This window comes from Temperatibacter marinus (genome assembly GCF_031598375.1).
Classification (GTDB): Bacteria; Pseudomonadota; Alphaproteobacteria; order Sphingomonadales; family Kordiimonadaceae; genus Temperatibacter; species Temperatibacter marinus.
Map to the genome: position 1 here is coordinate 2,849,734 of NZ_CP123872.1, position 115,343 is coordinate 2,965,076.

Annotated in this window: 100 protein-coding genes and 1 tRNA gene (2 of these 101 only partly in view); 53 read left to right on the forward strand and 48 right to left on the reverse strand. The window is 43.5% G+C overall.

Features of this window, described 5'->3' with window-relative positions; genetic code table 11:
• A protein-coding gene (locus QGN29_RS12920) for a zinc-dependent metalloprotease (protein WP_310798283.1) crosses the window boundary here: on the forward strand, window positions 1–1,436 show its 3' portion. It extends 1,273 nt beyond the left edge of the window; 1,436 of the gene's 2,709 nt are visible here — the last part of the coding sequence; the start codon falls outside the window, past its left edge; it ends in the stop codon at window positions 1,434–1,436.
• A 90-nt stretch (window positions 1,437–1,526) separates the two neighbouring features.
• Here the strand turns inward: QGN29_RS12920 and QGN29_RS12925 are convergent, their stop codons facing one another.
• Window positions 1,527–1,802 (reverse strand): SEL1-like repeat protein, encoded by a 276-nt coding sequence (locus QGN29_RS12925; RefSeq protein ID WP_310798284.1) that lies wholly within the window; start codon window positions 1,800–1,802, stop codon window positions 1,527–1,529.
• Between the two features lie 181 nt (window positions 1,803–1,983).
• On the opposite strand from QGN29_RS12925, the gene QGN29_RS12930 reads away from it, so the two are divergent.
• Entirely contained in the window at window positions 1,984–3,249 is a 1,266-nt protein-coding gene (locus tag QGN29_RS12930; protein ID WP_310798285.1) for a diguanylate cyclase, read from the forward strand.
• A 104-nt stretch (window positions 3,250–3,353) separates the two neighbouring features.
• Here the strand turns inward: QGN29_RS12930 and QGN29_RS12935 are convergent, their stop codons facing one another.
• On the reverse strand, window positions 3,354–4,418 hold the full coding sequence (locus QGN29_RS12935) for a hypothetical protein (RefSeq protein WP_310798286.1): 1,065 nt from the start codon (window positions 4,416–4,418) through the stop codon (window positions 3,354–3,356).
• A gap of 110 nt (window positions 4,419–4,528) precedes the next feature.
• On the reverse strand, window positions 4,529–5,584 hold the full coding sequence (locus QGN29_RS12940) for a lipid A deacylase LpxR family protein (protein ID WP_310798287.1): 1,056 nt from the start codon (window positions 5,582–5,584) through the stop codon (window positions 4,529–4,531).
• Window positions 5,585–5,752: 168 nt separating this feature from the next.
• Here QGN29_RS12940 and QGN29_RS12945 point away from each other — a divergent pair, with 168 nt between their 5' ends.
• Window positions 5,753–5,965 carry a hypothetical protein gene (locus QGN29_RS12945; RefSeq protein ID WP_310798288.1) on the forward strand — a complete coding sequence of 71 codons (213 nt, stop codon included), beginning with the start codon at window positions 5,753–5,755 and terminating at the stop codon, window positions 5,963–5,965.
• Window positions 5,966–5,999: 34 nt separating this feature from the next.
• Here the strand turns inward: QGN29_RS12945 and gatB are convergent, their stop codons facing one another.
• The 4 genes from gatB to QGN29_RS12965 all read right to left on the reverse strand — a co-directional run bounded on the left by gatB (window position 6,000) and on the right by QGN29_RS12965 (window position 10,512).
• Window positions 6,000–7,466 carry an Asp-tRNA(Asn)/Glu-tRNA(Gln) amidotransferase subunit GatB gene (gatB, locus tag QGN29_RS12950; RefSeq protein WP_310798289.1) on the reverse strand — a complete coding sequence of 489 codons (1,467 nt, stop codon included), beginning with the start codon at window positions 7,464–7,466 and terminating at the stop codon, window positions 6,000–6,002.
• Between the two features lie 4 nt (window positions 7,467–7,470).
• Complete coding sequence (gene gatA, locus QGN29_RS12955) at window positions 7,471–8,958, reverse strand: Asp-tRNA(Asn)/Glu-tRNA(Gln) amidotransferase subunit GatA (RefSeq protein WP_310798290.1); 1,488 nt, start codon at window positions 8,956–8,958, stop codon at window positions 7,471–7,473.
• 12 nt (window positions 8,959–8,970) lie between these two features.
• On the reverse strand, window positions 8,971–9,261 hold the full coding sequence (gene gatC / locus QGN29_RS12960; RefSeq protein ID WP_310798291.1) for an Asp-tRNA(Asn)/Glu-tRNA(Gln) amidotransferase subunit GatC: 291 nt from the start codon (window positions 9,259–9,261) through the stop codon (window positions 8,971–8,973).
• Between the two features lie 648 nt (window positions 9,262–9,909).
• Window positions 9,910–10,512, reverse strand: a complete 603-nt coding sequence (locus QGN29_RS12965; protein ID WP_375164608.1) for a GNAT family N-acetyltransferase — start codon at window positions 10,510–10,512, stop codon at window positions 9,910–9,912.
• Between the two features lie 183 nt (window positions 10,513–10,695).
• Here QGN29_RS12965 and QGN29_RS12970 point away from each other — a divergent pair, with 183 nt between their 5' ends.
• From QGN29_RS12970 to rnr, 8 genes are all read left to right on the forward strand, one after another.
• Window positions 10,696–11,871 carry a DUF3089 domain-containing protein gene (locus QGN29_RS12970; protein WP_310798293.1) on the forward strand — a complete coding sequence of 392 codons (1,176 nt, stop codon included), beginning with the start codon at window positions 10,696–10,698 and terminating at the stop codon, window positions 11,869–11,871.
• A gap of 5 nt (window positions 11,872–11,876) precedes the next feature.
• The gene (gene ruvX / locus QGN29_RS12975) at window positions 11,877–12,338 is read left to right on the forward strand and encodes a Holliday junction resolvase RuvX (protein ID WP_310798294.1); all 462 of its coding nucleotides are present in this window, start codon (window positions 11,877–11,879) and stop codon (window positions 12,336–12,338) included.
• A gap of 117 nt (window positions 12,339–12,455) precedes the next feature.
• On the forward strand, window positions 12,456–13,448 hold the full coding sequence (locus tag QGN29_RS12980) for an aspartate carbamoyltransferase catalytic subunit (RefSeq protein WP_375164712.1): 993 nt from the start codon (window positions 12,456–12,458) through the stop codon (window positions 13,446–13,448).
• Window positions 13,445–14,686, forward strand: a complete 1,242-nt coding sequence (locus QGN29_RS12985; protein WP_310798296.1) for a dihydroorotase — start codon at window positions 13,445–13,447, stop codon at window positions 14,684–14,686. Before QGN29_RS12980 ends, QGN29_RS12985 begins: the two co-directional genes overlap by 4 nt.
• Before the next feature lie 11 nt (window positions 14,687–14,697).
• Window positions 14,698–15,291, forward strand: a complete 594-nt coding sequence (gene plsY / locus QGN29_RS12990) for a glycerol-3-phosphate 1-O-acyltransferase PlsY (RefSeq protein WP_310798297.1) — start codon at window positions 14,698–14,700, stop codon at window positions 15,289–15,291.
• A gap of 72 nt (window positions 15,292–15,363) precedes the next feature.
• The gene (gene dprA / locus QGN29_RS12995) at window positions 15,364–16,485 is read left to right on the forward strand and encodes a DNA-processing protein DprA (RefSeq protein ID WP_310798298.1); all 1,122 of its coding nucleotides are present in this window, start codon (window positions 15,364–15,366) and stop codon (window positions 16,483–16,485) included.
• A gap of 138 nt (window positions 16,486–16,623) precedes the next feature.
• Complete coding sequence (topA, locus tag QGN29_RS13000) at window positions 16,624–19,242, forward strand: type I DNA topoisomerase (RefSeq protein ID WP_310798299.1); 2,619 nt, start codon at window positions 16,624–16,626, stop codon at window positions 19,240–19,242.
• A gap of 63 nt (window positions 19,243–19,305) precedes the next feature.
• Entirely contained in the window at window positions 19,306–21,624 is a 2,319-nt protein-coding gene (rnr, locus tag QGN29_RS13005) for a ribonuclease R (RefSeq protein WP_310798300.1), read from the forward strand.
• 2 nt (window positions 21,625–21,626) lie between these two features.
• On the opposite strand, the gene QGN29_RS13010 is transcribed toward rnr, so the two are convergent.
• Window positions 21,627–22,385, reverse strand: a complete 759-nt coding sequence (locus QGN29_RS13010; protein ID WP_310798301.1) for a PleD family two-component system response regulator — start codon at window positions 22,383–22,385, stop codon at window positions 21,627–21,629.
• 215 nt (window positions 22,386–22,600) lie between these two features.
• Between QGN29_RS13010 and rpmG the strand changes: the two genes are divergently transcribed.
• Window positions 22,601–22,768 (forward strand): 50S ribosomal protein L33, encoded by a 168-nt coding sequence (gene rpmG, locus QGN29_RS13015; RefSeq protein ID WP_310798302.1) that lies wholly within the window; start codon window positions 22,601–22,603, stop codon window positions 22,766–22,768.
• Between the two features lie 109 nt (window positions 22,769–22,877).
• Here the strand turns inward: rpmG and QGN29_RS13020 are convergent, their stop codons facing one another.
• Window positions 22,878–24,260 (reverse strand): PleD family two-component system response regulator, encoded by a 1,383-nt coding sequence (locus QGN29_RS13020; RefSeq protein WP_310798303.1) that lies wholly within the window; start codon window positions 24,258–24,260, stop codon window positions 22,878–22,880.
• Between the two features lie 53 nt (window positions 24,261–24,313).
• On the reverse strand, window positions 24,314–24,682 hold the full coding sequence (locus QGN29_RS13025; protein WP_310798304.1) for a response regulator: 369 nt from the start codon (window positions 24,680–24,682) through the stop codon (window positions 24,314–24,316).
• 186 nt (window positions 24,683–24,868) lie between these two features.
• On the opposite strand from QGN29_RS13025, the gene QGN29_RS13030 reads away from it, so the two are divergent.
• The 6 genes from QGN29_RS13030 to QGN29_RS13055 all read left to right on the forward strand — a co-directional run bounded on the left by QGN29_RS13030 (window position 24,869) and on the right by QGN29_RS13055 (window position 29,805).
• A complete protein-coding gene (locus QGN29_RS13030) occupies window positions 24,869–25,150 on the forward strand; it encodes a DUF3572 family protein (protein ID WP_310798305.1) in 282 nt (93 codons plus the stop codon).
• Window positions 25,151–25,159: 9 nt separating this feature from the next.
• Window positions 25,160–26,443, forward strand: a complete 1,284-nt coding sequence (locus QGN29_RS13035) for a DNA polymerase IV (protein WP_310798306.1) — start codon at window positions 25,160–25,162, stop codon at window positions 26,441–26,443.
• 127 nt (window positions 26,444–26,570) lie between these two features.
• On the forward strand, window positions 26,571–27,290 hold the full coding sequence (locus QGN29_RS13040; protein WP_310798307.1) for a GGDEF domain-containing protein: 720 nt from the start codon (window positions 26,571–26,573) through the stop codon (window positions 27,288–27,290).
• 129 nt (window positions 27,291–27,419) lie between these two features.
• A complete protein-coding gene (locus QGN29_RS13045) occupies window positions 27,420–27,884 on the forward strand; it encodes a RidA family protein (RefSeq protein ID WP_310798308.1) in 465 nt (154 codons plus the stop codon).
• A gap of 15 nt (window positions 27,885–27,899) precedes the next feature.
• Window positions 27,900–28,652: a glycerophosphodiester phosphodiesterase family protein gene (locus QGN29_RS13050; protein ID WP_310798309.1), complete on the forward strand. Its 753-nt coding sequence runs from the start codon at window positions 27,900–27,902 to the stop codon at window positions 28,650–28,652.
• Window positions 28,636–29,805, forward strand: a complete 1,170-nt coding sequence (locus QGN29_RS13055) for a GNAT family N-acetyltransferase (RefSeq protein ID WP_310798310.1) — start codon at window positions 28,636–28,638, stop codon at window positions 29,803–29,805. The genes QGN29_RS13050 and QGN29_RS13055 overlap by 17 nt, the downstream gene beginning before the upstream one ends.
• Window positions 29,806–29,810: 5 nt before the next feature.
• Here QGN29_RS13055 and QGN29_RS13060 read toward each other — a convergent pair whose 3' ends face one another.
• Window positions 29,811–31,331 (reverse strand): EAL domain-containing protein, encoded by a 1,521-nt coding sequence (locus QGN29_RS13060; RefSeq protein ID WP_310798311.1) that lies wholly within the window; start codon window positions 31,329–31,331, stop codon window positions 29,811–29,813.
• A gap of 105 nt (window positions 31,332–31,436) precedes the next feature.
• Window positions 31,437–32,330 carry an NAD(P)-dependent oxidoreductase gene (locus QGN29_RS13065; protein WP_310798312.1) on the reverse strand — a complete coding sequence of 298 codons (894 nt, stop codon included), beginning with the start codon at window positions 32,328–32,330 and terminating at the stop codon, window positions 31,437–31,439.
• Between the two features lie 125 nt (window positions 32,331–32,455).
• On the opposite strand from QGN29_RS13065, the gene QGN29_RS13070 reads away from it, so the two are divergent.
• The 4 genes from QGN29_RS13070 to QGN29_RS13085 all read left to right on the forward strand — a co-directional run bounded on the left by QGN29_RS13070 (window position 32,456) and on the right by QGN29_RS13085 (window position 38,637).
• Complete coding sequence (locus QGN29_RS13070; protein WP_310798313.1) at window positions 32,456–34,894, forward strand: penicillin acylase family protein; 2,439 nt, start codon at window positions 32,456–32,458, stop codon at window positions 34,892–34,894.
• 139 nt (window positions 34,895–35,033) lie between these two features.
• Window positions 35,034–35,954 (forward strand): flagellar motor protein MotB, encoded by a 921-nt coding sequence (locus QGN29_RS13075; RefSeq protein WP_310798314.1) that lies wholly within the window; start codon window positions 35,034–35,036, stop codon window positions 35,952–35,954.
• A gap of 75 nt (window positions 35,955–36,029) precedes the next feature.
• Window positions 36,030–37,871 carry an SLC13 family permease gene (locus tag QGN29_RS13080; protein WP_310798315.1) on the forward strand — a complete coding sequence of 614 codons (1,842 nt, stop codon included), beginning with the start codon at window positions 36,030–36,032 and terminating at the stop codon, window positions 37,869–37,871.
• A 52-nt stretch (window positions 37,872–37,923) separates the two neighbouring features.
• Complete coding sequence (locus tag QGN29_RS13085; protein ID WP_310798316.1) at window positions 37,924–38,637, forward strand: arginyltransferase; 714 nt, start codon at window positions 37,924–37,926, stop codon at window positions 38,635–38,637.
• A gap of 12 nt (window positions 38,638–38,649) precedes the next feature.
• On the opposite strand, the gene recG is transcribed toward QGN29_RS13085, so the two are convergent.
• Together recG and QGN29_RS13095 are read right to left on the reverse strand one after the other, a co-directional pair.
• A complete protein-coding gene (gene recG / locus QGN29_RS13090; protein ID WP_310798317.1) occupies window positions 38,650–40,746 on the reverse strand; it encodes an ATP-dependent DNA helicase RecG in 2,097 nt (698 codons plus the stop codon).
• A 69-nt stretch (window positions 40,747–40,815) separates the two neighbouring features.
• The gene (locus QGN29_RS13095) at window positions 40,816–41,661 is read right to left on the reverse strand and encodes a prohibitin family protein (RefSeq protein WP_375164713.1); all 846 of its coding nucleotides are present in this window, start codon (window positions 41,659–41,661) and stop codon (window positions 40,816–40,818) included.
• A 178-nt stretch (window positions 41,662–41,839) separates the two neighbouring features.
• Between QGN29_RS13095 and QGN29_RS13100 the strand changes: the two genes are divergently transcribed.
• Window positions 41,840–42,148: an FAD assembly factor SdhE gene (locus QGN29_RS13100; protein ID WP_310798319.1), complete on the forward strand. Its 309-nt coding sequence runs from the start codon at window positions 41,840–41,842 to the stop codon at window positions 42,146–42,148.
• A gap of 17 nt (window positions 42,149–42,165) precedes the next feature.
• A complete protein-coding gene (mfd, locus tag QGN29_RS13105) occupies window positions 42,166–45,681 on the forward strand; it encodes a transcription-repair coupling factor (protein ID WP_310798320.1) in 3,516 nt (1,171 codons plus the stop codon).
• 28 nt (window positions 45,682–45,709) lie between these two features.
• Here the strand turns inward: mfd and QGN29_RS13110 are convergent, their stop codons facing one another.
• A complete protein-coding gene (locus QGN29_RS13110; protein ID WP_310798321.1) occupies window positions 45,710–47,293 on the reverse strand; it encodes an EAL domain-containing protein in 1,584 nt (527 codons plus the stop codon).
• A 44-nt stretch (window positions 47,294–47,337) separates the two neighbouring features.
• On the reverse strand, window positions 47,338–47,961 hold the full coding sequence (locus QGN29_RS13115; RefSeq protein ID WP_310798322.1) for a DsbA family oxidoreductase: 624 nt from the start codon (window positions 47,959–47,961) through the stop codon (window positions 47,338–47,340).
• Window positions 47,962–48,041: 80 nt separating this feature from the next.
• On the opposite strand from QGN29_RS13115, the gene QGN29_RS13120 reads away from it, so the two are divergent.
• From QGN29_RS13120 to QGN29_RS13130, 3 genes are all read left to right on the forward strand, one after another.
• Window positions 48,042–48,266, forward strand: coding sequence for a hypothetical protein (locus QGN29_RS13120; protein ID WP_310798323.1), 225 nt, complete (start codon window positions 48,042–48,044; stop codon window positions 48,264–48,266).
• Entirely contained in the window at window positions 48,250–49,338 is a 1,089-nt protein-coding gene (gene moaA, locus QGN29_RS13125) for a GTP 3',8-cyclase MoaA (RefSeq protein ID WP_310798324.1), read from the forward strand. The genes QGN29_RS13120 and moaA overlap by 17 nt, the downstream gene beginning before the upstream one ends.
• Window positions 49,339–49,408: 70 nt before the next feature.
• Window positions 49,409–50,167 carry an NAD kinase gene (locus QGN29_RS13130; protein WP_310798325.1) on the forward strand — a complete coding sequence of 253 codons (759 nt, stop codon included), beginning with the start codon at window positions 49,409–49,411 and terminating at the stop codon, window positions 50,165–50,167.
• A gap of 53 nt (window positions 50,168–50,220) precedes the next feature.
• Here QGN29_RS13130 and QGN29_RS13135 read toward each other — a convergent pair whose 3' ends face one another.
• The 5 genes from QGN29_RS13135 to QGN29_RS13155 form a co-directional block, all read right to left on the reverse strand.
• On the reverse strand, window positions 50,221–51,942 hold the full coding sequence (locus QGN29_RS13135) for a sensor histidine kinase (RefSeq protein ID WP_310798326.1): 1,722 nt from the start codon (window positions 51,940–51,942) through the stop codon (window positions 50,221–50,223).
• A gap of 61 nt (window positions 51,943–52,003) precedes the next feature.
• Window positions 52,004–53,125 (reverse strand): DUF2336 domain-containing protein, encoded by a 1,122-nt coding sequence (locus tag QGN29_RS13140; RefSeq protein WP_310798327.1) that lies wholly within the window; start codon window positions 53,123–53,125, stop codon window positions 52,004–52,006.
• 400 nt (window positions 53,126–53,525) lie between these two features.
• A complete protein-coding gene (locus tag QGN29_RS13145; protein ID WP_310798328.1) occupies window positions 53,526–54,224 on the reverse strand; it encodes a TorF family putative porin in 699 nt (232 codons plus the stop codon).
• A gap of 83 nt (window positions 54,225–54,307) precedes the next feature.
• Entirely contained in the window at window positions 54,308–55,654 is a 1,347-nt protein-coding gene (gene amtB / locus QGN29_RS13150; protein ID WP_310798329.1) for an ammonium transporter AmtB, read from the reverse strand.
• 16 nt (window positions 55,655–55,670) lie between these two features.
• Window positions 55,671–56,009: a P-II family nitrogen regulator gene (locus QGN29_RS13155; RefSeq protein WP_310798330.1), complete on the reverse strand. Its 339-nt coding sequence runs from the start codon at window positions 56,007–56,009 to the stop codon at window positions 55,671–55,673.
• A 317-nt stretch (window positions 56,010–56,326) separates the two neighbouring features.
• Here QGN29_RS13155 and QGN29_RS13160 point away from each other — a divergent pair, with 317 nt between their 5' ends.
• Window positions 56,327–57,472, forward strand: coding sequence for an alpha-hydroxy acid oxidase (locus tag QGN29_RS13160; protein ID WP_310798331.1), 1,146 nt, complete (start codon window positions 56,327–56,329; stop codon window positions 57,470–57,472).
• Here QGN29_RS13160 and QGN29_RS13165 read toward each other — a convergent pair.
• Window positions 57,469–57,591 (reverse strand): hypothetical protein, encoded by a 123-nt coding sequence (locus QGN29_RS13165; protein WP_310798332.1) that lies wholly within the window; start codon window positions 57,589–57,591, stop codon window positions 57,469–57,471. The two genes, QGN29_RS13160 and QGN29_RS13165, sit on opposite strands and share 4 nt — an antisense overlap.
• A gap of 213 nt (window positions 57,592–57,804) precedes the next feature.
• Here QGN29_RS13165 and QGN29_RS13170 point away from each other — a divergent pair, with 213 nt between their 5' ends.
• From QGN29_RS13170 to QGN29_RS13190, 5 genes are all read left to right on the forward strand, one after another.
• A complete protein-coding gene (locus QGN29_RS13170) occupies window positions 57,805–58,632 on the forward strand; it encodes a flagellin (RefSeq protein WP_310798333.1) in 828 nt (275 codons plus the stop codon).
• 308 nt (window positions 58,633–58,940) lie between these two features.
• Window positions 58,941–59,768 carry a flagellin gene (locus QGN29_RS13175; protein ID WP_310798334.1) on the forward strand — a complete coding sequence of 276 codons (828 nt, stop codon included), beginning with the start codon at window positions 58,941–58,943 and terminating at the stop codon, window positions 59,766–59,768.
• Between the two features lie 112 nt (window positions 59,769–59,880).
• On the forward strand, window positions 59,881–60,279 hold the full coding sequence (locus tag QGN29_RS13180; RefSeq protein ID WP_310798335.1) for a flagellar protein FlaG: 399 nt from the start codon (window positions 59,881–59,883) through the stop codon (window positions 60,277–60,279).
• A 208-nt stretch (window positions 60,280–60,487) separates the two neighbouring features.
• Entirely contained in the window at window positions 60,488–61,333 is an 846-nt protein-coding gene (locus QGN29_RS13185; protein ID WP_310798336.1) for an AAA family ATPase, read from the forward strand.
• A 15-nt stretch (window positions 61,334–61,348) separates the two neighbouring features.
• Window positions 61,349–62,521, forward strand: a complete 1,173-nt coding sequence (locus QGN29_RS13190; protein ID WP_310798337.1) for a vWA domain-containing protein — start codon at window positions 61,349–61,351, stop codon at window positions 62,519–62,521.
• A 3-nt stretch (window positions 62,522–62,524) separates the two neighbouring features.
• On the opposite strand, the gene QGN29_RS13195 is transcribed toward QGN29_RS13190, so the two are convergent.
• From QGN29_RS13195 to QGN29_RS13210, 4 genes are all read right to left on the reverse strand, one after another.
• Window positions 62,525–63,235 carry a sulfotransferase domain-containing protein gene (locus tag QGN29_RS13195; RefSeq protein ID WP_310798338.1) on the reverse strand — a complete coding sequence of 237 codons (711 nt, stop codon included), beginning with the start codon at window positions 63,233–63,235 and terminating at the stop codon, window positions 62,525–62,527.
• A gap of 103 nt (window positions 63,236–63,338) precedes the next feature.
• Window positions 63,339–63,821, reverse strand: a complete 483-nt coding sequence (locus tag QGN29_RS13200; protein ID WP_310798339.1) for an energy transducer TonB — start codon at window positions 63,819–63,821, stop codon at window positions 63,339–63,341.
• A 241-nt stretch (window positions 63,822–64,062) separates the two neighbouring features.
• Entirely contained in the window at window positions 64,063–64,572 is a 510-nt protein-coding gene (locus QGN29_RS13205) for a hypothetical protein (protein WP_310798340.1), read from the reverse strand.
• Window positions 64,565–65,113 (reverse strand): response regulator, encoded by a 549-nt coding sequence (locus tag QGN29_RS13210; protein WP_310798341.1) that lies wholly within the window; start codon window positions 65,111–65,113, stop codon window positions 64,565–64,567. Before QGN29_RS13210 ends, QGN29_RS13205 begins: the two co-directional genes overlap by 8 nt.
• A 228-nt stretch (window positions 65,114–65,341) precedes the next feature.
• On the opposite strand from QGN29_RS13210, the gene QGN29_RS13215 reads away from it, so the two are divergent.
• The gene (locus tag QGN29_RS13215; protein WP_310798342.1) at window positions 65,342–68,134 is read left to right on the forward strand and encodes a coiled-coil domain-containing protein; all 2,793 of its coding nucleotides are present in this window, start codon (window positions 65,342–65,344) and stop codon (window positions 68,132–68,134) included.
• Between the two features lie 18 nt (window positions 68,135–68,152).
• A complete protein-coding gene (locus QGN29_RS13220) occupies window positions 68,153–68,503 on the forward strand; it encodes a 5-carboxymethyl-2-hydroxymuconate Delta-isomerase (protein WP_310798343.1) in 351 nt (116 codons plus the stop codon).
• Here the strand turns inward: QGN29_RS13220 and QGN29_RS13225 are convergent.
• From QGN29_RS13225 to QGN29_RS13235, 3 genes are all read right to left on the reverse strand, one after another.
• Window positions 68,495–69,514, reverse strand: coding sequence for a hypothetical protein (locus tag QGN29_RS13225; RefSeq protein WP_310798344.1), 1,020 nt, complete (start codon window positions 69,512–69,514; stop codon window positions 68,495–68,497). The genes QGN29_RS13220 and QGN29_RS13225 overlap by 9 nt on opposite strands.
• Before the next feature lie 126 nt (window positions 69,515–69,640).
• Window positions 69,641–71,170 carry a parallel beta-helix domain-containing protein gene (locus QGN29_RS13230; RefSeq protein WP_310798345.1) on the reverse strand — a complete coding sequence of 510 codons (1,530 nt, stop codon included), beginning with the start codon at window positions 71,168–71,170 and terminating at the stop codon, window positions 69,641–69,643.
• A 12-nt stretch (window positions 71,171–71,182) separates the two neighbouring features.
• On the reverse strand, window positions 71,183–72,466 hold the full coding sequence (locus tag QGN29_RS13235; RefSeq protein ID WP_310798346.1) for a cytochrome-c peroxidase: 1,284 nt from the start codon (window positions 72,464–72,466) through the stop codon (window positions 71,183–71,185).
• A gap of 160 nt (window positions 72,467–72,626) precedes the next feature.
• Between QGN29_RS13235 and QGN29_RS13240 the strand changes: the two genes are divergently transcribed.
• The 3 genes from QGN29_RS13240 (at window position 72,627) to QGN29_RS13250 (ending at window position 74,158) form a co-directional block, all read left to right on the forward strand.
• Window positions 72,627–73,373, forward strand: a complete 747-nt coding sequence (locus tag QGN29_RS13240; protein ID WP_310798347.1) for a competence/damage-inducible protein A — start codon at window positions 72,627–72,629, stop codon at window positions 73,371–73,373.
• A gap of 89 nt (window positions 73,374–73,462) precedes the next feature.
• A tRNA-Leu gene (locus tag QGN29_RS13245) sits at window positions 73,463–73,549 on the forward strand.
• 180 nt (window positions 73,550–73,729) lie between these two features.
• Entirely contained in the window at window positions 73,730–74,158 is a 429-nt protein-coding gene (locus tag QGN29_RS13250; RefSeq protein ID WP_310798348.1) for a tetratricopeptide repeat protein, read from the forward strand.
• Between the two features lie 31 nt (window positions 74,159–74,189).
• Here QGN29_RS13250 and QGN29_RS13255 read toward each other — a convergent pair whose 3' ends face one another.
• Complete coding sequence (locus QGN29_RS13255; protein ID WP_310798349.1) at window positions 74,190–74,432, reverse strand: HigA family addiction module antitoxin; 243 nt, start codon at window positions 74,430–74,432, stop codon at window positions 74,190–74,192.
• 138 nt (window positions 74,433–74,570) lie between these two features.
• Window positions 74,571–75,302, reverse strand: coding sequence for a hypothetical protein (locus QGN29_RS13260; RefSeq protein WP_310798350.1), 732 nt, complete (start codon window positions 75,300–75,302; stop codon window positions 74,571–74,573).
• A gap of 507 nt (window positions 75,303–75,809) precedes the next feature.
• Between QGN29_RS13260 and QGN29_RS13265 the strand changes: the two genes are divergently transcribed.
• The 3 genes from QGN29_RS13265 (at window position 75,810) to QGN29_RS13275 (ending at window position 79,968) form a co-directional block, all read left to right on the forward strand.
• Window positions 75,810–77,594, forward strand: a complete 1,785-nt coding sequence (locus QGN29_RS13265) for a methyl-accepting chemotaxis protein (protein ID WP_310798351.1) — start codon at window positions 75,810–75,812, stop codon at window positions 77,592–77,594.
• Window positions 77,595–77,726: 132 nt separating this feature from the next.
• Window positions 77,727–78,455 (forward strand): arsenical resistance protein ArsH, encoded by a 729-nt coding sequence (gene arsH, locus QGN29_RS13270; protein ID WP_310798352.1) that lies wholly within the window; start codon window positions 77,727–77,729, stop codon window positions 78,453–78,455.
• Window positions 78,456–78,525: 70 nt separating this feature from the next.
• Complete coding sequence (locus QGN29_RS13275) at window positions 78,526–79,968, forward strand: cryptochrome/photolyase family protein (protein ID WP_310798353.1); 1,443 nt, start codon at window positions 78,526–78,528, stop codon at window positions 79,966–79,968.
• A gap of 11 nt (window positions 79,969–79,979) precedes the next feature.
• On the opposite strand, the gene trhA is transcribed toward QGN29_RS13275, so the two are convergent.
• The 3 genes from trhA to purB all read right to left on the reverse strand — a co-directional run bounded on the left by trhA (window position 79,980) and on the right by purB (window position 82,957).
• A complete protein-coding gene (gene trhA / locus QGN29_RS13280; RefSeq protein WP_310798354.1) occupies window positions 79,980–80,648 on the reverse strand; it encodes a PAQR family membrane homeostasis protein TrhA in 669 nt (222 codons plus the stop codon).
• Window positions 80,649–80,659: 11 nt separating this feature from the next.
• The gene (locus QGN29_RS13285) at window positions 80,660–81,574 is read right to left on the reverse strand and encodes a sialate O-acetylesterase (protein ID WP_310798355.1); all 915 of its coding nucleotides are present in this window, start codon (window positions 81,572–81,574) and stop codon (window positions 80,660–80,662) included.
• An 81-nt stretch (window positions 81,575–81,655) separates the two neighbouring features.
• Window positions 81,656–82,957: an adenylosuccinate lyase gene (gene purB / locus QGN29_RS13290; protein WP_310798356.1), complete on the reverse strand. Its 1,302-nt coding sequence runs from the start codon at window positions 82,955–82,957 to the stop codon at window positions 81,656–81,658.
• 264 nt (window positions 82,958–83,221) lie between these two features.
• Between purB and QGN29_RS13295 the strand changes: the two genes are divergently transcribed.
• Window positions 83,222–84,541, forward strand: coding sequence for an amidohydrolase family protein (locus tag QGN29_RS13295; RefSeq protein WP_310798357.1), 1,320 nt, complete (start codon window positions 83,222–83,224; stop codon window positions 84,539–84,541).
• Between the two features lie 30 nt (window positions 84,542–84,571).
• Window positions 84,572–85,765 (forward strand): dipeptidase, encoded by a 1,194-nt coding sequence (locus tag QGN29_RS13300; RefSeq protein ID WP_310798358.1) that lies wholly within the window; start codon window positions 84,572–84,574, stop codon window positions 85,763–85,765.
• Here QGN29_RS13300 and QGN29_RS13305 read toward each other — a convergent pair whose 3' ends face one another.
• From QGN29_RS13305 to sfsA, 4 genes are read right to left on the reverse strand one after another with little or no spacing between them, the layout of a single operon-like run.
• On the reverse strand, window positions 85,766–86,239 hold the full coding sequence (locus QGN29_RS13305; RefSeq protein WP_310798359.1) for a CYTH domain-containing protein: 474 nt from the start codon (window positions 86,237–86,239) through the stop codon (window positions 85,766–85,768).
• Window positions 86,239–86,937, reverse strand: coding sequence for a RadC family protein (radC, locus tag QGN29_RS13310; protein WP_310798360.1), 699 nt, complete (start codon window positions 86,935–86,937; stop codon window positions 86,239–86,241). Before radC ends, QGN29_RS13305 begins: the two co-directional genes overlap by 1 nt.
• A gap of 8 nt (window positions 86,938–86,945) precedes the next feature.
• Window positions 86,946–87,776, reverse strand: a complete 831-nt coding sequence (gene map, locus QGN29_RS13315) for a type I methionyl aminopeptidase (RefSeq protein WP_310798361.1) — start codon at window positions 87,774–87,776, stop codon at window positions 86,946–86,948.
• A gap of 18 nt (window positions 87,777–87,794) precedes the next feature.
• Entirely contained in the window at window positions 87,795–88,520 is a 726-nt protein-coding gene (sfsA, locus tag QGN29_RS13320; protein ID WP_310798362.1) for a DNA/RNA nuclease SfsA, read from the reverse strand.
• A gap of 129 nt (window positions 88,521–88,649) precedes the next feature.
• Between sfsA and QGN29_RS13325 the strand changes: the two genes are divergently transcribed.
• The 3 genes from QGN29_RS13325 to QGN29_RS13335 are packed head-to-tail and all read left to right on the forward strand — an operon-like array spanning window position 88,650 to window position 91,714.
• Complete coding sequence (locus QGN29_RS13325) at window positions 88,650–89,789, forward strand: TRAP transporter substrate-binding protein (protein ID WP_310798363.1); 1,140 nt, start codon at window positions 88,650–88,652, stop codon at window positions 89,787–89,789.
• A gap of 15 nt (window positions 89,790–89,804) precedes the next feature.
• Window positions 89,805–90,305 (forward strand): TRAP transporter small permease subunit, encoded by a 501-nt coding sequence (locus QGN29_RS13330; RefSeq protein WP_310798364.1) that lies wholly within the window; start codon window positions 89,805–89,807, stop codon window positions 90,303–90,305.
• Between the two features lie 2 nt (window positions 90,306–90,307).
• On the forward strand, window positions 90,308–91,714 hold the full coding sequence (locus QGN29_RS13335) for a TRAP transporter large permease (RefSeq protein WP_310798365.1): 1,407 nt from the start codon (window positions 90,308–90,310) through the stop codon (window positions 91,712–91,714).
• A gap of 13 nt (window positions 91,715–91,727) precedes the next feature.
• Here QGN29_RS13335 and QGN29_RS13340 read toward each other — a convergent pair whose 3' ends face one another.
• A complete protein-coding gene (locus QGN29_RS13340) occupies window positions 91,728–92,378 on the reverse strand; it encodes a TetR/AcrR family transcriptional regulator (RefSeq protein ID WP_310798366.1) in 651 nt (216 codons plus the stop codon).
• A gap of 176 nt (window positions 92,379–92,554) precedes the next feature.
• On the opposite strand from QGN29_RS13340, the gene QGN29_RS13345 reads away from it, so the two are divergent.
• The 3 genes from QGN29_RS13345 to QGN29_RS13355 all read left to right on the forward strand — a co-directional run bounded on the left by QGN29_RS13345 (window position 92,555) and on the right by QGN29_RS13355 (window position 97,135).
• Window positions 92,555–94,807 carry a TonB-dependent receptor gene (locus QGN29_RS13345; protein ID WP_310798367.1) on the forward strand — a complete coding sequence of 751 codons (2,253 nt, stop codon included), beginning with the start codon at window positions 92,555–92,557 and terminating at the stop codon, window positions 94,805–94,807.
• A 127-nt stretch (window positions 94,808–94,934) separates the two neighbouring features.
• Entirely contained in the window at window positions 94,935–95,801 is an 867-nt protein-coding gene (locus QGN29_RS13350) for an alpha/beta fold hydrolase (protein WP_310798368.1), read from the forward strand.
• Between the two features lie 107 nt (window positions 95,802–95,908).
• A complete protein-coding gene (locus QGN29_RS13355; RefSeq protein ID WP_310798369.1) occupies window positions 95,909–97,135 on the forward strand; it encodes a threonine ammonia-lyase in 1,227 nt (408 codons plus the stop codon).
• On the opposite strand, the gene nhaA is transcribed toward QGN29_RS13355, so the two are convergent.
• From nhaA to QGN29_RS13375, 4 genes are all read right to left on the reverse strand, one after another.
• Complete coding sequence (nhaA, locus tag QGN29_RS13360) at window positions 97,132–98,316, reverse strand: Na+/H+ antiporter NhaA (protein ID WP_310798370.1); 1,185 nt, start codon at window positions 98,314–98,316, stop codon at window positions 97,132–97,134. The genes QGN29_RS13355 and nhaA overlap by 4 nt on opposite strands.
• A gap of 92 nt (window positions 98,317–98,408) precedes the next feature.
• Window positions 98,409–101,528, reverse strand: coding sequence for an efflux RND transporter permease subunit (locus QGN29_RS13365; protein WP_310798371.1), 3,120 nt, complete (start codon window positions 101,526–101,528; stop codon window positions 98,409–98,411).
• Between the two features lie 3 nt (window positions 101,529–101,531).
• Window positions 101,532–102,653, reverse strand: a complete 1,122-nt coding sequence (locus QGN29_RS13370; RefSeq protein ID WP_310798372.1) for an efflux RND transporter periplasmic adaptor subunit — start codon at window positions 102,651–102,653, stop codon at window positions 101,532–101,534.
• Window positions 102,654–102,747: 94 nt separating this feature from the next.
• Entirely contained in the window at window positions 102,748–103,647 is a 900-nt protein-coding gene (locus QGN29_RS13375) for a LysR family transcriptional regulator (RefSeq protein WP_310798373.1), read from the reverse strand.
• A 136-nt stretch (window positions 103,648–103,783) separates the two neighbouring features.
• Between QGN29_RS13375 and QGN29_RS13380 the strand changes: the two genes are divergently transcribed.
• The 4 genes from QGN29_RS13380 to QGN29_RS13395 are packed head-to-tail and all read left to right on the forward strand — an operon-like array spanning window position 103,784 to window position 109,360.
• On the forward strand, window positions 103,784–105,391 hold the full coding sequence (locus QGN29_RS13380) for a carboxyl transferase domain-containing protein (RefSeq protein ID WP_310798374.1): 1,608 nt from the start codon (window positions 103,784–103,786) through the stop codon (window positions 105,389–105,391).
• An 18-nt stretch (window positions 105,392–105,409) separates the two neighbouring features.
• Window positions 105,410–106,192 carry an enoyl-CoA hydratase/isomerase family protein gene (locus QGN29_RS13385; RefSeq protein WP_310798375.1) on the forward strand — a complete coding sequence of 261 codons (783 nt, stop codon included), beginning with the start codon at window positions 105,410–105,412 and terminating at the stop codon, window positions 106,190–106,192.
• On the forward strand, window positions 106,189–108,192 hold the full coding sequence (locus tag QGN29_RS13390) for an acetyl/propionyl/methylcrotonyl-CoA carboxylase subunit alpha (protein ID WP_310798376.1): 2,004 nt from the start codon (window positions 106,189–106,191) through the stop codon (window positions 108,190–108,192). The genes QGN29_RS13385 and QGN29_RS13390 overlap by 4 nt, the downstream gene beginning before the upstream one ends.
• Window position 108,193: 1 nt before the next feature.
• Complete coding sequence (locus tag QGN29_RS13395; RefSeq protein ID WP_310798377.1) at window positions 108,194–109,360, forward strand: isovaleryl-CoA dehydrogenase; 1,167 nt, start codon at window positions 108,194–108,196, stop codon at window positions 109,358–109,360.
• Between the two features lie 54 nt (window positions 109,361–109,414).
• Here the strand turns inward: QGN29_RS13395 and QGN29_RS13400 are convergent, their stop codons facing one another.
• The 5 genes from QGN29_RS13400 to gcvPB form a co-directional block, all read right to left on the reverse strand.
• Entirely contained in the window at window positions 109,415–111,010 is a 1,596-nt protein-coding gene (locus tag QGN29_RS13400; RefSeq protein WP_310798378.1) for a methyl-accepting chemotaxis protein, read from the reverse strand.
• Between the two features lie 163 nt (window positions 111,011–111,173).
• A complete protein-coding gene (locus tag QGN29_RS13405; RefSeq protein ID WP_310798379.1) occupies window positions 111,174–111,980 on the reverse strand; it encodes a hypothetical protein in 807 nt (268 codons plus the stop codon).
• A gap of 154 nt (window positions 111,981–112,134) precedes the next feature.
• Window positions 112,135–113,367 carry a PA0069 family radical SAM protein gene (locus QGN29_RS13410; protein ID WP_310798380.1) on the reverse strand — a complete coding sequence of 411 codons (1,233 nt, stop codon included), beginning with the start codon at window positions 113,365–113,367 and terminating at the stop codon, window positions 112,135–112,137.
• A gap of 64 nt (window positions 113,368–113,431) precedes the next feature.
• The gene (locus tag QGN29_RS13415; RefSeq protein ID WP_310798381.1) at window positions 113,432–114,634 is read right to left on the reverse strand and encodes an EAL domain-containing response regulator; all 1,203 of its coding nucleotides are present in this window, start codon (window positions 114,632–114,634) and stop codon (window positions 113,432–113,434) included.
• A gap of 105 nt (window positions 114,635–114,739) precedes the next feature.
• Window positions 114,740–115,343: the 3' end of an aminomethyl-transferring glycine dehydrogenase subunit GcvPB gene (gcvPB, locus tag QGN29_RS13420; RefSeq protein WP_310798382.1), read on the reverse strand. Its footprint extends 950 nt past the window's final position; 604 of the gene's 1,554 nt are visible here — the last part of the coding sequence; the start codon falls outside the window, past its right edge — the gene reads right to left on this strand; the stop codon is at window positions 114,740–114,742.

Here is a 115,343-nt window from a genome sequence, read left to right on the forward strand (position 1 = left end):
TTACAAACCCGCGTACTGGTCAAATCCTTGGCGCTGATATCATGCTTGAGTATAGCTTCATTACCAATCGTGTAAACCAGAGCAAAATCTTTGAAAATGCCTTTATTAAAGAAGATCACGTTGACGAAGAAGCAAATGCATTCATGGCCAAACTTAATGACCATGCCAAACATTGTAACGCGTCTTATACGCTTCAAATGAACAACCTTGTGGGCCAGGCGCTTGCCGCTGCACAGGGACGCTCACCAGAAGAGTCTAAGAAAATCGTTGAAGAATCGCTTTATTATCTCATTCTTCATGAGGTTGGCCACACACTTGGTCTAAATCACAATATGAAAGCCACTCAAGCGCGTTCTTTCGCTGAAAAAGATGACATCAGCAAACAAGGCGATGGTCTTGTAGGTTCTGTTATGGATTACCCAGCGATTAACTTTGCCCCGAAGGGTAAAGATCAGGCCCACTATTATACAGTAAAGCCTGGTCCATATGATCACTGGGCAATTCAATTTGGCTATAGTCCTGACATGGAAGATCCTGCTAAACGTAAAGCTCTGCTTTCACGCTCGACAGAACCTAAGCTTGCGTTCGGTAATGACGCCGATGATATGCGAGCTCCAGGTAAAGCTATTGACCCACGTGTAAACATCTACGATATGACAGATGATGCTGTTGCTTTCGCTAGCGAGCGTTTAGCCAGTGATAAAGCGGCCATGGAGACCCTCAAAGACAAAGTTCTTGGCGATGCTGATAACTATCAGTTCTTAAGAAACAGCTATGCAATCCTTACGGGTGACATGCTATGGCAAGGACGTGTAGTGTCTCGCTATGTTGGCGGTGTCTATGTAGATCGATCTGAGCCTGGTCAAGAAGGTGCAGTAGCACCGTACCGCCCAGTTCCTCTTGCGAAGCAGAAAGAAGCGATGAAAGTTCTTAGAGAGCAAATCTTCGCACCAGATGCTTTTGAGGCCTCTGCAGAGTTGATCTCTCACCTTGCAATTAAGCGCCGTGGTTTTAACCACTTTGCGATCACTGAGGATCCAAAACTGTTAATGCGGACTTATAACATCCACCGCGATGTCATGAGCCAGCTCTTGCACCCTCGCACCATAACACGTTTGAGTGACACTCAAATGTATGGCAACGAGTATAGTGCTGCAGAAATGATGGACGATTTATCAGCTGCCGTCTTCGAAGATGATATCCGTAATACTGTCAATGGTGTTCGTCAGAACCTTCAGTTGGGCTATGTGAATAGCTTGATTGGCATGCTGAGCAACCCAGCCTATGACTTTATAGGTCGCTCTTCAGCTCTTTACCAGTTGAAAAGCATCCGGAAAGACATGGATCGGGCACGCACTCGTGATATTAGCACAAGAGCCCACCGTGATCATATCAAGCTGATCATTGATAAAGCTCTTGAAGTTAATAACGGCTAATCACGCCCTCTAAAACAACGAAAGGCGGGTATTTAACCCGCCTTTTTTCATTCTTAGTACCAGTTAGATAAATATCCCTCATCTGCAATTCTATAGGTGCAGCCAATCTTTGCATTTCTGTTTAGCTTCTTTAATTTCAGTGCCCTTCATTATTTTTGACACATCGTGAAGATCAACTTTCGCGCGTTTAAGCCCGCGTCGTGCCGCTAGATTAAAAAACTTGTAGGCCTCGATATTATTCTTTTCAACACCCTGCCCGGCAGAGTAAAGTAACCCTAGATCATACAAAGCTGTTTTTTGACCTTGCCTCGCTGCAGAGAGCCTTTCAAAAACGAAAGCCTCTAATTCCTTGTCTACACACCCCATGAATGATCCCTTCCCTCATAGAAAATCACGGTTAAACTTAAGTATACTCAGAACAAGAAATTTAACCATAATACCAATTTCTTAAAAAAATATTATCATTTTCCTTGTCTTACTATAAAAATGAATATTACTCTAAGATTGAGTATTGGGAAATATAGGTAGCAGACATTAGGGCACCTTTATGAAAGAACGTATTTTATTGGTGGAAGACACCAAGTTTTTTGGCGAATTTATTTGTAGAAATATTACCCAAAAAATGAATTATGAAGTTGACTGGGCAAAGTCTATGGAAGAAGCCATGACTTTTATTGCTCAGCATCAATCAAATTATATTATCGCACTTCTAGATCTTGGCCTTCCTGACGCCCCTAACGGGGAAATTGTGCCATATTGTATAGAAAATAATATCCCGTCCATCGTTTTCACAGGCAGTTATGACACAGACAAGCGCCGTTTGATGCTGTCACATGGTATCATTGATTATGTGATGAAGGACAGTGCGATTAGTCTAGACTATGTAGTTAAACTGGTCGATAGACTTACAAGAAATACACATATTACTGCCCTTATTGCCGGTAGTGATCGTTCTATGCAACGTGCTGTGGCTGACAGTCTAGAATTAATGCAAATGCAGTGTGTTGTTGTGGATTCTGTCGAAGAAGGAAAAAGATGGGTCGAAAACAAAGAAAATCTTGGGCTTATTGTTTTGATGGATGAAATGAAAGACGGAGATGGTTTTGAGCTTTTAAAGGAGATCCGTCTAAGCCCAAAAAATAAATATATTCCAGTTTTAACACTACAATCAGAAGTGAATAGAATTGGAAACAGAAATATCAAATACGGGGCCAATGATTACATTGATTTTCCTTTTCGCCATACGGACTTTTTTACACGGGTCAATACAATCATGCAAATGCAAGATCAACTTAAGCAGCTGGACTATATGGCGCAGCATGATTTCTTAACTGGCCTTTACAACAGAAGAGCCTTTTTCGAACGGGCCAAAGGACTGTTCGCTCAGGCAAGAAGAAAACAGATCACCGTTAAAATTGCCGCCTTTGATATTGATCACTTTAAATCAGTGAATGATACTTATGGACATGATGTTGGGGATAGAGCCATCAAAGCCCTTTCAGATTGTCTTCTAGAGAATTCGAGGGAAACCGATTTAATTGCCCGATTTGGCGGTGAAGAATTCTGTGCGCTCTATACCGATATGGATGATGGCTATATGGTTTCCTATTTTGAGGAGTTGCGTAAAAAAGTTTCTGAACTTGAGCTTGAAATTGAAGGTGAAGAATTCCCTCTTAAATTTACAATCTCAATTGGGGTAAACACTCATTTCATTGAAGACATCAGTGAAATGATCAACCATGCAGACAATGCCCTTTATGCATCCAAGGAAAATGGCCGCAATCAAGTCACTTATCATTCAGAAGACCCATAAGAGAGATTAACCAAAAAGGCCCTTTGAAAGTTTTACGTTTCAAAGGGCAAGGGAATGTGTATTAGCTTTATACTTTTGATTGTTTTTGCACTTTAGACCTCATCTTAATCTAAAATCTCATAAACGATCAGCCCTGCTAATACACCTGCGAGGATTTCTTCAGCAAAATCATCATCATGGTAATGAGCGTGATGATTGTGCGGGGCGACACCGTATGGGTGATAGTGATACCCATTCTGGATGAAACCATGGTCACAGTGGTGATAGCTGCCTGAAATTGGGTACCCATACCAATAGCTTCCTAAGTGAAAGACAACCCGCGGTGTATGAATGCGTCTTCCGGCATAATAGTGACTTTTCTTATGCCAATATTTATAGCGCGGAAAGCTTGTATAGTAATGCCTTGGGTGCCCATAATGACGGTCATAGTACCGCGACTGCCATCCAATTGAAAACTCATAGGCTCTGCGATCATATCTCCAATCTTTATGGCGTGCTATCCGTCGCTTACGATCCGCATGATTCTCAAGACGGTTGCTTTTATTTTTCAACTTCTTTGATTTGCTGTAAGCACGATCTGCACGGTTTTCAAAAACGTCAGCCTTCTCGTTCATTCTCCGAGCATCCAAAGTCAGAGTTTTAATTCTTCTATTGTAATAGTCTTTTTGAGCTCCCGAGCTATTTTGTCTTAACTGCTTCAGCCTTTTCACTTCACGGCGCTTGTTTTGAGCCGCCTTATCTAATCTGTTTGCCTGACGATCAAGCTTTTTACTATCTTTGCGAAAATCTCTCGCCCGATCATCGATATGGTCAGCTCTTTTATCATACTGTTTCGCTTCTTTCCTTAACTCTCTTGGAGATTTTCTGCGGTCAACTCTCTTATCTTTTTTAGAGTCTGCACGGTGAACGACTCTTTTATTTGCTTGTCTGGCTGGTCTATTTTCTACACGTGAAGAGCGCTTGTTTTTATTAGCTTTCTTTTTTCTGGCTTTCTTTTCTTTTTTCGCCCTTTTCTCTTTTTTGGCCTTTCTCTCATCTTTAACGATGATACTCGTGCCTAGGGGCTCAATAGATGTGTGGGGCTCAAAAGCCTGAACAGATACTGCACTTGTCTGGATGAAAAGGGCACCGAGGATCAGAGCTGTCGTATTATTATTTATTCTTGTCATTTTTACCTCCTTTTCTGAGTATGCCTTCACACTAACTGAAGGGCACTGAATAGTTTCTGAATAACCTCATTCAGTCATTGTTCATGTAACTGCCTCAATTTGAACAAAGCTTAAAACAACTTCGTGAGCGAAACACTTCCGAAAAAATCACCCTTCCTCTGATTAACGAATTCACGGCTTCTAAACACATGCGTATAGGAAAGCCGCCAGCTCTCTGTGAAACCGACAAATCCAATAGAGAACTCTCCGACGAACCGTTTTTTATCAATACGGTGGCTCTCACTGAACACGTTACCATCAAGAAAGGCATTTCTTGCGACTGCTCTCCCCTCAATGCCAATGAATGTATAAAAATCCATCCCTTTTCCTGAAAAGATATCAGACCCTGGCTGGCTGGGCTGAATTCTGTTGGGACTCATCATTTCCCTCTCCAGTCCTGTGCCGATTCTGAGAGTACCGCCAACACTCACGTGCGTATAGACAGTGCCTAAGGCCAAAGTGCCGTGGGGCGTGATGTCCATGCCAACGCCGATCTCTCCGGACTTTTTTGCGAGCAACGGCATATTCACTGCCCGCGTGTATATGACTGTTAGGGCGGGTTCATTGCTCAGTTGATTATCCCACCCCTCAGGTTCCCGTGTATCGATAAGAGTATGCCAAGTTGTCTGGACTTGTTTAGCGCCAGAAAGCGGGCCAATCACGCCGACATCAAGTTCTAGACTTTCTAAATGGCGTCCTTTCTGGCGGGTGATATTACTACCAAAGTATAAATATCCCGCATAGGGGCGATCATTGACAAGAAGATGGCTTTTGGTAATGTCGGTGGGGGTATAGATATTCTGACCAAGAAAAGCCTGATAGGTTACATGCACCTTTCGATTAGAATCATCGTCAGCCTCTCCAATCATATGTAAGTCTTTAAGGAGAGAGTGAAAAGGAAGGTCTGTGCGATCTCGGATGGTGAGTCCCAATCTAACTCCCTGTGTATAATCCTTGTCCCCATCAAAATCTGAAGCTTCTGAATCGCTTTTTCTAAGTCCAAAGAACTGACTAAATACATCGTTCTCAAGCTGAATTGACCATGCACGTTTAGAGTCGTCCGCATAAACTTCAGGGGTAGATAAAACAGTTAGCACACAAACAAAATAGGCTAATTTTATTTTCATAGGTCACCATCATCAGAGTTTTTTAATATTTATCCCTTATAGACATATGCTGAAGCGAGAATAAGGCAGGTCCATTAAAGTTATTTAAACTTTTAGGCAAATATAGTCAAAAATCACCTAAAAGTGCTATTAATAGCTTATCACGAGAGAAAATATAGGTTTCGAGTAATGAATGTTTGGAAATGTACAAGTAAAACATGTGAGAATGAATATATAGAGTGGAATGAAAAGTCCACAGATGATGATCGGCAATGTCCTGTCTGTTGGGCGTCAGCAGAAAAGCAGCATACTATTGCTAAACCTCATGACCTTGATAGTGCTACCATGATGATAAAAGTTGTTAATGCGCTTGAGTTCCCCAATAAAAAAGGGAGCTCATAAGGCTCCCTTTTAAAATTGTTTTTAGCTCTCACCTTTACCCATCTAGTTTAGGCTTTAAGATTTTATTCACAACGCCAGGATTTGCTGATCCGCCTGTTGCCTTCATCACTTGACCAACAAAGAAGCCAATAAGCTTGGTCTTACCAGCACGATATTGCTCAACCTGTCCAGGGTTTGCAGCGATCAAATCATCGATGACTTTTTCAAGTTCACCTGTATCAGAAACTTGCTTCAAGCCTTTTTCATCTACAATTTGAGCAGCACCCTTGCCTGTCTCAAACATATCAGCAAAAACTTCCTTTGCCACACGGCCAGAGATAACATCTTCAGCAACAAGTTTTAGAAGTTCCGCTCCCATCGTAGGAGAGACAGGGCTATTTCCAATTGGTTTACCGGCTTTATTCAACGCCCCAAACAAATCCCCTGTTACCCAATTAGAAGCTTTTTTAGCATCTGATCCAGCCCCCATAGCTTCAAGAAGAGCTTCAAAATAGTCAGCATTTTCTTTTTCTGCCACAAGAACAGACGCGTTATAATCACTCAGACCAAGTTCAGAAACAAAACGATCATGCTTGGCATCTGGTAATTCAGGAAGACTTGCCCGAGCTGCTTCAACAAAAGCATCATCAAATTCTAGTGGCAGCAAGTCTGGATCCGGGAAGTACCGGTAATCATGAGCATCTTCTTTTGAACGAAGGGAGCGTGTGATCCCTTTCACTGGATCAAACTGACGTGTTTCCTGATCAATTGAACCACCATCCTCGATAATATCGACCTGACGTCGTGCTTCGACTTCAATAGCTTGACGAATGAAGCGGACCGAGTTCATGTTTTTAATCTCACAACGCGTGCCCCACTCTTCTCCCGGTCGATTGACAGATACATTCACATCCGCACGCATAGAGCCTTGCTCCATGTTACCGTCACAGGCATCAATATAACGGAAGATTGTCCGAAGCTTTGTGATATAAGCAGCAGCTTCATCAGGGCTGCGCATGTGAGGCATAGAGACACACTCCATCAATGCAACACCTGTTCGGTTTAAATCAACATAGGTATATTCTGGATGTTGATCATGCATAGACTTCCCAGCATCTTGCTCTAGATGTATGCGCTCAATCCCAATGTCCTTTGTCTTTCCATCCCCCAGATCAATCCGAACAACACCCTCACCAACGATGGGGTGGGTAAACTGAGAAATTTGGTACCCTTGCGGCAGATCTGCATAGAAATAATTCTTTCGATCGAACTTACTATATTTATTGATCTGCGCGCCAATTGCTAGGCCAGCGCGAACTGCTTGGCGCACACATTCTTCATTTATGGTTGGCAACATGCCAGGCATCGCAGCATCAACAAGTGACACGTTTGAATTAGGTTCTGCACCAAATTCTGTAGAGGCACCTGAAAAAAGCTTAGCATTTGAGATGACCTGAGCGTGAACCTCTAGACCAATTACAACTTCAAAATCGCCTGTTGCGCCCTGAATTAAATATGTCATTGTCTTATCTCCACCACTCTGAAGGCTGATGCGTGAAGGCAGCAGCCATCTCTAATACATGAGAAACTTTTAACACGGTTTCTTCATCCCATGCTTTTCCAAGAATTTGAAGCCCAAGCGGCAACCCATCTTTGTCTAGTCCTGCAGGCACAGACGATCCTGGGATACCTGCAAGCGATGCAGGGACTGTAAAGACATCATTCAAATACATGGCAAGAGGATCATCAGACTTTGCCCCAAACTCGAAGGCTGCTGAAGGCGCCGTTGGAGTTAGAATGACATCGCATTTTTCAAAGGCCTCTTTGAAATCCCGACTAATTAGTTGGCGAACTCGCTGCGCTTTCAAATAATAAGCATCATAATAGCCAGCTGAAAGGACATAGGTTCCAATCATAATCCGGCGCTGCACTTCCTCACCGAAGCCTGCAGCCCTCGTTTCCTCATACATAGGAATAAGGCCATCGCCGTCTACAGTCTCTCTGAGGCCATACCTAACCCCGTCATAACGGGCAAGATTGGACGATGCTTCTGCTGGGGCAACAATATAATATGTGGGCAATGCATATTTAGTATGCGGCAATGAAATCTCAACGATCTCAGCACCCGCTTCTTTCATCCACTGGATGCCCTTATCCCAAATATCAAGAATTTCTTGTGGCGTACCCTCTAGACGATATTCTGCAGGGATCCCTACTTTCAATCCTTTAATATCGCCTGTAAGTGCCGCTTCAAAATTAGGCACATCAAGTTTTGCAGACGTGCTGTCTTTAGGATCAAATCCAGAGATGCTCTCTAGCATGATAGCGCCGTCGCGTACATCCCTAGTAATAACACCTGCCTGATCCAAAGAGCTCGCAAAAGCAACCATACCAAACCTTGAGCACCTGCCGTACGTAGGCTTGATACCAAAGGTTCCAGTGAAGGCAGCAGGTTGACGAATTGATCCGCCTGTATCAGAAGCCGTCGCGCCCATGGCCGCAAAACCAGCAACTGCGGACACAGAACCACCAGAAGATCCGCCAGGTACTGTATCTTTTTCACCCGCAGCCGTCTTGAGGCGCCATGGATTTAATACATTGCCGTAAAAAGATGTCTCATTTGAAGAGCCCATGGCGAACTCATCCATATTGAGTTTTCCAAGCATTACAGCTCCATCATCCCACAGATTTTGTGTGACTGTACTTTCATATTCAGGCTTAAAGCCATCGAGAATTTTAGAACAAGCCTGTGTATGCACCCCTTTGGTTGCAAACAAATCTTTAATCCCAACTGGGATGCCTGTCATTCCTTTTTGATTGCCTGCTTTGATCTGAGCATCCGCAGATTTTGCTTGAGTGCGCGCAATCTCTGATGTGCTCTCGATATAGGCGTTCAGTGGTTTAGAGGCTTCAACTGCAGAAATATGAGCTTCTGTTAGTTCGACAGAAGACAACTCACCTTTACCAAGAAGGTCCCGGGCTTCTGCGATTTTTAATTTATTTAAATCAGTCATTGGATCCCTTCCCTACTCAATCACTTTAGGGACTGCAAAAAAACCATATTCAGCTTTTGGTGCATTTTTCAAAACAGATTCTTGCTTATCACCATCCGTGATAACATCTGTTCGCCATTTCAATTTAGTATCAACGACAGAAGCCATTGGCTCGATACCGTCTGTATCAACCTCTTCGAGTTGTTCTATCCAACCCAAGATATTATTCAATTCACCCGCAAGAGCGGCTTGCTTTTCTTCATCAATTTTTATCCGCGATAAACGCGCAATCTTGGCAACCGTTGCCTTGTCGATCTCTGACATGGAAAATCCTTACTATTTTATAGGTGAGGAAGGTCATAATGCTGCGGTGCAAACTCACCGCACTCAAGGGCGGACATTAACGGCAAGCGCCGCTGAATTCAAGGGGTAATTGTCATAAGGGCGCAAACTAATGAAAATGATTTTCGAATTGTTTAATTTTTTTCACTTACCGCCCTATTGCTCTTATTGGGTGTTTTAATTATACCTATAAGTGTCAAGCTAAGAAAGAGACGCTCTGCAATCCTCCCACTTGATTGATTGCCTCCCGCTTCTTAGCAAAGCTGAGGAATGACGTGTAATAACGCAGTTGCATTGGACCTCAGCGAAGTCTGGTTTTTTTCGCTCATTTTCCAGACGCGTTTAATTTGGCCTAGGGTTTAGGGGCGTTGAGGAGGAGTTCATGTGAAAGGAGCAAGAGGCTTTTGCTACGTGTAATGACAGCGGTATCCCATACACTACAGTAGTGATCTCTAATCCATCCTATGAATTTAGTCACCTGCCCTACGGTCAAATTAAACATATTCTATTATTTCCCCTTTATGGGGAATTTTCATTGTAAAAATAATCGATGAGTATTGTAAAAAAAAATGGATGCCTATTGTAAAAAAATAGCGGTATATGGACCGCGATTAGCCTGAGACATCAATATTACGATGCTAGATCCGTTTTTAACGCAAGTCTGGCCTTTACATCTGGCCATTCCCTATTCAAAATTGAATAGACATACGTATCCCTGTAAGATCCATCAGCTAGCTTCTGGTGCTGGCGAAGTATTCCATCATGCTTTGCCCCTAATCTCATGATCGCGGTTTGCGATCTTTCATTAGAGTGATGCGTTTTAAACTCAACAGCAATGGCGCCTAACTGTTCAAATGCATGAGAAAGCAGCAGTAACTTACACTGCGAATTCACGGCGGTTCTTTGGTATGACTTAGAATACCATGTATAGCCGATTTCAACCCGTTTATTCAGCGAATCTGCATGACAAAAGCGACTACATCCGATGATCTGTCCCGTTTCTTGCAGCCCCACAACAAAGGCGAGCGCTTCCCCCTTTTCTTTATCTCTAAGAGCTTTATCAATATAGGCATCAATCGTCTCAGCGCTAGGCACGGATGTGAACCATAACTTCCAAAGTTCGCCGTCCGAAGCTGCTTCAATCAGAGCTTCACGGTCCCCCCACTCCAACGGCCGTAGATAAATCATTCCTGTATTTAACGTTACATCAGTCAGCCATGTTTCATTCATCACTCAACTCATTCTATTCTAATTTATAAAGCCCACAAGGTAGAAAGTGTATCCATAGAGGTCTAGAAAGTCTATGGTATGAAAATAGTAAAATTTCATCTGTTGTTGAATTTTAGCTTTACAGGCTAGCGCAATCATCAGTACAACACTGCACAATACGCGATCCAAAGGGAAGGGAGAAACCTCATGGGTGAAGAAACTCAAAAATCAAAAATGAAGCCCGCAGGCTGTTTTCTTCTCATTATTGTTGCTGTGCTTATTGTTATGTTTGCTGCACGCATCTGGTGGGAACAAGACCCTATGGGTCCCATGCGCCTTGCTTTTGGTATTAAAACCAAGATCAAAGACGAGGCCTCAGCCCATACCCCTGAGTATCATAAGGATTCAGCATGGTTAGTAAAACCAGCCCTTATTCACCCCACCGCATCATTCAGAGTTGATGGGGCAGAAGGCCGCTCTCCTGAGGCCTCTGTTGATGTTTTTTATATTCATCCGACCAGTGGCTTTGCAAATGATCGCTGGAATGCCGCCTATGACGATGCAAAAGCGACTGCCCGTTCTAACAGTTTGGCTATCAAATCCCATCTGACGGCCTTTAACCAAGAAGCCAGATTGTTTGCCCCCAAATACCGCCAAGCTAACTTTGGGGCTTTCTTTGATACATCTGGACAAAATCTTCAGGCCTTTATGTTGGCTTATAGTGATGTAGTCAAAGCCTTTGATTATTACATCACCAATCTGAATGAGGGGCGGCCATTCTTCATCGCAGCCCACAGTCAAGGGTCAATGCATGCCATCCCTCTTCTAATGCAACGCCTGAAAGGTACAGATGCTGGCAAGAGAATGATCGCGGCCTACCTTGTGGGCTGGCCTGTCAGCGTTGAGGCGGATATTCCCGCCTTAGGTTTTAATGCCTGTGAACGCGCAGAAGACACAAATTGCATTATAAGCTGGCAAACTTTTGGAATGGACGGCAATGCAGATATGTTGACTGCTTATATGAAAAGCACCCCAGGCTTCACTGGAAAACCCCGCGCAGGCACAAGTATGCTATGCACAAACCCACTAACTTGGACCGTTGGTGGTACAGCATCCTCAAACGATCATAAGGGCGCCATTGATATGTACGTGGATACAACACCAATACCAGCAGTCTCCAAAGATCGATTTGGGGCACAGTGCGATAAAAACGGTGCCCTCTTCCTTGATCGACAATTAAAAGGAAATGTTTGGGAGCAATATCAAATGTCTGGCCTCAACATGCATGCCTATGATTATAATCTTTTCTACATGAACTTGATTGACAACATCGAACAGCGTAAAAAGGCATGGTTTCTTCGCACTCAAACACAAAGTGACTAATATTTATGGCCGACGTTATTTATCCAATACCAGAGTTTAAATCTGCTGTAGGCGACTATAAGCGCATATTAGGATTGGATATTGGCAGTAAAACCATTGGCCTTGCCCTGTCTGACACCATGCAAATGGTAGCGAGCCCAATGGAAACGATCAGACGAACAAAATTTTCAAAGGATGTTGAACGACTCAGTGAAATCGTTCAACAAGAAAATGTCGGCGGTTTTATCCTAGGCTGGCCGGTCAACATGGATGGTTCAGAAGGCCCGCGCTGTCAATCAACCATGGCCTTCAGTAAAAACCTCTTTGATAAGATCCCTCTGCCCCAAGCCCTATGGGACGAACGTCTCTCAACAGCTGCTGTAGAACGTACACTTATCGAAGCAGATCGCAGCCGCGCTCGCCGTGCAGAACTTGTGGATAAGCTAGCCGCCAGTTATATTCTGCAAGGGGCGCTGCATGCCCTTTAAAAGTAAGGTTACAGGGCGCTGCCCTAAATTACTGTTTACAAAGAACAAGTTTCACCATATAAGGCCCCTTTAATGAGCAAAGACATTAAAAATTCTGAGCCGCAATCAGGCGCCTACATGCGCGCGGAAGTTCCTCCGCCCTCAGGTAGTTATTTTCCGCATTCCCATCTTTTAGGCATCTGGGATCTTGATCCGATCGAGATTAAATATCTTTTAGATCGCGCTGATGCCTACGCAGATCAAAATAGATCGTCTCAGAAAAAAACTGATAAGCTTGCTGGTCGTACCCAGATAAATCTGTTTTTTGAAAACTCAACGCGGACGCTCATGAGCTTTGAAATGGCTGGCAAACGTCTTGGCCTGGATACAATTTCTATGTCCACGAGTAACAGCAGCATCAAAAAGGGAGAAACCCTGCTTGATACTGCGGCGACATTGAATGCAATGCACCCCGATGCCCTTGTAGTGCGCCATGCAGATAGCGGCGCTGTAAGGCTTCTCTCTAGAGAAATGAATTGCCCAGTCCTCAATGCGGGCGATGGGCGTGCCGAGCATCCGACACAAGCTCTTCTGGATGCCCTGACAATCCGAAGACGCAAAGGACATATCCATGGTCTAACAGTCGCCATCTCAGGGGATGTGACCCATAGCCGCGTTGCACGGTCAAATATCTATCTTCTCAATGCGATGGGCGCAAAAGTACGTTTGGTCGCGCCGCCAACGTTAATTCCTACAGACGCAGAAAGTTTAGGCGTTGAAGTCTATCATACCATGGAGGACGGCCTAAAAGGCGCAGATGTGGTCATAATGTTACGCCTCCAACAAGAGCGTATGCAAGGCGCCTTTCTCCCAAGCCTCAGAGAATATTATAAATATTGGGGTTTGACCCGTGAAAAATTACAAGTCGCCAGTGATGATGTGCTAGTGATGCATCCGGGACCTATGAATCGGGGTGTGGAAATCGCTTCGGACATTGCTGATGATCTCGAAAAATCAGCGATCCGAGAGCAAGTGGAAATGGGTGTGGCCGTTCGTATGGCTTGTTTAGATATACTCATCTCTGGGCGTGAAGACCCCGAAGCCCACCTGTATAAGGGAGAAGGTACATGACCCTTACAGCCTATGTGAATGCTCGCCTCATCGATCCGAAATCAAAAATGGACATACCAGGAAGTCTCTTGATCAACGGGTCACTTATAGCCGCGCTTGGGGAGAATATTGATATTCCAGAAAGTGCCGAAATCATTGATTGTAAAGGTAAAGTTCTTTCGCCTGGCTTTATTGATATGCGCGCTTTTAGTGTCGATTGGGAAGCCGCAGCTGCTGGAGGAATCACAACAGTGATCTTACAGCCTGATCAAACCACACTGATCGACAATGATGCAGCTGTAGAACGGATCAGAGCGCGAGCAAAAGAAAGAGCCACGGTCAATGTCATCCCCATGGGTACTGCTACGAAAGCCATGGACGGTCAAGAGATTACAGAGATCGGGCAAATGTTAGAGAGCGGCGCTGTGGCTTTTACAGATTGTCGCAAACCTGTAGAAGATGCTCAAATTCTTAAAAGACTAATGGAATATGCGAGCTATTATGATGCACTGATTGTTCAGTTTGCAGAAGAGCAGTCCTTAAAAGCAGATGGGATCGCTCATGACGGCGGGATTGCATCGCGTCTTGGACTGACGGGTATCCCTTCAATTGCGGAACAAATACAAATTGAGCGGGATGCGCGTCTTGCGGAACATACCAATAGCCGTTTGCATGTTGCTCTTGTTTCCTCACGAGAAGGCGTTGAAGCCGTAAGAGAGGCGAAGGCGCGCGGGGTCAAGATCACATGCTCTATAGCCCCACACTATCTTCATTTGAATGAACATGCACTTGAAGGCTATCCTACTTTTGCAAAAGTCAGCCCACCATTTAGAACTGAAGAAGATCGCCTTGCACTCCTTGCTGCTCTTGCTGATGGGACTGTGGATACAATTGTCTCAGATCATGACCCAAAAAACCCCGATTTAAAGCGCCTGCCCTTTGGCCAAGCAGCAAGCGGTGTTAGCGGATATGAAACTCTGCTCCCTCTTTCGCTTAAGCCTGTCCAGGAAGGGACAATGTCGCTGTTAGACTTGATTGCTAAGCTTACAAGTGGCCCTGCATCGCTCTTAAAACTGGATTCTGGCCATCTTTCTATCGGTGCTCAAGCGGATCTGACAATTTTTGATCCAGAGCAGCCTTGGATTATCAAGCGAAACCAGCTTAAGGCGTCTGCCACCAATACACCGTTTGACACGCTGCCTGTAAACGGTAAAGTGTGGAAAACAATTGTTGCTGGACACGAGATCTACTCAGCATAAGGGAAAACTTTATGGCATTCGATTTGGTTATGGGGCTGACAGCCCTCTTTGGGTATCTCTTGGGATCGATACCTTTTGGCCTCCTTTTGACAAAGGTTGCAGGTCTAGGAGACATTCGTGCCATTGGTTCTGGTAACATTGGTGCAACTAATGTGCTGAGGACTGGAAGAAAAGACCTCGCTCTCTTAACGCTTCTACTCGATAGCGGTAAAGGCGCCATCGCTGTCCTTGTAACCTTTCTTTATATTCAGCCTGACTATGCAGCCTTAGCTGGTGCCGCTGCTTTTCTCGGCCATTGCTTCCCGCTTTATCTGAATTTCAAAGGCGGCAAAGGGGTTGCCACTTTCTTTGGAACTTTACTGGCTATTGACCCTCTCGTAGGGGGAATCGGCATCTTAACTTGGCTGATCTCAGCAGCGCTCTTTAGAATATCATCCCTTGCTGCTCTCATGGCTGCACTTGTGCCGCCTGTCTATTGTGCTGTTGTTGGGGCACAAGATATTTTGCCCTATATTATTGTTATGACAGTTCTTATTTTTCTAAGACATAGGGAAAACATCAAGCGAATTATCGGGGGCACAGAACCCAAAATCGGTAAAAAATAACATTCAAATACATCTTATAATTGACAATTACTACCCAGTAAGGAACAATTGTTTTCTTTAAAGGTACTGAGTATGTCATCAAAAAAAAACTTCTCTAACGAAGAGAAACTAGCCCGTCATCAGCTCATCAGAACACCCTCTGTAGGCCCTATTACATTTAAACACTTACTGGCAACTTATGGTACTGCTCTTCAGGCTTTGCTCCATCTCCCAGATCTTGCCGCAAAGGGAAGAAGAAAAACACCGCTTAGAGTGGCTAAGGCAGAACCAATCATAAAAGAACTCAGGGCCTTAAAGGCATTGAACGGCATGTGCCTTCACCTGGGAGAAGCATCTTACCCAAATTTGCTTAGTCATATTGATGATGCTCCACCTATTCTCTACCTACGTGGTCATCGTCATTTACTTGATGCTCCTTCTCTCGGGATTGTTGGCGCAAGAAATGCCAGTGCGACAAGTTTGAGGTTGACCCAGGCCATAGCTACTGAAATGTCCGAGGCTGGATATGTGATTACAAGTGGGATGGCCCGAGGCATTGATAGTATGGCTCACAAGGCCAGCATAAAAGGAGGTACCATTGCATGCATCGCCGGCGGGCTAGATATCATCTACCCCAAAGAAAATGCAGCTCTGTATGAAGAAATATCTAAATCGGGTCTCTTAGTGACAGAAATTCCTTTAGGCATCAGCCCTCAAGCCAGGCATTTCCCCAGAAGGAACAGAATTATCTCAGGTCTTTCTCTAGGCGTTCTTGTGATTGAAGCAGCCCAAAAATCTGGTTCATTAATTACGGCCAAATGCGCATTAGAGCAAAATCGTGAAGTATTTTCAGTCCCGGGGTCTCCTGCAGATCCAAGAGCACGCGGTACAAATCAACTCATCAAAGACGGCGCAGTTCTCGTTCAATCTTCCGTAGATATCCTTAATGAAATCAAAGGATTAAATGATTTTTCTTTACACGAATCTGAGCAAGGCATGCCCCCATTTGAAGCCCTAGAGACAGATATTTCCATCTCTGATCAGGACAGAAGAAACATCTCAGCCCTGCTCTCTCCAAGTCCTATTTCGATAGATGAGATTATTCGTATTTCAGGCTACCCAGCAAGTCTTGTTTTGGCGATCATTTTGGAATTAGAATTAGCAAATCGGGCAATCCGATATCCAGGCAATCAGGTCTCTTCCCTCGCTAACTAAGCCCCCTTCTTCATGAATTATTCTCAGTAAATTGCATAAATCCATTGATTTTAGCCTCGTTAAAGACTAGGTGAAAAAGAAGAAGGACATAATTCGTCCATATATAAAGACAGTATTTTTAGAAACGGACCGTATTTTATGAAAGTCGTTATCGTTGAATCACCTGCCAAAGCTAAAACAATTAATAAGTATCTTGGCAGTGATTATAAAGTTTTAGCATCCTATGGCCACGTGAGAGATCTACCGGCTAAAGATGGATCTGTGAAGCCTGATGAAGACTTTGAAATGGACTGGTCCGTAGACCGTGACAGCAATAAACGCATGACAGAGATTGCATCCGCTGTTAAGTCAGCTGACACTCTCTATCTTGCAACTGACCCTGACCGCGAAGGGGAAGCCATTAGTTGGCATGTGTTAGAAATCCTGCAAAAAAAGCGAGCCTTAAAAGATACTGCCATTCACCGTGTGGTGTTTAATGAGATTACAAAATCAGCCATCATTGCTGCGATTGCGTCTCCGCGTGAACTTGACACAAAAATGGTAGATGCCTATCTGGCCCGCCGCGCTCTTGATTATCTCGTGGGTTTTACCCTCTCGCCTGTTTTGTGGCGGAAGTTGCCTGGGGCTCGCTCTGCGGGACGGGTTCAGTCTGTAGCCCTGCGTCTCGTTGCCAATCGTGAAACAGAAATTGAGCGTTTTGTACCTCAAGAATATTGGTCAGTAGAAGCAAATGTAACGAACAAAGATCAGAAAGCTTTCACCACTCGCCTCGTTTCTATCAATGGCAAAAAGCTGCAAAAGATGAGCATAGAAACGGGAAAAGAAGCTCAAGACGCCGTTGCTCTTGTTAAGAAAACTCCGATTACTGTCACTGCTCTTGAGAAAAAACCGACGAAACGCCATCCGCAACCCCCCTTTACAACATCTACGTTACAGCAGGAAGCTGCTCGGAAACTAGGGTTCCCAGCAAATAAAACAATGCGTGTCGCACAAAGCCTTTATGAGGGTAAAAATATCGGCGGTGAGGTAACAGGTCTTATCACCTATATGCGTACAGACGGGGTGACAATAGCTGGCGAAGCTTTGAATGCAACACGCTATTTAATCGAAAGCAGGTATGGGGATCGGTATCTTCCTGAGAAACCAAAATTCTATAAGTCAAAAGCAAAGAATGCTCAGGAAGCACACGAGGCAATCCGCCCTACAGATCCAAGTCGCCGGCCAATAGATGTCGCCTCTGCCTTGGATCAAGACGAGAAAAAACTTTACGAGTTGATTTGGCGCAGAACTATTGCTTCTCAAATGGCCAGTGCCCAGCTTGAACGCACAACGATTACTGCCTTCAATGAAGATCAAACCGCTGAGCTAAGAGCGACAGGCAGTGTCATTACATTTGATGGGTTCCTTTCTGTCTATCAGGAAGGAAAAGATGATGAGAAAGATGAAGGCGAAGCGCGCTTACCTGCCGTAACCGAAGGGGAAGAATTATTGCTGGACCAAGTCAATCCAAAGCAACATTTCACAGACCCAGCGCCACGTTTCACTGAGGCATCCCTAGTGAAACAGCTTGAAGAGCTTGGTATCGGCCGGCCCTCAACGTATGCGTCAATTCTTACGGTGCTGCGAGAGCGCAACTATGTAAGAATGGATAAGAATAGATTTATTCCTGAAGATAAAGGTCGTCTTGTCATCGCCTTTCTTGAAGTCTTCTTTGAACGATACGTTCAATATGATTTCACTGCAAATCTTGAGAATGAGCTGGATGACATCTCTGCTGGTTCTCTAGAATGGAAGAAAGTATTGAGAACATTCTGGACAGACTTTAAACCAAAAACAGAAGAAGTTATCAGTGAAAAGACCTCTGAAATCATTGATGCTCTGGACGCTTACCTTGAGCCGATGGTTTTTGGGACAGATGTAGAAATTATTGCGGAAAAACGCAAATGCCCAAGTTGTGATGATGGACGCCTTGGTCTTAAGACAAGTCGATATGGTGCTTTTGTAGGATGCTCGAATTATCCAGAGTGTAGCTATACAAAACCATTTGGCCGGATCGATGCAGACAATGACAATGAAAATGCTGCAGATGGCCCTCAATCACTTGGGATGCACCCTGAATCCGGCGAAGAAATTTCTGTTAAAGTGGGCCGTTTCGGACCTTACCTTGAAATGGCAAGTGCTGAAAAAGGTGTTAAACCACCCCGAGCCAGCATTCCAAAAGACATGAAGCCTGAAGATGTTTCTCTTGAAATGGCTGTCCTTCTATTGAGTTTACCTCGCACAGTTGGCCTGCACCCAGAAAGTGGCAAACCAATCACGTCTGCCATAGGACGATACGGGCCTTATGTCGCTCATGAACGTACCTTTGCCAGTCTTCAATCCTCTGATGAGGTCTTCAGCGTAGGACTTAACCGTGCTGTTTCTCTCATCGCTGACGCACAGAAGAAGAAAGCGGGCGGCAAAGTCACATTAAAAGAGTTAGGAGATCATCCTAAAGAAGAAGGGCCTGTATATGTCTATGACGGGCGCTATGGTCCTTATGTTAATCATGGCAAGATCAATGCAACCTTACCAAAAGGGACAGATCCTGAATCAGTGACAATGGAGCAAGCTGTTGAATGGCTTGAAGCCAAAGCAGCAAAAGGCGGTAAAAAGAAAGCAGCCCCTAAGAAGAAAAAGGCAGCGAAGAAAAAAGCCGTAAAGAAGAAAACAACTGCGAAAAAGAAGGCGCCGACTAAAAAGAAGGCTGCGAGTTAATCAAAAGCATAGTATGATGAAAGGGCGCCGAGGAGCGTCCTTCATTTTTTCAAGGAATTATTTGTGGCAAAGTCTGATCAATATTCGTCAATTCCCGATGCAAAAGCCGTTCTAGATTATATTAAATCGCAACCTGGCAAAGTGACAAAGCGAGAAATCTCTCGTGCCTTTGGGATTAAAGGACAAGATAAAATTTTGCTAAAACGTCTGATCAGAGAAATGATTGAAGACGGCATGATTACACAAAATACCCATAAAGCTCTGGTCCCTGCAGGGCAATTACCCGCTGTGCAAGTTGCTGAATATGCAGGAACAGACAAAGACGGCGACCCTCTCTTAAAGCTCGTCAGCGAAGAAGGCGATCGACGAAGTCCTCTTATTTATCTCATTCCAGAACGTGGTAAGCAGCGCAAAGAACAAGCCATGGGTCCGGGAGATAAGGCCTTAGTGCGGCTGAACTTGGTCAGCGAAGAGCCGCTCACCTACCGAGCCAGAGTCATAAAGAAAATATCGAGCGCGCCTACAACCATGCTAGGAATCTTCAAAGGGAATGAGAAAGGCGGCCGTCTTCATCCTAGCGACAAGAAAGAACGCAACGAAGTTGTTATCCAAGCCGAGCATGTGAACAAAGCAAAAGACGGTGAACTTGTCCTGATTGAAGTCTTGCCTCGATCTCGGCGCAGCCATGGTCTAAAGCAAGGACGTGTTCGAGAAGTTATTGGCGATGTCAGTCATGCCAAATCAATCAGCCTAATTGCAATACATACTCATGAGATTCCCAATGAATTTCCACGTGAAGTTCTTAAAGAAGCAAATTCAGCTCTGCCTGTAGACTTGGGTAAACGCACAGATTTAAGAGACATTCCTCTGATTACCATCGACCCTGCGGATGCTCGGGATCACGATGATGCCATCTGGGCAGAACAAGACCCTGCTGCTGAGAACCCAGGCGGATGGCACTGTATCGTCGCTATTGCGGATGTAGCACATTATTTGAAACCGGACGGCCTGATCGATAGAGAAGCTCAAAAGAGAGGCAACAGCTGTTATTTTCCTGATCGTGTTGTCTCAATGATTCCAGAGAGTCTATCAGCTGGCTTATGCTCGCTTATGCCATATCAAGACCGAGCGACCATGGCGCTTCACATGTGGTTTGATAAAGATGGCAAAAAAATAAACCATAAATTTGTTCGCGGGCTAATGCGTTCAGCAGCTAACATCACTTATAAACAAGCTCAGGAGGCCATAGACGGCAATCCTAATGATATGACTGCTCCACTCTTAGAGAAAGTCTTAAAGCCACTCTACGGAGCTTATGCGGCCCTAACTAAAGCTCGTGAAAAGCGAGAACCTCTTCATCTAGACCTACCAGAGCGACAAATAGAGTTGGATAAGTTTGGTAATGTCGCTGGTATTACCACACGAGAAAGATTAGACGCGCACAAATTAGTTGAAGAATTTATGGTTTCTGCCAACGTGTGTGCTGCAGAGGAACTTGAAAAATATGCTCTGCCTTGCATGTACCGCGTTCACGAAGAACCGAGTATGGAAAAAATGGAAGCCCTCAGAGACTATCTAAGCTCTCTAGAATTAAACCTTACTAAAGGGGCTGTTCTTAAACCACGATTATTCAACGGTGTTATGAGGCAAGTTAAAGACACGGCTCACGAAACAATGGTAAATCAAGTCGTCCTCCGTAGTCAGACGCAAGCCTATTATAGCCCAGAAAATATGGGACATTTTGGATTGGCCCTAGAGAGATATGGTCACTTCACATCTCCGATCCGTCGCTATGCTGATCTTCTTGTACATCGGGCTCTTATCAAAGCCTTAAATCTTGGCAAAGATGGCTTGACCGATCGTGAAATGGCGCAAATGGAAGCCCTTGGGGAACATATCAGCAGCACTGAGCGACGTGCGATGACTGCAGAACGGGACAGTACCGATCGATATCTTGCTTCCTATCTGTCAAAGCAAATTGATCAAGATTTCATTGGCCGGATTAGCGGGGTCACTCGCTTTGGCCTCTTCGTAACGCTTGAACCCACGGGAGGGGATGGCCTTATTCCTATCTCAGACTTAGGCGGGGACTATTATATCCATGATGAAAAGATACATGCGCTGGTTGGCGAACGTACGGGACATCGTTTCTCATTGGGAGATAAGTTAACCGTTAAACTGACGGAGGCGAACCAGTTTACAGGAGGCCTCAGACTTGAGTTATCTGGTGATAGCAAACCCAAAGAGATGTCTTCTCGTCAACGGGACAGAGCCAAACGGAGCGGACGACGCAGTGATATGAGAAATAGAAGCCGCGCAGGAAAAACGCGCAGCTTCAACACAGATAATTCTGGCAGCCGAGGTAGAAAGAAAAAGCGCTAAGGCTATAATATTCCTAATTCCATAAAGACATCTGCCACATCATTACCAAAGTCCGACCCCTTCCGGATGACAGGGACATTCTTTGGCAAATCGTCTGTGCGCATATCCTTATTGTCTGTTGCGATCAAGGCCACAGGCGTTGCTCGTGTGGTCGGCATTGCTTTTAAGGCACAGGCGAGGTCTATACCTGTTAATTCTGGCATCACTCTTGAGGTAATGACACAATCAGGCTTCATTTGAGGAATCAATACAAGAGCATCAAGTGTGCTTGCAACATTCACAATACGATACCCACATTCTAAGAGTTCCCGTGTTACAATTTTAGTTGCAATTCCTGGCTCCATGACAAGCATCACTTCAATGTTAGAGACTGTGATAGAAGCTTCATCGAATCCGCCCTTAGCAGGCAGTTTTCGCATGACTTCGGCGACATCAAATGTGCGATCATTTATGAAAGCTTCTAAAGCTTCAGCAATGCGATCACTAAAGGCTTGGATTGAAGAGAGGTCCTCAACAGAGATTTCTTTCATATCGAAGGTGAAGTCTTCAAATCGGTGAGAAAGAACAAGGATTGCCTTCATATCAAAACTTGCGGCTACGGCTTTGATACTATGAGATTCTAATCGAACCTTTGATAATGATTCGGTGCCTGTATACACTCCTGAACGTCTTTTAATGATAATATCATTTAAACTGCCGAGCTTATCCTCAATGGTATCTATCGCCTCGTTACGAAGTTCAAGAAGAATGTCGTCAACCATGACCAACCCTTTGCAAAAAGTAATAATTTTTGAATTTCAATGCTTTGTTATCTATCCTTATACAGTTAAAAAAATATTGATAACAATGAAAAAAGAAAATTTATTTGCAGAATACGAACTGAATGCTTGACTTTATGGAATTCCCCTGTATTTATGCCCGACGAAGTTGGTCACATGAGGGTGACCGCAGTTAGATATTTCTTGGAGTTGGAACTATGGCAAAGCCGACCAGCATCAAAATCCGTTTAGTAAGCACTGAGGGTACTGGTTACTTTTATGTAACAAAAAAGAATCCTCGCACAATGACGGAGAAAATGGTCAAGCGTAAGTATGACCCTGTTGCACGCAAACACGTTGAATTTAAAGAAGCTAAAATTAAGTAATTTTTTTAGTTTTTTAAAGTCACAAAAAAACCTGGATACCTTTCGGTTTCCAGGTTTTTTATTATTTTGTCTCTTAAGAGTTCAAAGGACGACTCGCCCGCCTGACTTTTTATTCTCTTCCGGCGACAACGACTCTATTTCGGCCAGCATTTTTAGCCTCGTAAAGCGCCTTATCGGCCACATCAATCAAGAGAGATGTATCAAGGTCCGGTGTTGTTTCCATTGTTGCGACCCCAATGGAGACACGGATCGGTATAGCCCCTTCGGGTGCACTGCATACGAAATTTGTCTCCTCGACCTCCTGCCGTAATCTTTCCCCTACCATTTCACCCCACTCGCTGGTGGTATCGGGCATCATTACAACGAATTCCTCACCGCCGTATCGGGCGGCTAAATCTACACCACGGATGTTCTGGGCTATTCTGTTGGCGAATTCTGCCAGAACCTCATCCCCAACCGCATGACCATAGGTATCATTCACTTTCTTAAAGTGGTCGATATCCATAATTAAGATTGTCAGAGGCTTTCCAAGACTTTTAGGCGATTTAATATGTGTATCTAAATGGCTAGTAAGATAATGTCGGTTAAAGAGGCTAGTTACAGCATCAGTGGTCGCCATTTGCATGCTGATGAGGAAATTTTCATTGAGCTTGTCTGCATATCTCTTACGCCGCAGCTGAGTCTTCACCCGAGCAATAAACTCCATTCGATCAACAGGACGGACAACATAGTCATTCACCCCAATATCTAATGCCTTGACCAAGGCGGGTGAATTGGGATCATCGACCATCACGAGAAGCGGCAACCGCCTAGTTTCATCAAACGTCCTCAGTTTAGAACAGATGCGAAGGCCATCGCACTCCCGCATGGTTAAAGAGATAATCAGCAAATCAAAGCTTTTCTCTCTGATCCGATCTGGCACGTCGTCATCCCCAAACATTTGGGTTACTTCACCATACCCATCAAGTGCCTTTGAAATACGGCTCATAACCCGCTCTTGCTCATCAACAATGAGAATACGGCCCTTTAATTTTTCATCATCAAATAAATCTCTAGCTTCTGTTGCGTCTAAGCCAAAGCTGCCGCCTGTAATCTCGCGCTTTCTCAGCTCATCCATCGTCATCTTCATCCGAACGAGGGATTTAACACGGGCAAAAAGTGCTATATCCTGAAGCGGTTTGGTCAGGAAATCATCTGCACCAGCCTCTAATCCTTTCACACGATCAGAAGGTTGATCAAGCGCGGTCACCATGACCACAGGAATGTGCATGGTGTTGGGATCTGATTTAATTTTCTTACAGACTTCAAAACCATCCATGCCAGGCATCATTACATCTAAAAGAACGATATCAGGGTGTTCCCGACCAATGATTTCTAAGGCTTCCATACCTGAGTATGCTGTCAGGACGTCAAAATACTCACTGGCTAGCTTAGCTTCTAGCAGTTTAACGTTCGGTGCTACATCATCGACAACTAAAACCCGCGCAGTCATATCAGACCCTCATACCCCAAAAAACAAGACTCTAGGAGGTTTATTATTATTTATTATGCATATGCAAATTTTTTGACGGTTTCAAGGAAATGACCAACTGAAATGGGTTTTGCGATATAAGCCTCACATCCCCCTTGACGAATTTTTTCTTCATCACCCTTCATGGCAAAGGCTGTCACTGCAATCACTGGAATTTGTCGCAGGTCTTCATCTTCCTTCAGCCACTTGGTTACCTCTAAGCCAGAAACCTCAGGTAGTTGTATATCCATCAAAATTAAATCAGGCTCATGTTCTCGAGCAAGGTCAAGCGCTGACATGCCATCGCGAGTTTGAATAGTTTCATAATCATGCGCTTCTAGCAGATCACAGAACAGCTTCATATTGAGATCATTATCCTCAACAATCAATATTCGTTTTGCCATATCTGTTTTATTCCCGTCAGTACTTGATAGAGTAGTATTTCTACAAATTACAAAATAATCTTAGTCTTAATATGTGTCAAAAAACAAGAGTTTATTGAATAAGTATAATCTTTTTTTGCCAAAATACGGCGTATTCTATAGAATCAAATTGAGAATGAACAGACACACAGCAAAGAATCTACTCCCATGCATCCAGATGAAACCTATACCCTCGCACTGACAGCCCTGTCCTATATCTTTGAAAATGAACACTTAGGCAGTCGTTTTCTAAATATGTCTGGATTTGATGAAATGACATTAAAGGCAAGAGCATCTGACAGCGAAGACACCGCTTTTCAATTGGGCATACTTGATTATTTCATGGGATTTGAGCCAGACTTAGTTGCCCTTTGCGAGCATAAAAACATCAGGCCCGAGCATGTGGTCAAAGCTTGGATTGCCCTTGGGGGCGATCCTCAAATGCTCTAGAGAGGGCCTATGACACCTTCCCCTTCCACACTCCCTAACTCAACGCTTTGTAGAGATTGTTTCACACTCTTCTCTGCTCAATCTGAGCGATGTACTGAATGCTCAAGCCGGCGTACAATCAGTCACCCTGAACTACAGGAATTATCCATTGCACATGTGGACTGCGATGCCTTTTTTGCTGCTGTAGAAAAGCGAGACAATCCAGACCTAAAGGATAAACCTGTCATAATTGGAGGCGGAGACCGCGGGGTGGTATCAACTGCCTGCTATATTGCGCGCATGAACGGTGTGCGCTCTGCTATGCCTATGTTTAAGGCCAGAAAACTTTGCCCAGATGCCGTTATCATTCATGGAAACATGCATAAATATAAAGAAGCAAGCTTACAAATCACAAGACTTTTCAACGAGTTGACGCCTTCTGTTGAGCCCCTTTCCATAGATGAAGCCTTTCTTGATTTAACCGGCACCAGCCTTGTTCATCAAGGAGATAGCGGCTCTATCGTTCTCGCAAAATTGGCAAAGAAAATTGAACAACAAGTTGGTATCTCTATCTCTATTGGATTGTCTTATAATAAATTTTTGGCCAAAGTTGCTTCAGATATGGACAAACCACGTGGTTTTACAATCATTGGTCACAGCGATGCGAAACAAAGACTGGCAGAGCTCCCCATCAACCGAATTCCCGGGATCGGAAAAGTCACTGAGAACTCTCTAGAGAAAAAGGGCCTAACCATGATAAGCCAGTTACAAACCATGAGTGAACGTGACTTGGCCGGAAAGTTTGGCGAAACAGGCCTCAGGCTATACAGATTATCACGGGGGATCGATAACAGAATCGTCAAAAAGGAACGCAAAACAAAAAGTGTGTCTGGCGAAACCACCTTTAGAAAAGACATATGGGAATATACAGAACTGGAAACTCTCTTGTGGAAACAATGTGAGCGGGTTTCAAAAGATCTCAAAAAGAAAAACCTTGCTGCCACAACCGTTACCCTAAAGTTAAAAACATCACATCACAAGACACTTTCCAGGTCTCACACTCTTGACGGCGCCACACAGATGGCTACCATTCTATTTGAAAAATCAAGACACATGTTAAAGCCCCTTTGTGACGGCACTTACTACCGCCTCATCGGTGTTGGCGGGAGCAACCTGACCTCAGCAGATTTTGCCGATCAACCAGATCTTATTGAACCAAAACGCAACAAATTAACCGACGCTGAAAAGGCGATTGATCAATTAAGAGATCGATTTGGCGATAAAATGATATCAAAGGGTCGATCTTTTAAATAATTAAAACAATATCTTATTTTGATTATTTCATTTAATATATGAACATCCTTCTTCGCTTAAAATTTCCAAAAAACATGGCATATACATTGCATAGTATTTTACATAGTAAATTGTGTAGGAGATAAAAATGAACGAAGCTTTGTTTTTAGAAGAAGATCAGAAAGTTGCTATTAATCCCTATGTAAGTGGGCTTGCTAGCCAGCTTATGAAAACGGCAGCTCGTGCAGAAATGAAGTTTGACAGCACAGGTTGGCAACTGATTTCAGAAGTTCTTAGTTATGCCGCAGCTGCTGAGCAACGCATGTCAGAACAACGCGATAGAATTTCATATCTTGAAAATCTCTCTATTACCGATGAATTGACGGGCATCACTAATCGCAGAGGGTTGCGTCGTTTTTTAGGTACCACTCTCGCCAGCGTTAATCGCCATAAAGAAGCCGGTGTCCTTGGCTTCATTGATTTAGATGGTTTTAAACAAATCAATGACACTTATGGTCATTTGGCAGGAGATACAATTCTTCGCCATGTTTCTCATATTCTAAAAAATGCCATTCGACCGACTGATGAAGTTTCCAGAATTTCAGGTGATGAATTTGCCATTGTCCTCACACGCTGTACTTCTGAGGAGGGCGTAGAGAGACTCACACAAATTCAAACATTGATTAATTCTTCAACCATAAACTTTGGTGGCATAGATATTCCAATTGAATGCAGCATAGGCCATCATCCTTTTGCGCAAGGAACTGATCCAAGCAAATTGATCGAACAAGCAGATCTTTCTATGTATAAGAATAAAAGCGCTAGAAAAGCTGAGAAGCAGGCCAAAGCTCTGGAGCAGGCAATTTAATGATTATTGAGATTTCCTGTGTTATTTAGTTGATTTATACAGCGAAATACGCAATAGAAATTAAGGGGTTATGAGCATCACTGGAGGCTTTTACCCCTTTTTTTAATTAGACTTTGTAGGATCAAATCAATGACTGTGAAAGAGCGTTTAGAAAAACTAGGCATCACGTTACCGGCAGCGGCAGCCCCTGTGGCGAACTATGTCCCTTATGTGATTAGCGGCAACCTTATCTCTATTTCTGGTCAAATTCCTATGGGACCAACGGGCTTAGAATTCAAAGGGCAAGTTGGAAATTCCGTATCACCGGAAGAGGCCCTGAGTGCTGCAAGACTTTGCGGCATCAATATCATCGCACAATTAGATGCGGCACTAGACGGAGACCTTGACCGTGTAGTACGTATCGTGAAACTAGGTGGCTTTGTAAACTGTGTCAGTGAATTTGCTGGACAACCTCAAATTATTAATGCTGCCTCAGACTTGATGGTTGATGTTTTTGGTGACAAGGGACGACACTCACGGTCAGCTGTGGGGACAAATGCCCTCCCCCTTAATGTCCCAGTGGAAATCGACGCACTGGTAGAAATCACTGCATAAGAAAGATAATTAACGATGCCAATGGATTATAGCTGGATTATAAAGACTGATATTGCACATCGCGGGCTTTATAAGAGTGGTACAAAGTATGAAGAGAATAGCCTTGCTGCTATAGAACGTGCCGTTGAAAAAGGTTATGCCATTGAAATTGATGTCAGAATGACTGCAGAAGGGGCAATTGTGGTTTTTCATGATGCCCGTTTAGAGCGCCTTACAGATGGTAGAGGCTATGTCTCTGAATTCACATATGCAGAATTAGAAAAATACACAGTCGGACAAACTGGGCTAAAAATTCCTCTCTTGACTGATGTACTAGATTTAGTGAATGAACGTGTTCCCCTCATCATAGAAGCCAAATGCCCTCTCTCTATGGACCCTTTTCAACTTTGTGCCGGCATCAGATTCGCTCTGGAAGGCTATATTGGTAAAATAGCCGTTATGTCTTTCAATCCTAAAGTTGCCCTGTGGTTTAGGGATAATTTTCCAGACTATGCCCGAGGCCTCGTTATTGATTTCCAGGGATTAAGCAAGTTTCATCGAAGACTCTTAACGTCCTATTCTCTTCGCCGGACCAATCCACATTTTCTTGCACTCGACATTAACAGCCTCCCCTCTAAATTTGCAGAAAAATGGCGCTCATCTGATAAACCACTTCTGACTTGGACCGTGAAAAGTAAAGGACAAGAAACAGTCGCGAGAGAAAATGCAGATGCATTGATCTTTGAAGCGCCTGCAGTTGCTGGTACTCTTGATGATGGAACCCCATAAACTTACGATTGAAGTCGTTGATTCTATATCTGCAATCAATGAGAGTGACTGGCAGTCTTGTACAGACGGTTATCCTTTCTCTAACTATCATTTTCTGTCGGCACTAGAAGAGAGTGGTTCGGTCGGCCGCGCAGATACAGGGTGGATTCCGCAACATTTTATCGTCAAAGACAGCAATGAAGCCGTTCTCGGTTTTATGCCTGCCTATCTTAAACTTCACTCTCAAGGGGAATATGTTTTTGACCATGGGTGGGCTGAGGCCTATGAACGCGCTGGCGGGCGCTACTATCCTAAACTTCAGTGTTCTATTCCGTTCACCCCAGCGACAGGCCCAAGATTACTTGCGCGACAGTCCTTGAGTGACACGGACACTCAACTTGTCAAAAATGCTCTTCTAGAAGGGGCTAGATCTTATTGCTTGCAACAACAGCTTTCTAGTTTCCATTGTACTTTCATGACAGATGGCGAGTCACATATAGCCCTGAAACAAGGGTATCTTTTGCGACATGATCAACAATTTCATTGGTATAACGATGAATATAAAGATTTTACTGACTTCTTGCTCAGTCTTTCTTCAAGAAAACGTAAGCAAATCAAAAAAGAGCGCCGGATTAGTCAGCATAAAGATCTGGTTATCAAACAACTTACAGGCCACGAAATGACAGAGGACTACTGGGATGTTTTCTTTCAGTGTTACTGTGACACGGGTGCAAGGAAATGGGGGCAGCCCTATTTAACTCGGGACTTTTTTGAGCTCATTGGCAATAAAATGCCTGAAAAAATTATGGTTGTTTATGTCGAAACAACAACAGGCTCTCCCGTTGCTTCTGCCTTAAATTTCATTGGTAAAGAGGCCATTTATGGCCGCCACTGGGGCGAATTAATTCATTATGACTGTCTTCATTTTGAAGCCTGTTATTACCAAGCCATCGATTATGCTATAAAAAATAAAATTGGCCGGGTTGAGGCAGGAGCTCAAGGCCCCCACAAGGTTGCAAGAGGATACCGCCCCACTAAAACCACGTCGGCGCATTATCTATCCGATCCAGGTTTCCACAAAGCAGTCCATGCCTTTCTGGAATCAGAACATCAACATGTCGATCATGAGATTGAATATCTATCTGATCATCTTCCTTTTAAAAAATCAGAGTGAAGGCTTTAATCCGTATAAGGGTCCCTCGAGAGATAGATTTCAATGCCAGCTTCCAAAGCTTGGCGTTTCCACTTTTCATCTTCAATGTTTTCAAGCACAACCCACACAGATTTGCTCTGCCAAACTTTTACCAATTGTGTGATTAAGTCTTTTCCATCAAAATGGCTGATCAGTTTTTTAAGCAAAGAAGCAGGCATCTCAATCACCCCCTCTTTTAAGAGAGGCGCTAATTCCTCATCCGTAACCGCATCACCAAAACGGTCCGTCCATAATAGGATCCCTTTTTTACGAATCCTTTTAATTGTCTGCCAATGAGGGCCTCCCCGTTTAATAGGTGGCACTCCCATAATACGCAGCCCAATTTGGGAAGGCATAATTAAATATTTTTCCAGCAGATCATTTAAGCGCTCATGAAAATCAGGTACCAACAAGCAAGATCGGCAAAGATCATAAAATATTTTATCCTGAGATGAATCCTTTTGAACAGCAAGTTGTCTAAGGACTTCTTCAATCTGCTTCAAGTCATGTTCAAGAGCTAAATCAGCATGATCCACAAGATTTATAAGTTCATCAGGTCGACGGAAATGGCCGTCTATATCTACTTTCCCCTCTAGAAGAAATGCAAATTTCTGTCCAGCCACTGCATAAGAGGCCTGACGCTTTCCTATTCTGTAGCCATAGGCATTAAGTGCGGCTTTAATTAAATTAACATGATGTTCAATACCCGACACCACTTCAGTGATTGACCGTGCGTCCGCCATATCATCAATATGCCCAGAAAACGCAAATGTAGCCTGCGATAGCGCCTTTTGCATTTGATCTGCAGGCAAGGTAGGATCATCGATCGCCACAGTTCGTGACTTTACACCTAATTCTTCAAGAGATAAGCCCAGGCTTTTCGCGGCATTTTCAACTTCCTCATGAAAAAGCTCTTCATGAAAATCCCCTCCCGTCAGCAAGCTATAGGTGGCCTCATCAACTTGACCAATTCGTCCGCCAATCGCTTGATTTTTAAGTTCTTCTTCAACCGTATCTCTGACCTTCTCGCGTTGATCTGGCGAAAGCCCTGCCCCTTCTCTCAATCCTGAGACCTGAATCATAGCCATATCTAAGTCCCCTTCATAAGGGCTCTCTAAAACAGCCTGTACAAAGTCAAAAAAGGCGTAAATCTCTTGAGCTGGAATATGCTCAGCACTAGGTGTGGGCTGACCTGATCCTTTAGCGACTTTAAAAAACTCGAAAAGCCATGATCCGTCATCATTGCTTGTAATCTGCATATCAAAATTAATATAGCCACCAGCATGATAGCGAAGAGGTACTTTTGGGAAGACAACATGGTCCAATTTACGCTCTGCAGCTAAGAGCTTTTGCAGTCGACTGTGAGCGTCAGGGGGAAATAAAAATTCAACGGGCTGCCTGAAAAGGTCATACTCTTCCCAACCCAAAATCTTAGAGAGCCTTCCATCTGAAGGGTCCAGTAAATGCGTTTCAGTAACGCTGATTGAAAATTCACTGCTATGAGGCATAAATCCATACTTTTTAATTGAGCCATAAGAAAGGTAAATCTATTCCTCTCCTAGGTCAAATATAGGTTTTTAATTTAAATTTTAGAGAACTATATTATCTGCCCTCTAGTCTTCAAATCGCCTAATCAAACTGCTTGTATCCTGACGATTTCCGCCTAAGGCCTGAACGTCGGCGTAAAAACTATCAACCAGGGTCGTCACAGGAAGGTCTAGGCCTAAACGCTTTGCTTCCTCTAGAACGATGGCAAGGTCTTTCCGCATCCAGTCTACCGCGAAACCAAAGTCAAATTCACCATCAATCATAGTATTGGCTCTATTTTCCATCTGCCAACTGCCAGCAGCGCCTTTCGAGATCACTTCGACAACAGCCTTTGCATCTAAACCCGCTTTTTGTGCCAAATGTAGGCCTTCTGACAGGCCTTGAACCACGCCTGCAATACAAACTTGATTAACCATTTTCGCAGTCTGACCCGCGCCCGCAGGGCCAATCCGTTTAATCATGCGACCATAGGCCTTCATTACAGAAGATACCTGATTAAAGGCATCAATCTCTCCACCACACATAACCGTGAGGATCCCGTTAACGGCACCAGCTTCACCTCCTGATACTGGCGCATCGATAAAACCTAGACCTTTCCCCTGCGCTTCTTTTTCTAATGTGCGCGCTGCATCTGCTGATACTGTTGTGTGATCTACAAAAACGGCCCCTTTTTCCATGGCCCCAAATGCACCATCCTCAGCCATGCAAACATGAAGAATATCTTTATCGGCGCCAACGCATGCAAAAACAATATCCTGCCCTCTTGCAGCCTCAGCAGGCGTTATTGCCCCTGTAAGAGAGACCCCCTTCTCTTCGGCGATAGCTTGATACTCTTCAAGCCACTTCTTAACTTTTGTTGGCGTTCTATTATATACAGTGACATCATGCCCTGAAGCTACAAGATGACCTGCCATCGGGTATCCCATCACACCGAGTCCTAAAAATGCTACTTTAGCCATCAGCCTATCCTTCCCTTCAACATTTTACTGCTTCTTAGTATCTACTCTTGCTCTAAATAAGACTAATGTCTAGGTTACACAAATTATAAATATGTAAAAATACTTCATTTCGGGAGTTTATATTCATGCGCAAAAGTTTAAAATGGGTGATCGGTCTTGTCTTAGTTTTTGGCCTCACTGCAATCACCTCAATCCTCATCCTTCGATCGAGCCTTCCAACTCTTTCTGGACAAGTCCATGTTACTGGTATTTCAGGTAGTGTGACTATTGCAAGAGATGAGAACGGTGTGCCGCATATCAGCGCAGCTGAATGGAAAGATCTTTATTTTGGTGTTGGCTATGTTCATGCGCAGGATCGACTTTGGCAGTTAGAAATGAACCGACGAATTGGTTCTGGCCGTCTGGCTGAAGCTGTTGGGGAAGCTGGACTTCGGACTGACCGATACTTTAGAACTCTTGGCTTTAGAGATCGGGCAGAAAAAGCCTATGCCAATATGTCTTTAGAAGAAAAAGCGACGCTACAAGCCTATGCAGATGGCATTAATGCTTACCTCACAACCCGAACGGGGGTTTTGCCTCCTGAATTTTTGATCCTTGGTGTAGATCCTGAACCTTGGACCCCCGTCGACTCCCTAGTATGGGGGAAAATGATGTGGCTCTCACTTTCTACCAATTACCGCCGTGAATTAGCACGTGCCCAATTGATGACCAAACTTTCACCTGAGCAAGTCGCGCATCTATATCCTACCTATCCGGGTGAATTTGAACATCCTCTTCCCGATATGAAAGACTACCTGAAGGACCTCCCTCTTGACGCTCTTGCCTCAGCTGTAGGAGAAGAAAAGCCAAATGGATTTGGATCTAACAATTGGGTCATTAGTGGAGATTTAACAAAATCTGGCAAACCACTGCTAGCGAACGATCCACATTTAGGGCTTACAACTCCGTCGATCTGGTATCTTGTTCGACTGCATCATTTAAATGAAAATAAAAATATTGTCGGTGTAAGCTTTCCTGGAAACCCTGGCGTCGTCCTAGGTAGAAATGATCAGATCGCTTGGGGATTTACCAACACTGCCACTGATGTTCAGGACCTCTTTATTGAAAAACTGATGGAGGATCAGAATTATTATCTGACCCCAGACGGGCCAAAACGCTTTATTGAGCGACAAGAAATAATAAAAGTGAAAGACGGTGACGACGTCAGACTAACGGTGCGAGAAACGCGCCATGGCCCTGTTTTAACAGATTTGTTAGATCGGGAACGCTCGATCACTCCAGAGGGGCACGTACTGGCTTTACAGTGGACGGCACTCGGCGATAAAGATTCACAAGTTGAAGCCCTCGCTGGTATGATGAAGGCAGAAACATTTGAGCAGGTAAAAGAAAGTGCCAAACTCTATATGGGACCTCAGCAAAACATGGTTTACGCTGACACAGAAGGAAATATTGGGTATTATTCCCCCTCCACGATCCCTGTAAGACATGAAGATAATCATATCAATGGCCGCCTTCCCTCACCAGGATGGCTCGCCGTCTATGACTGGCAAGGCTATTTACCACTTAGCGAAGTTCCTGAGCGCTATAATGTTGAGAGCGGTATTATAGCGACAGCCAATGAAAAAATCGTTGAACATGATTATCCTCATTATCTCACCCGCGACTGGTCAATGCCTTATAGAGGCAATCGTATTCGCAACGAACTGTCGCAAAGAAAAGATCATGATATTGAAACCATGAAGGCTTTGCATTTGGATACAGTTTCAGATGTTTCAAAAGACTTATCTCCACTCTTTCCCGCAAAAAATGATCGCTATCCACAGCTTTTAAAAGCCCTCAAAGACTGGAATGGGGATTTCGATAAGGAAAGAGCAGAGCCTCTCATATTTGATCACTGGATGCGCTTATATTCTAAAGCGCTAATGGCCGATGAGTTAGGTGAGGAGTTATATAATAAAACCCTCAGAAAAAGGCCTTACTTCCTGAAAAATGTCTGGGCCGCTGAGGCAAGAACCCCTGCCCATCCGCAAGACCCTTACTATGCATTGCCGCCCATTGACGACGAAAGTCTCGCAAAGTGGTGCGATAACGTCCAAACCACGGATCAAAGGGAAACATGTGCCCAGCTGAGCGAAAAAGCCTTTGATGATGCTATGGACGGCTTGATAAAGGCTCACGGCGAGGATTGGAATTCATGGCGCTGGGGGGATGCCCATATTCTCACTCAGACTCATCGCCCCTTCGGTGAAGTCAAGGCAATCGCAGAGTATTTCCAATTAACGTCAGAACAAGCAGGCAGCACATTCACAATTAATGTTGCTGGAAACAGTTGGAGAGAGAAAAGCCTTAACAAAAGCAGCTTTGGTGCGAGCTATCGCGGTATATTTGACCTCGCCAACATGGACGACAGCCTCTTCATTACCACAACTGGCCAATCTGGGAACCCTCTCTCAAAGCATTTTGGGGATATGCTTCCCTTATGGTCAGCCGGGAATTATATTAAAATACCTACGGCTCAAGTTATCCCTATAGGATCGGATGTTTTAGTCCTCAAAAAAGAATAGCCTTAAGCTTGAAAGATAAACCATAGAAATAGCTTCTCGTTATTGAGAGGCTATTTTCACACTTACAGCTTGAGCATATGGAGAAATATGTTTAAGCTACAACAACTTGCGTAAAAATGGTCCATGCAGGAGGCAAATCGTGGCTGATGAAAATATACGCCCGATAATTAAAAAAGTTAAAAAAGTTGTAGGCGGTGGTGCTCATGGGGGTGCGTGGAAGGTTGCCTATGCTGACTTTGTAACAGCAATGATGGCCTTTTTCATGCTGCTATGGCTTTTGAATGTTGCACCACCAGAAACTCTTTCTGGCCTGGCAGATTATTTCACGCCCACGACAGCTGTCTCTTCTTCAAATTCTGGCGGTAATGACCCACTCAATGCTGGGAAAAATGTTGTCAAAGGCAGTAACGCCGTGATTGATGTTCAATTAAAACCACAAAAAAAGAATGAAGAAGAAGAGCGAAAATCAAGTGAGGGCGGCAACGAAAAGTCGGAACCCACCCCTGAGGAAATTCGCGATCTAGAAATTCAAGACCTTATCCGCCAACAAGAAGCTGAAAATGAAGATTATGAAGATTTAATTGAAAAAATTAATATCTCTATTCAACAATCACAAACGCTGAATGAATTTTCTGAACATATTCAAATGGAAATCACGGAAGATGGCTTAAAAATCCAATTGATCGATAGAGACAGACGTCCCATGTTTCGTCGAGGGACGGATGAAATGTACAGCTTTGCTCAGAATTTACTGCGTGAAATTGGTGCATCGGTTCAAAACTTAAGTAATCGTGTTACCATTGAAGGGCATACGGACAATACCTCTCGCGAGAGCCGCCAAGGATATGACAATTGGGATTTGTCCGCCGATCGTGCGAACAGAGCTAGACGGGTTCTTTTTTCTGCGGGTGTGACTTCTGATCGCTTTTTTGCCGTCCTTGGTAAAGCTTCTACAGCGCCTTTATACCCAAGAAATCCAGAACGCAATGAGAACCGTCGTATCGCCATTCTCTTGATGCGTGAAACGGACTCTGTTCCTCGCGGATATGAGATTGACTAATTTTATGCCAGTCGTATAGTATTTTCTTAAACGGGAATAATGGGATAATAAGTCTCTCTTTGACTAGGGTGTTTTATGGAAATAATTGAGCCTACAATTCAGATGTGGCTGACCTTTGGGGTCGTAATAGGTGCTATCGTTGCCTATTCAGTTGATAGAATTCCTCTCGAAATCTCATCAATTGCTGCGGTTTCGGCCCTCTTGCTTTTGTTTCACCTTGCACCGGTACAGGACGCTTCAGGGACAACACTTGTGGGGACACGCGACCTTTTAAAAGGCTTTGCAGATCCTGCTTTAATGACCATCTTATGTTTGCTAGTTACGGGGCAAGCTCTTGTTCAGACTGGCGCTTTAAATGGCCTGGCTCAAAAATTACTGGGTTGGGGGCAGAAAAACCCATCTGGAATAATCATTATTTGCCTGATTGCAGTGATGGTCGTCTCAGCTGTAATGAATAATACTCCTGTGGTGGTGATCTTCATTCCAATCCTTACAGTTATCACGGATAAACTTGGGCGGAGCAGCAGCAGTGTGATGATGCCCCTGTCTTTTGTTGCTATTCTCGGAGGTAACTTAACTGTCATTGGCTCAAGCACAAACTTACTAGCTTCCGGTGCTTATGAACTTTCTGGTGGTGAGAAAATAGGTTTCTTTGATTTTACAATACCAGGGTCCGTCATGGCTGTGGTCGGCATAACCTATATCCTGTTTATAATGCCAAGAATTTTAAAACCTCGGAGCAATTTGGCCAGTCGTATACAGGATCGAAGTGGCAAGCAATTTTTATTTCAAATCGACATAACTGCAGGAAGCAAACTTGAGGGACAATCTTCTGTTGCAGGATTATTCCCAGGTCTAAAAGACGTTACCATAAGAATGATCACTCAAAACGGAGAGAAATTACTGCCTCCCTATGATGATATTACCTTGCATACTGGAGATCAGGTTATGGTTGCTGCAACACGCAGCGTGATGCAAAACCTCATGAATAACGACCCCGAACTTATTTCCCATGTTGAGGAAGAAGGGATGAAGGGGGATGATGAGAATGGTAAAAATGCAGAAATCATCGCTGAGGTCGTCGTTGCTCCAGCCTCGCGCCTCGACGGACGAACGCTCTCCATGGCAAACTTTCGCGGAGAAACAAGCTGCGCTGTCATGGGTTTACAACGTCGAAGTCGCATGATCCGTGATCACCTTTTTAACCAGCGTTTAGAAGCTGGTGATGTGCTGTTGGTGATGGGGACACGGTCTAATATCGAGAGTTTACGCCATAACATTGATGTCATCCTCATGGACTGGTCAAAAACAGATCTCCCAATAGCGAACAGGGCTATTCACGCACAGATAATTTTTGGTGTTATGGTCGCACTTGCTGCGACTGGCCTCCTACCAATCGCAGTCTCAGCAATGCTTGGAGCACTTTTGATGATCATCACCGGTTGCTTGAATGTGCGACAGGCTAGCCGTGCGATTGATAGACGAGTGTTTACCATTGTTGGTGCTGCCCTCGCCCTTGGCACAGCCATGCAAGGAACAGGCGGTGCTGAGTATCTAGCAACAAGCGTGGTAAATGCCATGATCGAAGCACCAGTTTGGGTTTTGCTCTCAGGGTTTTTCATGCTGGTAGCACTTCTGACCAATGTTTTGTCTAACAATGCGACAGCGGTCCTCTTTACCCCTATTGCAGTCTCAATTGCTACAAAGTTAAATATGGACCCAATGCCCTTTTTACTGGCTGTTATCTTTGGGGCCAACTGTAGCTTTGCAACACCCATGTCCTATCAGACGAACTTACTTGTGATGGCGCCCGGTCATTATCGCTTTACTGACTTCTTAAAAGCAGGAACCCCTTTAATTTTCATAATGTGGATAACTTTCACTTTTTTAATACCTTGGTATTATAATCTTTATTAATGGTATGAAAATAGCATAAACTTCTGAAACGACTCATAATGAAAGTGACTGAATGACTGACCAGGGCCTACAATTTCCACGCTTTTATGTGACGGCCCCGTCTGCTTGTCCTTATATCGATGGGAAAATAGAACGTAAGGTCTTTACAGAACTTGCAGGTCCCGATGCCCATAATGTCAATGAAGCCCTTAGCAGAATCGGTTTCAGACGCAGTCAATCTGTTGCTTATCGTCCTGCCTGTGAAAATTGTGCCGCCTGCATCTCCGTCCGTGTTGTTTCAGAAGAATTTTGCCCTTCTACTTCTCAGAAGCGAATTCTAAAAAATAATCGAGATATCAAGTCCGCAGTCGTGCCTGCTGAAATTACAGATGAGCATTATGCCCTTCTGAAAGTTTATCTTGAAGCCAGACACCAGGATGGCAGCATGGCAGATATGACATATGATGACTTTCAAGAGATGGTTGAAAGCTCGACCGTCGATACCTTCCTCATAGAATATAGAGAAACGTTAACAGGGGCCTTAATTGGGCTTGCCCTTACGGATGAACATAGTGATGGCCTGTCGATGGTCTATAGTCTGTTCGATCCAAAACACGACAAGCGTAGCATGGGCAGTTATATGATCCTTGATCACATTACCAGAGCCCAAAAGGCTGTGCGTCCATATATCTACCTTGGCTATTGGATCGAAGACAGTCGGAAAATGTCCTATAAGGAAAAATTCCAGCCTTTAGAAAAGCTAGGTCCAGACGGTTGGTATCGTTAACAATTCCTTATATTAGCCTCCGCGCAGGAGCCTGACACCTTCGTCTTTTTCAAATAAATAAAGCAATTCTCTTAGAGCTTTTCCTCGGGGTGTTTCGAGACCTGCATCTTTATTCATAATCATCCGAGCATCATCACGGGCAAGTTCAATCAGATGTTTATGCTCTTCAAGGTCTACGAAATGATACTCTGGCATGCCACTTTGACGGGTTCCAAGGATCTCTCCAGCCCCTCTCAGTTTTAAATCTTCTTCCGCAATCACAAAGCCATCTTCTGTATCACGCATCACTTGTAAGCGGGATTTCGCAACTGCCCCAATATCCCGAGCGCGGAGAAGCATACATGTAGATTGTTTCTCCCCTCTTCCAACTCGTCCACGAAGTTGATGCAGTTGAGCCAGACCAAATCTTTCTGCATGCTCAATAACCATAATAGTAGCATTAGGAACATTCACGCCGACTTCAATGACTGTCGTTGAAACGAGCAGGCGAATGTCTCCTTCAGAGAATTGCAGCATAACACTGTCCTTCTCTGCTGCTTTCATCTTGCCATGAACGAGGCCTACTTTAGCTCCAAAAACTTTTTTAAGGCCCTCATAGCGATCTTCTGCTGCTGCAAGATCTAAGACTTCACTCTCTTGAACTAGTGGGCAGACCCAGTATATTTGTTGCCCCTGTTCAAGTGCTCTGCGAAGGCCACTGACAAGCTCACCCAAGCGATCGTGAGAAACCACTTTTGTTTGGATTGGTTTTCGACCCGGAGGCTTCTCTTGAATTAGGGACACATCCATATCCCCATAAGCCGTCATCGTCAGAGTTCGAGGTATAGGCGTTGCTGTCATAACGAGAAGGTCAGCACCTTCAACCGTTTTATGCGCGAGGGCCATCCGTTGCTGTACGCCAAACCTATGCTGCTCATCTATGACTGCAAGACCCAAGTTGGCAAAGGTGACATCTTCTTGGATAATGGCGTGAGTTCCTATGAGGATGTCAATTTCGCCGTTCTCTAAGCGGCTTAAAAGATCCGCACGTTTTTTACCTTTGTTTCGCCCTGTCAGAAGGTCGATCTTTAGGCCAACTTTATCTGCCAGGTCCGTCATAAATTCCATATGCTGACGTGCTAAAATTTCAGTCGGGGCTAATATTGCGCCTTGCATCCCCGCTTCTACAGCTGTTGCCATAGCAAGAAGTGCTACAATTGTCTTGCCGCTTCCTACGTCCCCTTGAACAAGGCGCAGCATAGCTTCTTTCTTACCCATGTCGGCTATAATATCATCAAAGGATTTCTGCTGATCGCCAGTTAAATTGAAAGGCAAGTGATGTAAAATTTCTTTCGTGATCGCCCCTGTTCCTACGATAGGCCGGCCACTTGATTTTCGAGCTCTATCTCTCACCAAAGCGAGAGCGAGCTGTCCTGCGAGCAGCTCATCATAAGCTAATCGCTGTCTATATAGACTGTTCGTAGCAATATCGGATCCTTGTGACGGGGAATGAACCTGCAGTAGACTTTCTTTAAAAGTCCCCCAGGTTTCACGTTTCATAATCCCTGGATCATGCCATTCATTTACTTCTGGCACATTTTTAAGAGCTGAGAAGAGAGCTTTTCGTAATGCTCTGATCCCAAGCCCCGATGTTAAGGGGTAGATAGTCTCGAGCGCAGGCATTTCATCAGCTTGATCTATCGGCAGCATGTAATCCGGATGGGTAATTTGTATTTCTCCGCGGAAATGCTCTACTTTTCCAGAGATCAACCGCATCTCCCCTATCGGCAGTTGTTTTTCAATCCAACTCCTATGCGGATTAAAAAAAGCACATGTCAAATTTCCTGTGCTGTCTTCGCAAAGCACCTTGTAAGGGCTTTTCCGATTATGGGACGGGATATGCTTTAGGACTTCAACTTCTAAGGTAGCAACCTGTCCGTCCTGAGCATCCACCACGTGCGGGCGATACCGTCGATCAATGACGCTCACGGGCATATGAAAAACCACATCCACAAGTCTTGCAGAATCTTGACGACCAAATAGTCGTAAAAAATGAGCTTTGTTGCGCGGCCCAATACCGGCAAGGGTTTCAATATCCTTAAAATATCCATTCAAAGAGGCTGGTCTCATTTGCCCGTATCCATAAAAAAACTGCACAATCCAAAAGGATTATGCAGCGCTTCTTTAGACTAGTCCAGCTTACTCTTTTGGCTCAGGCAATTTTAAAATTGGAAGAGCCGCTTTTTCACTCATAACCGTCGTCGGCAATTTACCATCCCAATTCTGAGCTTGGGTTAAAGCAATAATCAAAGGGTTATTTCTCAGAGATTTAGCTTTTGCCTCAATGGCTTTCGCCTCTGCAAGACCCTTTATCTCTGTAGCCTTTGCTTCGGCTTCAGCAACTTTAATAATCGCTTGTGCTTGCGCATCTGCTGTATTTACCTCTCGCATCGCCTCCAATTTCTGACGATCTAGTTTAAACTTTTCAGCATCTGCTAAATTTTTCTCAGTCTGTTTCGTTTCAATAGACTGAAGATATTTGGCTGGAAGAACAATATTCTCAATTTGAATATTATCGACACTGACAGGAAAGCCCTTCATTTCTTCCATCAACTCAGATTCAATACCCATAATGGCTGTGGCTCTGTCTTGGATGAGTTTCTCTGCCGTGAATTTGGGTATAATCGTCTTAACCGCAGCTCTGAAGCGTGGGTCCAAAATTCTTTGCTCAAATTGGTTGAGTCCTCCATATTTTCTAAAAAGATCAATGGCAGCTGCTTTATCAACTGTCCAGTTCACAGATGCATGAACTGTCACAGGCATTTGTTCGCTCGTAGAAGATGGCATCTTTTCTTGATTTTTACGAGTACGAACTTCAATTTCCTCTATCACATCAATGAAAGGGGCTTTGAAATGTAACCCTGGATTTTCTTGGTATTTTGCTTCGGAAAATCTCTTCACAATCCCAACATGACCTTCTTCAACTGTATAAAAACTAGAAATAGCTGCTGAAAGCCCCAAAATTGCGAGAACTGGAACTGTTATATATTTCGTTTTAAATTTTTTTGTTGTCAAAATTTCCTCCTGTCGTTGTTATTATAAACTCTATATGGGTATTGATGAGTAGAATTACAACGTTGGTTTAGTAAGAATTCAGATAAATCCTATTGATATAAGGGAAAAAAACCTCTATTTGACAGTCATACACTGATAGGAAATCACTATGACAGAGCTTGATCTGACCTATAATCCTCATAAAGAAATTAGCCTTGATGACCGCCGTCGTCGGCTCTTATTTCGTGCATGGCATCGTGGAATTAAAGAATTAGACCTAATTTTTGGAAATTTTGTTGATGCGAATGTGAAAGATTTTTCTGAAGAGGATTGTATTTGGTTTGAAAGTCTTTTCGAAGAGCAGGATCACTCTATTTTATCGTGGGTGACTGATGGCATCGATGTGCCGGAAAAATTTCAAGGGGATATGATGCGACGCATCCAGAAACTTGATTTCATGACCCTTAAAGCCAAATAGAGAATTATTTTAAAATTATGTCTTTGACCCAATTATATCTTGAGGATCGCTTTTCATACACCTTGGCTGGTGTAGCTCCTGGATATGATAGTTTGTTGTTGGGTCAATTTGCTCATGAAAAATATACGAAAGACAAGGGATTACATCTTCATTTATGTGCCGATGATAATCATCTTTGGGAACTAAAAGAGACTCTTTCTTTTTTTGCACCAGAAGTAAAAATTTTAGTCTTTCCTGCATGGGACTGTCTGCCCTATGACAGAGTTAGTCCTCATAACGATGTCTCCGCACAGCGTTTAAAATGCCTTTCAGATCTTGCGCTATATAAGCTGACCAGCCCGACGATTGTTCTTGCAACTGTCAATGCAGCCAGTCAACGAGTACCTGCCGCTGACTTCATCAAAAATTCTAGTTTGGTGATTGAGCTTGGCTCTGAACTTTCTATGAATCACGTTGCTAATTTTTTGTCCTATCATGGTTACAATCGAAGCAGTCAGGTTGCTGAAGCTGGTGAATTCGCTGTGCGCGGGGGATTGATTGACCTCTATCCCTCTGGCTATTCACAACCCATTCGTATTGACTTCTTCGGGGATGAGATTGATAGCATTCGCACCTTTGACCCTCTTGATCAACGAACAACAGGAAAAGTTAAACGCCTCAGACTCACCCCTGTTGGAGAATATGCTCTTGACGAAGAGAGCATCAAAAGATTTAGACGCAACTATGTGAATAGCTTTGGACCTTCTAAGAATGATGCCCTCTATGAAAGCATCTCTGAAGGTATTAAACATAAAGGGGCCGAACACTGGCTGCCTCTGTTTCATGATAACCTTGAAACACTTTTTGATTATATCGGCGATGCGACCCTTAGCCTCGCTGCACAAGTGGATGAAGTGGCATCAGAACGTTTCGATGCAATTCAAGATTATTATCAGGCTCGCGTTGAAGCAAAAGAGATCGCCGCAAAAGATAAGAAAAGTAATCTACCCCTTTACCATCCCATACAACCACAAGCTCTCTACATCCAAAACGAGGAATGGGAAGAGTGCTTAGAGAGGTTTAGTCCACTCCGCCTCTCAGTCTTTAAAGAGCCAGAAAGCCCGAGCGTAAGAGCCATAGATGTCGTTAAAGGCCGTGATTTTGCTGCTGAAAGAAATTCTAAGGACATTAATGTTTATGACGCGCTTAAAGAGCATGTCGACACGCTTATTGAATTAAAAAAACGTGTTGTTTTCGCCTGTTATTCAGCTGGCTCTGCGGACCGTATGGAAGGTGTCCTAAGAGATCATGGCATAGGCCCTACAGGTATTGCAGAAACATGGGAAGACATTAGAACAAGCAATAAAAAACTTATCGCTCTGGCAGTATTACCCCTGTCAAATGGATTTGAGAGTGAGGATTTGGCTGTCATTACAGAGCAAGATGTTCTGGGTGATCGCCTGATTAGAAAATCCAAGCGTCAGAAAAAAGCGGATAATTTTTTAACTGAAGCCAGTGGCTTAAGTGCTGGAGACTATGTGGTCCATAGTCAACACGGGATTGGTCAATTTGATGGATTAGAGACAGTCAAAGTCTCTGGGGCTGCTCACGATTGTCTAAGGCTTGTTTATGCTGGTGGTGATAAACTTTTTGTTCCAGTTGAAAATATCGAGATGCTATCTCGCTACGGCAGCGAAGAAACATCACCACAACTGGATAAACTCGGCGGTGTAGCCTGGCAGGCTCGAAAAGCACGGATGACTAAAAAAGTTCGTGAAATGGCCGGTGAGCTCATTAAACTTGCCGCTGAACGTGAGCTTCGCCAAGGCGAATCCATTAGCCCGACCGAAGGCGTATACGAAGAATTCTGCGCTCGATTTCCTTATACAGAAACAGATGATCAATTACGAACAATTGGCGATGTCATTCACGACCTTGGTTCTGGTCGTCCTATGGATCGTCTCGTATGCGGCGATGTGGGTTTTGGTAAGACAGAAGTTGCTTTAAGGGCCGCATTTGTTGCTGCAATGTCAGGTCTTCAAGTGGCAATAGTTGCCCCGACAACGCTTTTAGCACGTCAACATTACATGACGTTCACTGAGAGGTTTAAGGGATTGCCAATTCGTATAGGGCAACTTTCTCGCCTTGTGAAAGGTAAAGAAGCCACCAGAGTGAAGGACGAACTTCGTAAGGGACAATTGGATATTATCATTGGCACCCATGCTTTGCTCGGTTCAGGCATAGATTTCCCAAACCTAGGCCTTCTGATCATTGATGAAGAACAACATTTCGGTGTTGCGCATAAAGAAAAGCTTAAGAAACTGAAATCGAATGTTCATGTCTTGACACTTACAGCGACGCCTATTCCGCGGACCTTACAAATGGCAATGACCGGAATTAGAGATCTTTCAATCATTGCTACACCGCCAGTTGATCGTTTGGCTGTACGGACCTTTGTTATGCCTTTTGATCCAGTCGTCGTTCGGGAAGCCTTTCTGAGAGAGCATTACAGAGGCGGACAAAGTTTCTATGTATGCCCGCGCGTTGCCGATCTTGATGAAGCTGCTGAATTCCTCAAAGAATTCGTACCAGAGGTGAAATATGTGGTCGCCCACGGACAGATGCCACCCGGTCAAATTGAAGATGTCATGACTGCCTTTTATGAAGGGCAATATGATGTCTTACTCTCAACAACCATCATTGAATCAGGCATTGATATTGCGAGTGCAAATACAATGGTTGTTCACAGAGCCGATATGTTCGGCCTCGCACAGCTCTATCAAATTCGGGGGCGTGTAGGCCGCTCTAAAATAAGAGCTTATGCCTATTTGACAACGCCTGCTAACCGCCGCCTCACGGACACCGCAGAACGCCGTCTGCATGTTCTTCAACAATTGGATACATTAGGGGCTGGATTTAACTTGGCTTCACATGATTTAGATATTCGCGGTGCAGGAAACCTGCTCGGTGATCAACAATCTGGTCAGATACGAGAAGTCGGTGTTGAATTATATCAAAAAATGCTTGAAGAAGCTGTCTCTGAGGTAAAAGCTGGTAGCAGTGACTGGGAAGAAGAGCTTGGGGAATGGTCGCCAACAATTAATCTGGGCGCGACTGTCATGATCCCAGAGCATTATGTGCCTGATTTAACACAGCGAATGTCTCTCTATCGCCGCCTGGCTGATCTTGATACACGAGAAGATGTGGATGCATTTTGTGCTGAGATGATTGACAGATTTGGAAAATTACCCAGTGAAGTTAAACAATTAGCGGCCATCATGATCATTAAGGGATATTGTAAATCCGCAGGTATCGCTAAACTAGAAGCTGGACCCAAAGGTTTTGTCATTACATTTAGAAATAACAAATACGCGAATCCTGCTGGGCTTGTAGATTTTATCAGCAGTATGGGCAAATCTGCAAAAATTAGAGCAGATCATTCTCTGGCTCTCTTCACGAAACTTGATAAAATTAGCCAGCGACTACAAACAGTGGCTAAATATACGAAAAAATTAGCGACTCTGGCGACACAAGGACATGAAAAACCGCATTAGATTGCGGTAAACACCCCCTAGCCTGCTCCTAGCCTGCGGCACGGGCGCGTGCAGGTGTCAAATTCGGGGAAGGCTTTCCGTAATAATATCCTTGGCCGTAGTTCACACCGATCTTGGTGAGCAAATCAGCATGTTCTTTAGTTTCCACCCATTCTGCAACAGTTTCTACACCGATCTGTTGACACAGTGTCGCCATTGACATCAAGAAGGCCCGTGTGGTCTTGTCCTTCACTGCATCTCTGACATATTCGCCGTCAATCTTAACGCCGTCCACGACCAATTGCTTAAGGTATTGGAAGCCAGATGCCCCCGCCCCAAAATCATCAAGATAGACACGGAAACCAAGGGCGCGAATTTTTTCAAGAACCTTGTTCAAACCCTCTAGGTCAGTGATTTTTGCAGATTCAGTGACTTCAAGAGACAAGTTACGGGCAAGAGAAGGTGCATTTTTTAATTCTTCGACCAAATTATCTAGGAAAGCTGCATTGGATAGAGATTTGCCTGATAAGTTAACGGCAATCTTAGGTGCTGAGGCCATTCCCATCTTTGGTTTTATGAGGCCAATAGCTCGTTTTAAAATCGCATGGTCAAAATCCATAATCAATCCCACATCTTCTGCGAAACAAATCATCTCAAATTGATTGACATTAACCCCCTTGAGATCAAACCGACACAAGGCTTCGAAATGATGTGTTGTGCCACTCTGTAGGGAAACAATTGGCTGATAAACAAAATTAAAGTCACCAGCATTCAGCATATCTCTGAATTTTGTTACTTTTGTTGTCGTTTCCTGAATTAAGTCTGATCCTTCAGATTTAAATGTCTGCATATCAAAATTTTGATTGTCTTCCGCAAATTGTTGCAAGGAAAATACCAAAGCTTTCATGCCGTCTTCATCGCCCTCTTCTGAGATTTTTGAAGCATCGATAGACGCAGAATTTAAATTAACACCTGTGGCTTTGCTCAGATTATCAGAGATTAATTTATCAGATTCACCTGACTCGCCCTTTTCATGAACAAGAGCAAATTTACTTTCCGTTAGTTTTGCAGCAGAGTTCCCGCCAACCGAGAAGGATTTTAAGAATTTTTCGACTTCCTTCTGTTTTCCTGACGTAAGCTCGTTAATGTCGCTTTCTAGAACTGTCACCATTAAATTTTCTTCAGTTCCGGCCGTTTTCTGAAGTAATTTATCTAAGCGATTAAAAAATTTATCTTTTCGTTCATTGTCTGTCAGTTCGTCTTCTTCATCTTCATCAAGGCCAAGACGGTAAGGATACGAGAGCGCAAGATAGGTAATGTCTGCATACATAGGTAAGCGGCCAGCAAACATGGCAAATTCTTTTCTATTATCAGGATCAAGTCCGCAAGAAATCATGATAGGACCAATTCGAGATGCTTTATCAAGCCCTGCCATCGTCAAATCAAACATGGACATATCTTGCTCAGACACTAACGCCGAAAGCGGTTTGCCCATCACGACGCTGTCGTCTTCACTTGCAAGGATACTGATAGCCCCGTCAGCATTCAAGACATTTAATTTTGTATCCACTTCCAGAAGGACATCCCCCACAGTGAAGGCAAATCCTAAAAATCTATCTGGCACTTTTGACATAGTGACCCCTAAGTTCTCTGTCTCATCGTTTTTGTGGGATGATTTTATGCCTGAACTGACTGAATTGTTTGTATTATTTTATCTGCAGGTTCTGCACCAACGAGAGAAAGCTTTTGATCAAAAATATATACTGGCACACCCGTCACCCCAATTGAACGTGCATAGTCAATTTCTTTTTTAATCATATCCACATCTTGAGTATTGGCAAATAGTTTTTCAACTATTCCTTCATCCATCCCTGATTTTACAGCAATACTGGTTAACAATTCCTTATCACTTACTAATTTACATTGTTCAAAATAAGCCTTCATGATTGCATCTGTGACTTCATCCTGACATCCTGCCCCTTTTGACCATTTTATTAATCTATGGGCATCCATACTGTTTCCAATCAGACAGTCACTTTCAAAATCAAAGTGAATGCCTAATTCATGACCGCGAGACGTTAAATGCGAGCGCATTTGTTGTAACTGAGGACTATTTCCAAATTTACGTCGATAATAGGTTGCCCTGTCTACGCCTTCTGCCGGCGAATCTGGCGAGAGCTGGTAAGGTCTATATGTTACATTAAACTGCTCTCGGCCTAACGCCTCAAGCGCCTTATCTAATTCCTTTTTGCCCAGGTAACACCAAGGACATACCACATCGATAATCACGTCAATATTCATAGATTAATCTCTAAAATTTTAATTGTCTTTTGCTTTACCACTACCGTAGCCTTATGATTCTGATTAGGAAAGAATATAGTATGATCAAAACAGTTACACAATCCCTCACAGGCCTTATGCAAGCTGAGAAAAAGGCGGCAGAGGCGAGCTCCAAGATCGTTACAATTAACGACCCTGAAAGTGATGCTTCACTGAGCCAAAGTATCATAGACCTCAAAACTGCCGAAACAGAAGTCAAAGCCAATGCTATCGTCTTAAGAACATCCAGCGATATGCTGGGTGAATTAATTGACGAACTCGCTTAAAATAACTTGTAATCACCTGTATGCCGTCTATCTTATGGCTATGCCAGATACTTTTAGCCTTGAATCAATAACGAAAGAACCACTCATCGACAGCCTTGGGCGACAGATATCCTATTTGCGTCTGTCCGTCACTGATCGGTGTGATTTTAGATGCCAATATTGTATGGCTGAAAAAATGACCTTTCTGCCTAAGAAAGATGTTCTCTCTCTTGAAGAACTTTATCTTATTGCCAAAACCTTTATGGCCTGTGGTATTGACAAAATCCGACTGACTGGCGGTGAGCCCTTAGTGAGACGAGATATTCAAACATTAATTTCTTTGTTAGGGAATCATGTTTCAAAAGGTGATCTAAAAGAGCTAACAATGACAACAAATGGCAGTCAGTTAGGCCAGTATGCGTCCATGTTAGCTCAAAGCAATGTCAAGAGATTGAATGTCTCACTCGATAGCCTAAATCCAGATAAATTCAAGCATATCACAAGGCGCGGCAGTCTAAAAAATGTTCTAAAAGGCATAGACACCGCTGTTGCACAAGATATTCATATTAAAATCAACATGGTCATCATGGGGCAAGAAAATATGGATGATCTCTTGCCTATGGTTGATTATTGCACTCAAAATAAATTTGATTTGACCCTGATCGAAGCCATGCCGTTAGAAGCTGGTGGTATTGATCGAGCTGCCAATTTTATGCCTTTGTCTGCCTGTGTTGACCTTATCCAGCAGCAGTATGCGCTTTTGCCTTCTACACATTCCACTGCAGGCCCTGCCCGCTATATGACGATCGATGGGAGCCAGTCTCGTTTAGGGCTTATCACACCCCTAACACAAAATTTTTGCCAGGGATGCAACAGGATAAGATTAACCTGTACTGGTAAACTTTATCCATGCCTTGGGCATGATACGCATCTCGATTTTAGAGAGTTGATCCGCAGCGGGGCCAAGGAAGTCGAACTTGTACAACAGTTACGAGCCATTATTGCCCAAAAACCCGCCGCTCATGATTTCGAAATTTCCTCCTCAAAAACAAAATCTGCTACGACAAGGTCCATGAATACAACTGGGGGCTAATTTCTAGAATAAAAAAGAGTAGTTTGATTTGATTTTCAGGCTATACTGCCTGAAATTTATGAGGCCCTATATGAAGATAGCTATTTTACATAGTGATACAAAATTGGCAGAAGAGTCTGCAGAAATTCTATGCGAGAAATATAATGTTGTTTCTCCAGAGGATGCTGATGTCATCGTTGCTCTTGGCGGGGATGGATTTATGCTTCAATGCTTACATAAAAATCTTTTCTCTAACAAACCAATCTTTGGCCTTAACAGAGGCACTGTTGGATTCTTAATGAATGACTACGGTGAAAATAACCTCATGGAACGCCTTGAAAAGGCAGATAAATTTGAACTACATCCACTGAGAATGGTGGCAACAGATGTGCAGGGGCAGGTCCACAGTTATCTGGCCATTAATGAAGTCTCTTTGCTAAGAGAAACGCGCCAAGCAGCCTCAATGCAAATTATTATTGATGGCAAGCCACGACTTACAAAAATGGTCGGCGATGGCCTTATTGTCTCCACGCCGGCGGGCAGTACAGCCTATAATCTTTCTGCTCATGGTCCTATCTTGCCTATTGGCTCTAATATGCTTTCAGTGACCCCAATTAGCTGTTTTCGACCGAGACGATGGCGCGGGGCTCTTATCAGTGAAGATAGTGATATTGAACTCATTATTCGTGATGGGCGAAAAAGGCCTGTTTCAGCAACTGCTGATATGCATGAAGTTCGTGATGTGAAGAATGTTCGAATTACCGAAGCAAAGGATGTGACGGTTCATCTACTGTTTGATCCTCACCACAATCTTGATGAACGTATTTTCCTTGAACAATTTGCTGATTAAAAAAAGCCTCAGGATCCTCCTGAGGCTTTCTCATTCATCATACGTCAAATCATTTAGATGAAATCAATATCATCATCATCATAATCACTAGCAAGCGGGAGTAAGACCGTAAAGCGTGAGCCCTTGCCCTCTTCACTCGATAATTTAATCTTCCCGCTCATTGCCTCAGCTAGGCCACGACAAATATGCAAACCCATCCCAATTCCATTTTGGCGTCTTGCATAAAGATCATCGGTAACTTGTTGAAATTTATCAAAAATTCTTTCTTGATCATGGACAGAAATCCCAATTCCAGAGTCCCAAACCGTGATAGCAAGATGCTCACAAGCCGCAGGATCAACATTGATACCTATACGGCCACCGTCGCCTGTAAATTTCACAGCATTGTTGAGTAGATTGATCATAATTTGGAGAACACGTTTTTCATCCGCCAAGATATGAAGGTCTGGATCAATGCCTTGAATTTCAAATTCAATAGACTTTTCTCTAGCTTGACCGGCAACAAAATTACTGGCTCTTGACACAACACTATGCACAGAGACAGCTGTAGTGGACAGACTGAGGGCACCGCTTTCCAACAAAGTCACATCCATAATATCTGTAATAAGAGACTGAAGATGAACACCCGCAGAATGGATGTCTTCCGCATAACTACGATACTCATCATTCAGAGTGCCAAATTTTTGACCAATGAAGGATTCAGCAAAACCAATAATTGCATTCAAAGGTGTTTTGAGCTCATGACTCATGGTTGCGAGGAAATCATTTTTCGTTTTCAACGCATCCTTGGCCGCTTTTGTGGTCACATCTAAAGCAATATTATTTCTAGTCAGATCAGCGAGAGTGTCCTCAAGACGCTGTTTTTCTAGTTTGACTTTTTCCGCTTGCTCGTATCGCTCGGTGACGTCCTTACCGACACCACGGTATCCTTGGAATTCACCAGACTGGCGATCAAAAACAGGAACACCTGACATGTGGAAACATTGTTCCAATCCATTATAATCTTTAATGATGAAAAGCTGGTCACGGAATGGCTTTTTCATTGCGATTGCTTCAAGACCTTCATCACTGCCTTCCATGTTGGCTTTAAATTCTCCAAATTGCTCTAATTTTGATCCTATAAACATCATAGCAGGCTGCCCGACGACAGCTGTAAATCGATTTGAAAGCGTCTTTACTTTCATCTCTTCACTAAGCTCCCACATCCAATCAGATCCTGCGCGTGCAAAGTCTTGATAGCGGGCATGAATATTCTTTGAATCCTCAACAGCTTTCGTCAGATTTGTAATGTCTTCATATGTTCCAGCAATGGCGATAATATCACCACGTGCATTACAAACTGGCATGTGACGTCCTTGGAAAACAAACTGCTTCCCTCGGATCGTCAAGGTTTCTTCTGCTTTAACAGTCGACTGGCTTGCAAGCACATCTTGAATAATTGGCTGCATGGTCGGTGCCGGCATCTTATTCATTATTTGCAAGGGACCCGGACTAAGACTAACGTCGCCCATGACATCGGCTAACTCTTGGAACTTTTCATTCACATGCAAAAGCATGCCGTCCACAGAGGTCACATAAACTGGCAAGCTGTTGTCGACAATTAAATGATCAAGAAAGCCAGATACTTGCGTATTCGCAGGCACTGCATGGACAGCAGCCTTGCGAATGGAAGCACCAAAAGCAGAATCTTGTTCTTGTTGATCTGATAATCCTGCCTGATTTTGCAATTCTGCAAACCTTAACAGTTGACCTTTTGCTTTATTAATATCTGACATAAAAACCCTCCCCAGGGTAACACGGCACTACGTGTTTATGCATTTCTATTCCAACCCAATACTAACTAACTTTATCTAATTCCTCGATCGCTTGCTGATAAGAGCTCTCCCGTTGCCAGACCTGCAAAGCACCCTTTGCACTCTGGACAGAAATTCGATCAAATAAATCCAATACTTCTTTAATGACCCCCGGAGACTTAGCCCGCGATCCACCTTCTCGTGCTTGCACAATCACAAGATACATACTTGTGAACTGAGCCCGATCAAGATCAATGGCCCTGCACAAAACAGCAAAGCTTTCGCCCCCTTTATCAGAGAAAACCCGCCATGCTGTTTGAAAATCAATTGATCCTAACTGAGCAAGTCCAGCAACAAAAACAGCAACACGTTGCTGCTTAAACGCAGAAATAAGAAATTGAGAGGTTAACTCTCCATTTTCATGCATCCGCCGAACAAGTCGCTGAGCTTTCACATAGGCATTAGTTTCTTCTTCAACATCAGACATCACTGTAAGCGTTGCACGCTTCATACTTTCTTCAAGCACAATAGGGTCGACATCAAAATCACTGATAATTTTTTTTCTTAGAGCTGCCGAAACCCACCAGTACATTTTATAGGCTAGATCTCCAGGCAGATCAGATCTTTGAACAAGAGGTTCTTGAAAGCGATCAACACGGCGCGATTCAATAACTAGATATTCCATGGCGCGTTTCGATAGTTGAGCATCGTGGTTATTCAACAAACTTTCCACAACATCTTCGTCACCATATTCAACGAGTGCATCTGTCAACTGCTCGGAGAGCTCCTCACGCATCGTGATTGAGAGACGGTGTTCATCAGTGCGCATGCGCACAATCTCAATAAGATCCGGATCTTTCAGCAGATCACTGCTCTCTAGAAGAGGCCGGGCTATCTCAATCTCGTCGTTTGCCAAGAGGTTAACAATTTCTGGCAAGTCAACCTGCCCGCGCAGCAAGGATTCAGAAAGCTCCTTACGCACATCTTTCTCCACTTGAGAAATCAATTTCGCGAGAATATCCGACATCAGTGCGCGCTCGTGATCAGTCAACCGACCATCATCCGATAGGAACATATCAGTGATATTCTCAAAGAGACGCGTTCTGGCCGCAACAGATTTACTCTGCGCCAATGTCAGCATTTCCATAATGCGATCACTTGCCATTTTCAGCACCCACTATGGCTCAAAAGGAACCACTTTCCAATCGTTTTAACGACTCACGAGTCGTTTTTCACACACAAATTCCACATCGAAAGTGAAATTTATACCATTACCCACTGGAATCATACGGATTCCAGCCTAAGAATCAAGTAATTAGTGTATTTAGTTAAAAATTTATTAAAACAACACTACATATCGAATCAAAAACGAATCTAGAGTCAACATGTTGATTTCCACTCTTATAGTGCCCTTCCTAAACTCCAATAAAAAAGGGCTGATGTCATCGACACCAGCCCCAAGTCTCTGCATAACGCGCTACCCTATGCAGAGGAAATCAAATAAATTACAAGGGAGGGAAACCTGTTTCAAAGAAACATAACTTATTTGACTGTATCTCTATTGATTAGAAAGAAGCGCTGAGGGAAATTACCGCTGTCTCTTTACCAATTGTATTATTCATATTTGTGTCAATGTAAGTAACACCGAGACCAACAGTATCCGAGAGGGCATAAGAAAAGCCTAGAGACCAATCTAGCTTTGCGTCCCCATTAAATTTACCAAAAGCACCCTCTTCAACACCTAAATGACCTGAAAGAGAAATGACATCTGTAAGGCTGTATTCAAGATCTGTATAAACATAGAGGTTAGTTTGATTCCCTAGGTTATCCTGGTCGTAGGCATAAGCTGCTCCCACTGTCCACCCAACATCGTTAAAAGATCCACCAACAGACCCATAAGCCTCTAAATAGTGCGTATCATCAGATCCTGGGTAAGTATAGGCAAGGATACCAACATCATAGCTTAAGCCATTCGATTCAAAACCATAGCCAGCATAGATATCCATTTCCATCTCTGACCCACCAAATGTCTCAATACTAGATGCCCAAGTTCCAACATAAAAGCCAGAAGCCCAGTTCACATCAAAACCACCCTGAACAGCAAAATCTTTATTGGATAAACTGACACCGCGGAAGCGATAGTCAGTTACTAGAGCCGTATTCGCAGACCATGCAGCATCTTCAGCTGAAACTGACGGAAGCGCAACGGTCGAAAGAGCAAGAACTGAAACTGATGACAAAACAACTTTTTTCATGATAGACATAATCCATCTCCTAATAATTTTTTATATTTTTGCGGGAGAGAGGGGCGCCGATCCTGCAAGAGCAAGCGCCCCTCACTATTAATTTAGCTAACTAGCTTTTGTGAACCACGACCAAATTCTGGGTAAGCTTCAAGTCCAAGCTCAGACAGATCTGATCCAACAAACTCTTCTTCTTCGCTAAGGCGAATTCCAATGGTGTATTTCAGCGCTAGCCATACAATTGCACTTGTAATCGAAACGAAAGCACCAACCGAGATAATACCGATAAATTGACCAAAGAAAGAGGCCCCTTCATTTGTAAAGGCAACAGCAAGTGTTCCCCAAATTCCAGCCGCAAGGTGTACTGAAATCGCACCAACAACATCATCAATCTTGAATTTATCCAAGAGCCCTACTGCAAAAATCGCAATGACTGATCCCACAGCCCCGAACAGAATAGCTTGGAAGACTGACGGCATTAGAGGCTCGGCTGTAATAGAAACAAGACCTGCGAGTGCCCCGTTAAGAACCATTGTTAAATCTGCTTTACCGAAACGTACCAGTGTCACAACATAAGCAGTGACAGCGCCTGCAGCAGCGGCCATATTTGTATTCACAAAGATATTTGAAACAGCAACAGCATCAGCAGCAGAACCAAGAGCAAGCTGAGAAGCACCATTAAAACCAAACCAACCAAACCACAGGATGAATGTGCCAAGCGTCGCAAGAGGCAGATTAGAACCAGGCATTGGTCTTGGCTTGCCGTCCGGACCAAAACGACCCTGACGCGCACCAAGAATGATGGCCCCTACAAGAGCAGCCCAGCCGCCAGTAGAGTGAACAGTAGTTGAACCAGCAAAATCTAAGAATTCGCCACCAAACATGTCGATAAACTCTTGGGCATGCAACCAACCTGCACCCCAGTTCCATGCACCTTGAATAGGATAGATGAAGAGCGCAAGAACAGCTGTAAAGATGAAAAATGGCAGGAGTTTAATGCGCTCTGCAACCGTTCCAGATACGATCGAAGCCGTTGTCGCAACAAAAACCATTTGGAAGAAGAAGTCAGAGCCCATAGCGTATCCAGCTTCAAAATTTGCACCTTCTTCTGCAAGAGCCGCAGTATCATCGCCACTCCAAACGGTAAAGCTTCCAAGAAAACCACCGTCGACACCGCTATACATCAATTGATAGCCAACAACAAAGAAACAGATACTCGCAATAGAATAAAGAACAATATTCTTCAGGCAAATATCAGCCACATTTTTCGACCGAACTAGACCAGCCTCAAGCATGGAGAAGCCTGCGGCCATAAACATCACTAAAAAACCACCAATCAAAAAGAGGAGCGAGTTAAAGATAAAAGCAGATTCAGCATCTACCGCCATAGCTGGAAGCGACATCGATGTCGCTGCGAGTGCAATAAGGCTTATTTTTTTCAAATTAGTCATTTATTTTTCCCTTTACTTATAGCGCTTCATTGCCGCTTTCACCGGTGCGGATGCGAACAGCCTCACCCATGTCCAGCACGAATATTTTTCCGTCACCGATTGCGCCTGTTTTTGCCGTTTCTGAGATAATCTCAACAACATTCGAGGCAGCCTCATCGTCGACGGCAATTTCAATCTTAATCTTAGGAACGAAATTGACTGTATACTCTGCACCCCTGTAAATTTCCGACTGACCCTTCTGGCGCCCAAATCCCTGCACCTCAGATACTGTCATGCCTGCCACATTTGCCTCCTGAAGCGCTTCCTGCACCCCTGCTAAACAATGCGGCTTAATAATTGCGATAATATATTTCATTCAATAAGCTCCCTGATTTTCTAGATCATTTTTTTTGGTTATCCTTCGTTATAGTCGCAATGCATGTGCCAGTTTTCTCATCCTTAGTAGAATTTTAATAACTAACTGATTTTAATATAAAAAATATAAAAACCCTAGGTGCGTACCCTGATATATTAGTGCCAAAATTTTAGACTTTGCCTAATTTTTAATCATTTTTTACCTTCTATAATATGCCTATTATTTAGGCATATTATAGATAAGGGTTGGCGCCAGAAGAGAAGTGATTATACTCTCATAGCTAGGCAATAGAGTTGACTATCTTCTGGAGAGAGACAATGGGGAAAAATTTCTACAATATCGAGCAACTGCGCAAACAGGCACGCAAGAATCTGCCAGATCCCATGTTTCACTATATGGAAGGTGGGGCTGATGATGAGGTGAGCCTTGAGAGAAATTGCAAAGCCTTTGACCGCTATCAAATCACACCGAAAAGCTTAAGGGATATTTCTAATCTCTCCACAGAGACTGAAGTCCTTGGACACAAAAGCCCCCTCCCCCTCATACTAGCCCCCACGGGCATGAACAGGTTGTTTCATCATCACAAAGAATATGCGGTTGCCAAAGCAGCTGAGAAACAAAACCTAATCTACAGCCTATCAACTGTAGCCACCACATCCATAGAGGCAATAAGCAATACCATTTCAAGCCCTAAAATGATGCAGGTCTATATACATAAAGACAGGGAATTAACGCGAACGCTTGTTGAAAGAACAAAGAAGGCTGGATACAGCGCCCTATGCCTAACTGTTGATACAGTCGTTGCTGGCAATAGAGAAAGAGATTTTGAAACCGGCATGGGCCTGCCTCCCAAATTTACCCTAAAATCCATCGCCAGCTTTCTCCTTCATTCCTACTGGCTTCGCCACGCCTTTATCAACAAGGGCTTCACCCTATCAAATCTCACTGATTACATTAATAAGGATGAAATGTCCGGCATGAGCCCCGCGGAATATATCAATAATCAATTTGACCGCACTTTAAGCTGGAAAGACCTTGAATGGCTCAGAAATCACTGGGACGGGAAATTAGTCATTAAAGGCGTTCAGAATGCCCATGACGCCAAAACCGCCGAAACGATTGGCGCAGATGCCATTATGATTTCCAATCACGGTGGCAGACAATTGGACGGAAGCCCTGCCCCTATTGACAGCCTAAAACCAATCAAGGAAGCCATCAACGGCCAAACTCAACTCATCGTTGATGGCGGCATCCGCAGAGGATCGGACATTTTTAAAGCAATTGCCCTAGGCGCAGACGCCGTCTCCATAGGCCGCCCCTATTTATACGGCCTTGCCGCACTCGGAGAAGAAGGCGTCATCAGTGCCATCTCTATACTCAAAGAAGAATTTGAACGGACGATGATGCTCAGTGGATGCTCCTCCCTTGCCGATATTAAAGAAGATATGATTACTCCCTATTAACTCCGACCACTCCACATTTTCAGCCAGGCACTCCTTTCTAGCGCAGCGATCCGCGCCTGAGCACTCTTGCCAGTCAGTAGCAAGCCAGGGAAGAGAGCAAGGGAAGGTCGATTGCGCATGGGCAAAATCCTCCAATAACCGCCATACGCCTGAGCAATTCTGTCCTAGAATTAGGCAACATTCTCCCGAACACTTAGATTAAACTGGCTTTAATTTTACTCAATAATCTCGCTTTATCCATTGTTATCAGTAGCTTACAGTTTGGCATCTTACTTGCAATTAGTGTACCGAGCAAAAGGCTCCTCGTAATTCCTAGAAAGGGAGATTGAACTATGGCGTTTTCAATAAACACCAATAAAGGTGCGTTGTTTGCACTTCAGCAACTGAATGCAACAAATGCAAAATTGGAATCAACACAAACACAAGTGAACACAGGTAAAAAAGTGGCCTCATCTAAAGACAACGCAGCAGTATTTGCTATTGCTCAGAAGCTTCGCTCTGACATATCAGGCTTGAATGCTGCAAAATCGTCATTAGATCGGGCTTTGTCAACAATTGATGTAGCCATCGCTGCAGGAGAAGCTGTTTCTGATCTTTTAGTTGAGATGAAAGAAAAAGCCGTTTCTGCGAAAGATGTTGGTCTAGATAGCACAAGTAGAGCATCACTCAATGATGACTTTACGCAGCTACGTGATCAAATTTCATCTATTGTTGATAACGCTGAATTCAATGGCATCAATGCCGTTAAATCAGGTGGAGAAGATATTGTCGCTATTACAAATGATACTGGCGCCAATACAATCACTATCGCAGCGCAAAACTTATCTTTAGGATCTAGTGTTGTAAACATCTCGTCATCAGATACGATCTCCACATCTACTAGCGCAACAACGACAGTTACAAAACTTGAGTCTGCGATTACGGACGTGAACTCCTCACTCTCAAAATTGGGTGCAGGATCAAAACGTCTTGATCTGCAAAAAGCTTTTGTTGGCAAACTGTCAGATGCGATTGAAGTGGGTATCGGTAATTTGGTAGATGCTGATATGGCGAAAACAAGCGCTATGCTCCAGTCGTTGCAGGTTAAGCAGCAGCTTGGGTTACAGGCTCTTGGCATTGCCAACTCGGCACCACAGGCGATTACGACCCTGTTCCAGTAACCTTTATCCAACCAATATCAGGCGGGTTTCGACCCGCCTTTTTTATTGCTCCCCACTAGGCAATATATGCCCCTGCCAGAAAAATAGGTAATTTTTACCCACTCAAACCCTTGATAGGCTAGGCATTATTTACCCCTTCTCATTATTCATACTAGAGAGGGTTCAAATTTTATTTATAAATATCAGTATGTTAGATAACACATAAAAGTTATCCACAGCAATGGCACACTAATTGCAAAGTTACAACCGAGACAAAAAGTCTCAAGAGGCAAAATGCCTTGTAAATAACTCCAAAAAGGAGAGCTAAAATGGCTTTTTCGGTAAATACAAACGCAGGTGCGTTCTTAGCCCTGCAAAATTTGAACAAAACTAGTAGTGGCCTTGAAACCACTCAATCTCGCATTAACACTGGTGAAAAAGTATCCAGTTCAAAAGACAATGCTGCTGTCTTCGCTATCGCTCAGAAATTGCGTAGTGATGTTGCTGGCCTTGGCGCTGTACAAGGGTCACTTGACCGTGCTCTTTCTACAGTAGACGTTGCGATTGCTGCTGGTGAAGCAGTGTCCGACCTACTGATTGAAATGAAAGAGAAAGCTGTATCTGCGAAAGACACTGGCCTGGACAGTACAAGCCGTGCATCTTTGAACGATGACTTCACTCAGCTTCGTGATCAGATTACATCGATTGTCAGTAACGCTGAATTTAACGGTACAAACGCCGTGAAAAACAGCGGTGACTCGATCGTTGCGATTACAGATGACACAGGGTCATCTGCTATTACAATTGCTGCAGAGGATTTCTCTCTTGCCGGCTCTAAAGTAAATATCGCTGCAACTGACACAATTTCTACTCAGACAAAAGCGTCTTCAGCTGTAACCAAGCTTGAATCTTCTATTACAGATGTGAACACAGCCCTTTCTAAATTGGGTGCGGGTTCAAACCGTCTGTCTCTACAGAAAGATTTCACAACCAAGCTTTCTGATGCGATCGAAGTTGGTATCGGTAACTTAGTAGATGCCGATCTCGCTAAAGAATCAGCGAACTTGCAGGCATTGCAGGTGAAGCAGCAGTTGGGCCTACAGGCTCTATCTATTGCGAATCAGGCTCCTTCTACAGTACTTGGTCTATTCCGATAAAATTAACGACTGGAGGAGAGTTTCTATTCTCCTCCGGTTTTTAACACTTTGGGGTTTACCAGAAGAAGGAATATAGGTAGTTTATAAGAGTTCCGAGAGAAAAGGTGGAACAATGACACAACAAGTTAATGCGACAGGTAACGGGCAGATCATACCGCTCCGAACCTTAGACAAATCAGAACAGGTTAAACCTGATAAATCAACGTCAGCAGCTGATGTTGGAAAAGCAATCGCACAGAGCGAAGCTGTTCCAAGTTCTGGCGGCGCTGATACTGTTGCAAAAGAACCGTTAGATAGAGCTGCTGAACTTATTGAGCAGATCATCCCTGAAAATGAACTTGGGAACACACGGTTACGGATCAACATAGATGACAATACAGGTGACTTTATCTATCAAACTTTAGACAATGATACGGGCGAAGTGATTAAACAATTTCCGCCTGAAACCATTTCTGAAATGCTGGCTAAATACCGAGAGGTTGAAGGCTTAGCAGTGGATAGCCTTGCTTAGCTGCTTCTGATAGCGACTACTATAATTTATTATATCCCTCAGGATCTTATGATTCCCGAGTTGGATTTTTTGTGCTTTTTTTCTAGCTCGATAGATTTTACATAATTTTTCTTGCCCTCGGCTTCACATAAAATCACTTATAGTTTTTCTGGATTTTTAGATCAAAGTCACCTACCTATGAGGGAAACAATATTTATAGGATTAAGTGATGAAATTCCAAGGTACTGAGAACTATGTAGCAACCGATGACCTCAAAGTTGCTGTCAATGCGGCGGCCACTCTTCGTCGACCTCTTCTAATCAAGGGGGAACCTGGCACCGGCAAAACTGTCTTAGCAAATGAAGTTGCTCAGTCCTTTGGCACAAACCTAATCGAGTGGCATATCAAGTCGACAACCAAAGCTCAGCAAGGTTTGTATGAATATGATGCGGTTTCTCGTCTAAGGGATAGCCAATTGGGGGATGAAAAAGTTAAAGATATCAGTAACTACATCAAGAAAGGAAAACTCTGGGAGGCCTTTGAAGCGGATGAAGCCCCTATTCTTTTAATTGATGAAATTGACAAAGCAGACATTGAATTCCCAAATGATTTATTACAAGAATTAGATAGAATGGAATTCCATGTTTACGAAACTGGTGAGACCATTACCGCAAAACATAGGCCGATCATTATCATAACATCGAACAATGAAAAAGAATTGCCCGATGCCTTCCTTCGCCGTTGTTTCTTTCACTATATTAAATTCCCAGATGCTGACACAATGCGTGACATCGTAGATGTTCATTACCCAGACATACAAAATTTACTCGTGAGAGAGGCTCTGAGTATTTTTTACGATATGCGCGAAGTGCCTGGCATGAAGAAAAAACCATCAACGTCTGAATTGTTGGATTGGCTCAAACTTCTGATGGCTGAAGAGCTGCCCCTAGAGGTTCTGAAAAGTAAAGACCCGAACACATTGATCCCTCCCTTGCATGGAGCATTGTTGAAAAATGAGCAAGACATTCATCTCTTTGAACGTCTTGCCTTTATGAACCGTCGCAAAAACGCTTAAGGGTAAGGTTCCTCCATGTTCATCAATTTCTTTTACGAATTAAGAGATAATGGTATCTCTGTCACGATCAAAGAGTATTTGCTCTTGATGGAAGCCCTGAAGGCGGGGTGTGCCTCCTATCAGATTGATGATTTTTATTATCTTGCTCGCTCTGTTTTTGTGAAAGATGAAACAAAATTAGACAGATTTGATAAGGTTTTTGGCAAAGTTTTTGATGGCATAGAATTTATCGCAGACGATGCCACTGAAATTCCTGAAGAATGGCTGAGAAAGATGGCAGAGCTCTATCTGTCTGAAGAAGAAATGGCGGCGATCGAAAGTCAGGGTGGCTTTGAAGAATTAATGAAAAAATTACAAGAGCGCCTCGACGAACAAAAAGAACGCCATCAGGGTGGTAATAAATGGATCGGCACTGCAGGGACCAGCCCCTTTGGGGCTCATGGCTATAATCCCGAAGGCGTGCGCATTGGTCAAGAAAAAGGCCGGCACGGTAAAGCCATTAAGGTTTGGGACAAGCGAGAGTTTAAAAATCTTGATGATACAATTGAACTGGGCACTCGCAATATCAAAGTCGCTCTAAGAAAACTTCGTCAATTTGCCCGCGAGGGTGAAGCGTCAGAACTCGACTTAGACGACACAATCAAATCTACTGCCCATAAAGGCTATTTAGACATTAAAATGGTTCCAGAACGCCATAATGCCGTTAAGGTATTGATTTTCTTTGATATCGGCGGTTCTATGGACCCTCACATTAAGCTCTGTGAGGAATTATTTTCTGCTGCTAGATCTGAGTTTAAACATCTAGAATTTTTCTACTTTCATAACTGCCTTTATGAAAATGTTTGGAAGGACAATGTGCGTCGTAATAGTGAGCGATTGAATACGATGGACATACTGCATACCTATCCTCATGACTATAAAGTTATTTTTGTTGGGGATGCATCAATGAGTCCTTATGAAATAGTCTATCCGGGCGGTTCGGTGGAACATTGGAACGAAGAAGCGGGGGAAGTATGGCTTAAAAGGGTCTTAAATATTTATTCCCGTGCCATCTGGCTCAATCCGATCCCAGAACAGCATTGGACTTACGGCCAATCCATCCAAATGATGAAAGAATTGATGGAAGATCGGATGTTTCCCCTGACTGTTTCTGGCATAGATAGTGCCGTTAAAGAATTAAGGCGCTAGACATTATCCCTCAAAGGAATAGCCTAATTTCATCAAAGCCATTCTTAAGGGGCCAGGAATGAGGTTTCCAATTTCATGAACCATTTCCGTGTCGAAGTATTTTTTATACTGATTGATTGTTCCATCCCTATAAAATGGGCCCATTTGATCTTCGCTCACTTTGAATAGACCATTTTCTTCCTCTGATTGCTTGGCTTTATCGATAGATATTGCCTCAGCTACAGCTTCAAAATTGATTTCCTCCCGGTCCAGACTAAAGAGTTCCGCAAGAATTTCTAAAAACTTCGCCTTGTTTTCAAGGCAGGATTCATATTGGAAATTTAGTCCAGAATGTTGCTCCACATAGTGTGCATGCGCTACAATCGCATCTGCCGTCGAGAGGAAGTTTTCGTCAAAATATTCACCGAAGGGCGTGTCCATATCTCTATATTTAACATAAAAGAAATAGCGTGAAATAGTGACATCCAGCGGATTTCTATACATGTTAAGCATCAGGCGCTGCCCGTTATATTTTTCCATATAGTCATAATCATAATGAGACGGATGGGTTGAGAAAATCACCTGCTCTTCATCAATAGGTGTCTTCTTATTGTACATGGGAATAAGCGAATATATTTCATCCGTATACATGTTTAAATTTGGGGCGACTAGGGCTGCAATGGCTTGCTTGAGCAAATGGGTTCCATTTTTCGGGCTTGTGTAAATAATAAACATCAATCATCTCATTCTTATTTTTAAGAATAGACTATACAATATTAATGCCAAAAGCCCTGCAACAAAATTGCAGGGCACTGGTCTTCATTTTTAAAGGGCGTTCTTAGCGGCCAGTTTTGGTGGGCGTAATTCTAATAGTAGACGAAGCAAGTCGCTCAGATGTTACGCGCCCATTTCTAATCTTAAGGCCTAATTCTTTTAATTCGCGCTGGGTAGGATTAATCATATAATTCAAATCCACGCGGAAAGTCATTTCATTGGAACCATAACTGGATGGCAGTGCTGGAAAGTCTGTCTTTTTAATCGACTTTAAGGCAGATTGACGAATAAAACCGCGCCCAGTATTGCGGAGAAGCTTAGTTTTCTGAATTTCACCTTCGCTATCAATTGTTACTCTGTAGCTAACTGTTCCTTCGTCATTATACTTTTGAGCAAAAGTAGAATAGACCATTTTTCTATCGAGCTCTGCAGAAGCTTTTGCTTGCCAATCACTGACAGAAACAGTTTCTTCTCCGGCCGAGACTGCCGTCGTTGCTAATCCAAGAGCGATCGTTGAAGCGCTTAGTAATTTTGTCATTTTATTCATCGTATTATCCTCGCAGTTAAGATGATTGATAGGACGTTTTTTTATTTTTTTGTCCTGTCCTCATACCCTGCCAGAATAATTCTTAGAAGCTACTAGATTGAGATAAAAAGTAAGGGTTTTCAGATTAACAGATAAACCCCCAACCAAATGACTATATCTTTTTTAAACGAAGGAAATAAAAAAGCGGTCCAAAGTTGAACCGCTTCATTGAGAGTGAAAGTAGGAAGACTGAGATAGTCTGTTAGGTTTCGTTATCTGATTTATATTTTTCAATGGCTTTATTAAGGCTATCAGTTAATTGTTTGCCAATTTCTCCACCATTCCCACTTACACGACCTTTGATTACGGCACGCATGGCATCTACATGGGATTTAACCAATTCTACCTGATCATCATTCCAATCACCCTTACCAGTGGTGAAACCGTATAAACTATCGGCAAAATTGGTGATTAAAGGGTATCCAAATGTTCCACCCTGACCTTTCATGTCATGGGAAATAGTATTGATTTCGTTGAAATAGTCTGTTCGACTTTCAGGAGTATCCACGCAGCGAACATGTTGCTCGTAGAGACGATTAATGTGCCCAGAAACCCAATCAGGGTAGTCTTCAGACAATTTCCTTAATTCTTTTTCAGCAGCCTCAAGCGCTTTGGGGTCGATGGATGCATCTTTGACACCTAAGCCAGCGGTTTTTTCACGCAAGCGGTTTTGAAAACGATAAAATCTTACAATAACACCTTCTTTAGCCACGGATAATCTCCACACCATCACTCTTGTCGGTCAGTATTCTTCTCTCGGTTTTGACTTCTAATTTCCGCCGCCGCCGATCAGGCCCAAAATAATCTGGTGTGTGCACGAATTGACGCGGTTTCTCAATCATATTGATTAGCTTTTCACCGATTTGCATAACACTAAAAGGCTTTGCAAGAACCTCTGTCACACCCATTTCACGGGCTTCTCTTACACGATCAGGCTCAGTATATCCTGTAATCATCCCAAACGGTACAAACCTGTCAGGGCTGTCTTTGTGACGCCTTACCCAGCGTAAAAACATCATCCCATCAATAGGATGCATATCCCAATTAGAAAGAATAATATCGACACCTTGGCAGCCGGCCTTCATGGGATCTTCTTTAACTTGCTTAAGAAATTCGATTGCATCCCCGCCGTGATCCACAGGGATGACTCGGCCGACACCTAAAACTCTTAAAGAATTAACCAAAAGAGACCGAATGAATTGACTATCTTCCGCCAAGAGAACGGTAAGCCTGTCAAAATCATAGCTGCTCATAAAACATCCCTTATTCAATTCGCTTGAAAACTATATAAAGCTATACCGCCAATACTCTTTTAAAACAATCTAATTGTTATAGAAATAACGCTGCGACATTCTCAAAATGCCATAGAAAACCCTTAAATATAGTTTGCCCAAGGATAGTAAAAATGAAATACTGGCTGCCTTAACCAGTTCGTCTGTCAAAATCAGAAACCATGGTAAGGGAACGAGAGGGAGCTCCGGATGAGCAAGGCTGAAAAAAAACTTAAACCATCAAAGACGAGTAAGAAGCTCTCTGAGAAAGAGGAAAGCATTCCTGTAGAGACTGCCCTTGCAGAGCCTAACAGCACGCCTAAAATTCGCTCCCGTCGCCTAGTTCCTCTTGCCGTCGCCGTTTCACTGTCCATTGTCTGGATAGCTGCGGTTACTTATTTCATCTATGGAAGCTCTATCGTCCTTCTCAGCCTTTCAATTGCAGATCTTGGAGCGATCTTTGCTGGTATCTTTACCCCTATCGCACTCATCTGGCTTATGATGCTTGCTTTTCAGCGCTCTGATCCTATGCTTGAACGTCGACTGGCCCTTAGCCAGAACATGCACAAAGTAATTTCTCCTGTCGAACAAGCAGAGGCAAGATTTGAACATCTTAACAAAGCCATTCGAAAAGAACTTACCCATATTGATGCTGTAGCGGATTTAGCCTCGGATCGAATAGATAATCTAGAAGGGCGCTTTCAAGAGCAGATTAACAATCTATTTTCTGTCACGGCTGATGTAGAGGCCAGAACAACCTCAATCCGTGATACAATAGAGCGGGAAAGAGATGAGGTTGGTGCGCTGGCTACTGATCTTGAATCTCGTTTTTCTGCCCTAGAAATTCAATTAGGCACCATCATCAATCACCTTGATCAAGCTAAAGATAAAACTATTGAAACGGTAGAAGCCGCAGCCACGCATAGCAGTGAACAGGCTGGTTTTTTACATCATAAAGTTTCCGAGATGGAAACGCGTTTACAAACTGCAGGGACGAACCTCTCTGAAAGGGCCAATAAAGTCGAAAACCTCTCGTTGGATATGGAATTGAGACTGCAAACAATTCAAGATCATTTAAATGGCGGGATGGAAAAACTAAGAAGTGAAGTTTCAGGCCTTGAAGAACGTTCTGCAGAGCTCAGCGATCATATGCAAACTCAAGGTAAAGTTTTAACAGAACTTGCAGAACTCGCTGCGATTGAATCCAGTAAAATTGAAACCAACCTGCGCTCTCATGTGAATGAGGTACGAACAGCGGCAGAAGAAGCACTTGAGAAAACTGATACAGTGAGCAACATGTTCTCTGAACGAGCTCAGTCCATGTCAGAGACGGTGATCGATACTGTGGGACAAGCGAAAACACTCCTTGAAGAGGCTGGCAATGCTCTTGAAAACCATTGCCAGGAAGCCTTATCTACATCAGGAGAACTCAATGAACGTGCCATGGATCAGACACGAAAAACTGCAAGTGCTGTAAAAGAGCATGCTGAAGAAATTAATCAGCTCTTGGTTGCCAGCCTAGAAAGAGCCCGTATGGCCCTTGATGAAACTGCTCAAGGGATTTCTACACACGCCGCAGATGCAGAACAAACGACCCTTGAAACAGCTGAACGCTCGCTGGCACATATGCGTCAGTTTCAAGCCAGTTTAGAGGATGAAATCGCCCGCCTAGAAGAAAAGGCTGAGCAAGCAGGAATAAGCCTTTCAGATAAATCTGATAAGCTTCTGGATACCGCAACAGCCCTTGAGAATAAGGCTGATAACCTGGTCGAGCGAATTGAAACATCAAATGAAGCCATGCAAAGTCGTGCAGAAGCAATTGACGAAGCCATCTCAGCAAGTGCATCTAAAATCAAAACAGTTGAAACAGAACTTGAAATTCAGCGAACAGCAATGGTAACTCAGGCAGAAGAAGCCTCTCATAAGGTTATTGAAGCCGCCGAACTCTTCCGTGATCAGTCAGAGAATATTGACCAAGCTGCAAGGAGCGCTGAAGATGCCCTCAAATCCAATTCAAGCGAACTGAAAGCAGAAGCAGAGAGATTCTCTTCAGCAACCGATGCATATAATTCAAATCTGACTGATAAAATATCTAACATGTCAGCAGCCAACAAAACGCTTCAGTCTGACTTGGCAGAAACCAATGAACGCCTTTCAACAGCTTCAGAAAAACTCTCTCAGGAGAGGAGTAAGTTGGTGGATGACAGTGAAAAAGTCATTGGCGATCTCGAATTCACATCAGATCGTATCGCAGACAAAGTTGAATCACTAACAACCTCCACTTCAGAATCTGTTGCTCAACTGGAAAATGCGACACAGGCGCTCATGGATGAAACCAATACAGCACAAGAGAATTTGAACAAAGCGGTTGAAACTGCAGGCACCCACTTGAAAGAAGAAGTTGATCAAATGGGCCAGAATGCAGCTGAGAAAATCACCATTATGCAGGAAGACATGCAAATGACTATCTCTAGGCTGCTCTTGGATTATCAGACAGCTGCAGAGTCAGCTGAGAAAGAGAGCGCCCTACTCTCAGCTCGCATTGGAAATGAGGCAGATAAAGTCGCGAAAAGAGCAGAGGAATTTATCAATAAGACAGCAGAAATTGAAAAACGTATTGCTGATAAAACCAAAAATGACTTTGCGCGCACAAGTCAAATGTTGCTGGAAAGCTTGCAATCACTGTCAATTGATATTCATAAGCTTTTGGCCACAGAAGTCCCCGATACACTGTGGCAATCCTACTTAAAGGGGGATCGCAGTATTTTCTCCCGCTCCACTCTAAAAATGGGCACTCGAAAAACTAGAAAGCTCATTAGTGATCGGTTTAAATCCGATACAGAGTTTAGAGAGTCTGTCTCTCGCTTTATGCGAGATTTTGAAGGCTTGATGGAAAGAGCAATGCACGGGGATAAAGGAAATACTCTATCTGTAACGCTCATCTCTAGTGATATGGGCAAGCTTTATATATTACTCGCGCAAAGTATGAAGAAAATATCATAGCGAAAAGAAAGATAGCCTATGCCGCATTTCATCCTAGAGCATGATGCTCAATTATCTGATCATGTCCCTATGAACACTCTTATGGATAGTGTCTTTGACTCGGCTGTTGAAACTGAGTTATTTGGCAGAAAAGACATTAAAATTCGAACATCCCCCTCCCCTTACTCTCGATTGGGTTCTGGGCATCAGCATTTTCTTCATATTACGGGCCTCATCATTTCCGGCCGAACACTAGAGCAAAAAAAAGCTCTGGCTCAAACTGTCGTAGAAAATCTAAAGAAATCCCTCGACATCTCTATTGTAATTTCTTGTGATATCAAAGATTTAGAAAAAGACATCTATAGTAAAACTGCACTTACCTTACCGTAGCGCCGCTGTTTGTATAGAATGCTCATACACTTTGATATAGCTTTCGGGAATATATTCTTTTTCTCGGAGAACTTCGATATAATATTCCGCTAAATATGCCTGCATTTCTTCATCAATAAAACGATCGTGCAATCGTTCCTCTTCTGGAATACTAATCGTTTCTATGAGTTTCTCTAGGTCTTTACCCTGTGATAATTCAACCATTCGCCTTGTATAAAATTTATATGCTGCAATCGTTGCTTTCACATCTTCTAATTTATGAGGTAAATTTAATTCGTCTTCTGTAAATTCATCAATGCGCGCTTCAATAGAGGCCGTCTGTAAATTTTGTTTATACAGGGCAACAATTTGTTCTGCTGATAAAGATTTATTGGCTGCAAAATCGTAGGATTTCATTGTCTCAATTACATCGGATGAAATACGAGGACACTCTAGTCGCTCTTCATAAAGAGACCAGAACTCATCTGGTGCCTGATGTAGCATATCTGAAGATAAAATAACCACATGAGGAAAGTGCGCTTCATATTGCTCCATCATATATTTCAAATTCAAGGACTGCTTCAGGAAGACTTTCTGTTTGTCAAAAAACTCTGCATACGTATAGTGCCCCCCCTGTTTGAGAGATTGTGAATAGACCGAATTAATCCATTCAAGAGGGTTTCTGACCATGATTAAGGCTTTGTCCGTCATGCCTGATCGGCCGATCACTGCAGGGACAACTTCATATAAACGAAGCAGTTTATCTTGATTTTCAAGATCATTTAAAAAAGAGAAAAGAAAGCCTTCACTGGTCGCAATAGAACTTACTTCCGATTCAGATAAGCCAGGACTTTGAGCAATGGGAATGTCAATATTCCCGTCAGCTAGAGCAAGTTTCCTGCAATTATCTCTGAGGCCATTGGCATCTAACAGCGTATAATTCGGGTCTAGCGCCCATAAGCCATGCAAGTATGTACTCGCGCATTTTCCCATACCAAAATGGAAAAATTTTAAAGGAAATTGATCCGTCATTTTATGTCTATCCTCATCGCCAATATTGATAGTAAACAGGCTTTCCCCTTCATAAGCAAGCACCGTACCAAAAAGGCCCCAAAGAAGTCTTTAGGGCCTTTCCATAAAAAATCTAACCAAACAGATTTATTTTTTCTTATTTGGGTCATTGCTCACTTTTAGAATATATTTAGCAATAGCAAGACGTGTATCTTCATCAAGATGACGCTGTGGTGGCATCTCATGGAACTCTTCTCGGATCTTAAAAGGCTCTGCAATATAGTCTGAAACAAGCTCGATACCCTCGGCACCAAGAGGTGCGTATTTATCTTGAATGTCTTTCACAGAAGGCCCAATTAAGACACCCTGATAAGCATGACATCCTGTACAAATTGCGAAATAGCCTCTCTTACCAACACGCTGCTCCCAGTTTTCCTTAGTTGCGCCTTCGTAAACTGTTGCTGGTGCAGGTTTGTCCAAGGTTTTTGTATTAATGTCATGGGTCGCAAATTTTGCTTCATCACACTGACCGTAACGAGACGGTGGCAATAACAATGTGTTATATCGAGAGGCATTCAAAATACACTTGTTAGAACCAGCACCTGTATCAACAATATCAATACCTGTTGCATTCATTGTTTTCATCTCACCGACAGGGTTGCTCCCATTGTCCGTCATAATATTGTTTAAAATCACAAGATTATCTGGATTAGGCTCTGATCCAGGATCATGCGCTGCTTTTGCCATTGCAAGATCAGTAACAACAATCCCTGCATTATCATTCCCCGAGATAATATTATCTTCAATGACAACATCATCAGCTGCCATCACAAGAATGCCTGTGCCCGGAGGAATCCGCGAAACTGTTGATCCAGGCGCTGCAAAATTCGGATGGTTATTGTTTAGGACAAAGTTTTTCCGGATAATCACATCATAGGTTGTTTTAATGGGCAATCCCGGTGTGATGAAAGCAAGAATACCGCCTGTATTATTATAAGTATAATTCCCTTCAACAAGAGAGTGACGACTATTTTCAATCTCAATCCCTGCTACACTGTCAAAAACCTGATTACCAATGACATCAATGTTATCAGACATCCCAACATAAATCGCTGCGTCAGCAATTTTTGAGATCACATTGTTTACCACAAGACCATTCACCCCAAGCTGAGGGAAAATACCGTAAACGCCTGCATCGTGGATAATATTATTCCGGATTACAAAGTTATTACCGGACTGCCCCATAATGCCATTCCCTTTAAAGCGACGAATTTTAAAATTCTCCACAAGGAATCCATTGCCTGAATAAAGGATCGCATCATTCAACTCGCCCTTACCGTCAAGTTCTGGCCATTTGCCTTTCTCGACCACACCTGAGAGTGTGATATTCTCTTTATCAACATAGACAGTCTCACTGTATGTGCCAGGATAAACAAGAATGGTGTCTCCAGCTTTCGCAGCAATCACAGCGTCTTGAATGAGCTGTCCTTCACGAACTTCATGAATTTCCCCTTGTCTGGCTTGAGAACCCGCTAAGGATCCCGCGCCTTCACCGCCTCTAAAGATTGGGTTAGTGCTGACAGTCTGTTCAGGTGTATAAAGATACATACCTGCAAAGAATGAGGCTGCCACAAGGACAACAACACCCAATAATTTCACTAAAGCGCTTCCATTCATTTTATTTATCTCCTACCGCTTACCTGTTGTAACAACAGACTGAGCAATTTGTGGTTTCCCTGTTTGTTTATTCATCATTTTGCTCTGGAATTCATCCGAGCTAACCATAGCAAGACCAGAGGGAACTTGCACTGGGGTTTTTGGCATAAAACTTTCATCTGTTAAGGTTCCTAAAAAGTCTACCAGACGATCAATTTCATTTTGTTTTAAATTCGGTTCCCAAATATGCCAGTGCACTCGCACTGTTTGGTCCTTGGGCACTGCATGGCCGCGGCCTTTATTATAAAATTCTACAGCATCTCTCAATTTTGAGAATTGCCCCGCATGCATATAAGGGGCTGACTTAGCAATATTCCGCAAGGTTGGTACTTTGAAGGCACCGCGCATGGTCGGTTCTTTATAGGTTTCTTCTGCACCAACATCATAGGGCAGACCTTGAGTGATTGGAGTCCCAATCACTGCCGTTTGCTTATTGGTAAAGAGGGGTGGAGTATGACATTCACTGCAGCGTGCAACAAATGAGCGAAACAAATTCAACCCTTCAATTTCATTTTTGTTCAGGGCTTCATGATAGCCGAGGGCATATTGATCATAACGACTGTTGAAAGATACCAATGTCGATTGAAAGGCTGTCAGAGCGTGAACTATTTGGTCCAATTCAATCATGTCACCGTCACGGCCTTCAAAAGCCTCAATAAATAAACGGCTGTACGTTGAATTGGCATTCATATCTTTCAGCAAGACCTCCGGTGAATTTCCCATCTCATCCGCTGCAAACAAAGGCCCTTCAGCCTGCTCTTCAAGTGAATTTGACCGTGCATCCCAAAAGAGTCGGTCGAGAAAGCCAACATTCCATAGGCTCGGTGACGACCGAGCAACTTTCTCGCCGTGCACACCAAAACTCCGATCAATGCCATCAGAGAAGCCTTTTTTAGGATCATGACATGTAGCACAGGACATAACCCCATCCTTCGACAGGATCGGATCAAAGAATAAAAATCGGCCTAGATCGATGACCTTCGCATTAAATCCATCTCGAATTTCAGGCAGGCCATCTTTAAGCCCCCCAAGGCCACTGCCTTGAATTGATGTATAATTTGCATACATGCTTTCAAAAAAACAATTTCCCTCATCATCTTGAGAAAATCCAGGCGGGCAATATCTATTTAGGGAGAGTGGTCCCTCTTCAGGAGAGGCTACAGTATAAGAAATACTCTGTTTTTGTTCAGGCATAAGAAGAATGGCTGCCCCAATGGACACCACCACAAAAATTACTACACTCAACACACGATTCATTGATGATCCAACCATGAATTATTCAGCCTAAAAACACGAGAGGCCAGCTTTAATGCACCTAAAATATGAAAATGTTTCACATTTTGCAAGCATTATCTGCTTTTTATTCTTTCCTCCCCAAGAAAGCGCTCTATAGTCTGGCTAAAGAATAGGAAAAACTATGTCTAAAAAAGTGACCGCAGCTCTTTGTGTCATAGGGGATGAAATTCTCTCCGGCCGTACGCAAGATAAGAATATCGCCTATATTGCTACTTTTCTAGAGGAAATTGGTATCAGCCTCGCAGAAGTCCGCATTGTGCCGGATGAGTTTGATGAGATTATTCCTGCTGTAAATCGCCTAAGAGCTAAATATGACTATTTATTCACCACAGGCGGAATCGGCCCTACTCACGACGATATTACGGCTGAGGCCATCGCCAAAGCCTTTCAAGTGTCTTTGGATCAAAATGAAGCCGCCTATGCCATTCTTTCAGAACACTATGGGGAAGACGCCTTCACCGATGCCAGAAAGCGAATGACACGCATTCCACACGGTGGCTTGCTTATAAAAAACCCCGTTTCTCTCGCCCCAGGCTTTCAGATGGATAATGTTTTCACCCTTGCTGGTGTGCCAAAAATCATGCAGTCCATGCTTGAAGATGTCAGACACCGTTTGAAGGGCGGCAGGAAAATTATGACAAAGGATTTGACCCTAAAAATTGGCGAAAGCTCTTTATTTGAGTGTCTAACAGACCTCAATAACAGGTTCGAGTCCGTCTCTATTGGCAGTTATCCTTTTTACGGCGAAGGGCGTTTTGCTGTTCAGGTCGTCATGCGCTCAACAATAGACTCTGATTTAGAGAAATGCTTTATTACCCTGATGAACTATGTGACAGAACACTCAATTCCAGTGCTTGAGCAGAATTAATTTCGTTTAGAAAGCAAATCATTGTTGACTTCCAAATTTGTTTGGCTAGATTGCCGACAGTTCAATCTTGTTTACCAGATCATGGATATGCGCCCGTGGCGAAATTGGTAGACGCAAGAGACTTAAAATCTCTCGTTCGTATGAACGTGCCGGTTCGAGTCCGGCCGGGCGCACCACCCTTCAACGCACACCACCTTCCCTATCAGCATCAGCGGATTAATGATCATGCTCTTCCTATGCTGTAATAAACAACATACCAATGCAGTATGCTAGTCAGCATAGCCTTATAGGCAACCATTTAGTGACAATTTCACAAACGATTGATTACCCTTCTATCTAGGATAAAGAGGTATATCATGAATATTATCAAATTTATTTTAATCACATTTTTTTTGAATTCTTCAATATCAATTCAAGCGAGCGATAGGCATAAAAAACTAATCACCCAGGCAAACCGAGGAGATGCAGCAGCTCAATTTAAATTAGGAAAGATTTACGGCAATCGTCGAGGAGACTATAGAACTGCGATTAAATGGTATTTGAGGGCTGCTAATCAGGGAGAACCTGAGGCTTTATACAATTTAGGAAATATGCATAGAAAGGGTTACGGCGTCCTTCAGGACTATAAAAAAGCGCATGTATTCTACAATCTTTCAAGGTACTTTGGTTGGAAATTTAACCCACAGACTCTTACAGATTTAGAAGAAAAAATGACTCCAAAAAATATTGAGGAGGCTCAAAAAATGGCCCATAAGTGGCTAAGGGATTATCAAAGAAAGAATTAGAAAATAGCACGTCGACGAAAAGCTGATTCTTTTATATTTTTCGCTTAGATCGGTCGTGCTCTATCTGAAGTTTCACCCAATATTCTGGGGTCGTTTCAAAACATTTAGCAAGCTTTAAGGCAAGAGCTTTATTGAGAGATTTTTTACCCGCAATAAAGTCCTGAAGCGTCTCGTGTTCAACATTCAGCCTATTGGATAGCGAGCGCACCGAAATGCCAACGCTTGCAATAAACTTCTCTTTTAAAACTGCACCTGGATGGGCCTTAACAGTCATGACACACTCCTACTTACTCACAACAGTGGAGGAGTCGTATACCCTTAATAAGAGTTTCGTTCAAGAGTATCTGAAATCAAGTTAAGGAATTCCCGTTTTCCGTTTTATTTACACCTTCTATTCCATGTGAATTCTGACTTATCTTTCCATAGAACATTCACTCTGCTTAAGTTGACACTTCAACAAAGAGAGTGTTTTTTTGTTTGTTGTAATTTGTGCCTCTCTCAAGCCTATGGCTCGTCCTTGACGCGAGGCTGATACAAGCAAGTTTGTTACAAAGACTTCATCTCCAAAAACCTCTTTGAAATCAGGCCTGATAAACATTTCGCCATTTTTTGAGCGCCAAAGGCTTGTGAACCGTTCAAACTCCTGTGCCCAAGTGCCGCCCACCGTTGCCATCTGATCAAACTGTGTGCGGACCATCAAAAGTTCACTGGCCGTTTTTTGAAGACTATCTCGAGTGATACTATCTTGAATAAGTGACAGACGCCCAGTAGAAACCAGCTCGTCCCAAGCGCCAGTTTGCAATGGAAGGACTGGAAAGGCTCCCCATGCCATCATTTGTTTACGGATCTTTTCATGTGCCTCCTCGTCCCATTCTTCAAGCATGAGGAAGCTCGCTGTTTCATTAATTGAAGCCTTAATTTTCTCGTGAAAGTCAACAGACCCTTTGAGAGTTTCAATATTTTCCTCAAGGTCAATAACGAGCCGCTCTAAATAATCACGCTCTAGGTCTCTATTTTTTCTCTCGTCATTCATCTCAGTTACCTGCATTCCTAGAAAAATGCCTGTTATAACAACAAGGACATCTAGACCAACAGCCACCCAGTTTTGGTCTTTTACATGTTTCATAAACCGACGCAGTATCATGATATTCCTTCTCTTTATGACAAGGAATGAGTGTATGTAGAATTCCTAAAAATGTCCAGAATTCACACCACAATAAAAAGGGCTGATGTCTTATGAAGCGTATGGCTCTTTTACCGTGCCCCATGAGAATGCTTCTAAGAGTTTAGATCCCTGACACAGTATGCCTCTCGAAATCTAGGCCGTAACCACGATATTCCAGCGCCTCCAATGAAGGAGAGTGGTAAGGGCCATCCTGGTAAAGTTTTAATGGCGTGACCGACGCCTATAGATTTGTTCATCTTTTAGATACGCTCTAAAACCCTGAAACATGTCAAATTTTCACCCAAAAAAGGCATGTCCTTACCTGCACCATAGTTCAATGGAAGATATTTGCGATTTGCATTGATCTGATCGAAATGCGGGTATATCTGATAATTTTCATCTTAAAGTTCATTATTTTAACCTAGTATTAACCTTGTGCATTAATAAGCTTTTCCAAGCACGATTCAAATTCAGGGACCCCTATTCATGAAAATTAATGACTTATCATTTCTTATAAAACTCGCCATAAGTCCGATTGTTGTCTTTCTCTTTATGCTTGTCATCTTTTGGCAGAGCATTTCCACATCAACGCAACAGCAAGAGGCCCTATACCGTGTAGTAGAAGTTGAATCTAAACGGGCCTCTTTTATTAAAGAAATTTCCTCTGACTTTCAGTCGATCAATGGCCAAGTCTTTCAGACTTTGACCTTTGCTGCTGCGGAAAAATACGATGACCCCACTTCGGAGTTGTTGAAAGTCTCTGACAGCATAGATAGCCTTGTCACAAAGTTAGAACGTCTTGCCAAAGAATATTCAGAAGCAGAACTCAGTGCTGAATCAAAGATCGTTCGAAAGGAAATAGAAGAGATAAAAACTTATCAAGAGGCTATCTCCGTTGTTGCGGATTTCATTGAAATTGATTTTAGTGCTGCTGCTGAGCAAGTTTCTCCTTTCGTAGAAAATGCTGATAAAATCCTCTCTGTCTTTAACAATCTGGCCAATAAGCAATCGAGCTTGGCGGAACAAGAATATAGAAATGCAGAGGAAGTCGCTGCGGCATCAGAAACCTTTCTCACCTTAATGGGCATTATCGCGGTAGTAATTTCCGCGCCTTTCACTTACCTTTTAGGGACGCGTATTGCTCGCAGCATCAAGGATATTGCAGACTCAACCCGTAAGCTTTCTGAAGGCAATACAGATATCGATGTCTCAAAGTTAGAGCGCAATGATGAACTTGGTGAAATCGTTACAGCCTTACAGGTCTTTAGAGATAAATTGATTGAAACAGAGACCATGCGCGAAGAGCAGAAACGTCTTGAAGAGGCCCAACGACAATCAGAAGAAGAAAATCGTCAAGCCGACATTACACGCCAAAAAGAGCAACTTGAAGCCGATAAAGTGCGGGAAGAAGAAAATCGCCGCGAGCATGAAATTTTGATGACAAAAGTTGCTGATGATTTTGATCAAACTGTCTCAAAACTCTTGGTCACACTTAAGGAACAGTCTGGCAATGTTCTTTCTACTTCAACTGAACTTCAAAGCCGTTCAAGCCAGACTCTCTCGTTGACCAACAATGCCAAAGATTCAAGTTCTCGTATTTCCTCAAATATGCATTCTGTTGCCGCCGCAACTGAAGAAATGTCTTCATCCGTTCAAGAAATCACACGCCAAGTATCTGAAGCGAGCAGAGTATCCCAGCAGGCTGTATCTGAAGTGACACAGAGCACTCAGTCTGTCATTGAATTGAATGAGCGTGCCCAAAAAATTGGGGATGTAATCAAAATCATTACAGACATTGCTGAGCAAACCAACCTTCTTGCTCTTAATGCCACTATCGAGGCTGCGCGAGCAGGTGATGCAGGTAAAGGCTTTGCTGTCGTAGCCAGTGAAGTGAAAAATCTAGCAAACCAAACCGCGAATGCAACGGATGAAATATCTGAGCAGATTAAGAGCATCCAGCAATCTACAGAATTCACAGTGAATTCAATTGAACGCATTTCAACAACCATTCAGAAGGTTGAAGAAGTCTCATCCGTCATAGCAGCAACAGTTGAAGAACAAGGAGCTGCAACGCAAGAGATCAACCAAACTGTCGTTCAAACAAATTCAGATGCAGACGGCCTTTCAAGTGACAGCCAGCAGCTATCCTCCAATGCAGAAGAAAATGGAAAAGTCTCTTCCATACTTTCAGAAGCCTCAAATGACCTTCTGACTGTTGTTGATAAGCTTGAAAGTGCTGCGGATAACTTTGTCCAGGCGATAAGACCATAGGGTTTAAATTCTGATCATCACTGATCATGAAATCAATCGGATACCGCTCACTATTGGGCGGTATTTTCATTTGTATCTCTCTCTACGGTCTGCTAACAGAATACAAATAGAATGATTTTATTAGGAAGAAATATGTCTCTCCCAGAGTGCTTAAATGATATGACGTTTCCCTGTCTTGATGAGGCTGAATTTAGAATTCCGACAGCCGAAGATCTTGGCGTTACCCCACTTGAGGAGAAACCAAAAATTCTCTTACTCTATGGATCGCTAAGAAAGGTCAGTTATAGCCGTTTGGTCGTTGAAGAAAGCGCACGTCTGTTACACAGGATGGGTGCTGACGTTAAAATATTCAACCCTTCTGGTCTTCCCCTCCCTGACGATGCTGACGATAATCATCCAAAAGTCCAAGAACTTAGAGACATGATGCTCTGGTCTGATGGTCAAGTTTGGTGTTCTCCAGAACGTCACGGCAGTATGACGGGAATAATGAAGGCTCAAATTGACTGGATCCCCCTAGCACTTGGAAGCGTACGTCCTTCACAAGGCAAGACGCTTGCTGTTATGCAAGTCTGCGGCGGATCGCAATCATTTAACGTTGTCAATCAACTGCGTATTCTTGGCCGATGGATGCGAATGATCACAATTCCCAATCAATCATCTGTGGCAAAAGCTTGGTTAGAATTTGATGATAATGGCCGCATGAAGCCCTCCAGCTACTATAATCGTATTGTTGATGTACTTGAAGAATTGATGAAATTCACACTGCTCACAAAAGATAGAAGCGCCTATCTTGTAGACCGCTATTCAGAGCGCGTTGAGACAGCCGAACAACAAACCAAACGGGTTGGAAAACGGATGTAATTTATACAGCCTTGAGAAAATCCAGTGACCTCGTACCTCCGTAAAAAGAGAAATTTCATGAGGATGTGTTATGGACAAAATTTCACTGGTTTGGCTCCGGCAAGACTTAAGGCTCTCTGACAACCCTGCTCTTCTTGAAGCTGTTAAGTCTGATCAAGTTTATATCGTTTATATCTTAGACGATGAAAATGCTGGATCAAATAAAATGGGTGCCGCAAGCCGTTGGCGGCTACACCAAAGCTTGGCTGTCTTAGAGAGAAAACTTGGTGGAAATCTTAACTTATACAAAGGGGCCGCTGAAAAAATTATACCAGAGATTATTGCCCAGAATGGAATCACAGATATTCATTGGAACAGGTGCTACGAACCCTGGCGGATCAAGAGAGATCGACACATCAAAGCAACCCTTATAGAGGCTCAAGTGTTCGTTCATAGTCATAATGCCAGTCTTTTATGGGAGCCATGGGAAGTATTAAAAAAAGATGGCACACCCTATCGGGTATTTACCCCTTTTTACAAGAATGGATGTTTAGCAAATTTCCAACCGCGCTCGCCTCATCCTGCTCCAAAACATATTCCCGCGCAAAAAGACAGAACCAGCATTTCCCTTCAAAAGCTTGACCTTATAAAAGGCTATCCCTGGTTCGAGAAGCTGAACAATCATTGGCCCATTGGAGAAGAGGCCGCTTTGGAGAGATCCAAAGAGTTTCTAAAGAGCGACATTAAGAACTATAAAATAGATCGCAATTTCCCGTACAAGACAAACAGTAGCTATCTTTCACCTAATCTCCACTTTGGTGAAATTAGTCCTCATCAACTATGGGAATTAACTGAGCTGGCTTCTAGAGAAAACGATAATGAATGGGTTTCCAAATCTTCCGACATCAATCATTTCAAAAATGAACTTGGATGGCGAGAATTTAGTTATTATCTAAATTACCATTTTGCCGACATGCAGAAACAAAACTTCAATAAGAAATATGATGAGTTTAGCTGGGATTATGAGGAGACCCATTATGCGGCATGGTGCCACGGTAAAACAGGCATTCCAATCGTAGATGCAGCCCAGAGGCAACTTTGGCAAACGGGACTAATGCATAACCGCCTCAGAATGATTTCCGCTTCATTTCTTGTCAAAAACCTTTTAATTGATTGGCGCAGGGGTGAGCGTTGGTTTTGGGATTGTCTCTTAGATGCTGATAGTGCTAGCAATGGGGCAAGTTGGCAATGGGTCGCAGGCTGCGGCGCAGACGCCGCGCCCTATTTCAGAGTTTTCAACCCAGTCCTGCAATCAAAGAAATTTGACCCTGATGGCACATTCCTTAAAAAATACGTGCCAGAGCTTTGTCGCTTGCCGCTCAAATATCTTTATGAGCCATGGGAAGCACCAGAAGAAATATTATCCGCTGCTGGTATCGAACTTGGTAAAACTTATCCTAAGCCAATCGTCAACTTAAAAACCAGTCGTGAAGCCGCCTTAGCACAGTATAAATTATTGACTGGAAAGCTATAAATACGTCCTGATTACAATACGTACCAATAAACTGAAATGAAGTGACAAACAGCCCCGGCTACAACAAAAAAGTGCCAGATGGCATGGCTATATTTCATTGATTTTGCTGCATAGAAACCTGCACCGACCGTATAACAAAGACCACCGGCCAAAAGCCACATGAAACCTTCAGGCGAGAGGGCTTTATAGAGTGGTTTTGACAATATTACAGCGCCCCAACCCATGAGAAGATATAATCCTAAAGATACCCACTTAAGGCTATTCTGTTTCTTAACCATGAATTTAACAATTTTAAAGACAGTTCCGAACACTGCAACACTGAGAGTTGCTATGACAACAGGCAACCCAATATCTAAAGGCAGAAGTAGCAGCGCAAATGGGATATACCCTGTTGCAATTGCAAAATAAATAGCACTGTGATCAAGCAACTTTAAAAACGGCTGAAACGGGCTTTGATAGGCACAGTGATATAAGGTACTGGTTGCAAATGTCAGCATCAGTCCTGCACAAAAAGCTGTCGAGGCAAGAATCGCCAAGCTGTTCGCGCTTTCAGCCGCTTTCGCAGCCATAAATATCAACGCAAAAATTGAGAGAATAAAAGCGATACCGTGAATAACCGCATGCCAAATCTCTTCTCCTGCAGTATAAGCCTTTGCAGCCATCTGCGCCTGTGCTGTCATCAACTTTCTCCCTATTTACACGTTTGCATCAACTTATGAAGATGCTCTGCAAAATATTGCCCCATCTTCAAGTAACCTTCTGTTTTATAGTGCCATTTATCATCACTAAACTCGAAACCCTCTGTTTCGGTCATATAAGCTGCACAGCGATCATTTTTCACGAAGGCTTTTTGTCCTCGATGAACATATTTAATATGAGGTTGAAGCGGCGCTCCGTTCTCACCCATTTTACTATCTGTAATTTTCCCGATCACAACGGGTAAGTCTGTCTTATGAAAAGCCGCTCTAAAGAGAGTCATCAACCGGGTTAAATTTGATCGATACTGTTTGGCGATGCCCACTGTAACATTGGCATCAGACTCGCCTTGCATCCATAAAATGCCCGTAGGAACTAGGCGGTCTATATGACCATCCCCATCAATGTCTGTCGCTTGCAGTGCTGTCTGAAAGGTTTTCATGGCATAATTATATTGATTTGGTTTTTTTGAGAAAGGCCACCAATTGCCATAGCCAGCGCCTTCGTGCAAGGCTGTTCCGCCTGCAGAATATTTAACAAGAGCCAGTTTTTTTCCCGTTAACTCAGCAAATTTTTTCGCGAAAACCAATTCTGCACCGAAACGATTAGACAAGAAATTTCGTTTCCCATCAGTTCCAAAACCAACGCCGTGTCCTGGTTGCAGTGGGGCCCACATACCAAGCCCTCCTAATTCAGCTGGTCGATCTGAGAAAATGCGATTACCATCAAAAATATAAACATCCTTCATGGGAGCGAGCAAATCTTCAGATAGGTCCCTATTATAACCAAATCCGTCCATATTTGATTGCCCACCAAGATAGATCAAAAGAAATTCTGTGCCTTTAAAGTCATCCGCCTTTACGCTCAGTCCCATCAGGGCACTCGCTATCAATATAAACACTAGTCGCATTTCTTCCTCCAGATCCCTCAAAGATAAAAAAAACAGGCTACCATGAGCCTGCTTTTTTTTCTATAGGATTAAAAGGAGATGCTAGGACCCAAAGACACGTCTGAAGATTGTATCCACATGTTTCGTATGATAATCCATGTTAAAGAGCTCATCCAACTGCTCTGGAGAGACTTTATCAGTGACGATAGGGTCGTCTTTTAACAAATCCAAGAGCTGAAGGTCACCACGACTATCCCATACTTTCATCGCATTTGACTGCACCAGACGATAAGCATCTTCTCGCGATACACCGGCTTGCGTCAATTCAAGAAGAACGCGCTGAGAGTTTGGCAGGCCACCCATTTTATTCATGTTATCCAACATGTTATCAGGATACACAAGAAGTTGATCCATTACATTTGTTAAGCGAGCTAAAGAAAAATCAAGAGCCACAGTCGCATCTGGACCAATATATCTTTCAACAGACGAATGAGAAATATCACGTTCATGCCAGAGAGCTACATTCTCCATAGCTGGAATACACATTGCTCTGATATAACGCGCTTGTCCTGTGAGATTTTCAGTTAGAATTGGGTTCTTTTTATGCGGCATCGCGCTTGACCCTTTTTGCCCTTTTGAAAAATACTCTTGAGCTTCAAGAACTTCTGTTCGTTGCAAATGTCTTACTTCCACTGCCAATCGCTCAATACACGACGCAACAACGCCGAGCACCGAGAAATACATGGCATGTCTATCACGGGGAATAACTTGTGTAGAAACTGGCTCGATCTCAAGACCCATCTCTTTAGCCACATGCTCTTCAACAAAGGGATCGATATTTGCAAAAGTACCTACAGCGCCTGAAATGGCACAGGTAGCAACTTCTTTGCGAGCATCTTTCATCCGGCTTAAACAGCGATCAAATTCCGCATAGGCCTGTGCCATTTTGAGGCCAAATGTCACGGGCTCCGCGTGAATACCATGCGATCGACCAATACAAATTGTATATTTATGTTCTTCAGCACGACGCTTTAACACGACAAGCAAAGCTTCAAGGTCTTCGATGATAATATCAGCGGCCTGCATAAGTTGCACAGAAAGGCAAGTATCCAAGACATCAGAAGATGTCATACCTTGGTGAACAAAGCGCGCTTCATCACCAACGTGCTCTGCTAAATTTGTCAAGAAAGCGATCACATCATGCTTTACTTCTCGCTCGATCTCATCAATGCGTTCAACTTCAAACTTCCCGCGCTCCCAAACTGCTTTTGCCGCATCTTCTGGGATGCGTCCTAATTTCGCATTGGCATCACATGCATGAGCTTCAATTTCAAACCAGATTCGAAAGCGATTTTCCGCTTCCCAAATGTCAGTCATTTTTTTCCGTGAATAACGAGGGATCATGAGGGATTACTCCACTTAACAAGGGTTGTTAGATATTCTGCGGCCCTGTTAGCCCAAATGCTGCGAAAAGTCCAGCCCAGAGTCTTGACGAGAGTCTTGACGAGAGTCTTGACGAGTGTCTAGACGAGTGTCTTGACGAGAGAGTCTTAACTGGGGTGTCTCGCGACTATCCTTTCATTGAGCCCGACCTGGTCAAAATCATATCTCAGTCTATATTGACAACAGCTAGGGATCATGAGTTAATCAAGTGAAGGGAGCAATAAGATGTTTAAAACAATCATAATAAGCCTCTGTCTGTTAAGTATAACAGCTGCACCACCTACAGCAATCGATCAAACCTGCAGGGATGGGCAAACGATTATAGAAAATGTCACGATCATTTATGCTGACAAAGTCCCGCTGAAAAATGCCTATCTAAGCTATGACAACAAACAGGGCGTCATTACAGCTCTCTCAAGCGATCCTATACCTAAAGCAAACGCCTGTGATGCATCAATAGATGGCTCGAACCAATTCCTTACAGCAGGGTTGACTGAAATGCATGGCCACCTGCCCTATTCCAACTGGGATAAAAAGCGGACTGAGGAGACCTTGTTTCTTTATGTAGCGGCAGGCGTAACAACAGTAAGAGGCATGCTCGGCGACCCAGTTCAATTTCATCACCGAGACCAGATCATTGCAAGGGAATTAGAGGGCCCAAACCTCTATCTTGCGGCACCAAGTCTCAATGGCACTTCTGTAACTTCTCCTGAACAAGGCAGGCAGCTTGTCCGTCGTTATAAAGAGGAAGGATGGGATTTGCTCAAAATCCATCCTGGACTGACAGCAGAAGAATATGATGCAATTGCAGATGAAGGAAAAAAAGTAGACATTAAACTTGGCGGTCATGTCCCTTCTGGCGTTGGACTGCAACGTGTTCTTCAAGCTCAACAAGCAAGTATTGATCATATGGATGGATACTGGCAATACCATGCACAGACACAAAGTTTAAACGACAGTGATGCACTCATGGAGAGCATTGAAAAGACAAAGACCTCAGGTACAGCGATTGTCCCAACACAACTGCTTTTTAACCTCCTGCGTTCAGGTGCTGATGTAAAAGCACTTATTGCGCGTGAGGAAAATAAATATATGCCAAAGAGTCAAATTTCTCAATGGGCTGGAACAGCACAGCGATTAAAGGCACAAGCCAATCCTGCGATTGCAGCTTGGCGAGATATGATGTTGAAAAAAATGGCGGATGAAGGTGTTGTTATAACCCTCGGCAGTGACGCTCCACAGATTTTCTCAGTACCAGGCTTTTCAATTTGGCGAGAACTTAAGAAGATGCAAGACATTGGCTTGACCAGAGCTCAAATTCTTAAGGCTGCGGGACCCGCGCCTGGTGCACATCTCGCTTATTCTGGAGATAAATTCGGTAAAATTGAAGTGGGACATCGTGCTGATTTACTTTTGCTCTCAGCCAATCCCCTAGTGAATATCACAAATCTGAGCAAGCAAAATGCGGTGATCGTTCGTGGCAAACTTTATACAAAAGATTATATTGATCAAAAACTTATGGAAATTGAAGCTCGACATCGATAAGTATCATATTCATCTTAGGCAGGAGACAGTATGGATTTCAGTTCACTCTCATTAAAGAAAGTAGGCAAAACAGTTATTGCAACTGTTGTCTCTATCCTATTTTTTGGGGTGATCTTAATGATTACCTTTGGTTCCTATATTGTTGATAAAGACATGAATAGTGTGGAAATGCATGAGCCATACTATATAACGGCCAAAGCACAGAGCCTTCATAATAACCTCATTGTTATGGACTGGCATAGTGACGCTTTAATGTGGGATAGAAGTCTCCTGACACGTCAAAGCTATGGCCATGTGGACGTTCCTCGCCTCATGGAGGGGAATATCGCTATCCAGATGTTCACCACAGTAACAAAATCGCCCTCTGGGATGAATTACAATCATAATGATACTGATGCTTTTGACCTGAACACTCCGCTCTTTATGGCACAGCTTTGGCCCCCAAAAACATGGACAAGTCTTCTTGAGCGAGCATTGTATCAAGCAAAAAAACTTGAACAATTTACCAATAATAGCGATGGACAATTGGTCTTCGTAAAAGATCGCCTCGGTCTTGCTCGGGTCATAGAAGCCCGGACAAGCGGTCGCAGTACGATTGCGGCTCTTCTCGGCTCTGAAGGGGCTCATCCCCTTGAAGGAAAGCTTAAAAATATCGATATAATGTATGACGCTGGCTTTAGAATGATGGGATTGGTTCATTTTTTTGATAATGAACTTGGCGGCTCCCTGCATGGGATGCAAAAGGGTGGCTTGACACCTTTTGGTCACAAGGCCGTTCAAAAAATGATCGAGAAAGGCATCATCATTGATTTGGCCCATGCTTCAGAAGCTATGGTGCGCGATGTATTAGAGTATCGCAATGCACGGTTGGTTATCTCGCACACCGGCTTTAAAGGCGCCTGTGAAAGTCCAAGAAATATTGCCGATGATTTGATGCAGGAAATTGCCGGTCGCGGCGGAATTATCGCTGTTGGATACTGGGAAGGCGCAATTTGTGAAGCAAACCCAATCGGCATTGCAAAATCTATTCTTTACGGAATCGACTTGGTCGGCATTGATCATGTGGCCCTTGGGTCTGACTGGGACGGTGCGAAAGCTGCCCTTGCCTCTAACGAGATGAATATTATAACCCAAACCCTGATGAGTGCTGGCTTATCCAACACCGATATCATGAAGGTGATGGGCATGAATAGTCTCAATTTTTTAATGAGAAGCTTACCATAATTATTGCCAATTTTTGAAGGCTTTCTGTGCTAAATAACTGTTTTGAAAACGGTCATCCCCTGTTACTTCAACAGCTGCCCACTCTGGCAATTCAAAGGCCTCTTCTTCACTTTCAAGTTCTATTTCAGCCATAACAAGGCCTGAATTTTCTGCGTAAAAGACATCAACATCCCAGATATGAGCGCCGTGCTTAATTGCATATCTCATCTTCTGAATTGGTGTCTCTAAGGCGTGTAAATTTAAGAGAGCTTCGCCCTGAATATCATCAATCTTCTGTTCGAACTCAAACCGAGTCATCCCAGCGCCGATTTTAAGGGTTAAATAAAAATCATTCCCTTTTTGACGGATCCTAAGAATTTTTTCTTCGGATCTCATCAAATAAGCCTGTCGGATGAGCGTACCCCCCATCCCTTGCCACGGCTCGCCGCGCACCAAGAATTTACGCTCTATTTCTTTATGTCTTGTTTTACTCATTACAATAACCCCATTGATTTAAAACTTGTCATCCCATGTTTGCCAACAATCAGATGGTCATGAACGGCAATATCCAATTTTGAGCAAGCTTCTCTTATCTCTCTTGTCATTGCAATATCACCTTTACTGGCCTTAGGATCGCCACTTGGATGATTGTGCACTAAGATAAGAGCAGAAGCCGCTAAGTCTAGGGCTCGCTTAACCACTTCACGGGTATAGACTGGTGTATGATCCACTGTCCCTTTGCCGTGTATTTCATCAGCGATCAAAATATTTTTACGATTTAAAAATAAAATTCTAAATTGTTCTCTGGTCTCATTCGCCATCGCCACACGTAAATAATCTTGCAGCGCTTTCCAATTAGAAAGAATAGGCTTCTCTAGCACTTTCACCTGAGCCAACCTTACAGCGGCTTCCTTAACAAGTTTTAAAGAAAGTACGGCGCTTTCGCCGATACCAGGATGTTTTGACAGATCTTCGGGGGTTGCGGACAATACTGCAGAAAAATCGCCGTAATATGTCAGTAATTCTTTGGCTAAAGGTTTAACATCGCGGCGAGGGATCGCAGAAAATAAGAGAAGTTCAAGCAGTTCATAATCGGCCAGTGCCTTCGCACCCCCTTTGATAAATCGATCTTTCAAACGGGCTCTATGTCCTGAATGGTCAAGCTTCTTGCTCCCATCGCTTTGATCTATCATATATCCCTCTACTCAATACTATAGGGTGGACATTCCCATCCTTTTGGTGACTTTGTAAAGACTTCATATCCATCCGAAGTTACAGCGAGTGTATGCTCGAACTGCATTGACAGACTACGATCCTTGGTCTTCGCTGTCCAGCCGTCATTCATCATTTTCATGGCATATTTGCCCTGATTGACCATCGGCTCGATGGTAAAGAACATGCCTTCCCTAAGCTCGACACCGTCTCCTGGGCTACCATAATGAACAACGCTAGGTTCATCGTGAAAAACACGGCCGATACCATGTCCACAAAAGTCACGAACCACTGAATAGCCATGGCTTTCAACATGGTGCTGAATTGCATGGCCAATATCTCCAAGCGTGGCACCTGGTCTCACAACCTCAATCCCTTTCCACAGAGATTCAAAGGTAACCTTACAAAGCCGCTGCGCTATGATTTTTGGTTTCCCGACAAAAAACATGCGGCTGGTATCACCATACCATCCGTCTAGAATGACTGTGACGTCAATGTTAAGAGTATCCCCGTCTTTGAGCTTTTTAGGCCCTGGGATGCCATGACAGATGACATCATTAATTGACGTACAGATTGATTTTGGAAACCCTCTATAATTAAGCGGTGCAGGAATAGCTTTATGATCCAAAATATACTCATGACAGAGTTGATCCAACTCCTCTGTCGTAACTCCGACCCTGACATGAGGGGTTATAAAATCGAGCACTTTTGCTGCTAAATGCCCTGCCTTGCGCATGCCTTCAAAGGCTTCGGGTCCATAGATTTTAATAGAGCCTGTTCGATTTTCAGGTACATCTGTAGCATTTACATATTTATTCATTTTCTCGGCCCTAATTTCTTATAATTTTATGGGTAGTTTTCTCACTACCTTAATCTCTTTTGTCGTCACAGCGCACTGATAGCACAGCGCTTCTACGCCTGCATCCAAAACTTCACGTAGAGTCTGTCCATAAGCTGGATCAATTGTATCTGCCGTAGAAAAATAGTCTACATCTTCTCGTTGAACAAGGAAAACCATGACAGATCGATGTCCTTCTTTAACCATTGCTTCTAACTCCAAGAGATGTTTTTTCCCTCGAGACGTGACAGAATCTGGAAAGAGAGCGACTCTCCTCTCCTCGGCTTCTGCCTCAGTCTCAGCTTTCAGAGTAACGCTCTTTACTTCAACATAACAATGAGAAGCGCTCTTTTCATTGGATAAAAGAATATCAATCCGACTATTTTCTCCGTATTTCACTTCTCTTTTTAAACTGTCATACCCTGCGAGTTCAGCTATCTTATTCTGTAGAATTGCCTCTTCTACAATGGCATTCGGGCGGGCGGTATTAATGCCAACAAGGCTGCCTTCGCGGTCAACCAATTCCCACCGCCAGTCTAGCTTTGCTTTTGGATTAGTATTGGGGGATACCCAAACGAGGCTTCCTTCTTCTTTTAAGCCAAGCATAGAACCACTATTTGCGCAATGAGCCGTAATAATTTCACCGCATTCAAGCTCAATATCGGCTAAAAACCTTTTGTAGCGTTTGACTAATTTTCCAGAACGAAGGGGGGCTGTAAACTGCATGATCATCCTTAAATTATTTATCTAATGATTTAGTCTGCATTTTTCGCTCTGTAAAGGTCTTGCTCCCCAACCCCATGGCTTTATACTACCCCATACCGAATCATCTCTAGGGAATAGTGGGAAAAGATTGTGAACAGTAAAAAGAACTCCATATCACGCCGTGGTCTTGTTAAAGGACTAGGGCTCGCCGGTGCAGCATCATTGGTAGCAGCTTGCAGTAAACAAGAGGCTTCAGACTGTAAAGAAAGCGCCGCTGTTCTTACAGGCAAGCGAACTCTTAAACTCGTCACAACATGGCCTAAAAACTTCCCCGGGCTAGGCACAGGACCTCAGCGGTTTGCAGACCGTGTCACTGAAATGACCGAAGGCAGGATCACAATTAAACTTTATGCTGCTGGCGAACTGGTTGGCGCTCTCGGTGCTTTTGATGCTGTTTCTCAAGGGAAAGCCGATCTTTATCACGGGGCCGAATACTACTGGCAAGGCAAAGCCCCTGCCTTTCCGTTTTTTACAGCTGTCCCCATGGGGATGACAACTAACGAACTGAATGCATGGATCTATTACGGGGGCGGCCAAGAACTTTGGGACGAACTCTCTGCGCGATTTAATGTTAAAGCATTATTGTGTGGTAATACCGGCACTCAAATGGGGGGGTGGTTTAGAAATGAAATCAACAGCATAGACGACTTTCAAGGATTGAAAATACGTATGCCCGGACTAGGCGGAGAAGTATTTAGGCGCTTGGGCGCGACACCCGTCACCAAAGCGGGCGGCGAAATTTTCCAGGCCCTAAGCCAGGGCAATATTGATGCAACCGAATGGGTTGGTCCGTGGAATGATCTGGCATTTGGCTTCCACTCCATTGTTAAAAATTACTATACATCAGGCATCCATGAGCCAGGCGCTGCTCTTGCTGTTGGCTTCAACAAAGAGATCTGGGATAGTTTTAGCAAAACAGATCAGGCGATGATCAAAGCCGCCGCCGCCGAAGAGAACAGCATGATGTATGCTGAATATAATGCTCAAAACGCTCGTGCGTTGCGCACCCTTGTCAATGAACACGGGGTTAAGCTGCTTCAATTCCCAGATGACATCCGCCAGCGCCTAGCAGAAGAATCTTATAAGGTAATTGAAGAAGTCAGCCAAACAGATGACCTCTCTAAGCGAATTTATGACAGCTATCGATCTGCAAAATCTGATGGAATGTATTGGGGGGAATTTGCTGAAGATTATTTCACGCAATCTCGCCGTGATTTCCCTGAAAAATAATAAGGGTCCGATTATATGCTCTTGAAACTTGCTGCCTTTTTCGAGGAGATATCTGAGCGAACAGGTCAGATTTTAGTGGTTACTCCCCTGCTAATGATTCTTCTTCAATTTCTAATTGTTGTTTTGGCTGCTTTCTTCCAAGAAGGGTCAATTAAACTACAAGAAAGTCTTTTCTACATTAATGCTCTCATGTTTTTAGCGGGGGCTGGCTATACCCTAAAGCATAATGAACATGTTAGAGTAGATCTTTTTTACAGCAATTTTAGCGAGCATACGAAAAAACGCGTGGATCTCTTGGGCTCCCTATTTTTATTGATCCCTTTTGTCGCCCTTGTCTGGATCTCTGGCCTACCCTTCGTCATAGATAGCTGGACTATTTTTGAAGGATCTGTTGAATCAAGTGGCTTGCCCTTTGTCTACCTTTTAAAATCAACTATTTTACTTTTTGCTTTGAGCCTCTCTCTGCAAGTTATTGCAAACATCATCACTCTTGTGACTGATCTGAAGAAGAATTAATCATGGACCTCGGCCTAACCCTTACTGTTATAATGATCCTCAGCCTGATCGGCTTATTGATGACAGGCTTTCCCGTCGCCTTTACACTGGGCGGTGTTTCTTTACTTTTTGGCCTTTTTGGGATTGCGACAGGGGCTCTTGACTCAGGTTTCATTGAGATCTTGCCAAACCGTGTTTTCAGCAATGTCATACAAAATGAACTCTTATTTGCTGTGCCGCTGTTCATCTCTATGGGGGTCATATTAGAGAAAAGCAAAATTGCCGAGGACTTACTAGAAAGCATGGGCCGGCTGTTTGGGTCTATTCGAGGCGGACTTGGCATTAGCGTGACGATAGTTGGTGCCTTGCTTGCTGCCTCTACAGGCATTGTTGGAGCAACAGTCGTAACCATGGGCCTCATGAGCCTTCCAACTATGCTAAAACGAGGCTATGATACGCGGCTTGCGACAGGGTCTATCGCTGCGGCTGGAACATTAGGTCAAATTATCCCTCCATCCATCGTCCTCATTCTCTTGGCTGATGTCATGTCAAATGCCTGGCAGCAAGCTCAAACAAATATGGGTATTTTTTCCCCTTCTCCTTTGAGTGCTGGTCAGCTTTTTGCTGGGGCTTTACTCCCAGGTCTCCTGCTAGTGGGCCTTTATATTGCCTATCAGGTTTTTATTGCGATTTCGAAACCAACTTATAGTCCAGCTCTCGAAGAGACATTTGATTTTTCAAAAAAAGAAATACTAACTCTTTTAGGTGCGCTTTTCCCGCCGTTATTGCTCATAATCGCTGTTTTAGGATCTATCCTAAATGGCATAGCAACCCCAACTGAAGCTGCGGCGGTTGGGGCTGTTGGAGCGATGCTTCTTTCTGCCTTTCGTGTAAGAGGCAAAGCCTTCTGGGCAACCTACAAATCGATCATTCATGAAAGTATGCTCTCGACAATCCGCGTCAGCAGCATGATTTATACAATCCTAATTGGAGCCGCCCTCTTTAGCCTAGTCTTTCGCGGTTTTGGGGGCGACGAGGCCATTGAGCATTTCCTCTCTACACTTCCTGGTGGATATTGGACAGCCATTCTACTTGTAATGTTGGTCATGTTTGTCCTTGGGTTTTTCCTCGATTTTATTGAAATTACTTTTGTTGTGGTTCCAATTGTCGCCCCAGCTCTTCTTGCAATGGATGGGAGCTTAGGTCCTATCTGGCTAGGGATATTGATTGCAATGAATTTGCAAACAAGTTTTTTAACACCACCCTTTGGCTTTGCTCTCTTTTATTTAAGGGGTGTGGCCCCTGATGAGGTCGCAACCAGCGATATATACAAAGGCGCTTTGCCTTTTGTTGCCATTCAAATTATCGCGCTTCTTACTTTAGCTGTATGGCCAACACTTGCGACATGGCTCCCAAGTGTGATCTTTTAATATTTAATAAACTCTATTTCATATTCTGACAGAGAGCTTTAAATCCAGCTGTCACAAATGGAACCATACTTTTATAGATTGCAAAGAAATCTGCTGAGTGAAGCTTGCCCTTAGAGTAAGCATCCATTCTACCCGTTTGTGCCATTGTCAAGGTGATTGCCCCAGACATAAAATGATAGCAATGATAAATATCTTCTTCCGATGCTTTGGGGAGCGCATCTCTAAAAGCTTTTAAATAGCGATCCAGCAAAGGCGCAAAATGCTCTGTCATGATTTCACGTCCCCATTCTGGCGAATTATTCACATACGCAATCAATTCATAATAATGACGCCATCCCTCATCGAGATCGAACTCAGGATCAAAGAGAGGCTGAATGCAACTTTCAATGAGAGCATCGATTGGAGGCGGATTGTCACCGCAATCCTCTAGGACTTTATCAAGTGCTTTGTGACGTAAGTCATTCATAATCTCACTTCGGCGCCACAGAACAGCATCAAACAAGCCTCTTTTGTTTTTAAAATGATAGCTTGCCAGAGCAACATCCACTTCTGCTGCAGTCGCCAACTGGCGCATTGTAACCCCATCAAATCCGTGCTTGGCAAAAAGCTTTTCGGCCTCATCTAAAATGCGAGTCCTTCTATTACCTTTTGATGACTGCGTCATAAAAACAACCTCATTTCATAAACTTTCGTCACATAATTCATGCCATAAGTAAGCAGTATATCATAGTTTTTTATATTTTTTCAACAACCGTTGAGAAAATAGGTTGACAATAACTCAACAATCGTTGAAATAAGGTCGAGGGAATCATATAGTTAGTTTCAACCGGGAGGGAACCCATGAAATATACCGCATTTAATAGCCTGTTATTATCAGGTGTCTGCCTATCATCGCTATCATTGACTGCACCTGTGATGGCACAAGAGGATGAATTTTCACTAGAAGAAATCGTTGTCACTGCAAGGCGCCGCGAAGAAAGCCTTCAAGATGCTCCTGTGGCTATTACGGCCTTTTCTGCTAATGAAATTGCAAATAGAGGTCTTACAGATATCACGGAACTTGCACAGAGTTTACCAAGTGTAACTCTAGAAGCTTCACGAGCGACAAACAGCACATTAACAGCTTTCATTCGGGGTGTGGGGCAACAGGATCCTCTTGCTGGGTTTGAACCGGGCGTCGCCATTTATATTGATGATATCTATCTTGCACGCCCTCAGGGAGCTCTGCTTGAGATATTAGATGTTGAACGAATTGAAGTATTACGCGGCCCTCAAGGCACTCTCTATGGTCGAAATGCCATGGGAGGCGCGATTAAATATGTTACAAAGAAGCTTCCTGAAGAGGCCTCTTTATCAGTATCAGGGCGCTACGGGAGCTACAATCAAACAGACATCCTAGCCGCAGCCTCTGCCCCTATATCAGAGGGATTTATAATTGGGGGGGCAATCGCACGCCTTAAAAGAGATGGCTTTGGTAAAAACCTGACTTTGGGAACAGACAATTATGATAAAGACATCTTCGCAGCCCGCTTAACAGCAGAGTTAAGCCCTTCTGATTCATTTTTTGTCCGCCTTATGGCTGACTACACCGACGACGATAGTGGTGCTAAACATGGTCATCGCCTTACAGCCTCTAACATTAGCGGTGAAGCTGTTTTAGACGATGTATTTGACACACGCGCCGGTGCTGAAACCAACGCATCGACCTCTGGAATTAATGGGAATAATGAAGTTGAGAACAAAGGTATTTCAGGCTTGATTGAATGGGCTGTCAACGACAGTCTCACCGTAAAATCAATCACCTCTTACCGTGAAGATTATACTGAAAGTGTGATTGATTTTGACAGTTTAGCTATTGACGACCTAGATGCAGCCGTTATTTATGAAAATGACCAGTTCACACAAGAGTTTCAAGCTCTTTACAACACAGACACTCTGAATGTTGTCGCGGGCTTTTATTATATAAATGCCAACGCAGCCAATGACTTTGACGTGGTTCTTGGACAATTGGGCCGTGTTGCATTTGGTTCAGAACTTACAGCTTATACTGGCGGTGACGTCAACACAAAATCTTGGTCTCTCTTTACTGATGTGACCTATGACTTGGACGACGCCTGGTCTCTTACTCTAGGGGGGCGCTATACAAGTGACAAAAGATCTGCGGATGTCCTAAGACAGTCATTCCTAGGAACACCATCACCTTTCTTTGGTGGATCAGCAGTCGCAATATCAACAACATCTGACTTTGAAAACAGCCGCACATTCAAAGATTTTACTCCTCGAATTCTTGTTAACTATAAACCAAGTGACGCGCTGAATTTCTATGCTTCCTACTCTCAAGGCTTTAAAGCTGGAGGCTTTGACCCGCGCGGAGCTAATCTTGTCGCTGGCGGTGAAGATGTGGAAGAAGGTTTTTCACCTGAGACCCTGACATCCTATGAGCTGGGTTTGAAAACCACTTTCTTGGACGGCAGAGCACAGACAAATATCGCCCTCTTCTATTCAGATTATTCTGATATGCAAATTCCGGGATCTTTACCAATCGATACTGATGGTGATGGCACAGATGATGACTTTGTTGGAACTGTGACCAATGCCGGGAAAGCTACAATTAAAGGCTTTGAATTTGAAGGGACACTTGCTGTTACGGAGAGTTTCATCCTGAAGGGATCGATGAGTATTCTTGATGCAAAAATTGACGAATGGTTGGTGAACGATGTAAATGTTGCTGATCAGCGCAAAGTTCAAAACACGCCTGAGTTCAACGCCTCAATTGCCGCGAACTATACCTATACGATGGCTAACGACAGCGCGTTGAACTTTAATATCTCATGGGCACATGTGGGTAAAGTTTACCAGTTTGAAACACCTGTTGATCTTATAGATCAAGACGCCTACAGCCTGTTTAATGCGAGCATCGTTTGGTCTGATCCTGAGGGACAGTATACAATCGGACTTCATGGAAAAAACATCTTTGATAAAAAATATAAGGTCGCAGGATATAATTTCCCTACGCTCGGATTAGAAGGAACAATCACAGCCTTCTACGGTGCACCAGCTACAGTCAATCTCACTGTCGGGGCAAAATTCTAGCAGCTTTATAAACAGTGGAAGCCTCGGCTTTCACTGTTTATTAATCCAAAATATGCTAAGGCATTTCATCTCTCCTTCAGTTAATCACTAAAAGAGATTTGAGCCACGCTTTTCAAGGATCTATCCTATGACAAAACTAAGATATTCGAGCGTTTATTATACCTCCCCTGATGGACTAAAGCTCCATTATAGAGAATATCTTCCTGATGGAGAACCTCTTGCCACCTATCTATGCATGCCAGGCCTGACAAGAAATGCCAATGATTTTGGTACGATCGCTGAGTATCTACAAGATCAAGGGTGCCGCGTTATTTGTGCTGAGCAAAGGGGCCGCGGCAACAGTGAGTGGGATAATAACCCAGAAAATTATGATCCGGCAATCTATTGCCGTGACATGTTTCATCTTATCAGGAACATGTTGAAATCGCCGCCAGATCTCTATGCCATTGGCACGTCGCTCGGAGGTTTTATGAGTGTCATGATGAATGCCTCTGACCCCACTATCTTCAAAGGTATCATCATCAACGATATGGGGCTAGAGCTGAATCAAAAGGGACTTGATCGCATAAAAAGCTATGTTGGCAAGGATAAAGTGATTAACTCATGGGGCGAAGCTATTGCAGGGGTAAAAAACGCCAATTCAAGTGTTTACCCTAATTATTCTGATAAAGAATGGGATCAATTCACACGCCTCTTATACGTTGAAAAAGCTGGCAAACCAGTGGCGAATTATGATCCGGCCATTTCAACCAATTTAAACGAGAAACCGGAAACAGCTGCGCCCGACCTTTGGCCTTTGATGGAAACTCTAAAAAGCGTGCCTGTTGTTCTAATTCGCGGCGAACTTTCAGACATTTTATCCTCCCAAGTCGCAGAACGAATGCAGCAGGAGCATGGGAATTTGGCATTGATTACAGTCTCAAATGTAGGCCACTGTCCAACCTTTGATACATGCGAAGAAAAATCTGCAATTCTAGCGTTGAGCAAAAGATAAGAAATAATCTTTCAAATTCACAGGATATTTGAATTAATTCTTTACAATTCAAGCAACTATTGCGAAAGCTGCCTGTATACAGACGTATATAGTAGCAGGAGGCCTTGATGGCTGAAAATACCCTTGTGATTACAGCAGATGATGTTTCCTCAGCTGCAAAAAAGATCAAAGGCCATATAGAGCACACACAAACCAAACAATCAAAGACACTGTCACAGATTGTCGGGGCCGACATTTTTTTAAAGTTTGAGATCTTTCAGTTCACTGCCGCTTATAAAGAACGAGGGGCGCTCAATCGTCTATTGGCTCTCAGCCCAGAAGAAAAAAAGAATGGTGTCATTGCCATGTCTGCTGGCAACCATGCACAAGGGGTGAGCTATCATGCGACGCGTCTCGGCATTCCTGCTACCATAGTCATGCCCTTTGGCACACCTTTCAATAAAGTTAAACGTACAGAAGAATTAGGCGCGGACGTTGTCCTTGCAGGCAATGTATTAGAAGAAGCCACAGCTGAAGCCATGCGTCTCTCTGAAGAAAAGGGCTATACATTCTTGCACCCATTTGACGATCCGCTTGTAATCGCAGGACAAGGGACCGTTGCACAAGAGATGTTAGAAGATATTCCTGACCTTGACACGCTGCTTATTCCGATTGGCGGGGGCGGCCTTATTTCAGGTATGGCCGTAGCAGCAAAGGCAGTCAATCCAAACATTAAGATTATCGGTGTTCAGACGGAGAGCTTCCCGTCTATGAAAAACGCAATGGATGGAAGTACACACACCTTTGATAGCCCAACCATTGCCGAAGGTATTGCCGTTAAAACCCCAGGCACGTATACTCAAGCCGTTGTCAAAAAATTAGTCGATGATATCCTTATCATCCCAGAAACACGGATCGAAGAAGCCATTGTGTTAATGATGGAAATCGAAAAGGTTGTGGTTGAAGGCGCAGGAGCAACTGGATTGGCCGCTTTAATGGAATTTCCAGAAAAGTTCAAAGGCCGTAAAGTCGGCATGGTTCTTACAGGAGGCAATATAGACAGCCGTCTTCTGGCCAGTGCTATTATGCGTGGCATGGCAAGAGATGGTCGACTGTCAAGGCTTCGGGTCACCATGCTTGATGTGCCTGGAAGCTTAGCTAAAGTATCAGAAGTGGTCGCAAATGTTGGCGCAAACGTTCTTGAGCTACGTCACCAGCGAGAATTTGGTGCCGTTAGTTTGAAAATGACAGAAATGGAAATGGTCATCGAAGCCAAAGACAAGGCCCATGCAGACCTTGTCGTCGTACAGTTGGAAGAGGCAGGTTTTATTGTCTCAGAAGCGAAAACTGTTTAGTCCATCTTTTCCCTTCTGGGAAGAACAACATTCAAAATTATAAAGCCAACTATTCCTGAGGCAAGCGATCCGATCAAAATGCCAAGCCTTTCATCAAAAAGAAGATTCACTCCTGTTTCTTCGAAAGCCAAAGATCCAATGAATAAACTCATTGTAAAGCCAACACCACAAAGTGCAGCTGTGGCATACAGACTGCTGTTAGTCATCCCTTTGGGCATTTCCGCAATTTTCATCTTTATTGCGAACCAGCAGAGACTATAGATACCAACCTGTTTACCGACAAATAATCCAGCTGCGATACCGAGTGGGATAGGATGCACGACTTGATCAAAGGTTAAGCCAAGGAGCGGCACACCTGCATTGCAGAAGGCAAAGAAAGGCAGAATAAAAAAGGCAACAGCAGTGTGTAAATCATGTTCCAAACTTTTTAGAGGTGACACACCGTTTTCTTCTTTGATCGGAATGAAGATTGCCAAGGCTACGCCGGCCAAAGTTGCATGAACGCCAGACTTTAACAGAGCGGCCCACATGATAAGCCCTATTAAAATATAGGGGCTTTTCTCTGTCACGCCTCTTTTATTCAAGACATACAGGGGAATTAAGCACACTAAAGCCGTGATTAAGGAAACAAGGGAGAGCTTACTTGTATAAAAAAGTGCAATGATCACAATGGCACCAATATCATCAAAGATGGCCAAGGATGTCAGGAATATTTTTAAACTTATAGGAACTCTAGACCCTAACAGAGACAGTATACCGAGGGCAAATGCAATATCTGTGGCCGCTGGAATAGCCCATCCCTGCATAGCAACAGGATCCTTTAGGTTAAAGGCCAGATAAATAAATGCAGGGACTACCATCCCGCCAACAGCCCCAATCGCTGGCAACATAATTTTTGAAGGTTGAGACAGTTCTCCTTCGATCAGTTCGCGTTTTAATTCTAAACCGACAAGAAAGAAAAATACGGCCATCAGGCCATCATTCACCCACAACAACAAAGGCTTATTGATTTCGAACGTCCCAATTTGAACCGCAATGGGAGTGTCTAAGAGCAATCCATAATATCCGGATAAGGGAGAATTCGCGATGATCAATGCTATGGCAGCAGAAACCATCAAGAGCATACCTCCCGCGGATTCGCTATTTAAAAACTTTTGGATGGAATTCAATCTTTCTGTCATAGATCCTCGCTCGTCATATATCTCAGTATGTCTAACTTGGTATGGCCCGGCGATAAATCAAGAAAAATCGATATTTTCTGTCAAAAAGTTTTTTACTCTGCTGGTATCCCTTTCTTTTGCTTTTCTTCAAGCTCTTCTAGTTCTCGCGCCACATGCTCAGGAGATTGAGTAAAGCCAGCGATCATATCATAAAATACAGGGACAATGATGAGAGTTAGCAACGTCGCAATGCTTACACCGCCAAAGACAACAACGCCGATGGTTTGTCTGCTCGCTGCTCCAGCGCCAGACGCAATCAAGAGCGGCACAGCTCCCATGATTGTTGAGATTGCAGTCATTAAGATTGGCCGCAGACGCAGCTCAGCAGCTTCAATCAAAGACTCTCGTACTGATTTCCCTTGATCCCGAAGCTGATTGGCAAATTCCACGATAAGAATTCCATTCTTTGCTGCCAATCCTATCAGCATAATCATCCCAACCTGACTATATATATTCAAAGTTCCCCCAGTCAGATACAGACCGAGTAAACCTCCCATAACAGCAGTCGGGACAGTCAACATTATGACAAAGGGATGAACAAAACTCTCAAATTGAGCCGCTAAAACGAGAAAAACAACAATGAGCGCCATTATGAAGGTGAAATAAATCTCATTGCCCGCTTCAATAAATTCGCGGGTCGCCCCTTTATAATCTGTTGATGTTGCATCAGGCAGAACTTCTCTGACAAGGCCTTCCATATGAGCTAAAACTTCCCCAAGAGTATAGCCAGGAGCCACTGTGCCAGAGATCGTAAGGGCACGCACACGATTATAACGCCTCAAGCGTCCTGCACCAGATTCCTCCGTGACAGTCACAAGATTAGTTAAGGGAATAAGCGCTCCAGATGTTCTTGAGCGTACATAGTTATTTTCCATATCAAGCGGGACACGACGATCCAATTCACTTGCTTGAAGCACCACATCATATTCCTCACCACCATCAAGGAAAGTTGTCACTCGACGCCCCCCCATCATGGTCTCAAGGGTTCTCCCGATCGAAGAGATTGACACGCCAAGATCAGCAGCCCTCTCTTTATCAATTCTAACCTTAAACTGTGGCTGAGTTTCACGGTAGTCAGCATCAGCATTTTGAATACCAGGATATGTTTTTAGTTCTTCGAGTAGAACAGATTTAAAACGAGCAATATCTTCATAACTATTTCCACCAATGACGAATTGAAGGCTTTCACTTCCCCCTCCTCCGCGACGAGACAGTCCAGATCGAGCAATCGGTATGGCAAGAACACCTGGCACGTTAGTGATCAACTTACGGCGCAGTTCCGTCGCTATTTCAGCTGTACTTCGTGTCCTCGCTTCAACTGGCGTTAAAATAACAAAGCCCCAACCTGAACCCGTACGAGTATTCAGAAGAAGACGTTTCAGTTCCCCTGTCTCCAACAGAGGTAGTATCTGTGCTTCAACGAGCTTTGCCTGTTGGGTCATATAATCAAAACTTGCTCCCTCAGGGCCCCGAATACGTAAGAACATGGTTGATCGATCTTCTTGCGGTGTAAGCTCACTCGGCACTTTACTCATCAGACCATAAACTGCCATGCCACAAAGGAGGAAAATTAACGAGACCAGCATCTTATGATCGAGTGCGCCGTTTAGGAAAGCCGCATAGGCCGCTTGCAGTTTTTTAAATTGTTTATCCAGCCAGACCGCAAATTTTGGTTTTACGTTCTTGCGGCGCACGAGCTTAGAACACATCATTGGACTGAGTGTCAGGGCAATCAGACTAGAGAAGGCCACAGCAGCACTCATGGTGATTGCCAATTCGCCGAAGAGGCGGCCAATATTACCAGTCAAAAACATGATCGGAACGAAAACACCAATCAGAACAAGAGTCGTCGCGATAACAGCAAACCCCACTTGACGGGCTCCTTTATAGGCAGCCATTAAGCCAGGCTCTCCCTCGTCAACACGGCGATAAATATTCTCCAGCACCACAATGGCATCATCCACCACAAGACCGATGGCAAGCACAATACCAAGTAAAGTGATTAGATTGATGGACACGCCCGTCAGGCTAAGGATCCAAAAAGTTGCGGTTAAACAAACAGGAACAGTCACAGCGGGCACGAGCACTGTTTTGATATTGCCCAAAAAGAGGAAGAGAACGAGCACAACAAGCCCCATTGCGATAGCCAGCGTTCTATAGACCTCGTCAATCGCTTCTTCGATATAGAGACTGCTATCATAGGAGGCATCAAACGTCATACCCTCCGGCAAGTCTGCCGACATTTTTTTCACTAGGTCTTTGGCTTCCTTTGCGACTTGCAGAGTATTGGCTTGTGATTGTTTTTCCACGCCCACAGAGACCATTGTTTTACCATTACCACGGAACATGCGTTTTGCTCGTTCGCGCCCAAGATAAACCTTTGCTATATCCCCGAGCCTTACAATGTTACCACTCTTATCAGAGCCATCATTGTCTTTAATTTTTAACCGCTGAAAATCTTCTGGGGATTCATATTCTCGATTGAGACGTACAATTGTATCGCGGCTCACACTCTCTAATCGACCAGCTGGAAACTCAACATTTTCTCTACGCAGAGCTTGTTCAACATCTTCTACAGTAATTAACCGTGCAGCCATGGCTTCACGGTTAAGGTCGATCCGCATAGAATAGCGAGATCCGCCCCCAACACGCACCCTCGCGACACCATCAATGACACTCAACCGGTCTACAAAATTCCGCTCAGCGTAATCAGTCAATTGCATCACATCCATATCTGGATGAATAAGATTGAACCAAATAACTGGCCGAGCATCATCGTCGGCTTTGGTTACCTCAGGTGTCCGAACTTGATCAGGAAGGTTGCCAACGACCCTTGCAACACGGTCCCTAACATCATTAGCGGCGCTATCGATGTTACGGTCTAATTCAAATTCAATATCGATGGACGAACGACCATCACTGCTGTTACTGGAAATAGACTTTATACCATCAACACCAGAAATCCGGTCTTCAATAACACGGGTAATCCGATTTTCAACGACCTCGGCATTTGCCCCAGGATAGTTCGTTCGAATAGACACCACAGGCGCGTCAACATCAGGCAATTCCCTGACCGGTAAATCACCGAAAGCCAGAACGCCAAAAACAACTAACATAAGAGAAATTACAGTCGCAAAAACAGGCCTCTTCACAGAAACATCAGAAATAATCATGGTCTAAAATCCCGTTGTCTTCTTTTTATATTTTTCATGAGAACCTGCTAGATTTGCACCCTTTTCGCCTTTTTCATTTAGAATGACGACTTTTCCGCCCCGCCTACCAAGGCGCATAACCCCTTCAATGACAACTCTATCACCAACAGACACACCAGATTTCACTTCAACATAGCCTGCTCTTCTTAACCCCAGCGTCACCAAGCGACGTTCTGCTTTACCCTTGTCATCGATAACATAAAGATATTGATTACCCGCCAGAGGTAAAATAGACTGTTCGTTCACAAAAGGCGCCACCCATGTTCTTGAAATCAATTCAACAGTCATCAACATGCCAGGACGCAACTTAAGCTCTGAATTATCAACCAATGCTCTGACTTTTACAGCACGGGTTACAGGATCAATCCTGCTATCAACTGATTGAACAACCCCTTTAAAGAGGTCCCCTCGATAAGCATCAACTTTTGTTGAGACTTGCTGGCCTACAGCTAAAGCACTAATAAAACGTTCTGGCACTGAAAAATCGAGCTTTATTTTATCAATAGCATCTATTGTTGTGATGGCCGTATTTTGATTGATGAGGGAGCCTTCTGAGACTTGACGCAGACCTAAAACACCATCGAATGGAGCGATCACTGTACGATCAGCTAATCTGGCTTCGATCGCTTTCAGTCGATAATTTGCTTCTGAACGACGACGCTGTGAAGTTTCTAGAGCTGCTGTGCTTGCATTCCCTTGATCAACCAAATCCCGAATTCTTTCAAACTGTTTTTCTGCTTCTAAAAGGTTCGCTTTGGCCTCTGATAATTGGGCAAGTTCTTCATCCCGTGTCAGCTCAACAATTAAATCGCCTTTACTGACCACTTGGCCGTCAGCAAAATGTACCTTTGAGACTGTATCAGTGACGCGAGAGGTTAGAACAACACTTTCACGAGCCTTAGCATTGCCGATAGCTTCAACAATATCTGAAAATTCACGTTCTTTAACTGGATCGACTTTAACAGTCACTATACGGCCACCGCGGCCTCTTTTTCTTTCTTCATCATTTGAACCGAAAAGAAGCCATAAACTTCCAGTTGATAACATAATGACAATGACTGTTAATATTCCAGTTGTCCGCGACATATCGACCCCATAAAAAAATTCTTACTAAATATAAATACTCGTTATCATAATAGCTTTATCATCCATAGCCTAACACTTGTTTACAGAATCATGGTCAAAAAATCACCCAATTTTCATCCATATCACGAAAAAATGATCTGACTTCATCTTCAAATTCTTGAAAGACAGATTCACCGCTTTTGAGCCCTTCTCCTCTTAATAGGGCTAGAGAACGGTGCTGATCAAAGCCTTCTAACTTAAAATGATCAAACCTAGATTGATTTGGATCAGTCTTTATGACGGAATCAGGGAATAATCCGCCCCCAATTCCTGCACTAACCATCGCCAGGGCACGACTATCATCCCTTGTACGATAGGCGAGGCGGGGTCGGATGTTGTGACTTGTAAAATATTTACTGGTTTCACTGAGAACTTCACATCTTGAGCGAACGACCATGTTATGATGGACAAGTTCTTCTGGAGAAATCATGGCCTTCCCTGCAAGCTTGCTGCCCGCTTGCACGGCAAAAGAATACCCTTCTTCCATCAGAATTTGATCTTCCTCTTGTCCTGGACGAGGCAACGAAAGTGCATAATCAATCATACGTTCGTCTAAGCGGTTGTTTAATTCCCGCTCTGTCCCATCGACAATTTCAATTTCATAATCGGGATGTTTTAATGCAAAATTTCCAATGAATTGACTGATCAATTCTTCAGCAACCGTAATAAGAATGCCAATTCTAATTAATTTCCGCCTGCCCGTTTCCTTTAGAGCTTGCTGCGCGAGATTGATTTGGTGAACAACTGCCTTGGCATGGGGAAGAAAATTAGAGCCTGCATCCGTGAGGAAAACACGTTTATTAGTGCGCTCAAATAAAGAGAGGCCAACTTGCTCTTCTAATTTTTTTATACCAGCTGATAAAGTGGGCTGTGTAACGTTTTGATTTTTTGCGGCGCGTGTAAAATTTCCTGCTTCAACAACCGCCAGAAAGTAGCGAATTAAATATAAATCCATTATAGACCCCATCTATAGATATTATTTTTATCATCAATTTTACCTATACATAGATTCTGGATATACTCCTGTCAAATTTCGACTCTAGAAACATAGTGATGCAGAGAAAGTTTTTTCTCTGTCTTGAGGGAGTGTAATGCATACCATTGGCACATCAGTGAATAAAAATGACCCGAGCTTTCTGACAAATCAGCAGTTCATGCAAGAGCTTGTCGATGACTTGAAAAGTAAAATTGAAACAATCAAACGCGGCGGCCATGAACGGGCGCGAGAAAAACATCTCAGTCGGGGGAAATTACTGCCAAGAGAGAGAGTTGAAAAACTATTAGACCCAGGCACTGCCTTTCTAGAGATCGGCCAGCTGGCAGCCTTTAATATGTATGATGCAGACATACCTGCTGCTGGGGTAATCGCTGGTATTGGTCGCGTTTCCGGCATTGAATGTATGATCGTGTGTAATGATGCAACTGTCAAAGGGGGTACCTATTATCCTATGACCGTGAAGAAGCATTTACGAGCTCAAGAAATTGCACAAGAAAATCGTCTTCCCTGTATTTATCTTGTTGATAGCGGCGGCGCAAACTTACCAAATCAAGATGAAGTTTTTCCTGACAAAAATCATTTCGGACGAATCTTTTTTAACCAAGCTAATATGTCTGCCCAGGGCATTCCGCAAATTGCTGTGGTCATGGGCAGCTGTACAGCCGGCGGCGCCTATGTGCCTGCTATGGCGGATGAAAGTATCATCGTTCAAAATCAGGGAACCATCTTTCTTGGCGGCCCTCCCCTCGTAAAAGCAGCGACAGGAGAAGAGGTTACCGCAGAAGACCTTGGGGGCGGCGATGTTCATGCTCGAAAATCAGGCGTTGTAGACCACCTTGCAAAGAATGACGATCATGCTCTTTTGATCGCTCGCGATATTGTGGCTGGATTGAACTGGCAAAAACAACAACAACTTAAAATGCAAGTGCCCAAAGCGCCCCTCTTTAATGCTGCTGAGTTGTATGGGATCGTACCTGTAGACGCGCGCCAACCCTTTGATATTAGAGAAATTATTGCACGCCTCGTTGATGAAAGTGCATTTCAAGAGTTCAAGAAATATTACGGCGAAACCCTAGTTTGCGGCTTTGCTCATATTGAGGGTATGCCTGTTGGAATTATTGCCAACAACGGTATTCTCTTTAGCGAGAGTGCCCTAAAAGGAGCTCATTTTGTAGAACTTTGTGGACAGCGGAAGATCCCGCTTGTTTTCTTACAAAATATTAATGGATTTATGGTTGGCAAGGCTTATGAAAACGCTGGTATCGCCCGCGACGGTGCTAAGATGGTAACGGCTGTCTCAACAGTTAACGTTCCAAAGTTTACAATCATCATTGGCGGCAGTTTCGGTGCAGGAAACTATGGCATGTGTGGCAGGGCTTATAGCCCGCGCTATATGTTTATGTGGCCGAATGCTCGAATCTCTGTGATGGGCGGCGAACAAGCAGCGGGTGTCTTGGCCACCGTAACACGCGATGGAAAAGAGGCACGCGGCGAAGAATGGTCTGCTGCTGAGGAAGAAGCCTTCAAAAAACCCATAAAAGAGCAATATGAGCATCAAGGTCACCCCTACTACGCAAGTGCACGCCTTTGGGATGATGGGGTTATTGATCCTGTTGACACACGCCGCGTTCTGGCCCTTGCCATCTCAAGCAGCCTAAACAGTCCCATCGAAGAGACTAAATTCGGCCTCTTTAGAATGTAGATGAGAAAGAACCCATAAATGACTGATTTAGAAATAAAAATAGAGAATAATGGCTTAGCTTTTGTGACCTTAAACAGGCCAGAAGTTAACAATGCCTTCAATGCTTCTGTCATTGACCTTCTCAATGAGGCCTTTACGTCTTTAGGGCAGAACAAAGATGTTCACGTCATTATCTTATCTGGCAATGGCAAAAACTTTAGTGCAGGAGCTGATCTGAACTGGATGAAGCAGGCTGCCTCCTTTAGTGAAGAGGAAAATGTTCAAGACGCCATAAAACTGGCCGACATGTTATCCGTCATAAACACCTGCCCAAAGCCTGTGATCGGTGTTATCCAGGGTGTCGCTATGGGCGGCGGTGTTGGCTTGACTTCAGTGGTGGATATTGCAATCGGCGCACCCTCTACTAAATTTGCCCTCTCCGAAGTGAAGCTGGGTCTGACCCCTGCAACAATTAGTCCCTACGTCGTCGCAGCTATTGGAAGTCGTCAAGCCCGGCGCCTATTCCTGACTGCGGAACGTTTTGACGCTCAGGCGGCTCTTGCTTATGGCCTGCTGCATGACATAGCTGAGGACCCAATGAGCGAGGCGATCATTCTAGCGGAAGCTCTTCTTAACAATGCTCCTGCGGCTATGGCTGATGCCAAAAAACTCATCGCAGACGTGGATGGGCAACCTATCACTGCAGAGCTTCGCCATCTAACGGCACAGCGAATTGCTGCACGCAGAAAATCCGATGAAGGAAAAGAGGGATTAGATGCCTTTCTATCAAAACGCAAACCAAACTGGAGTGCCCCATCATGATAAAACGCATCTCTAAAATTCTTATTGCAAACCGCGGTGAAATTGCATGCAGAGTGATGCAAACCTCTAAAGAAATGGGTCTGTCAACAGTCGCAGTTTTCTCAGAAGCGGATCAGGATGCAATGCATGTAGAAATGGCGGATGAAGCTGTTTGTATTGGCCCTGCTGCTGCTGCTGAGAGTTATCTCGTTCAGCAAAAAATCATAGAGGCAGCCAGAAAGACGGGGGCTGAAGCAATACATCCTGGCTATGGATTTCTCTCAGAAAACCCTGACTTTGCAGAACTCTGCAAGGCCAACGATATTATTTTCATAGGGCCTTCTGCCGAAAGCATGAATGCGATGGCATTGAAGGGGACTGCCAAGCAACTTATGATCGATGCCGGGGTACCGGTTGTTCCAGGATATCACGGCGAAGCACAAGACGACGAAACTTTATACAAGGCAGCTCTTGATATTGGGTTTCCAGTTTTGATCAAAGCTGTTGCTGGTGGCGGCGGTAAGGGGATGCGTGCTGTCGAAAGTGAAAAGGATCTTGTCGAAGCGATTATTGCAGCTCGCAGCGAAGGGGAAAAAAGTTTTGGCAACGGGAAACTCTTGATCGAAAAACTCATTCAAAAACCGCGTCATATAGAATTGCAAGTCTTTGGTGATTGTTATGGCAATGCGGTCCACTTGATGGAACGAGATTGTTCAATTCAACGACGCCATCAAAAAGTGATCGAAGAAGCCCCTGCACCAGGCATGACAGACAATCTTCGTAAAGAGATGGGCGATGCCGCCGTTAATGCGGCTAAAGCTGTGAACTATACGGGAGCTGGCACTGTAGAATTTATCGTTGACGTCGCTAACGGGCTAGAGGATGCCCCTTTCTACTTTATGGAAATGAATACACGACTACAGGTCGAGCATCCTGTCACAGAAATGATAACAGGCGTTGATTTAGTGGAATGGCAAATTCGGGTAGCACAAGGAGAGATGCTCCCGATGACACAAGAAGCTATTGTCGATGGCTCATATGGACATTCCATTGAAGTGCGTCTCTATGCTGAAGACCCTGCCAATAATTTCCTCCCTGCGATTGGTACTTTAGAAAAATTCGAAACAGTTGAAAGTGATTATGCTCGGGAGCGTGTTGAAACAGGCGTTCGCAGCGGTGATGAAATATCAATTCACTATGATCCAATGATCGCCAAACTTGTTGTTCTTGGGGATGATCGCCTGCAGGCTATCCAGTCCATGCAAAAGCTTTTGAAAAAAACGCTGCTGGCTGGAACGCGCACCAATAGAGATTTTTTAGCTCGGCTTATGCACGATGAAAATTTCATCGCCGCCAATTTGGACACTGGCTTTTTAAATGGGAAAACTGAAAGCCTTTGCGATGATCCTGAGCCATCAGCTGAAGATTATGCTATTGCTGGACTGATCCATTATGCTCTTGCAACAAATGCTCCCAAAGAAAACGACCCTTTCGCTGTACTTGACGGCTTTAGAATGAATAGCAAAGCCCAATATACTGTCCTTTTCAAAGATGCCTCTGTACTCATTTCAGAAGGCGAAACTGAAACCACAGTGACATGCCTGAACAAAACATACACAGCCCACCGCATAGACATTGGTGAGAGCGAAGCTCGATTGCAGTTGGACGGGTATCAACAAGAAGTGAAATATTCCGCCACAGACGATGCTGTGATGCTGGCCATGCCCACGTACAGTCATCAGTTATCTTTGTATAAACCTGACTTTGAGACCGATGCATTTACAGGCGGTGACGGTGCTGTTGTCTCTCCAATGCCTGGAAAGATATTGGATATTCGCTCAGTTGCTGGTGATGTAGTCAAAGCCGGTGACACCATTTTGATCATGGAAGCCATGAAGATGGAACAAAGCCTAACAGCCCCAATTGATGGCATCATAGAAAATATTTACGTCAATGTTCAGGACCAGGTCCCAGAAAATACGGTCCTCTTTGACATCCAAGCCCAACCAGAGGAAGAGTAACATGATAGAGTTCCCCCATTTAAAATTTGATCACGGTGAAGAGATCGACATGCTGCGAGACATGGTCCGTAAATTTGCAGAGAGCGAGATTGCACCACTAGCTGAGAAGACAGATACGGAAAACAGCTTTCCGAATGACCTTTGGCCAAAAATGGGTGAGCTTGGTTTATTAGGCATGACAGCCCCTGAGGCCTACGGGGGAACTGACATGGGATACCTAGCTCATGTGATCGCCATGGAAGAAATTAGTCGTGCCTCAGCCTCAATTGGTCTCTCTTATGGGGCCTTTTCAAATCTCTGTGTTAATCAACTTTCAAAAAATGCAAATGAAGAGCAAAAGGCAAAATATTTACCTAAGCTATGTAGCGGAGACTATATTGGTGCTTTGGCTATGAGTGAACCTGGTGCAGGGTCAGATGTGGTTTCAATGCGGCTGAAGGCTGATAAAGTGGACGGCGGCTATTGTCTAAACGGCAACAAAATGTGGATTACCAACGGGCCAGACGCTGATGTCTTAGTGGTTTATGCAAAGACGGATATGGACGCCCACGCCCGGGGCATTACAGCCTTTATCATTGAAAAGTCTGACGCAGGTTTTTCCACAGCACAAAAGCTCGACAAACTGGGCATGCGTGGTTCGAATACTTGTGAATTGGTTTTTGAGAATTGCTTCATTCCTGAAGAGCGAGTCATGGGCGGTGTTGGACGAGGTGTCAACGTGCTGATGTCAGGCCTTGATTATGAACGCCTTGTTCTATGCGGTGGGCCGCTAGGAATTATGCGAGCCTGTCTAGACATTGTTGTTCCTTTTGTGCATGACCGGAAACAATTCGGGAAAAGCATCGGTGAATTTCAACTCATGCAAGGTAAACTTGCCGACATGTATGCTACATGGGGCGCTTGTCGTTCCTATGTTTATGCCGTAGCTCAAGCTTGTGATCGCAGTGAAACAACACGCAAAGATGCAGCAGCTTGTATTTTATATGCTGCAGAAAAAGCAACATGGATGGCTGGAGAAAGCATCCAGGCACTTGGCGGCATGGGATATATTAATGAAACACCTACAGGCCGTTTGTGGCGCGATGCAAAACTATATGAAATCGGTGCTGGTACATCAGAAATTCGGCGGATGTTAATTGGCAGAGAACTCTTTAAAGAAACCGATTAATTCATAAGAAAAGGCGCTCTAGGGCGCCTTTTCGACTTAAAGAAAGTCTTTCGTTTAATCTTGAAGCATATTATTAAATTCTGCACTCAAAGATTCTGCCAAACGTGTCAATTGGCTCGACACTTCAAGAACCTCTGTAACAGCTGTTGTTGTCGTGTCTGCAGAAACCTGAACTTCTGATATGTGGCGTGAAACTTCTTGAGTACCATGCGCCGCTTCTTGAGCATTTCTAGCTATCTCAGATGTTGCAGCACTCTGTTGGTCAGCTGAATCTGCAATATTGCCTGCAATTTCAGAGACTTCACCAATGACGGTCGAAATTTCATCCATCGCCTTCACCACTAAAGATGTTTCGCTTTGAATAGCCGAAATTTGCTGGGTAATTTCTTCTGTCGCATTGGCGGTCTGATTAGCCAAGGATTTAACTTCACTAGCAACCACCGCAAATCCTTTACCTGCATCCCCTGCTCTGGCGGCTTCAATTGTCGCATTCAAAGCAAGTAAATTCGTTTGCTCTGCAATATCACTAATCAGTTTGACCACATCTCCAATTTTCTGTGAAGCATCAGCAAGGTGGTTGACTTGATCACTGGCCTCAAGAGTTTTACCATTGGCTTTAGTTGAAATTTCCGACGCTCTTGAAATCTGTGCTCCAATTTCATGGACAGATGCCCCAAGTTCTTCAGTCGCTGCAGCCACAGTTTCAACATTTGATGTCGCAATTTGAGCAGCGCTAGAGACCTCTGTTGCTGTCTGCAGGCTTGTATTAGACGCCAGAGACATGGTTTGAGATTGATCATTTAAAACCAAACTATCCTTTTTGATGAGATCAACAGTTTCCCCAACAGTTTTTTCAACCTGAACCTGTGCTGTAATATTCGTCCAGGTTAGAAGCGTTGCCATATAGCTGCTATCGCTGGCCATAATTGCTGACACCTGTAATCCAAGGACTTGATCGCCTATTTCCATTCTGTCTTTTTTGGGAAGGCCTCGACCGGATTTGATCGCTTCTGCCAATCCATTCAATTGAATAAAACCATCTATAGACGCACCAACAGGGTCTTCTACATTTATTTGTAAGTGGTCTTTTAACAATTTCAATGAGGTGACCGCTGCTTCATTCACATAAGAGATAGAAAGAGTTTGAGGGTCAATCATCATTGCGCTAATGGGCATTTTGTCCACAAGCTGACGCAGGCGTTCTGTTTCGAATCTAAATTCTTCCCGCTCGGTCACTATACGCCAAGTCAATATAACGCGATCAAAACTACCATCTTCTTTATCAAGGCTATCAATTGTGATCTCTAAATAGTCATGGCCGATCTTAACAAGTTTAAAGAGAGGCAAACTAGATTTTGATTGAAACTCTGCAGAAGACAATTCACTTTGCGGTATAAAATCCGTTAAGGACACGCCTCGAATTTCACTTCCCTTTTTATTCTTTAAGGGATGATTCATTTCCTCGAGAAATTGTTCCCCAGTATCATTATGATAAATCATCTCTGCAGATGATTTATCTACAGTGATCACACCAAGAGGCATGGTATTAATGATACGTTGATATGTTCTAAGACCCCGATCTTTGACTCGTAAATCTTCTTCTAATCCAGCAATTTCATCTTTAAGACTCTGGTTCCCAAAACCAAACATTAATAAATTCCCTTTAACGTTTTACTTAAGCTCACTATCCCCCGATTGTGCTCTGTAAAAATCATATTTTTACTAACAGTCGACTATAGAGACAGTTTGTTTCAAGTCAAAAAAAATCGCCTCAAAAGAGGCGATTTATCAGGATTATATTATGCACTAATTTCTATTTGAACAAACGATCATTTGTATATTCGTGCATTCCGTATATTGCTCGCGCCAGAATTGATTGCTGCTCCAAAGGAGTAAAGCCTCCTGACCGGATCGCAACAAAACAATCAAGAGCAATGATCAAAGGGATCTGTCTGACTAAATCAGGATTAAGACGTTGTAACCATCTCTTGAACATCGACTTGACCATACGCTTTTGGTTACTTTCATAACCCTTAATGGAAAAACCATTGGTGCCATCAAGTTTCATTCTTAACGCTTGAAACCCTCCTTCTAATGAAAAAGAGAAGCGAGCAAGGTCATGCTTAAGGTCCCCGATCGGGCGCAGCCTTTTGCGACCAATTAAATGAACTTCCTTTTCCTGCAGATCAAACTCCATGTTATCAATAGACAAATTACCCGGCACTTTTGTATATGGGACTGGATCTAGGATCTTTTCACGACGCAAAATATCAAGCAGTTGCTCGCTCAATTTAGAAATTCCAGCACAAGCAACACCGTTAATTATAACTGTCTCACCATAAAAAGGGACTAAATGAGGCTTTTCTAGGATACTAGCCAATCCAAGAAGCGGCTCAAATCGATATTCATTATGAAGCATCTTGGAAACGTCATCCGCTTCTAAACTCTCGGGCATTTCATTGGTGATTTCCATCAGCTGTTTCGCCATTCCAGACAAAACATCTAGCCAAAAATTTTCACCCATTGTTTGTTTGCGGTAAACCTGCCCTAAATTGATATAGCGACTATCGCTTTCAGGATAATCCAAATTAAGCGCAACATTGAAGTTTTGTGTATCCATAATATATCTCCTTTAAAGAAGACATACGCAAACTCCATGCCACTAATTTATTCAGATTTCGCAATAAAAGGGCTAGTATAAGCCTCATGTATTCAAGTGAAGGGAAATTCCTGCCGCATTTAAAACGAGCTACGGAAAATATTGCAAGCCAGTTTTAAGCAAATAAATTAAGCTGCCCAGAAGATCTATCCTGACGCGACCTCACATCCGCAGGGACCGTAAACTTCACAGGGCATGAATTCAAGGCATCCTCTTTAGTCTCATGAGCTTGCTCCCCAATATTTAACCGAAGACGACGACAATGAACTTCAAATCGACGTTTAAGCATCTCCGCTTCAAAACCCTTTCCTTTCATACGGTGTTTAAATCGAGGGTCATTCACGCGACCGCCCCGCATCGCCTTCAAACGCGAGAGCACTCGCTCCTTTCGATCTGGAAAATAAGCTGTTAACCATTCTGAAAAAAGACCCGCCACCTCAAGCGGCAGCCTTAAAAGAATATAGGCTACCTCTTTGGCACCCGCATGTTTAACCGCCTCCAGGACTTGTTCCATCTCCATATCATTAATTGCGGGAATTATAGGAGCAAACATCGCCCCTGTCGGAATTCCAGCATCAGATAACAAGCGGATAGCATCCAGCCTTTTTTGCGGGGAAGATGCTCTGGGTTCCAAAACTCTTGCAAGTTTGGGGTCCACTGTGGTGACCGAGACATAAACTTTCACAAGTCCTTTAGCCGCCATTTCAGATAACAAATCAATATCCCGGACAATCAGTTTATTCTTGGTCACGATCGAACAAGGATGATTGAATCGATTAAGAACTTCAAGAAGTTGGCGGGTAATTTTATGCTGCTTTTCAATAGGCTGATAAGGGTCTGTATTTGTGCCCATTGCTAAAGGAGTGACTGTATAATTTGGATCGGCTAATTCTTGCTCTAATAATGCCGCAGCATTGCTTTTCATCATTATATGGCGTTCGAAATCTAACCCAGCTGAGAGGCCTAAGTAAGTATGGGTCGGCCTCGCAAAACAATATACACATCCATGTTCACAGCCACGATACGCATTAATAGATTTTTTAAAGGGAATATCTGGCGAGTCATTCTTTGTAATGATGGTTTTGGTCGCATCATGAAAAACACGCGTTTGATTGTCTGTCTTATCATAGGACTGCTCTCCAAAGGGAAACTCTGGCTCTTCAATTTTTTGGTAAGCCTCAAACCGTCCTGTACGATTTGAGCAAACACCACGGCCTAAATGACGGTGTTCTCGATTCAATCTTGCCTGCTCCCCTCCTTTCGATGATTTCAAAGGGTTTGGGCGGCCTGTAATTGACTGAATAACAGGTTTTTTTGAAATATGATTATATGTTCTTTCTTGTTCCATGGCATGACTATAGCATAAGAACAAAAGTAGAACAAATATTTATTTAAAACCGTTAATCTGGGACTTATCCCTCTGGTTCAAGGTGCACACAGCCTTCATTCAATGTTGAAAGCCAGGACAGAAAATCATTCGGTAACATCGGCTTACCCAAGATATACCCTTGAAGCGTATCAAAATTCAATTTTTTTGTAAGCGCATGGGTCTGGGCGTCCGACACACCACAACTCGCTGCTTTAATATCAAGTTTGTGTGCCAGATCGACAACTGATTCTAAAATTGTGAAAGCGACTTTATCTCTTAGGGCGGTATCGAGAAATCCTCGATCAATGATTATTTCAGAGAAAGGGATTTTGTGTAGTCTCATCAATGACCCAAAGCCCGTACCAAAATCATCTAAAGCGAGGCCCAGTCCTCTTAGGTGAAGGCGTCCCATTTCTTCCAGTAACTTTCGCTCGTCAATCAACATATCTGCTTCGCCAACTTCAAGTGTTACCATTTCTGGGGGCACATTATGCTGATCTAACAGGCCGCTTACAATATCAGAGAAATCACTTTTCCTTAGGTTTTCGGCATTTAAATTGAGAGAGATGGGCATCTCAATGCCCTGGCTTAGCCACTCGCCGCACTGTTCAACAGCCAATTCAAGCATCCGATATGTCAGGACATCCATATACCCCTTCTCTGACGCCAAAGTGAGAACAGAATGCGCTCCCATTAAACCACCTGATATTGATCTCCACCGTGCAAAAACCTCAACGCCTGTCACTTTCAATGTCTTAGCATCTACACGAGGCTGATATACGGGTACCAGGCCATCTGTCATCAAGCCGCGCATGAACTCAGTTTCAGAAAGAATAGAATCTGACACTCCCGCCTCATCACTTCTAGAGCGAACAAAATCTGTGAGCGCTGAAAGCACTTTCTCTACAGGAATAGGCTTTGGTAACGTCGCCAGCAAATTGATTGAATATGCAATGGCAAGCTGTTCTGCAGAGTGAAGTGCTTTTTCAGCATGCCCCGTCATAAGAATGACACCAGGCCTCCAACTTAAACCTGCTATCTCCTTTATGAGACCATACCCATCTACTTCTGGCATATCCAAATCTGTAATGATAAAATTAAACTGCTCAGTCTTAAGAATATCTAAGGCTTTTTTTCCATTTCTTGCTGTGGAAACCAAATAGCCCTCTTGTCTGAGTTCGTGGGCTACAATATCCCGATAAGTTGAAGAATCGTCGACCACCAATATAGATTGTTCGTTACTCATAAAGCCCCCTAAGCACTATTTCTTTAAGCATAAAACATTTGTGCACGCTTGTTAAAGAAAAAAGCAGGGCCAAGGCCCTGCTTTTTAGAATTACAATAAAAAGGTTTAGCTTTCGTTATTCTCGTATCGAAGAATAGGCTTTCGCGCTGCCAAAGTTTCATCCAAGCGCGCATAAGGCGCATGGTAAGGGGCAGCAAGGAATCTTTGCTTATTGCCAGACTTTGCTTCTGCTGCCAAACCTTTCATAGATCTAATAAATTGATCCAAATTATATTTACTCTCTGATTCTGTTGGCTCCACAAGCATCGCGCCATGAACAACAAGCGGGAAATACATAGTCATCGGGTGATACCCTTCATCAATCATTGCTTTAGCAAAATCAAGAGTTGTGACACCTGTATCTTTTAAGAAGCCATCATCAAATAAACATTCATGCATGCAGTAGCTGTCAAAGGCTAGCGACATGTCCTCTTTTAAAGAGGCTTGGACATAGTTGGCGTTCAAGACAGCATCCTCAGACGCTTGCTTGATACCATCAATCCCGTGAGAGAGCATATATGTTAGAGCACGCGTATACATACCCATTTGACCATGAAAAGCCGTCAGACGCCCGAAAGAAGTATCCCCTTCGATCTCTAACCACTCTTTTAGGGCAAATTTACCCTCTGCATCATTCACAATGTAAGGAACAGGCACATAGTCTTTTAGG

Bases quoted from the DNA above. Each gene is read 5' to 3' on its own strand.
- plsY (WP_310798297.1), top strand. From the start codon at position 14,698: ATGGCATTCGATTTGGTTATGGGGCTGACAGCCCTCTTTGGGTATCTC.
- QGN29_RS13190 (WP_310798337.1), top strand. From the start codon at position 61,349: ATGTTCATCAATTTCTTTTACGAATTAAGAGATAATGGTATCTCTGTC.
- QGN29_RS13415 (WP_310798381.1), bottom strand. From the start codon at position 114,634: ATGAGTAACGAACAATCTATATTGGTGGTCGACGATTCTTCAACTTAT.
- QGN29_RS13025 (WP_310798304.1), bottom strand. From the start codon at position 24,682: ATGGCAAAACGAATATTGATTGTTGAGGATAATGATCTCAATATGAAG.
- QGN29_RS13275 (WP_310798353.1), top strand. From the start codon at position 78,526: ATGGACAAAATTTCACTGGTTTGGCTCCGGCAAGACTTAAGGCTCTCT.
- QGN29_RS12945 (WP_310798288.1), top strand. From the start codon at position 5,753: ATGAATGTTTGGAAATGTACAAGTAAAACATGTGAGAATGAATATATA.
- trhA (WP_310798354.1), bottom strand. From the start codon at position 80,648: ATGACAGCACAGGCGCAGATGGCTGCAAAGGCTTATACTGCAGGAGAA.
- gatB (WP_310798289.1), bottom strand. From the start codon at position 7,466: ATGACATATTTAATTCAGGGCGCAACAGGCGATTTTGAAGTTGTAATT.
- ruvX (WP_310798294.1), top strand. From the start codon at position 11,877: ATGGCCGACGTTATTTATCCAATACCAGAGTTTAAATCTGCTGTAGGC.
- QGN29_RS13065 (WP_310798312.1), bottom strand. From the start codon at position 32,330: ATGGCTAAAGTAGCATTTTTAGGACTCGGTGTGATGGGATACCCGATG.
- QGN29_RS13285 (WP_310798355.1), bottom strand. From the start codon at position 81,574: ATGCGACTAGTGTTTATATTGATAGCGAGTGCCCTGATGGGACTGAGC.
- QGN29_RS13155 (WP_310798330.1), bottom strand. From the start codon at position 56,009: ATGAAATATATTATCGCAATTATTAAGCCGCATTGTTTAGCAGGGGTG.
- QGN29_RS12940 (WP_310798287.1), bottom strand. From the start codon at position 5,584: ATGAAAATAAAATTAGCCTATTTTGTTTGTGTGCTAACTGTTTTATCT.
- QGN29_RS13265 (WP_310798351.1), top strand. From the start codon at position 75,810: ATGAAAATTAATGACTTATCATTTCTTATAAAACTCGCCATAAGTCCG.
- QGN29_RS13080 (WP_310798315.1), top strand. From the start codon at position 36,030: ATGGAAATAATTGAGCCTACAATTCAGATGTGGCTGACCTTTGGGGTC.
- dprA (WP_310798298.1), top strand. From the start codon at position 15,364: ATGTCATCAAAAAAAAACTTCTCTAACGAAGAGAAACTAGCCCGTCAT.
- QGN29_RS13085 (WP_310798316.1), top strand. From the start codon at position 37,924: ATGACTGACCAGGGCCTACAATTTCCACGCTTTTATGTGACGGCCCCG.
- QGN29_RS13350 (WP_310798368.1), top strand. From the start codon at position 94,935: ATGACAAAACTAAGATATTCGAGCGTTTATTATACCTCCCCTGATGGA.
- QGN29_RS13260 (WP_310798350.1), bottom strand. From the start codon at position 75,302: ATGATACTGCGTCGGTTTATGAAACATGTAAAAGACCAAAACTGGGTG.
- QGN29_RS13170 (WP_310798333.1), top strand. From the start codon at position 57,805: ATGGCGTTTTCAATAAACACCAATAAAGGTGCGTTGTTTGCACTTCAG.
- gatA (WP_310798290.1), bottom strand. From the start codon at position 8,958: ATGACTGATTTAAATAAATTAAAAATCGCAGAAGCCCGGGACCTTCTT.
- recG (WP_310798317.1), bottom strand. From the start codon at position 40,746: ATGAGACCAGCCTCTTTGAATGGATATTTTAAGGATATTGAAACCCTT.
- QGN29_RS13215 (WP_310798342.1), top strand. From the start codon at position 65,342: ATGAGCAAGGCTGAAAAAAAACTTAAACCATCAAAGACGAGTAAGAAG.
- QGN29_RS13145 (WP_310798328.1), bottom strand. From the start codon at position 54,224: ATGTCTATCATGAAAAAAGTTGTTTTGTCATCAGTTTCAGTTCTTGCT.
- QGN29_RS13200 (WP_310798339.1), bottom strand. From the start codon at position 63,821: ATGAATAAAATGACAAAATTACTAAGCGCTTCAACGATCGCTCTTGGA.
- QGN29_RS13230 (WP_310798345.1), bottom strand. From the start codon at position 71,170: ATGAATGGAAGCGCTTTAGTGAAATTATTGGGTGTTGTTGTCCTTGTG.
- QGN29_RS13255 (WP_310798349.1), bottom strand. From the start codon at position 74,432: ATGACTGTTAAGGCCCATCCAGGTGCAGTTTTAAAAGAGAAGTTTATT.
- QGN29_RS13370 (WP_310798372.1), bottom strand. From the start codon at position 102,653: ATGTCGCGGACAACTGGAATATTAACAGTCATTGTCATTATGTTATCA.
- topA (WP_310798299.1), top strand. From the start codon at position 16,624: ATGAAAGTCGTTATCGTTGAATCACCTGCCAAAGCTAAAACAATTAAT.
- QGN29_RS13185 (WP_310798336.1), top strand. From the start codon at position 60,488: ATGAAATTCCAAGGTACTGAGAACTATGTAGCAACCGATGACCTCAAA.
- QGN29_RS13055 (WP_310798310.1), top strand. From the start codon at position 28,636: ATGATGGAACCCCATAAACTTACGATTGAAGTCGTTGATTCTATATCT.
- QGN29_RS13035 (WP_310798306.1), top strand. From the start codon at position 25,160: ATGACACCTTCCCCTTCCACACTCCCTAACTCAACGCTTTGTAGAGAT.
- QGN29_RS13355 (WP_310798369.1), top strand. From the start codon at position 95,909: ATGGCTGAAAATACCCTTGTGATTACAGCAGATGATGTTTCCTCAGCT.
- QGN29_RS13195 (WP_310798338.1), bottom strand. From the start codon at position 63,235: ATGTTTATTATTTACACAAGCCCGAAAAATGGAACCCATTTGCTCAAG.
- QGN29_RS13050 (WP_310798309.1), top strand. From the start codon at position 27,900: ATGCCAATGGATTATAGCTGGATTATAAAGACTGATATTGCACATCGC.
- QGN29_RS13175 (WP_310798334.1), top strand. From the start codon at position 58,941: ATGGCTTTTTCGGTAAATACAAACGCAGGTGCGTTCTTAGCCCTGCAA.
- map (WP_310798361.1), bottom strand. From the start codon at position 87,776: ATGAATAAATATGTAAATGCTACAGATGTACCTGAAAATCGAACAGGC.
- QGN29_RS13340 (WP_310798366.1), bottom strand. From the start codon at position 92,378: ATGACGCAGTCATCAAAAGGTAATAGAAGGACTCGCATTTTAGATGAG.
- QGN29_RS13395 (WP_310798377.1), top strand. From the start codon at position 108,194: ATGATAGAGTTCCCCCATTTAAAATTTGATCACGGTGAAGAGATCGAC.
- QGN29_RS13335 (WP_310798365.1), top strand. From the start codon at position 90,308: ATGGACCTCGGCCTAACCCTTACTGTTATAATGATCCTCAGCCTGATC.
- QGN29_RS12970 (WP_310798293.1), top strand. From the start codon at position 10,696: ATGGGTGAAGAAACTCAAAAATCAAAAATGAAGCCCGCAGGCTGTTTT.
- QGN29_RS13115 (WP_310798322.1), bottom strand. From the start codon at position 47,961: ATGAATATTGACGTGATTATCGATGTGGTATGTCCTTGGTGTTACCTG.
- sfsA (WP_310798362.1), bottom strand. From the start codon at position 88,520: ATGCAGTTTACAGCCCCCCTTCGTTCTGGAAAATTAGTCAAACGCTAC.
- QGN29_RS13225 (WP_310798344.1), bottom strand. From the start codon at position 69,514: ATGACGGATCAATTTCCTTTAAAATTTTTCCATTTTGGTATGGGAAAA.
- mfd (WP_310798320.1), top strand. From the start codon at position 42,166: ATGTCTTTGACCCAATTATATCTTGAGGATCGCTTTTCATACACCTTG.
- QGN29_RS12930 (WP_310798285.1), top strand. From the start codon at position 1,984: ATGAAAGAACGTATTTTATTGGTGGAAGACACCAAGTTTTTTGGCGAA.
- QGN29_RS13020 (WP_310798303.1), bottom strand. From the start codon at position 24,260: ATGACTGCGCGGGTTTTAGTTGTCGATGATGTAGCACCGAACGTTAAA.
- QGN29_RS13060 (WP_310798311.1), bottom strand. From the start codon at position 31,331: ATGCCTCATAGCAGTGAATTTTCAATCAGCGTTACTGAAACGCATTTA.
- QGN29_RS13295 (WP_310798357.1), top strand. From the start codon at position 83,222: ATGTTTAAAACAATCATAATAAGCCTCTGTCTGTTAAGTATAACAGCT.
- QGN29_RS13250 (WP_310798348.1), top strand. From the start codon at position 73,730: ATGAATATTATCAAATTTATTTTAATCACATTTTTTTTGAATTCTTCA.
- QGN29_RS13100 (WP_310798319.1), top strand. From the start codon at position 41,840: ATGACAGAGCTTGATCTGACCTATAATCCTCATAAAGAAATTAGCCTT.
- QGN29_RS13165 (WP_310798332.1), bottom strand. From the start codon at position 57,591: ATGCGCAATCGACCTTCCCTTGCTCTCTTCCCTGGCTTGCTACTGACT.
- rpmG (WP_310798302.1), top strand. From the start codon at position 22,601: ATGGCAAAGCCGACCAGCATCAAAATCCGTTTAGTAAGCACTGAGGGT.
- QGN29_RS12985 (WP_310798296.1), top strand. From the start codon at position 13,445: ATGACCCTTACAGCCTATGTGAATGCTCGCCTCATCGATCCGAAATCA.
- QGN29_RS13120 (WP_310798323.1), top strand. From the start codon at position 48,042: ATGATCAAAACAGTTACACAATCCCTCACAGGCCTTATGCAAGCTGAG.
- QGN29_RS13305 (WP_310798359.1), bottom strand. From the start codon at position 86,239: ATGAGTAAAACAAGACATAAAGAAATAGAGCGTAAATTCTTGGTGCGC.
- QGN29_RS13235 (WP_310798346.1), bottom strand. From the start codon at position 72,466: ATGAATCGTGTGTTGAGTGTAGTAATTTTTGTGGTGGTGTCCATTGGG.
- QGN29_RS13210 (WP_310798341.1), bottom strand. From the start codon at position 65,113: ATGAGCAGCTATGATTTTGACAGGCTTACCGTTCTCTTGGCGGAAGAT.
- QGN29_RS13405 (WP_310798379.1), bottom strand. From the start codon at position 111,980: ATGGATACACAAAACTTCAATGTTGCGCTTAATTTGGATTATCCTGAA.
- QGN29_RS13135 (WP_310798326.1), bottom strand. From the start codon at position 51,942: ATGTCAGATATTAATAAAGCAAAAGGTCAACTGTTAAGGTTTGCAGAA.
- QGN29_RS13140 (WP_310798327.1), bottom strand. From the start codon at position 53,125: ATGGCAAGTGATCGCATTATGGAAATGCTGACATTGGCGCAGAGTAAA.
- QGN29_RS13070 (WP_310798313.1), top strand. From the start codon at position 32,456: ATGCGCAAAAGTTTAAAATGGGTGATCGGTCTTGTCTTAGTTTTTGGC.
- QGN29_RS13345 (WP_310798367.1), top strand. From the start codon at position 92,555: ATGAAATATACCGCATTTAATAGCCTGTTATTATCAGGTGTCTGCCTA.
- QGN29_RS12925 (WP_310798284.1), bottom strand. From the start codon at position 1,802: ATGGGGTGTGTAGACAAGGAATTAGAGGCTTTCGTTTTTGAAAGGCTC.
- QGN29_RS13375 (WP_310798373.1), bottom strand. From the start codon at position 103,647: ATGGATTTATATTTAATTCGCTACTTTCTGGCGGTTGTTGAAGCAGGA.
- QGN29_RS12980 (WP_375164712.1), top strand. From the start codon at position 12,456: ATGCGCGCGGAAGTTCCTCCGCCCTCAGGTAGTTATTTTCCGCATTCC.
- QGN29_RS13385 (WP_310798375.1), top strand. From the start codon at position 105,410: ATGACTGATTTAGAAATAAAAATAGAGAATAATGGCTTAGCTTTTGTG.
- QGN29_RS13240 (WP_310798347.1), top strand. From the start codon at position 72,627: ATGTCTAAAAAAGTGACCGCAGCTCTTTGTGTCATAGGGGATGAAATT.
- nhaA (WP_310798370.1), bottom strand. From the start codon at position 98,316: ATGACAGAAAGATTGAATTCCATCCAAAAGTTTTTAAATAGCGAATCC.
- QGN29_RS13330 (WP_310798364.1), top strand. From the start codon at position 89,805: ATGCTCTTGAAACTTGCTGCCTTTTTCGAGGAGATATCTGAGCGAACA.
- amtB (WP_310798329.1), bottom strand. From the start codon at position 55,654: ATGACTAATTTGAAAAAAATAAGCCTTATTGCACTCGCAGCGACATCG.
- QGN29_RS13130 (WP_310798325.1), top strand. From the start codon at position 49,409: ATGAAGATAGCTATTTTACATAGTGATACAAAATTGGCAGAAGAGTCT.
- QGN29_RS13400 (WP_310798378.1), bottom strand. From the start codon at position 111,010: ATGTTTGGTTTTGGGAACCAGAGTCTTAAAGATGAAATTGCTGGATTA.
- QGN29_RS13410 (WP_310798380.1), bottom strand. From the start codon at position 113,367: ATGGAACAAGAAAGAACATATAATCATATTTCAAAAAAACCTGTTATT.
- QGN29_RS13160 (WP_310798331.1), top strand. From the start codon at position 56,327: ATGGGGAAAAATTTCTACAATATCGAGCAACTGCGCAAACAGGCACGC.
- QGN29_RS13010 (WP_310798301.1), bottom strand. From the start codon at position 22,385: ATGGTTGACGACATTCTTCTTGAACTTCGTAACGAGGCGATAGATACC.
- gatC (WP_310798291.1), bottom strand. From the start codon at position 9,261: ATGTCAGAGATCGACAAGGCAACGGTTGCCAAGATTGCGCGTTTATCG.
- QGN29_RS13220 (WP_310798343.1), top strand. From the start codon at position 68,153: ATGCCGCATTTCATCCTAGAGCATGATGCTCAATTATCTGATCATGTC.
- QGN29_RS13380 (WP_310798374.1), top strand. From the start codon at position 103,784: ATGCATACCATTGGCACATCAGTGAATAAAAATGACCCGAGCTTTCTG.
- QGN29_RS13390 (WP_310798376.1), top strand. From the start codon at position 106,189: ATGATAAAACGCATCTCTAAAATTCTTATTGCAAACCGCGGTGAAATT.
- QGN29_RS13180 (WP_310798335.1), top strand. From the start codon at position 59,881: ATGACACAACAAGTTAATGCGACAGGTAACGGGCAGATCATACCGCTC.
- QGN29_RS13045 (WP_310798308.1), top strand. From the start codon at position 27,420: ATGACTGTGAAAGAGCGTTTAGAAAAACTAGGCATCACGTTACCGGCA.
- QGN29_RS12935 (WP_310798286.1), bottom strand. From the start codon at position 4,418: ATGACAAGAATAAATAATAATACGACAGCTCTGATCCTCGGTGCCCTT.
- QGN29_RS13300 (WP_310798358.1), top strand. From the start codon at position 84,572: ATGGATTTCAGTTCACTCTCATTAAAGAAAGTAGGCAAAACAGTTATT.
- arsH (WP_310798352.1), top strand. From the start codon at position 77,727: ATGTCTCTCCCAGAGTGCTTAAATGATATGACGTTTCCCTGTCTTGAT.
- QGN29_RS13030 (WP_310798305.1), top strand. From the start codon at position 24,869: ATGCATCCAGATGAAACCTATACCCTCGCACTGACAGCCCTGTCCTAT.
- QGN29_RS13365 (WP_310798371.1), bottom strand. From the start codon at position 101,528: ATGATTATTTCTGATGTTTCTGTGAAGAGGCCTGTTTTTGCGACTGTA.
- QGN29_RS13110 (WP_310798321.1), bottom strand. From the start codon at position 47,293: ATGTCAAAAGTGCCAGATAGATTTTTAGGATTTGCCTTCACTGTGGGG.
- purB (WP_310798356.1), bottom strand. From the start codon at position 82,957: ATGATCCCTCGTTATTCACGGAAAAAAATGACTGACATTTGGGAAGCG.
- radC (WP_310798360.1), bottom strand. From the start codon at position 86,937: ATGATAGATCAAAGCGATGGGAGCAAGAAGCTTGACCATTCAGGACAT.
- QGN29_RS13040 (WP_310798307.1), top strand. From the start codon at position 26,571: ATGAACGAAGCTTTGTTTTTAGAAGAAGATCAGAAAGTTGCTATTAAT.